This window comes from Paenibacillus sp. FSL R10-2734 (assembly GCF_037963865.1).
Taxonomy (GTDB): domain Bacteria; phylum Bacillota; class Bacilli; order Paenibacillales; family Paenibacillaceae; genus Paenibacillus_AQ.
The window spans coordinates 5,478,494-5,593,836 of the sequence record NZ_CP150170.1; the positions used below are offsets into that span (position 1 = coordinate 5,478,494).

Annotated in this window: 77 protein-coding genes, 2 tRNA genes and 3 pseudogenes (1 of these 82 cut by a window edge); 19 read left to right on the plus strand and 63 right to left on the minus strand. The window is 42.9% G+C overall.

The genetic code is table 11. The annotated features are described in order from the left end of the window. The 6 genes from NSS67_RS24010 to NSS67_RS24035 all read right to left on the minus strand — a co-directional run. Positions 1 to 741, minus strand: the 5' portion of a protein-coding gene (locus NSS67_RS24010; protein ID WP_339316140.1) for a glycoside hydrolase family 88 protein. Its footprint begins 381 nt before the window's first position; 741 of the gene's 1,122 nt are visible here — the first part of the coding sequence; its start codon is at positions 739 to 741; its stop codon lies off the left edge, out of view. A gap of 330 nt (positions 742 to 1,071) precedes the next feature. Beyond that, positions 1,072 to 2,175 carry a glycoside hydrolase family 88 protein gene (locus NSS67_RS24015; RefSeq protein ID WP_339316141.1) on the minus strand — a complete coding sequence of 368 codons (1,104 nt, stop codon included), beginning with the start codon at positions 2,173 to 2,175 and terminating at the stop codon, positions 1,072 to 1,074. Positions 2,176 to 2,215: 40 nt separating this feature from the next. Next, positions 2,216 to 3,091 carry a carbohydrate ABC transporter permease gene (locus NSS67_RS24020; protein WP_339316142.1) on the minus strand — a complete coding sequence of 292 codons (876 nt, stop codon included), beginning with the start codon at positions 3,089 to 3,091 and terminating at the stop codon, positions 2,216 to 2,218. 21 nt (positions 3,092 to 3,112) lie between these two features. Then, on the minus strand, positions 3,113 to 4,087 hold the full coding sequence (locus NSS67_RS24025) for a sugar ABC transporter permease (RefSeq protein WP_339316144.1): 975 nt from the start codon (positions 4,085 to 4,087) through the stop codon (positions 3,113 to 3,115). 133 nt (positions 4,088 to 4,220) lie between these two features. After that, a complete protein-coding gene (locus tag NSS67_RS24030) occupies positions 4,221 to 5,780 on the minus strand; it encodes an extracellular solute-binding protein (RefSeq protein WP_339316146.1) in 1,560 nt (519 codons plus the stop codon). A gap of 381 nt (positions 5,781 to 6,161) precedes the next feature. After that, complete coding sequence (locus NSS67_RS24035; RefSeq protein ID WP_339316148.1) at positions 6,162 to 7,679, minus strand: extracellular solute-binding protein; 1,518 nt, start codon at positions 7,677 to 7,679, stop codon at positions 6,162 to 6,164. Positions 7,680 to 7,858: 179 nt separating this feature from the next. On the opposite strand from NSS67_RS24035, the gene NSS67_RS24040 reads away from it, so the two are divergent. From NSS67_RS24040 to NSS67_RS24060, 5 genes are all read left to right on the plus strand, one after another. Next, complete coding sequence (locus NSS67_RS24040; RefSeq protein ID WP_339316150.1) at positions 7,859 to 10,204, plus strand: helix-turn-helix domain-containing protein; 2,346 nt, start codon at positions 7,859 to 7,861, stop codon at positions 10,202 to 10,204. 113 nt (positions 10,205 to 10,317) lie between these two features. Then, positions 10,318 to 11,796, plus strand: a complete 1,479-nt coding sequence (locus tag NSS67_RS24045) for a GDSL-type esterase/lipase family protein (RefSeq protein ID WP_339316152.1) — start codon at positions 10,318 to 10,320, stop codon at positions 11,794 to 11,796. Beyond that, complete coding sequence (locus tag NSS67_RS24050; protein WP_339316154.1) at positions 11,783 to 12,883, plus strand: mandelate racemase/muconate lactonizing enzyme family protein; 1,101 nt, start codon at positions 11,783 to 11,785, stop codon at positions 12,881 to 12,883. Before NSS67_RS24045 ends, NSS67_RS24050 begins: the two co-directional genes overlap by 14 nt. An 18-nt stretch (positions 12,884 to 12,901) precedes the next feature. After that, complete coding sequence (locus tag NSS67_RS24055) at positions 12,902 to 13,744, plus strand: sugar phosphate isomerase/epimerase (RefSeq protein ID WP_339316155.1); 843 nt, start codon at positions 12,902 to 12,904, stop codon at positions 13,742 to 13,744. 147 nt (positions 13,745 to 13,891) lie between these two features. Then, the gene (locus NSS67_RS24060; RefSeq protein ID WP_339316157.1) at positions 13,892 to 15,052 is read left to right on the plus strand and encodes a glycosyltransferase family 1 protein; all 1,161 of its coding nucleotides are present in this window, start codon (positions 13,892 to 13,894) and stop codon (positions 15,050 to 15,052) included. Here the strand turns inward: NSS67_RS24060 and NSS67_RS24065 are convergent. The 4 genes from NSS67_RS24065 to NSS67_RS24080 all read right to left on the minus strand — a co-directional run bounded on the left by NSS67_RS24065 (position 15,024) and on the right by NSS67_RS24080 (position 22,563). Continuing rightward, positions 15,024 to 15,488 (minus strand): DUF2269 family protein, encoded by a 465-nt coding sequence (locus NSS67_RS24065; protein WP_339316158.1) that lies wholly within the window; start codon positions 15,486 to 15,488, stop codon positions 15,024 to 15,026. The two genes, NSS67_RS24060 and NSS67_RS24065, sit on opposite strands and share 29 nt — an antisense overlap. A gap of 589 nt (positions 15,489 to 16,077) precedes the next feature. Then, entirely contained in the window at positions 16,078 to 17,913 is a 1,836-nt protein-coding gene (locus tag NSS67_RS24070; RefSeq protein ID WP_339316160.1) for a UbiD family decarboxylase, read from the minus strand. A gap of 110 nt (positions 17,914 to 18,023) precedes the next feature. Further along, positions 18,024 to 18,545 (minus strand): serine acetyltransferase, encoded by a 522-nt coding sequence (locus NSS67_RS24075; RefSeq protein WP_339316162.1) that lies wholly within the window; start codon positions 18,543 to 18,545, stop codon positions 18,024 to 18,026. A gap of 259 nt (positions 18,546 to 18,804) precedes the next feature. Beyond that, on the minus strand, positions 18,805 to 22,563 hold the full coding sequence (locus NSS67_RS24080; RefSeq protein WP_339316164.1) for an alpha-L-arabinofuranosidase C-terminal domain-containing protein: 3,759 nt from the start codon (positions 22,561 to 22,563) through the stop codon (positions 18,805 to 18,807). Positions 22,564 to 22,821: 258 nt separating this feature from the next. Here NSS67_RS24080 and NSS67_RS24085 point away from each other — a divergent pair, with 258 nt between their 5' ends. Next, complete coding sequence (locus NSS67_RS24085; RefSeq protein WP_339316166.1) at positions 22,822 to 23,385, plus strand: GNAT family N-acetyltransferase; 564 nt, start codon at positions 22,822 to 22,824, stop codon at positions 23,383 to 23,385. Positions 23,386 to 23,461: 76 nt separating this feature from the next. Here the strand turns inward: NSS67_RS24085 and NSS67_RS24090 are convergent, their stop codons facing one another. Then, complete coding sequence (locus tag NSS67_RS24090) at positions 23,462 to 23,899, minus strand: helix-turn-helix domain-containing protein (RefSeq protein WP_339316168.1); 438 nt, start codon at positions 23,897 to 23,899, stop codon at positions 23,462 to 23,464. Between the two features lie 162 nt (positions 23,900 to 24,061). Then, entirely contained in the window at positions 24,062 to 25,099 is a 1,038-nt protein-coding gene (locus NSS67_RS24095; RefSeq protein ID WP_339316169.1) for an NADH:flavin oxidoreductase/NADH oxidase, read from the minus strand. 297 nt (positions 25,100 to 25,396) lie between these two features. Between NSS67_RS24095 and coaA the strand changes: the two genes are divergently transcribed. Together coaA and NSS67_RS24105 are read left to right on the plus strand one after the other, a co-directional pair. Then, a complete protein-coding gene (coaA, locus tag NSS67_RS24100; protein ID WP_339320687.1) occupies positions 25,397 to 26,332 on the plus strand; it encodes a type I pantothenate kinase in 936 nt (311 codons plus the stop codon). A gap of 161 nt (positions 26,333 to 26,493) precedes the next feature. Then, positions 26,494 to 27,498 (plus strand): glycosyltransferase family 8 protein, encoded by a 1,005-nt coding sequence (locus tag NSS67_RS24105; protein ID WP_339316170.1) that lies wholly within the window; start codon positions 26,494 to 26,496, stop codon positions 27,496 to 27,498. Positions 27,499 to 27,558: 60 nt separating this feature from the next. Here the strand turns inward: NSS67_RS24105 and NSS67_RS24110 are convergent, their stop codons facing one another. The 9 genes from NSS67_RS24110 to NSS67_RS24150 all read right to left on the minus strand — a co-directional run bounded on the left by NSS67_RS24110 (position 27,559) and on the right by NSS67_RS24150 (position 44,167). Continuing rightward, on the minus strand, positions 27,559 to 28,368 hold the full coding sequence (locus tag NSS67_RS24110; protein WP_339316172.1) for an acyltransferase domain-containing protein: 810 nt from the start codon (positions 28,366 to 28,368) through the stop codon (positions 27,559 to 27,561). Beyond that, complete coding sequence (locus NSS67_RS24115) at positions 28,368 to 30,995, minus strand: sugar-binding domain-containing protein (protein ID WP_339316174.1); 2,628 nt, start codon at positions 30,993 to 30,995, stop codon at positions 28,368 to 28,370. Before NSS67_RS24115 ends, NSS67_RS24110 begins: the two co-directional genes overlap by 1 nt. Positions 30,996 to 31,252: 257 nt before the next feature. Beyond that, the gene (locus NSS67_RS24120) at positions 31,253 to 33,997 is read right to left on the minus strand and encodes a discoidin domain-containing protein (protein WP_339320688.1); all 2,745 of its coding nucleotides are present in this window, start codon (positions 33,995 to 33,997) and stop codon (positions 31,253 to 31,255) included. Between the two features lie 152 nt (positions 33,998 to 34,149). Further along, positions 34,150 to 36,573 (minus strand): glycoside hydrolase family 95 protein, encoded by a 2,424-nt coding sequence (locus NSS67_RS24125; protein WP_339316175.1) that lies wholly within the window; start codon positions 36,571 to 36,573, stop codon positions 34,150 to 34,152. A 14-nt stretch (positions 36,574 to 36,587) separates the two neighbouring features. Then, positions 36,588 to 37,874 (minus strand): Gfo/Idh/MocA family oxidoreductase, encoded by a 1,287-nt coding sequence (locus tag NSS67_RS24130; RefSeq protein WP_339316176.1) that lies wholly within the window; start codon positions 37,872 to 37,874, stop codon positions 36,588 to 36,590. 27 nt (positions 37,875 to 37,901) lie between these two features. Further along, the gene (locus tag NSS67_RS24135; RefSeq protein ID WP_339316177.1) at positions 37,902 to 38,726 is read right to left on the minus strand and encodes a carbohydrate ABC transporter permease; all 825 of its coding nucleotides are present in this window, start codon (positions 38,724 to 38,726) and stop codon (positions 37,902 to 37,904) included. A gap of 1 nt (position 38,727) precedes the next feature. Then, positions 38,728 to 39,606, minus strand: coding sequence for a sugar ABC transporter permease (locus tag NSS67_RS24140; RefSeq protein ID WP_339316178.1), 879 nt, complete (start codon positions 39,604 to 39,606; stop codon positions 38,728 to 38,730). Between the two features lie 268 nt (positions 39,607 to 39,874). Continuing rightward, positions 39,875 to 41,230, minus strand: coding sequence for an extracellular solute-binding protein (locus NSS67_RS24145; RefSeq protein WP_339316179.1), 1,356 nt, complete (start codon positions 41,228 to 41,230; stop codon positions 39,875 to 39,877). 111 nt (positions 41,231 to 41,341) lie between these two features. After that, positions 41,342 to 44,167 carry a beta-galactosidase gene (locus NSS67_RS24150; RefSeq protein ID WP_339316180.1) on the minus strand — a complete coding sequence of 942 codons (2,826 nt, stop codon included), beginning with the start codon at positions 44,165 to 44,167 and terminating at the stop codon, positions 41,342 to 41,344. Positions 44,168 to 44,331: 164 nt separating this feature from the next. Between NSS67_RS24150 and NSS67_RS24155 the strand changes: the two genes are divergently transcribed. Together NSS67_RS24155 and NSS67_RS24160 are read left to right on the plus strand one after the other, a co-directional pair. Then, complete coding sequence (locus NSS67_RS24155) at positions 44,332 to 46,173, plus strand: histidine kinase (RefSeq protein WP_339316182.1); 1,842 nt, start codon at positions 44,332 to 44,334, stop codon at positions 46,171 to 46,173. Beyond that, positions 46,170 to 47,726 carry a response regulator gene (locus NSS67_RS24160; protein ID WP_339316183.1) on the plus strand — a complete coding sequence of 519 codons (1,557 nt, stop codon included), beginning with the start codon at positions 46,170 to 46,172 and terminating at the stop codon, positions 47,724 to 47,726. The genes NSS67_RS24155 and NSS67_RS24160 overlap by 4 nt, the downstream gene beginning before the upstream one ends. A gap of 63 nt (positions 47,727 to 47,789) precedes the next feature. Here NSS67_RS24160 and NSS67_RS24165 read toward each other — a convergent pair whose 3' ends face one another. The 6 genes from NSS67_RS24165 to NSS67_RS24190 form a co-directional block, all read right to left on the minus strand. Next, the gene (locus NSS67_RS24165) at positions 47,790 to 49,631 is read right to left on the minus strand and encodes a right-handed parallel beta-helix repeat-containing protein (RefSeq protein ID WP_339316185.1); all 1,842 of its coding nucleotides are present in this window, start codon (positions 49,629 to 49,631) and stop codon (positions 47,790 to 47,792) included. A gap of 346 nt (positions 49,632 to 49,977) precedes the next feature. After that, positions 49,978 to 50,625 carry a hypothetical protein gene (locus tag NSS67_RS24170; protein WP_339316187.1) on the minus strand — a complete coding sequence of 216 codons (648 nt, stop codon included), beginning with the start codon at positions 50,623 to 50,625 and terminating at the stop codon, positions 49,978 to 49,980. Between the two features lie 134 nt (positions 50,626 to 50,759). Continuing rightward, positions 50,760 to 51,281 (minus strand): hypothetical protein, encoded by a 522-nt coding sequence (locus tag NSS67_RS24175; protein WP_339316189.1) that lies wholly within the window; start codon positions 51,279 to 51,281, stop codon positions 50,760 to 50,762. Between the two features lie 20 nt (positions 51,282 to 51,301). Then, positions 51,302 to 51,757 (minus strand): FMN-binding protein, encoded by a 456-nt coding sequence (locus NSS67_RS24180; protein WP_339316191.1) that lies wholly within the window; start codon positions 51,755 to 51,757, stop codon positions 51,302 to 51,304. Positions 51,758 to 51,841: 84 nt separating this feature from the next. Beyond that, positions 51,842 to 52,420, minus strand: a complete 579-nt coding sequence (locus tag NSS67_RS24185; RefSeq protein ID WP_339316193.1) for a TetR/AcrR family transcriptional regulator — start codon at positions 52,418 to 52,420, stop codon at positions 51,842 to 51,844. Between the two features lie 183 nt (positions 52,421 to 52,603). After that, positions 52,604 to 52,855, minus strand: a complete 252-nt coding sequence (locus NSS67_RS24190; RefSeq protein ID WP_339320689.1) for a sugar-binding protein — start codon at positions 52,853 to 52,855, stop codon at positions 52,604 to 52,606. A gap of 117 nt (positions 52,856 to 52,972) precedes the next feature. On the opposite strand from NSS67_RS24190, the gene NSS67_RS24195 reads away from it, so the two are divergent. After that, the gene (locus NSS67_RS24195) at positions 52,973 to 53,338 is read left to right on the plus strand and encodes a VOC family protein (RefSeq protein ID WP_339316195.1); all 366 of its coding nucleotides are present in this window, start codon (positions 52,973 to 52,975) and stop codon (positions 53,336 to 53,338) included. A 310-nt stretch (positions 53,339 to 53,648) separates the two neighbouring features. Here the strand turns inward: NSS67_RS24195 and NSS67_RS24200 are convergent, their stop codons facing one another. The 13 genes from NSS67_RS24200 to NSS67_RS24260 form a co-directional block, all read right to left on the minus strand. Continuing rightward, a complete protein-coding gene (locus NSS67_RS24200; RefSeq protein ID WP_339316197.1) occupies positions 53,649 to 57,770 on the minus strand; it encodes a beta-N-acetylglucosaminidase domain-containing protein in 4,122 nt (1,373 codons plus the stop codon). A gap of 33 nt (positions 57,771 to 57,803) precedes the next feature. After that, complete coding sequence (locus tag NSS67_RS24205) at positions 57,804 to 58,670, minus strand: carbohydrate ABC transporter permease (protein ID WP_339316199.1); 867 nt, start codon at positions 58,668 to 58,670, stop codon at positions 57,804 to 57,806. Positions 58,671 to 58,683: 13 nt separating this feature from the next. Then, entirely contained in the window at positions 58,684 to 59,580 is an 897-nt protein-coding gene (locus NSS67_RS24210; RefSeq protein ID WP_339316201.1) for a sugar ABC transporter permease, read from the minus strand. A gap of 86 nt (positions 59,581 to 59,666) precedes the next feature. Continuing rightward, the gene (locus NSS67_RS24215; RefSeq protein ID WP_339316203.1) at positions 59,667 to 61,043 is read right to left on the minus strand and encodes an extracellular solute-binding protein; all 1,377 of its coding nucleotides are present in this window, start codon (positions 61,041 to 61,043) and stop codon (positions 59,667 to 59,669) included. Between the two features lie 212 nt (positions 61,044 to 61,255). Then, positions 61,256 to 65,167 carry a glycoside hydrolase N-terminal domain-containing protein gene (locus NSS67_RS24220; RefSeq protein ID WP_339316205.1) on the minus strand — a complete coding sequence of 1,304 codons (3,912 nt, stop codon included), beginning with the start codon at positions 65,165 to 65,167 and terminating at the stop codon, positions 61,256 to 61,258. Positions 65,168 to 65,259: 92 nt separating this feature from the next. Beyond that, complete coding sequence (locus tag NSS67_RS24225; RefSeq protein ID WP_339316207.1) at positions 65,260 to 65,973, minus strand: cohesin domain-containing protein; 714 nt, start codon at positions 65,971 to 65,973, stop codon at positions 65,260 to 65,262. Positions 65,974 to 66,028: 55 nt separating this feature from the next. Next, on the minus strand, positions 66,029 to 70,906 hold the full coding sequence (locus tag NSS67_RS24230; protein WP_339316209.1) for a discoidin domain-containing protein: 4,878 nt from the start codon (positions 70,904 to 70,906) through the stop codon (positions 66,029 to 66,031). A 107-nt stretch (positions 70,907 to 71,013) separates the two neighbouring features. Beyond that, the gene (locus NSS67_RS24235) at positions 71,014 to 74,979 is read right to left on the minus strand and encodes a family 20 glycosylhydrolase (RefSeq protein WP_339316211.1); all 3,966 of its coding nucleotides are present in this window, start codon (positions 74,977 to 74,979) and stop codon (positions 71,014 to 71,016) included. 94 nt (positions 74,980 to 75,073) lie between these two features. Continuing rightward, positions 75,074 to 80,230 carry an endo-alpha-N-acetylgalactosaminidase family protein gene (locus NSS67_RS24240; protein WP_339316213.1) on the minus strand — a complete coding sequence of 1,719 codons (5,157 nt, stop codon included), beginning with the start codon at positions 80,228 to 80,230 and terminating at the stop codon, positions 75,074 to 75,076. A 141-nt stretch (positions 80,231 to 80,371) separates the two neighbouring features. Continuing rightward, positions 80,372 to 81,385: an S-layer homology domain-containing protein gene (locus NSS67_RS24245; RefSeq protein WP_339316215.1), complete on the minus strand. Its 1,014-nt coding sequence runs from the start codon at positions 81,383 to 81,385 to the stop codon at positions 80,372 to 80,374. 99 nt (positions 81,386 to 81,484) lie between these two features. After that, entirely contained in the window at positions 81,485 to 83,116 is a 1,632-nt protein-coding gene (locus tag NSS67_RS24250) for a helix-turn-helix domain-containing protein (protein WP_339316217.1), read from the minus strand. A gap of 27 nt (positions 83,117 to 83,143) precedes the next feature. Further along, positions 83,144 to 84,439, minus strand: coding sequence for an extracellular solute-binding protein (locus tag NSS67_RS24255; RefSeq protein ID WP_339316219.1), 1,296 nt, complete (start codon positions 84,437 to 84,439; stop codon positions 83,144 to 83,146). A 150-nt stretch (positions 84,440 to 84,589) separates the two neighbouring features. Beyond that, positions 84,590 to 86,389 carry a sensor histidine kinase gene (locus tag NSS67_RS24260; RefSeq protein WP_339316221.1) on the minus strand — a complete coding sequence of 600 codons (1,800 nt, stop codon included), beginning with the start codon at positions 86,387 to 86,389 and terminating at the stop codon, positions 84,590 to 84,592. A gap of 238 nt (positions 86,390 to 86,627) precedes the next feature. Here NSS67_RS24260 and NSS67_RS24265 point away from each other — a divergent pair, with 238 nt between their 5' ends. The 3 genes from NSS67_RS24265 to NSS67_RS24275 are packed head-to-tail and all read left to right on the plus strand — an operon-like array spanning position 86,628 to position 88,623. Beyond that, positions 86,628 to 86,780, plus strand: coding sequence for a helix-turn-helix domain-containing protein (locus tag NSS67_RS24265; RefSeq protein WP_339320690.1), 153 nt, complete (start codon positions 86,628 to 86,630; stop codon positions 86,778 to 86,780). A 25-nt stretch (positions 86,781 to 86,805) separates the two neighbouring features. Continuing rightward, on the plus strand, positions 86,806 to 87,396 hold the full coding sequence (locus NSS67_RS24270; protein ID WP_339316223.1) for a TetR/AcrR family transcriptional regulator: 591 nt from the start codon (positions 86,806 to 86,808) through the stop codon (positions 87,394 to 87,396). Positions 87,397 to 87,420: 24 nt separating this feature from the next. Then, a complete protein-coding gene (locus NSS67_RS24275) occupies positions 87,421 to 88,623 on the plus strand; it encodes an MFS transporter (protein WP_339316225.1) in 1,203 nt (400 codons plus the stop codon). Positions 88,624 to 88,865: 242 nt separating this feature from the next. On the opposite strand, the pseudogene NSS67_RS24280 reads toward NSS67_RS24275, so the two are convergent. The 3 genes and pseudogenes from NSS67_RS24280 to NSS67_RS24290 form a co-directional block, all read right to left on the minus strand. Beyond that, positions 88,866 to 88,937 (minus strand): annotated as a pseudogene (locus NSS67_RS24280) (RNA polymerase subunit sigma-70); the annotation flags it as partial. 9 nt (positions 88,938 to 88,946) lie between these two features. Beyond that, positions 88,947 to 89,381 (minus strand): helix-turn-helix transcriptional regulator, encoded by a 435-nt coding sequence (locus NSS67_RS24285; protein WP_339316227.1) that lies wholly within the window; start codon positions 89,379 to 89,381, stop codon positions 88,947 to 88,949. A gap of 22 nt (positions 89,382 to 89,403) precedes the next feature. Further along, positions 89,404 to 89,670, minus strand: coding sequence for a hypothetical protein (locus NSS67_RS24290; protein ID WP_339316229.1), 267 nt, complete (start codon positions 89,668 to 89,670; stop codon positions 89,404 to 89,406). A gap of 222 nt (positions 89,671 to 89,892) precedes the next feature. Between NSS67_RS24290 and NSS67_RS24295 the strand changes: the two are divergent. Next, positions 89,893 to 90,039: pseudogene (locus tag NSS67_RS24295) on the plus strand (MFS transporter); the annotation flags it as partial. A 520-nt stretch (positions 90,040 to 90,559) separates the two neighbouring features. Here NSS67_RS24295 and NSS67_RS24300 read toward each other — a convergent pair. The 6 genes from NSS67_RS24300 to NSS67_RS24325 form a co-directional block, all read right to left on the minus strand. Then, positions 90,560 to 92,470, minus strand: coding sequence for a beta-N-acetylhexosaminidase (locus NSS67_RS24300; protein WP_339316231.1), 1,911 nt, complete (start codon positions 92,468 to 92,470; stop codon positions 90,560 to 90,562). A gap of 62 nt (positions 92,471 to 92,532) precedes the next feature. Continuing rightward, positions 92,533 to 93,393: a carbohydrate ABC transporter permease gene (locus tag NSS67_RS24305; RefSeq protein ID WP_339320691.1), complete on the minus strand. Its 861-nt coding sequence runs from the start codon at positions 93,391 to 93,393 to the stop codon at positions 92,533 to 92,535. Between the two features lie 56 nt (positions 93,394 to 93,449). Further along, complete coding sequence (locus NSS67_RS24310; RefSeq protein WP_339316233.1) at positions 93,450 to 94,322, minus strand: sugar ABC transporter permease; 873 nt, start codon at positions 94,320 to 94,322, stop codon at positions 93,450 to 93,452. A 32-nt stretch (positions 94,323 to 94,354) separates the two neighbouring features. After that, positions 94,355 to 95,686 (minus strand): extracellular solute-binding protein, encoded by a 1,332-nt coding sequence (locus tag NSS67_RS24315; RefSeq protein ID WP_339316235.1) that lies wholly within the window; start codon positions 95,684 to 95,686, stop codon positions 94,355 to 94,357. Positions 95,687 to 95,791: 105 nt separating this feature from the next. Beyond that, positions 95,792 to 97,336, minus strand: coding sequence for a helix-turn-helix domain-containing protein (locus tag NSS67_RS24320; protein WP_339316236.1), 1,545 nt, complete (start codon positions 97,334 to 97,336; stop codon positions 95,792 to 95,794). Positions 97,337 to 97,372: 36 nt separating this feature from the next. Next, entirely contained in the window at positions 97,373 to 99,154 is a 1,782-nt protein-coding gene (locus NSS67_RS24325) for a sensor histidine kinase (RefSeq protein WP_339316237.1), read from the minus strand. A gap of 220 nt (positions 99,155 to 99,374) precedes the next feature. Here NSS67_RS24325 and NSS67_RS24330 point away from each other — a divergent pair, with 220 nt between their 5' ends. From NSS67_RS24330 to NSS67_RS24340, 3 genes are read left to right on the plus strand one after another with little or no spacing between them, the layout of a single operon-like run. After that, positions 99,375 to 100,136 carry a DeoR/GlpR family DNA-binding transcription regulator gene (locus NSS67_RS24330; protein WP_339316238.1) on the plus strand — a complete coding sequence of 254 codons (762 nt, stop codon included), beginning with the start codon at positions 99,375 to 99,377 and terminating at the stop codon, positions 100,134 to 100,136. Between the two features lie 14 nt (positions 100,137 to 100,150). Then, positions 100,151 to 100,927: an ectonucleotide pyrophosphatase/phosphodiesterase gene (locus NSS67_RS24335; RefSeq protein ID WP_339316240.1), complete on the plus strand. Its 777-nt coding sequence runs from the start codon at positions 100,151 to 100,153 to the stop codon at positions 100,925 to 100,927. Further along, positions 100,915 to 102,162, plus strand: coding sequence for an MFS transporter (locus NSS67_RS24340; RefSeq protein WP_339316242.1), 1,248 nt, complete (start codon positions 100,915 to 100,917; stop codon positions 102,160 to 102,162). Before NSS67_RS24335 ends, NSS67_RS24340 begins: the two co-directional genes overlap by 13 nt. 398 nt (positions 102,163 to 102,560) lie before the next feature. Here NSS67_RS24340 and NSS67_RS24345 read toward each other — a convergent pair. The 4 genes and pseudogenes from NSS67_RS24345 to nrdR form a co-directional block, all read right to left on the minus strand. After that, positions 102,561 to 102,886 (minus strand): annotated as a pseudogene (locus NSS67_RS24345) (ABC transporter ATP-binding protein); the annotation flags it as partial. Positions 102,887 to 103,104: 218 nt separating this feature from the next. After that, a tRNA-Lys gene (locus NSS67_RS24350) sits at positions 103,105 to 103,177 on the minus strand. A gap of 16 nt (positions 103,178 to 103,193) precedes the next feature. Then, positions 103,194 to 103,269: transfer RNA gene (locus NSS67_RS24355), tRNA-Ala, on the minus strand. Positions 103,270 to 103,527: 258 nt separating this feature from the next. After that, positions 103,528 to 104,004 (minus strand): transcriptional regulator NrdR, encoded by a 477-nt coding sequence (nrdR, locus tag NSS67_RS24360; protein WP_339320692.1) that lies wholly within the window; start codon positions 104,002 to 104,004, stop codon positions 103,528 to 103,530. Positions 104,005 to 104,169: 165 nt separating this feature from the next. Between nrdR and NSS67_RS24365 the strand changes: the two genes are divergently transcribed. Beyond that, positions 104,170 to 104,388, plus strand: coding sequence for an alpha/beta-type small acid-soluble spore protein (locus tag NSS67_RS24365; protein WP_042126012.1), 219 nt, complete (start codon positions 104,170 to 104,172; stop codon positions 104,386 to 104,388). Positions 104,389 to 104,467: 79 nt separating this feature from the next. Here NSS67_RS24365 and NSS67_RS24370 read toward each other — a convergent pair whose 3' ends face one another. From NSS67_RS24370 to NSS67_RS24415, 10 genes are all read right to left on the minus strand, one after another. After that, the gene (locus NSS67_RS24370) at positions 104,468 to 105,031 is read right to left on the minus strand and encodes a lytic transglycosylase domain-containing protein (protein WP_339316244.1); all 564 of its coding nucleotides are present in this window, start codon (positions 105,029 to 105,031) and stop codon (positions 104,468 to 104,470) included. Beyond that, positions 105,028 to 105,624, minus strand: coding sequence for a dephospho-CoA kinase (coaE, locus tag NSS67_RS24375; protein WP_339316245.1), 597 nt, complete (start codon positions 105,622 to 105,624; stop codon positions 105,028 to 105,030). The genes NSS67_RS24370 and coaE overlap by 4 nt, the downstream gene beginning before the upstream one ends. 9 nt (positions 105,625 to 105,633) lie before the next feature. Continuing rightward, positions 105,634 to 106,377 (minus strand): MntP/YtaF family protein, encoded by a 744-nt coding sequence (locus tag NSS67_RS24380; protein ID WP_339316246.1) that lies wholly within the window; start codon positions 106,375 to 106,377, stop codon positions 105,634 to 105,636. A 127-nt stretch (positions 106,378 to 106,504) separates the two neighbouring features. Next, positions 106,505 to 107,341 (minus strand): DNA-formamidopyrimidine glycosylase, encoded by an 837-nt coding sequence (gene mutM / locus NSS67_RS24385; RefSeq protein ID WP_339316247.1) that lies wholly within the window; start codon positions 107,339 to 107,341, stop codon positions 106,505 to 106,507. Between the two features lie 52 nt (positions 107,342 to 107,393). Continuing rightward, positions 107,394 to 110,063 (minus strand): DNA polymerase I, encoded by a 2,670-nt coding sequence (gene polA / locus NSS67_RS24390; protein WP_339316248.1) that lies wholly within the window; start codon positions 110,061 to 110,063, stop codon positions 107,394 to 107,396. Positions 110,064 to 110,439: 376 nt separating this feature from the next. After that, positions 110,440 to 111,099 (minus strand): phosphate signaling complex protein PhoU, encoded by a 660-nt coding sequence (gene phoU, locus NSS67_RS24395; protein ID WP_339316249.1) that lies wholly within the window; start codon positions 111,097 to 111,099, stop codon positions 110,440 to 110,442. A gap of 73 nt (positions 111,100 to 111,172) precedes the next feature. Then, a complete protein-coding gene (gene pstB, locus NSS67_RS24400) occupies positions 111,173 to 111,928 on the minus strand; it encodes a phosphate ABC transporter ATP-binding protein PstB (RefSeq protein WP_339316250.1) in 756 nt (251 codons plus the stop codon). A gap of 197 nt (positions 111,929 to 112,125) precedes the next feature. Beyond that, on the minus strand, positions 112,126 to 112,854 hold the full coding sequence (locus NSS67_RS24405) for a response regulator transcription factor (protein ID WP_036678951.1): 729 nt from the start codon (positions 112,852 to 112,854) through the stop codon (positions 112,126 to 112,128). A gap of 109 nt (positions 112,855 to 112,963) precedes the next feature. Next, positions 112,964 to 114,760 (minus strand): ATP-binding protein, encoded by a 1,797-nt coding sequence (locus tag NSS67_RS24410; RefSeq protein WP_339316251.1) that lies wholly within the window; start codon positions 114,758 to 114,760, stop codon positions 112,964 to 112,966. Between the two features lie 179 nt (positions 114,761 to 114,939). Continuing rightward, entirely contained in the window at positions 114,940 to 115,326 is a 387-nt protein-coding gene (locus tag NSS67_RS24415; protein ID WP_339316252.1) for a VOC family protein, read from the minus strand. Between the last annotated feature and the right edge of the window lie 17 nt (positions 115,327 to 115,343).

Below are 115,343 nucleotides of genomic sequence, written 5' to 3' on the forward strand. Positions count from 1 at the left end.
TTTTTTCACGGCAGTTAATGTATCGTTCAGGATACGCACCAATTCGGGATAATCCGAATGCTCACTCGGCAATAATTCTAGAACATCTACTAATGCCATAAGATACCAGCCAAGTGAACGCGCCCAGAAGTTTGGAGAGAGTCCTGTCTCGGGGTCACACCATGGTTGAACACGCTGTTCATCCCAAGCATGATATAGCAGTCCCGTTTCCGAGTCTTTTGTGTGCTTCTCACTCAAGATGAATTGTTTCGTCACATCTTCAAGCCCCACCCCTTCCTCAAAGGCTAGCAAGTAGGCTAAATAGAATGGCGCACCCATATAAAGACCATCTAACCAAATTTGATAAGGATAAATATTTTTATGCCAAAAAGCACCTTCCGAGGTTCGCGGATGTGTTTCTAGCTGCTTTCTTAATAAGGTAGACGCTTGTTTATATTTTTCCTGCTTGGTTTCTTTATATAGCGTAAATAATAATTTCCCGTTGTTAATGTGATCGATATTGTACTCCTCTAGGTGGTAGCCCTTAACGCTGCCATCTTCCTGGATAAAGTAGTCCATATGATCTTGAATGAATTGCAGATACTTTGAATCACCCGTTTGCTTCCAAAGCCATTCAAATCCATTCAATACCACGCCATAATCATAGGTCCAGCCTCCGTTATAGCCTTTATCCTCATAGAGCTTTGGTGTCCGCGTCATGATAGAATCCGCCGTATGAATTGCCCAATGTGATCTCTTCATCCCAACCCCCAAATTATCATTAAATTTAAGAACTCAATAGCAAAAATTAGCGGTAGATCGTTTGTGAAGAAGCCGCTACGGGTTCGGAGGGTTCTTACGATCGCTGTTAAAGCCCGATTTCTGATTATAAAAAAGATTATCGGTTGAAATAGGGCTTTAAAGGCGACCACTGGCGTTTCTCCAGAATCCCTCCACCCCTCCGCTCTTTCACACGTCAACCTCTAATTTTTAGAATGAGTCCATTCATAAACTACCTTCTCCCACAAAATAATAGGACTTGATTCTCAGTCCCAGAGAATCAAGTCATTGTCTAGTATAGATGCGAACGTATCATCTTTGGATTAAGCTTTGCATCTCAACACAAGCCATCACCCATGCGCCCACACCATGTAAATCATTTTTAACTTTAGGTCTTGTCACATAACTCTCGTAATCTCCGGCTGAAGTACCAATACAAATGTCCGGTAGAACTAATCGATTATGCTCATCCCACTGAATGACTTTAGTTAATCCTTCATATCCTTGTTTGGCCGCGGCCGTAGCCTTAGCCTCGTCACTTACAATGCCATGCTTCACGGCTTTGGCAATCGTGTAGACGAATAAACATGACCCTGAGGTCTCCAGCCAATTATCCGGCTCATGCCCCTTATCCACGACCTGATACCAAAGTCCGCTCTCCGGATCTTGATAACGAATAAGGGCATCTACGAATTCACGCAAAGTAGAAGATAATCCTGTTCGCGCTGGATCATGGGTAGGCAATAAATCAAGAAATTGCGATAATGCGAGACCATACCACCCCAGCGATCTACTCCAGAATTCCGGTGAACAGCCTGTCTCCGGGTTCGACCATGGCATCCGGCGGCTCTCGTCCCAAGCATGATATAACAAGCCGGTTGTCTCATCCTTCATATGCTTGCGCATTAACATTTCCTGATGAAGGACCGTATCCCGCAAGCTTGGTTCATCATAGACATTGGCATATTTCAAGGAGAATACTCCTGCCATATAAAGTCCATCTAACCACATTTGGTTAGCATACTTATCCTTATGCCAATAACCACCCTCAGATGTTTTGTTTAACGTAAGCAGTAAATTTCTCAGCTTCTCAGCAGCTATGCGATACTTGAGTTTACCTGTCCGTTCATGAAGACAAAACAGTAATTGTCCTGCTTGAACGGCATCCAGCTCATCGCGAGCAAAATAAAAGTTACCGTAATCATCCACCAAACCATCCACGTATTCCTGAATATAGTTGATATAGCGGTCTTCTTGATAGACATTCCATAAAAGCTCCATGCCGCACAGAAACACACCTTGATGGTAATGCCAACGATGCGCTGGAGGAAGCTCTCCCGCTCTGTACGTATCCATTAAAGAATCGCAAGCCTTTTTTGCCCACTCTATTGGTGTTGTTGGTACCTTGACAGTCATCACCAAGCTCCTTCCAAAAAAATATTCTCTCTCCCTCTTATTAGCCTTTCATAGAACCCAACATTGCTCCTTTGGCAAAATGCTTTTGCAGGAACGGGTATACACAAACTATTGGTAAGGTAGCTACAACGATAACAGCCATTTTAATGGATTGATCTGGCGGTGGAACAGCAGCATCCAGTGTAGCGCTGTGATCCATACCGCTGGCAAGGACGACAATTTGTCTAAGCAGAACCTGTATTGGCCATTTCGCACTATCATTCAAATACAGGATCGCATTCATGTAGGTATTCCAATACGTAACCGCATAAAATAATCCGATCGTCGCTAACGCAGGTAAGGATAGTGGCAATACAATCCGAAATAATATTCCGAAGTCGTTACAACCATCAATTTTAGCTGATTCCTCCAGACCTTCAGGTATATTTTGGAAAAAATTTCTCAAAATGATCATGTTAAAGGCACTAATCGCTGATGGTAGAATAAGTGATGCATAGGTGTCAATTAGTCCTAATTCCTTCACCACGAGGAACGTTGGAATCATCCCACCATGAAAGAGCATGGTGAACACAACCATGAAGTTAACCACTTTACGTCCATCCAGATCTCTTCTGGTAAGAGCATAGGCCATCAAAGAAGTTATAAACAAACTGATAACAGAACCAATTGCCGTGACACCAATGGATACACCCATGGCTTTAAATATTGTATTCGTCGAAAAGATGAACTTGTACGCTTCCAGACTCCATACCTTTGGAATCAGTACAAATTTACTAGAAGCTAGTTCTGCACTCGTTGTGAAAGAGCCTGCTACAACGTGAACAAGGGGAAGCACAGTAATTAAAGCAATGATCGCAAGTATCGTAAAGTTTATAGCAGAAAAGATTCTACCACTGATTGTTTTATCTTCTACCATTTCGATTCCTCCCACAAGATATCAATAAACGCCTTCTTCTCCCATTTTCTTGGATAATTTATTCACCAATATAACCATTACAAAGCCGACAATTGATTTGAAGAATCCAATGGCTGTACTGTAACTAAACTGCCCCTGTCTCAGACCAGCAGTATAAACATACGTATCGATAATTTCCGCAACTTCTCGATTCATGGAGTTAAGTAGCAGATATACATGTTCAAATCCAAGATCAAGAACGGAACCAATTTTCAGAATAAATAAAGTAATAATTACGCCTCTAATCGCTGGAAGAGTGATATGCCACACTTGTCTAAGCCGTCCAGCTCCATCCATACGCGATGCTTCGTAAAGCCCTGGATCAATGGCAGCTATGGAAGCTAGATAAATAATCGTTCCCCAGCCTGCTTCTCTCCAAATTACCTGAATAATATACATGGGCCTGAACCATCCTGGATTCAGCAGGAAATTGATTGGTTCGAATCCAAAATAGACAAGCAGCTCGTTGATAATCCCTCCATCCATAGTGACCATTACATAAGAAATGGAGACGATGATAACCAACGACAAAAAATGGGGCAAATAGAAGATCGTCTGAAAGGTTCTTTTGAAAAAGGTGCCTTGAAGTTCATTTAACATCAGGGCAAGAATAATCGGCATCGGAAAATAAATAAGTATATTTAATCCAAAAAGGACAAGTGTGTTCACTAATATATTTAAAAAATCCGGCTCTGTGAACAACCTACTGAAATGTTTCATTCCTACCCAGTCACTGCCGGTGATCCCTTGATATGGTTTATAATCTTGAAATGAGATAATCAATCCGTACATTGGAAGATATTTGAAAATCAGAAAATACAGTACTCCCGGTGTTAGCATAACGTAGAGCCATTTATTTCTCCACAGCCGCTTTTTCAGTTCGCTGCTGCTTTTATAAATCTCAGGCTTAGGCTGCAATTGAGGAGCTGAGCTGGTCTGTGCGGTGACTTCCTGCATGATATTCTTCCTTTCTCCTTCTTTATTCAAACACGATATTTATGAACCCAGTGAGGAATAGAAAAGGTTGTTGAAACAAGATCAACAACCTCTTCAGCTACAATTTGTCGCTTAACTATTCCAGTTCGGGTTACTATTTTTTGTATAAAGCGTTGTATTCTTCAATAATCTTTTCTCCGCCACGGCTCTTCCAGTTCTCTACTTCCTTCTCGAATCCAGCTTTGTCGATCTGACCATAAATATATTTGTAGGTTGCATCTGTAATAATCTGTTGAAGCTCTACACCTTTTTCTGTATAGGTAGACGAATCCATAGCAGCTGTTGGATCTGCTACACCAACTTTGACATTCTCAAGAACCAATTGATCCGCATGAATTCTTCCTGGCAGCGTATTATAGTTCTCGTACATTCCATTGGTTTCAGCTTCGCCGATAACGCTGTCCTTATAACCCTTTACTTCACGTTCAATCAATTCTTTGTCATCTGTAGCTTTCGCTTTACCGTCCTCAACGGTATAGTGAGTACCTTCAATTCCCCAATACATCAAATTAGCTACTTCTGGGGTCATCATTTGATCAAAGAAAGTAAGAATCTTCTTGAGTTCTGCCTCATCCTTCACAGCAGATTTTGGGAACAAGACAACGTTGTTATAGCCTGGAATCATCCATTGAGCATATTTTCCATCTGGACTTGCAACCATACTATGTGCGTCCAAAACAGCGGCAGGGTTATTCTTAATAGTATCTTTATTGAGGGAATCAATATCTTGCATGGAGCCCCCAATATAGAGTCCACCCTTTCCAGCCTTAAACATATTTACAGCATCCGTTTTACTGGTGGCAGCGAAATCTTGATTAATGTATCCGCCATCACGAGCTTTTTTGAAGAAATCCATCGTGTCGAAATATTCATCGAAGGTAAATTCAGGTGCTAATTTACCATCCTTCTCTCCCCAGGTGTTCGGTGTTCCGAACCAAGACGAGACGGTTTTGAAAGCTCCATAGGTCAACTCATTACGGTCAATAATACCTGTAGTATCTTTCTTTCCATTACCATCTGGATCTTGTTCCGTGAAGGCCTTAGCCATTTCAAATAATTCATCTACATTAGCTGGTGCAGCAAGCCCTAATTTATCTGCCCAGTCTTTTCGGTAAATGATCCCTTGACGAGCAAGTGGACGCCCGATATATAGGGTATAAAGCTTGCCATCTACTTTCGTGTTATTCAGAATTTCTGGTTTCAATTTGCTCAAATTCGGAAATTCGCTTAATAGTGTACCGATTTCCCAGAATTGTCCGTCCTTTATCGCTTCTTTCATCTGAATGAAGGTTGTCTGATTCTTCAAATAGGTTACTTGCGGCAGTGAACCGGTAGCAAAAGATGAATTCAGTTTTTCCTCATAAGTATCAGCCGGAAAAAATTGATAAGTCAGCTTCGTGTTGGTCAATTTTTCAAGTTCATTCTTAATCGTATCCGGAGGAGTCTCTGATGTATTCAATGGAAGCATAATCTTGATTTCTGTCGGGCCTTCTACTTTCACTTCTTCTTTTGCTTTCTCTGTTTCTACCGGCTTCGTGGTGCTCTCACCACCTGCAGAACTTGCTTGATTGTTGTTATTACCACCGCATCCAGCTAATAATGTACTGAATGTTAATAGTGCCGTTAACAACATGGTGAAGGACTTCTTCTTCATAACATCTTGACCTCCATAATTTGTATTGGTTACGAGTTCCACGTTACATGTTCGGCAAGGTTACGAAAACAATCATTTCCCCATAAAGCCCCGTTCTTAAAGGGATCTGAGCAAATGATTATGATGATAACTTGAGATTCTTTATTTGGGGTGTCGGGCGTAACTACGGGAAATGTTTGGACTTCCGGCCGCTGTTGTCTCCAGATTTTTCGAATTACCTCAAAGGGTAAATCCCGAGACAAAGGCGGTCGCTATCGCTCCTACAGTTCCAAACTTTCCCTTCATTACTTCTCACCCAAATGGTTTCTTCTCCGTTAACTCTGGGCAGCAAAAAAAAATCCACCGCGTCTACCGCAGTGGATCAATGAATAACTAACCTATTTACTTCTCTATCCCAAGCTCAGCCTCACCATATTCCTTAATAATCAGATCTCCTCCGCTAGCTCTCCATTTCTCAACTTCCTTCTGGAATCCCTCAGCGGTTATTTTGCCTAATATGTAATTGTACGTAGCGTCCACAATGATGGTAGACAATTCTACATTCTTCTCATCAAAAGTCGAAGAGCTCAGAGACACGGTCGGATCGTCGACCAGAAAGGATTCATTATCTTTACTCAGCTGATCCGCAAGTGAGGTCAATTTCTCCTTCTGGGCCACTTCCATAATGTTCTTATTACTAATATCTGCAATCATCAAAGAATATAAGGGATTTACTTCCTGCACCCGCAGTTCTGAGGTCTCCTCGGGAAGAATGACCTTTCCACCCTCAAGCTTATAATGACGGCCCTCAAACCCGTACATCATTATATTCGCTACATCTTTGTCCATTGTTCGATTAAAGAATTCGAGCACCTGCCGGAGCTCAAGCTCCGTCGCAATCGCTTTTTTGGAGAAGAGATACAGTCCGTTATAATTGGGTATCGACCACACTTTATACCCATCAGGTCCTTCGATCCGATTGATTAACGTTAATTCTGCTTTTGGATTCAGATCCTGAGCTTCAATAGATAGCCGCTTCACATCTGTCATACTGCCAATAAATACACCAGCAATGCCATTTATGAACTTATCGCGCTGTACTTCTTTGCTCGTTAGGGCAAAATCCTGATTTATAATTTTCTCATCATATAATTTCTTCATGAAGTTCATAGTGTTCATATACTGTGGGGTCACGAATTCAGGAACAAATTGATGGTTCTCTAGTTTCCAATTATTTGGTGTGCCAAAATACGAACTTAACGTCTTAAATACTCCATACACGAGATCATTACGGTCGACTAATCCGAAGGTATCTTGTTTACCATTCTGGTCAGGATCGTGATATGTAAATTGTCTCATTACCTCATAAAGTTCATCCAGTGTTTGCGGATTATTTAAATGAAGATTGTCGAGCCAATCCTTGCGTATAATGACCCCCTGTCTGGAAGAAGGACGTTCCGTATATAGGCCATAGATTTTACTATCTACAGAAGTTTGCTTAAGAATAGCGGGATCCAGATGTTTAAGATTGGAGAACTCCTGAAGATACGGACCGATCTCCCAAAAGGCATCCGAACGAATTGCATTTTTCACCAGATTATAGTCTGAGAACTTTACAAATGTGACCTTTCCGAGGGAGTTGGTCGTCAAGGCCGTATTCATCTTATCCGTATAGACTCCCTCTGGAACCCAACTTATATCGAGCTTTACACCTGTCAATCTTTCGATCTCAGCCATAATTTCTTTGGAAGGCTGCTGCGGAAAATGAAGGGGCGCCAAAATTGAGATGCTCGGATGAGACACATCTGGGCCGGAGTCGGCAGATTCCACATTGTTGCAAGCGCTTAAAAAAGAGAAAACGAGCATAGTAAATAAGCAGAAATACAACGTTACCCTTCTACCCTTAGATACTCTAAACATTTCTGTGGCCTCCTAGATATTATAAGGATTTTCACCCTACAGCTTGAAGATTTTACATTTTGTAGGCATAATTAGAGCTAATGATTATCGCAGAACAAGATGATTATTGTTATTTCCCACCAGGTTTCATACACTTAGAACAAGTGTCTACTTCTACATAAGTAAAGGTGCTGAGTCCCGTGAAACCATTAAGCTTTCTAAGTAAGCTAACGATGTTTGCCTTTGTGATTAGCATGCTGCCTGTGTTATTCATCGGTTCTTTTTCATACTTCACATCGTCAAAAGAAATACAAAAGAATGTTAATAACAGCAAAATGGAACTTATCTTGCAAATCACCTCAAATGTAGAACATAAGTTAACAACTGTCAATCAAACATTAAACCAAGTGATCAACTCCAGTGTATTAAAAAAAGCACTAAACAACCCATTAAATGAAACCGATTTCATTTTATACAACGATTTAAGAAATGAAATTCGCAATATGCAGTCCTTTGATACGAAACTGGAGGATGTCATCTTACTAAATCAACAGCAAAATTGGATGATCAAAAATTCAGGAGTCTATCGCTTGGATGAATACAAGAACCATGCGCAGCTCACCAACCTAATGAATGTTGCCGAAGATACCTCGTGGATCTTGAACCCATCCTCCTTATTTTATAGCGAGGAAAGCATTAACGTCACTGGCTGTAACTACAGCATTAGTCTTATCAAGAAGCTCCCGACCAATAAGCTTCAAAAATACGCGATTGCCTTAGCTAATATTCCTGTGTGCAGTCTTCAGGATTTCATTAACTCTGATGTACAGCCACTCGACGATATTATCGTGCTGGATAAAGAGGGCCGATTCCTGCTCCATCCGGACCGCAACTTAATCGGAAAGCCTATGAGAGAAGGCGGATTTACAGATGTCGCATTCATTTCTGATCTCTCCAAGCTTTCAGGTCAGTTCAAGACCGTCATCCACAAGAAAGATTACTCTGTGACTTACAAGCGATCTCAGATGAATGGCTGGGTCTATCTTTCGGTCACATCCATGGAAAGCTTGACCAAAGAATCCAAAAAAATTGGTCTGTTTACGATTATCGTGTGTACCTTTATGCTTCTGCTGTCTATTCTCTTGGCATGGATCGGATCTAGACGTATGTACACGCCCATTGAAAGACTACTCAATCAGATGGGCCAACGTAAAGCAGATATTAAATCCAGACACACGAATGAATTTCAGATTATTGGTGAGCAAGTTCATTCTTTATTCCAATCCAAATCACAGCTGGAAAAAGAAGTCCGTCAGCACATTCAGCAGGTGCGTACCTTCTTCTTAATCAATGCCTTCCACGGCAACGTTAAGAAGCGTGATTTGCTTGAAGAGCTGGAACAATTCGGCTACCATAAACAGCTTGAAGAATGGAAGACGATGGCTGTGATTACGTTGTCTATCGATTTTGCCGAAGATTCCAGCTATGAGAAAACAGATGTTAATCTCTTGTTATTCGCTGCCCACAATATGATTGAAGAGTTAGTCTACCCTGAACAACGACTTGCTCCTGTAATGATGGACCATGCGGTGGTTGTATTATTGGGGAGTCCGGACAGTGATACCGAGTCTTTTCGCAAAACATTATATTCGTTAACAGAGAAGCTGCAACAGGAAGTAAATAATTACCTAAAGCTACAGGTGAGCATAGGACTGAGCCTTCCCTTCAGCTCTTTCGACAAGCTATCCATCGCCTACAGAGAGGGCCTTGAAGCACTGAAGCATCGGATTAAGCTTGGCAAAGGCGTCATTATCCAGTACGAAAATATTAACTCAGGCAAGCATTATCTGAACTTGAACTATCCTACACATAAAGAAAATGATTTAATGGACGCTATCAAATTGGCAGAAACGGATAAAGCAAAGGAGCTTGTTCATTTGCTCTTTAAATCCATCTTTGCCCAAGAGCTTTCACCGCAGGAATATCAGATCCCACTGACCCGTCTACTCAATAATTTGCTCATTATGATGCAAGAATCAGGCATTAGCTTAACTCAAATTTATCATGCCAACGGTTCCATATTTGAGGAATTACATGATCTGCATACTGTGGCGGAGATTGAGGATTGGTTCTGGAGTATGGTCATTTATCCGATGATCAAGATTTTTAATAGCAGACAGAATGCTCAATATCACAATATCTCTGAGAAGATCATCGATCTGATTCAGCATGATTATGATACAGATCTTACTTTAGAAGAATGTGCTTCTCGTCTGCATTACAATGCCAACTATATCAGCAGTGTATTCCGTAAGGAGACCCAATACTATTTCAGTGAATACTTAACGATGTACCGATTTAAAATGGCGAAAAAATGGCTGAAAGAAACCGATATGCCCATTAAAGATATTGCAGCCAAATTAAGATATAACAACTCTCAGAACTTTATTCGCTCTTTCCGTAAGCAGGAAGGCATGACACCTGGACAATACCGGGATCATAATACTGGCACTAAACTGAAATCAACCTTCGATGAATCCATGTAAAGTAAGCATGCAATGCTGTTCTCGGTGATTCAGAAAAAAAAAAAGAGTCTCTCTTTTTTTTCGAAAATATGTTAACGTGTGCATATAATCTTTTAGGGAGGTAATTGAACTCGATGTTAAACATTCGCCTAAGTCAGAAGAACACGGAACAAAATGAGCTTACACTGGAGACCCCACTACTCACCCTCTACCCACTTGAGACGGATCAGCCTCGTCCCTTCATATTGGTATTGCCTGGTGGAGGTTATACTCTCTTGGCACAGCATGAAGGAGCACCGGTAGCGAAATGGCTAAACACTTTAGGTATTCATGCAGGCGTACTGGATTATCAGGTCGGCAGTTTCAACGTCACTTCTTTGTTAAATGATGTTGAGGAAGCTCTTAAATGGATCAGGGAAGCACCAAAAGATTGGAATGTGATCTCGGAACAAGTAGGGATGATTGGATTCTCCGCTGGAGGACACTTAGCTTCCATCTATACTACCACGCGGCCAGAGAAGCCGAATATTCTACTGCTAGGATACCCTGTAATCACTTTCCAAGAGCCTTATGCTCACAAGGGGAGCCGACTTCATTTTCTAGGAGACCACCCAACACAAGTGGAGCTTCACGGCTATTCATCAGAAACCCAAGTGACTTCGCAGATGCCTCCGACCTTTATTTGGACCACAGCAAATGATGCCAGTGTTCCCGTTGAGAACAGTCTGTTGTTCTCAACGGCACTATCGAAGCAAGGGATTCCTTTCGAGCTGCATGTCTTTGAAGAAGGTCGACATGGACTCGGACTTTCTATGGACAATCCGCATTGCCAGCAATGGCTTTCCATTTCTGAGAAATGGCTAAGTAAGCATCATTACGTTAAAAGAAAAGAACTTATAACACAAACACTATTTATTGCGGGCGACTCCACTGCAGCTATCAAAGGTGCTGGAGAAAAACCTATGACTGGCTGGGGAGAATACCTGCAAAGTTATTTTGGAGCTTCTGTTCGAATTGAGAATCGTGCAATGAATGGGCGAAGCACCAAATCATTTATAACAGACGGCCGCCTGGATGCCATCCTTAAAGACTTCAAAGCAGGTGACTACCTGTTTATTCAATTTGGGCACAACGATGAGAAGAAAGAAGACCCTTTACGTTACACTGATCCCGACACTGAATATCGACACAATCTACTTCAATATATAGAAGCCGCTCGGAAGCTAGGGGGTACTCCGGTTTTGCTAACGTCAGTGAGTCGCCGCCGCTACACTTCAGATGGACAGCTTGACCCGCTTGCTGTAGGTGCTTATCCCGAGGCTATGAGACAAGTAGCTGAAGAAACACAAACTCCCCTACTTGATATTTTTACAGCTTCGCAAGAGCTCTATCGTTCATTAGGCAAAGAAGAATCAAAGAAATTATTTATGCATTTGCCTGAAAAAATACATTCCAATTACCCCAATGGAGTTGCGGATGATACTCATTTTTGTGATGAAGGCGCTCAGCAAATCGCTAGACTTGTGGTTCAGGCTATTAGTCAATCCACAGCCTTACCGATATCAAACCTACAACCACTATTACAAGGAGTGATCACAGATGTCTATAATTAAAGAAGTTACTACGGAGTACTATCGTATCCCTTTGCCAGAAATCATGGAGGACGCTAAACACGGTCTGCATACTCACTTCGAAGTTCCCATTGTCAAAATCAAAACGGATGACGGCCGTGAAGGTGTAGGTTATACCTATACTGGCGGTTTTGGTGGCAAAGCGATCTGCTCGCTAATTGCTAATGAGTTAACACATATTTTAATTGGCAAGGACGCCAGTTGTGTAGAAAGTATCTGGGAGCAGATGAACTGGGGTATTCATTATGTTGCACGGGGTGGTTTGGCTAGCTTTGCTATTGCGGCTTGTGATATTGCTTTATGGGATTTGCGTGCGAAAAAAGCAGATGAACCTCTCTACAAACTTCTGGGTGGCGCAAGTAATGAAGTCAAATGTTATGGTGGCGCGATTGATTTGAATTTCCCATTAGAAAAGCTACTGCTCAACAATCAAAGATACTTAGATATGGGCCTCCAGGCTGTCAAAATTAAACTAGGCCAAAAAACATTAGCTGAAGATGTGGAACGAGTGGCTGCGGTACGTCAATTGATCGGTCCAGATGTGGCATTTATGGTCGATGCCAATATGAGCTGGAGTGTGGAAAAAGCGATAAAAGCTGCTCGTGAATTTTTGAAATACGACATTCTCTTCTTAGAAGAACCAACGATTCCTGAGGATTATGCCGGCTATGCACGGATTGCCGAAGAAACAGGAATGGCCGTTGCTGGTGGAGAGAACCTGCGGACATTAACCGAATTCCATCACATGCTGCAATATGGTCATGTTGATTTCCCTCAACCCGATGCCTCCAACATAGGTGGGATTACGGGCTGGTTAAAGGTAGCTCACTTAACACAAGCGTATAACCTTTCCGTCTCCACGCATGGGATGCAGGAATTACATGTTAGTTTATTAGCCGCTATGCCAAATGCAGGTTATCTGGAAATGCATAGCTTCCCTATCGATCAATACACCACACGTCCTCTAGTGATTAACAAAGACAATGGGATGGCTATTGCGCCTGAAGTAACAGGCACTGGGGTTACCTTTGACTGGGATAAATTAGCGCCACACAAACAACATTACTAAGAGGAGCGATCACATCTTATGAGTATCCCCATTCATCTAGGTGTTCGAGCGCATGATTTCACACAAGCTCCATTGCAAGAGTTAATTGAGAAGATTAAGTCATACAATTTCGCTCATATCCAGTTTGCACTTAAGAAATCTTTTCCTGACAGCGCCCCGAGTCTGACAGCTATAAGCCCTGGAACAGCCAGTTATTATGGGAATGCCTTTAGACAGGCTGGGATTCAGATTGCGGTGCTTGGTTGTTATGTAAATATTGTAGACGCCGATCCACAGAAACGGGCACAAGCGTTAGCCGAGTTCAATACTCATCTACGCTTGGCTAGAGATTTCGGCGCTAATCTGGTAGGTACAGAAACAGGAAGTGTTGGGAAAGGTTTCACTCCAGATAATTTTACGGAAGAGGCATTTCAAGAGGTCATTACTTCGGTAAGTGCCATGGTTGCGGAAGCCGAACGCTTTGGCGTGACGGTTGGGATTGAAGCAGGACTCCATCACCCGCTTTACACCGCAGCCTTAACTCGCCGACTTCTGGATGAGATTCCTTCTAACAATCTTCAAATCATATTAGACTGCGCTAACCTCATGTCACCTACAAATTACTTACTGCAGAAAGAGATCGTTTCGGAGGCTCTTGAGATCTTAGGAAATCGAATTGCTATCATTCATTTAAAAGACTTTATCGTGCAAGATGGAGCTATAAAGATTGTCCCTGTAGGTCAGGGATGGCTTGAGTTTGAGCCGATTCTTCGTTATATGAAATACGAGCGTCCGCATATTCAAGGGATTCTGGAAAGCACCCCTGAAGCGCATTTGAAAGAGAGCATCGCTTTTTTGGAGCGAATATACCAAGAAGTGTAGAAGCATCTCATTACAATCAAAAAAATCCACTGCACACATCATTACCTTGTGCAGTGGATTTTTTATATGTTGTTTAACATCCGTTTGATCTCCATGAAATATTGGACTGTTATGATCAAGACATCAAGAGTATCAGGGAGGGGTTCTATGCGTCTTGCATTATTTACAGACACATTTCTTCCGCAAACGAATGGTGTTTCACTTACGCTTCAGCGCTTAACTACCCATTTGAACCGACGAGGTATCGAGCATCTGCTATTTTCGCCGAAGTCTGCACCTGAAGACAGCTATGCCGATCCCATACGTCCCATTACCAGCATTCCCTTCTTCTTATACCCTGAATGTAGACTCGCACTGCCGAATATGTCCTCCATCCAGTCAGAGCTGAAGGCTTTTCGTCCTGATCTACTGCATATGGCAACTCCGTTCAATATCGGACTATGCGGCCTTCGCTATGCACGAAAGCTTGGCCTACCTCATGTCGCATCCTACCATACCCACTTTGACCGCTATCTTAAATATTACCGGATGAAAAAAATTGTTCCGCTCTATTGGAAGTACATGAAGTGGTTCCATCGGTCTTGTGATGCTACCTTTGCGCCATCCTACGAAACACTCAATTCACTCCAAGCTCAAGGCTTTCATCAGCTGAAGCTTTGGTCAAGAGGCATCGACTGCCAACTATATACCCCAAAAAAACGCAGCCATCAGGTCCGAGAGCGCTACGGAATTACAGCTCCTTTACTGCTTCTATATGTAGGAAGAATCGCTCCTGAAAAAGATATAAATACCCTTGCACTCGCCATGCAGCAATTGCCCGAGTCTATGCAATCTCAGGTACATTGGCTCATCGTTGGAGACGGTCCACTTCTATCAGAGATGCGGGCGCAAGCGCCGCAGAATGTCACGTTTACGGGCTACAAGCACGGTGAAGAGCTTGCCCAATTGTATGCCTCAGCTGATCTATTCGTCTTCCCTTCCAGCACAGAAACCTTCGGTAATGTTGTCCTTGAAGCTATGGCCTCGGGGCTACCTATCCTTGCCGTAAATGAAGGTGGGGTAAAGGATCTGGTCACACCCGGCCGCACCGGAATGATCGCCCCACCTCGTTCCCCGAATGCTCTTATTCGTGAGATTTGTGCCTGTGTGGAGCATCCCCAAAGGCTAGCTGCTATGGGATACGAAGGTCGTCAGCTGGCACTCGGCCGCTCGTGGGAGAGCATTTTTGATGGACTCATCCGCGATTATGAAGAGATCATTGAGAATCGACGCTTCGATCTTATACCGGCTTTACTACCATTAGTATAATAATGACGATAGTAAGCACATGAACAGCCGCTTCAAGCGGAGCAATCTTGTTCATAGCAGCAGCGTAGCCTTCAGGGATTTCCTCACCTTGGCTGCTCAATACAAGCTGGGTTAGCTTTTTCATTCTAGGCTCAACCATTCCAATAATAATTACTTCTATCACGATAAAAAATAATAACGAAAGATTTATCCACAACACCGACAAGCCCATTTTATCGATTATCATCAACAAAATGCCTGTCACAATCAGGGTGATTCCACCCGTCTTAGGGAATCTGTTTATTTTCTTCATAATGCCAATAACAAAACGCAGCTGGCTACCTGTCTTCGCTGAGCTTGTCAGTATTGGCAGCACAAAAGCTGGCCCAATTCCCACTATGGCTGCTATTACATGAATGACTACTACAATCTTAGAGATGATATCCGTCAAATCCATAATTATAATCCTCCCTATCATTCGTTGTATAGATTCATATGACGATGATAGGGGAATTAGTCTTGTAAATCCTATAAATCGGTGGAGCAGCATCCTTCACAGTAATCACATAAGAAGATAGATACCTTTGTGCTAAAAGAATTGGTTAGCTACTCAGGGATAATAATCGGCGAATATTCCTGCAAAAGCCATTACAGTATTTGGACCAAATGATGAGGATATCTTTGTCAAAAACTGTACTTTTTCAGGATTCTCTATTCTAGGGAAGGTATGGATGAATGAGAGGGGATATCATGTTCATTGTGGAATGTGAACCGAGTGCTCGTGAAAGGTCTTGAGAGTAATCAGGGAAATCCTCCCTGATTTTCGTAAATAATTACTCTAAATGACTGAAATCAGGGAAATCCTCCCTAATAATTAGGGTAATATCTGTATTTACCAACAAATTAGTTAAAAATCAGGGAAGATTTCCCCAATTATCAGTAAAAAAGCAAGAATCCCAGATAATCAGGGAGAAATTCCCTAATTTTCTGGGATCTCAGTGCAAAGTGGACATATACTTGAATCCACCCTTATCTCCAACCCCAAACTAGATTCGAACCCCGCTTAAGCTACCACCCGGAGCAAATAATCGTTCGATATGCTTTTGAACGGTTGGATCCGGAATTAGTGGTGGCGCTTGATGAGGTTTTACACGCGCATCAATAATCACATTATCACATGACCAATGCTTATACTCCGTTGAACTGTTTACGCCATATATATCATGAGAAGGATTGCTGCGTGTGAACGTCGCCCATAGGAAATTCTCAATTCTATCACTTAAGAACTCGCTATCATCACACACAATAATCATCGGACAAGATGGGAGTGCTCCCTGTACTTGAATCGCTTCGCTAAGCTTGTTCATTTCCTGCGCTGCTTCAGCGTAAGTAGTGAATTTAGAGCCTTGAAGCGCCACGAGACCCGGCATCACCATCTTTGCATGTCCAAATCCCTGTAGTTCTTCAAGTATGTCAGGAACCTCTGTACATAGCTCTCTTTTCTTCTCCCCAACCGCAGCGAAAATCACCTTACTTCCGCTGTTAAGTCCTGTACCGGAATAATCAAGAGTATCAATCGTAGTATTCGTATAGAAATGAATATCTCTGCGAAGATTAATTCGCTCTAAAATATACGTCAAGAAATCCTCAACATCATGTGTGCTGATAGGTTGTTTCTCTTCGGCTGTAATAAACAAGAATTTAGCTAAACTAAGCTGACCTGTGCCTAATATCCGATTCGCAATCGTAAGAATCTCCGCTGGCTGCTTCACTTGTTGATAAGGTGTATAACGTTCACTACCAACGGCAAATAAAAGAGGATGAACACCCGCAGCATCGACTGCGTGAACTTCTTTAACACCCGGGATTTCTTGGCGAATAGCTCCGCCCGTCAACTCGTGAATTAACTCACCAAAAGCAGTATCCTCTTGTGGCGGTCTGCCGACAACCGTAAATGGAAAGATGGCATTCTTTTTAGCGTACACTTTATGTACTTTCATAACTGGAAAAGGATGCACCAAGCTGTAATAGCCTAAATGATCGCCAAAAGGTCCTTCCGGCTTCGTCTCACCAGGATGAATTTCCCCTGTGATCACAAAGTCTGCATCATTACTGATACAATATCCATCCACATAGCTATAGCTGAAATGACGTCCAGAAAGTAAACCGGCAACGATCATCTCACTCATTCCCTCTGGCAAAGGCATAACAGCCGATAACGTATGCGCTGGAGGCCCACCGATAAAGCAGCTCACTTTAAGCGGCTCTCCCTTTCGATTGGCTCTTTCTTGATGCACGCCGATACCGCGGTGAATTTGATAATGAATGCCAACCTCTTTATTGAGTTCATAATCATTGCCATTCAATTGAACACGGTACATCCCCAGATTAGAATTCATAATGCCTGGCTTGTCTGGATCTTCGGAATACACTTGCGGCAATGTAACAAAAGCGCCACCATCCTCTGGCCAATGTGTGATCAGCGGAAGATCAGAAATACTAATTTCCTCAAAACCACTTGGCAGACCCCCTGGCTTTTTGATAGGTAATGCTTTTCTCGCGGATAATCCTGTGCCTACATATTTAAAAGGGTTTTTGAGTGCTTTTACAGGTTCATTTCGAAGTGCAATTACATTATGTGTGGAGTTCCAAGTACGTCGAAAGATAAACTTACTGCGCTCTATGGTTCCAAAAAGGTTAGATACGGCACGAAATTTCGAGCCTTTTACATTTTCAAATAATAATGCGGGTCCACCGGCTTCATAAACCTTCAAGTGAATCGCGGCCATCTCCAGATAAGGGTCCACTTCTTCATGAATACGAACCAAATGTCCATGCTTCTCTAAATCATTAACACACTCTTCTAAATTGCTATATTTCATTTCATTACTCCAATCTCTAGAAGGTTATTACAAGATTACTTGGATTCTTTAATTATACCCTGTAACTTATTAAAATAAAGCGATACGCTATGTACTAGAACATCCCGCCGTTATCTTGTATTCTTAGGTTTGGGTTCATCTCGCAAAATATTTCTAGCAGGAATCCCCACTGCCGAAGCATTATCCGGCACATCCTTTACCACTACAGACATGGCCCCGATATTAACATCGTTACCAATGACAACCGGTCCAAGAATTTTGGAGCCTACTCCAATAAAAGCTCTGTCTCCAATCACTGGCTCTCCTAAATTATTTCTCCCGCCAATAGTCACTTGATGAAAAATAGTAGCATGGCTTCCAAGCACCGCTTTTGGACTAATGACAATTCCATTTAACCCATGTGGTAAATGAAGCGCATCACCAATTTGAGCCTGAGCGTGAAGCTCTCCATTTGCAACAATTCGGACAAACAGCACATCCAAAATTCGATATAGGAGCCACAAAGGTTTGCGGATCAGGCCACTTTTCACCCGATAATACACCCAATTTCCGAAACGATAAGTAAACAACGCCATAATCGTTTGTGGATTTTTTAGATTTGCTTTCCAGTCCGTTTTGATTGCTTTCATCATTGTATCGTCCTCCTATTAAGCTCAAGGGTATGAACTATATTCTGGTGAAATGAAGCATCTGTGTGGTGAAAATATTCTGGGAGGATCGCTGGATGAAGATACATTCGGGTGATTGTACTTTCACCAGTGTAAGTTAGATTAAGAGTTTCATCAAGAAGTGGACAGTTCTCCCTATATAAACATCAACCGATTATAAGCCTTCTTAAACAACAACACGCGCCGAAGTGATATCGGCGCGCGCTGAATGCAATCTTTTCTATTAAATGAGATCTAGAACAATCACGTTCACGGAATTTGCAGCTAGCTTCACAACTGCTGTGTCTTTATCTACCACGATTTCCGTTTCAACTGGAATAACCTTCTCATCATTTTTTCTATTCACATTAGGCGTATGAACCATGGAAGCGTCTCCGGTTAAGGTAATCCATTTCCCGGTAGCAGCTACGTTTAAGCCTTTCAGATTAAGCTTCGTTGCTTTTTCTACAACGTCCGCATTTACAAGCTTCACATAGAGATGCTCATCATCTTTAGTAACGGAATTGTATACCTCTCTGTTATAAGCTTCGAGCTTATAATCCAGTACCTTACTTGTCGTCTTTCCATCTGTATACGAGCAAATCAAATGTTTGCCATCTGCTCCACCATAATTGACTGTGATGGTATATTCTGTGTGATCCGCAAGCTCTTCATAGCAGCTAGCTCTTAGATTACCGGCTGCGGTACTTGAGGAATAATCTCCGAGGGTATAAGCCTCAATCCCTTGCTTGAACACCTTCACGCCGGTGGCATCGCCATTATAGCCAATCGCATATTCGATTACGTCTTTATTTTCTGGTGAGAAGTCTGTCAGACCGACGCCTACATAGAAGCCATCTTCTCCAGAAGCTTTTTCAGCAATAACCTCAGCTCGATAATTAGTCCACGCGTCATTGAGGATATATAAGCCGTTCAATCCGCTATTCTGCGCCTTCAAGACTAGACCTTTAGAAGGATCAATCGTATATCCGACAGAACCAGGAATGACTTTCCAAGCTTCATGCAGCGGCTGAGTAAAATCTTGCTCTAACAAAACGCTGCCATCTGTATTAGAAGTAACCTTCACCCGTTTCACAACCACAGATGCTTTTCCAGCAGCCACTTCAATGCCGCCGTGAGGAATGAGATCTACCTTTTCTCCGTTACGGTATGTCGAGAACGATGTGCCAACCACCTTGGTACCGAGATATTTAGCATACAGCTGTTGAACATAGTAATTCGGTGTGTACCATACGGTTTCATCATCAAACCAAATGCAATCCGGTGTCCATCTGTAGGTGCCATCTGTCAGTACCTTATTGAACAACGGTGCCGTTGCAGCTAGTCTAATCACATCAGAGTTATTCTCGAAGCTAGACATAATCGCCGCCTCAGCAACAGCTCCTGCCAATGTGTTCTTATCCGTGGAAGCATATTCACCCACAAAAACCTTCGAAGTTTCAGCCTCGTCCAAGCTTCCGTCTTCTTTATAAGCTCTGTAATAGTAGTTGTAACGATCCGCATTCTCTAACAAATACTCATTGGAACGGTAATAATGCTCATCCGCAATCGTATCCATGTAGTTCTTTTGTTTCTCATACCAAGTAACCGTCTCTTCAATACTCGATGTACCATCCGTGAAGCTGATCTGTTCCGAGCCCTGCAAATTTCCGCTTAGGAATTTCCAGCCCTGTTGGTAGGCATCATCATCTGCTTGTGCTCCAACCGTAGAAAGAATGGTCAATTCATGATCAGGGTAATTTTTCACCATATATTCATCAATCGTTGTTTTAAAATACTCAAAGTTGGCAAAAAACTCTGTGCCCCAGTTTTCATTCCCAACGCCCAAGTAACGCAGGTCAAATGCTGCTTCATGGCCCATCTTTTTACGCAAAGCTGCCCACTCGTTGTTGTCAAAATCCATGCTAATCGCGAAATCGATCAGATCCGTAAAGTTCTTCACATAATAGTCTCTTAACACACCTCCAGCGGGATTCGCATAATCCGAACGCGCTTGACAGAGTACGCCGCAGGCCATAACTGGAAGTGGTGTTGCATTCAAATCCTCAGCTAATTGGAAATACTCCATATATCCAAGACCCATGGTCATCATGTAGCCCCATACGTTATAGTTCTCTTTGCGAAGCTCGATATCGTTGACGGACTCTTTCCAATCGTACACATTCTCCCAAATGTGAGAACCTTCAGAAATACAGCCCCCTGGGAAACGCAAAAATGTAGGATGAAGATCAACAAGTGCATTCACTAAGTCTTTTCTCAATCTATAGTTCGAATTTCCTTTATAGTTAGCATGAGCTGTAGCAGAACGTTCTTCATCTCCAGCGCCCCAAACATCTTCAGGTATTAAGGAAACCATATCAATGGAAATCTCACCGTTAAAGGTTAAAGCCAGCTGACCAAGTACAGTTTCAGATCCTGTTAATACAAGCTTAGAATCGACACCATATTTCTTCCAGTTACCGTCACCGTTCACTTCAACTACTGCAGTATCACTAATGGTTTTACCGTCTTTGTCGAGCAATTGCAGGGTAATTGTACCCGCTGCTTCTGCCTTCGCCCAAATGGTGAAATTGTACTTAGCGTCTTGCTTAATAAACATCGAGCAGTGCTGATTGGAATCTGCAAACCCTCTATTATTAATCGTCGCGCCATCCGCAACTGTCACATAATGCGCATTCATATCTTTATCTTCGATTCCGAAGAACTCGTTCAACCCGCCTGTATTATGAACAGTCATTTTGTCCGTGTCTCCAGACCATGCATGAAGAGGTGTATAATTTCTTCCTGTTGAAGTCCCATGCACACCACATACATGCGAATAGCTGTCAAAAGCAAACGACTCGAAGGAACGGTTCTGCACTAGCTCTGCATAAATTCCTCCGTCTGCTGCGTTATTAATATCCTCATAGAATAGGCCATATAGAACTTCGCTAACATCCAAAATCTCTTGATTACCATCGATCGTTAAGGTGTACGGAGGCAAATCTTCAGGAAGTACAGATACAGTGAAGCTCTTTTCTACTGTACTATCACCTTTTTTCAAAACCGCAGTAAGTGTTACACCTTGAGCAGATTGGACTGTTTTATTGACAATACCCGCATTAGAAATAATTGCTGAGTCACTGGATACCCAGGACACGTCAACTTTTCCACCCATTAGCGAAGCTGGTAATTCGATATCTTTGGTGATGATCGAGCTAGTGAAGGTTAAATATTTATCTTTTGCGAGCTTAACGATATCTTCATCTGTCAAAGACTCACACATAATCTCAATCACTTCGTCCTGCGATAATCCCGCTTTGTACACACGGAAGTCCGAGAGAGCGCCGCCAAAATCCACATCTGCAGCGTATTGGGACTTGCCGATCGTATTGTTACTATAATTAACTTGGTCCTCAAATGTAGCAAACCACGCGCGTAGCTTAGCATATGTACCACTTGAAGTTTGACTGATTGATCCATCCGCAACGACCTCACCATTAACATATATCACAGGTCCTGCACTGCTAAGTGTTCCACCCTCTGTTCCAGTAACCGATAAGGACACGTGTATCCATTCGCCATTGGCAAAAGATTTCCCAGGATCTGCGACTAAGTCCTCACCTGCAAAGCAAGTTCCACGCAAATTTCGAGTTAAAAAAATATAGGGTTCAGTCTCTCCTTTTCCGAAATCGAAAAGTCTTTCCCATAAGCTTCCTCCACTACTAACAAGCATCCAAGTCGAGACAGTAATGCCCGTTTGGTCACTGACTTCTTTAAGAAGATCATTAGGCAAAGAAATATAGGATGTGCCATGTTCTCCACCAGCAAGTGAAACTGCAGTTCTACCAGCTACTGTATGAATGAATGGCAGCTTAGTACCGGAAGCGATTCCATCATTCCCGTTACCTGAGCAATCTCGACCTACATGATCGGGATTATCAAACTTATAATGCGCTATCAAATTACCATTAATAGATTTATTACTGTTGTCATTGTTCATAGAAGATCACCCGTTATCTTTTGTATTAGAAATCATAAAAGTCTAACCATTCTACTGATTACTACAACAAAACCGACCCATCCGTGGGTCATTTACCCTTTATACGAAACATAATAACATACTTTATAATCAATTAATATATTAACCAATTAATATTTATGTGAAATAAAAGAAAACTATTTTTTATAATCAAAGATTACCAAATCGACCTTTTTATTCATGATAAAATGGATTTGGATGTACGAAGGAGAGATGAATATGAGTTTTTTTACAATTGAATGTAAAGATATACTGTTACGAGAGTTTAGAGTGGAGGATTTAGACGAGTTTCATGCGCTTACCATGCAGCCTGAAATCATAGAATTTCTGCCCGACTGGAATGTTCCTAAAGAACAACGGCTAGATTGGTTAATAAACTACGAAATAAAAGAAAACCAAAAGTTTCTAGAAGCGGTCACAACGGATGGAAACATCGGGAAGCTTCGTCTTCGTTTAGGTATTATTTTAAAAGAGACGGGGGAGTTTATTGGATGGTGCTGTACAGGAATGAAGGATGAATTACCCGCTCCTAACAGAGAGATTATGTTTGCCATATCCAAGGATCATCGCGGAAAAGGCTATACCACACAAGCTGCCAAGGGATTCATTAAGTATTTGTTTGAGCACACTTCTATCGATGTATTAAACGCTATTGCTCTGATACACAATACTTCCTCTAATAGAGTTCTACAAAAATGTGGCTTCGACTTCAATAACGAGATTACGATTGAACATGAAAAATATAATTATTACCAGCTTTCCAAACGAAAATGGAATGAGTAAATCCTACGCAAAAAACCTCTGTATGGGAAATGGAGAATGACATCCATTTACCAAAACAGAGGTTTCTTTTGTAGATTCATGATTGTTGCTTCAATCGAAGCATTTGCTCTAGAAGCTGTTCCACATCTTTTTCCGGGAAAGCCGTAATTAGCGTGTTTTTAAAGGTTTCTTGCGCGCTGACGAGCTTGTTTTCGCCTATTTGAGTCAGAGAAGTATAAATACTTCTGCGATCACTATCGCATGCTTTTCTCTCTAAAGCTCCGCAGCCCTTGGCTTCAAAGCGACTAACTAGTCGTGAAACGGCACTTTGGCTTAAACCAACCATAGATTCGAGCTTCTGCAATTTCAGCTTTTTCTCTGGGGCTTCAGATAAAAATAATAACAAGTAGAACTCTTTTAAAGATAAGCCATGTTTCGCTTGTAAATTAACTTCCAATTCATTCGCCACATTCATTTGTATATGCGTTAACGTTAACCAATTCGTAATAAGGTCATTGTTAAGATTATCGTCCATTTTACTATCATCTCCCGAGCGTATGGCTATTCAAGAATTTTTTCTTCTATATTATAGTACTACACTCCACATTCATTGTGCCAAGCTTAATCCAAAAAAGAGAAGAGACCGTTTCTCCAAGAAGCCGGCCTCTCCAAATGATACATTATATTTCGTTAGTCCTTATCCTTTAATTCTAGGAAATCCAAAGGTATACTGGCGAGGAAAGCCTGGATCTTTCTGAAGCTCAACCCCTGCCTCCAAGGTCCAGTACGGATTTCTGAGCATTCCCCGGCCCACGGCAACAAGATCTGCTTCCTCATTCCCAATCACTGCATTAGCAAGTGCTGGTTCATCCAATCTACCTACCGCAATAACCGGAACGTTCAAGCCATACTTGATCTCTCTTGCGAATGGAACTTGATACGCCGCATGCGTTCCTGGCTGACCAGCAGCTCCGACGGGACCTTCGCCACCTGTACTAATATGAAAAATATCTACGCCCGCTTCTTTATAAGCTTTACTGAATTCCATGCTTTCTTTGATTCCGTATCCGCCCTCGACATATTCTTGAGCTGAGATCCGCTTGATCAGAGGCATTCCTTCAGGCATTTCACTCTTAGCTGCACGAATAATTTCAGTTCCGAACAGGGTCAAATCTTTGCCATATTCATCTGTTCTTTGATTCGTTAGCGGTGAATGGAATTGGTGAATGAGGTAGCCATGCGCACCATGAAGTTCGATAACATCAAATCCCGCTTGAATCGCACGCTTCACGCCCATCCGGAATTTCTCAACCATACCCTTCACTTCTTCAGTCGTAAGTGCACGTGGGGTTTTGGAGTCAGCATCAAATGGAATGGCAGATGAGGATACAGGAACTGCTGCATCTTCAGCTTTACGTCCAGCATGAGCAATTTGAATACCAACTTTAGCGCCATAGGAATGACAAGCATCAACAATTCTTGCCAAGGCAGGAATCTGCTCATCAGACCAAATACCAAGGTCGTAATCAGAAATGCGTCCATCAGGCTCTACATCGGTCATTTCAATAATAATTAACCCAGTTCCTCCAATGGCGCGACTTACATAATGATTATAATGCCAATCGGTAGCAATCCCGTCTTTGTTAGTTACTGAATACTGACACATCGGTGGCATAACCACGCGGTTCTTCAATTTCAAATCTTTCATTTCATATGGGGTGAACAAGTCCTTCATGATATCTCTCCTCTATATAAAAAACTAAATTTATTATGAACATTGAAGCCATGTTTTAGTAAAGAATAATAAATGCATGCTCATGCATGTATATTATTATAGAATATCAATGGTGTCAACCAGGAATGTCTCCGGCGGAATGAAAATTCCATTCCATGTATTGTAGAGATATTTGCTGGAACATCTCTTAATGTCCATAATAATGTCGAATCCAATGAATGGAATCAAGTTGAATGAACGGTTATAATACCTAAGTGCAGACGAATCTCTAAAAAATTCAGGGATGTGGAAAATTTAATGGTGAATAATTCAGCATATACACTTTATTTACGTGAGGATTGGAAAAAACTAAGCGATTTCACCGCTATCCAATTATCAGAAGAAGAGCTTATGGATATCCAAAGTATTAACGAGAAAATCTCTATTGAGGATGTAAATGAGGTATATCTTCCTCTGTCCCATTTGATAAATTTGCAGCTTCAATCCTCTCATAAATTTAAAGAATCTCTGAATCATTTTCTTAATGACGATCTGAAGAAAGGTCCATTTATTATAGGCATCGCTGGAAGTGTCGCTGTTGGCAAGAGTACAACCGCTAGACTACTTCAAAAGCTCCTCTCTCAATTACCTGCCCATCCAAAAGTAGATTTAGTTACAACTGACGGTTTCTTACTTCCCAATGCTGAGCTAGAAAAGCGCGGAATCATGAAGAAAAAGGGGTTTCCCGAAAGCTACGACACACGTAGTTTGATTTCATTTTTAACTAAAGTGAAGTCTGGTGTTTCGAGTGTTCAAAGCCCTGTATACTCGCATCTAACTTATGATATTGTGCCAAATGAATATATCACGATCGAGAACCCGGACATCCTAATTGTGGAAGGGTTAAATGTTCTTCAGACTAGTTTGACGATTAATCAAAGTATGCCAAACTATTTTGTAGCTGATTTTTTTGATTTTTCAATTTATGTGGATGCTGATGTGAATAATATAGAGAAGTGGTATATTGATCGCTTTATTAAGCTTAGAGATACCGCCTTCCAAGATGAGCAATCTTATTTTAAAAAATATGCACAGTTATCACTGGAAGAATCTATCGAGATCTCAAAAAGAATATGGAAAGAAATCAATTATGTAAATTTGATTCACAATATTTTGCCTACCAGAAATCGCGCAGATCTTATTCTATTTAAAAATAACAACCATCACATAGATTGCATTAAGCTGCGAAAATAATAAAGTGTGCTATCAAACCAAGTCTCTGAAGTGCAGGGCTTGGTTTTTTCATGTGCAAAAAAATTGGGTTAATATCGTAGGTGTAATGCCTTTATCCCCTCGTCAAGACAAACGTATACTATGGTACATTCGTACACTAATGTAGAGAGAGGATAAATCAAATGATCGAAATCGCCTTGGCCTTTCAAGATAAGGATGGACAATATGCTGAGCATGCTGGTGTCGTTCTGGCTTCAATTTTTCATCATACAACTTCCCCAATTCATATTCATATTCTACACGATGCATCATTAACCGAAGTTAACAAGCGAAAGTTCACCAAATTAACCACCAAACACAACCATACGATTAGTTTTTATTCGATCACTTTACCCGATGATATGCTTCAGGTTCTTGCTAATATTAACTCCATCAATGTGTGGACACAGGCATGCATGTACCGATTGCTACTTCCCTCGATAATACCCGCTGACAAAATTATTTATCTGGATTGTGATGTATTGGTTAACATGGACATTACCGAGCTGTGGCAAGTCGAGCTGAATGAAAAATATTTGGGGGCGATATGGGATCAGGGCATTATGGAGGTTGCACCAATTGTTAGTGCCAAAGGTCTAAATCCTGAGCTTTATTTTAATTCTGGAGTAATCTTATTTGCTTTGAATAATATCCGCCAGAATACGAGCTGGTACCAAGAGATGCTGAACTTTTTGCGTACTTTCCCTGACGTCACCATGCCTGATCAGGATGTTCTGAATGCGGTTTTTGGAGGAAATTACCTCCCACTTGATATCCGTTTCAATTCGTTTAACATGGCCATCCTAGATCATGACTTCAATAATAAAATCGTTCATTTCGCCGGGGATGAGAAATGCTGGAATAAAGATTCCGCAGGATTAGCACTGTATCGCAAGTTCCTAAACCTAACCCCTTGGAGAACTTTTAGAGCCAAATTAAAACGAAGAAAACGGAAAGTCAGCTATATAAAGCCGCGATTCTCACGCAAAAGAAATAGAAGAATAGTTTATAAACGTAGAATCAAAATTATTCGCACAAGAATCTCACCCGTATCGTTATTCCAATTGAAATTAGTTCGAACGATTAGAAGAAGAAAAGGGATTCTGATCAACACAAGAGTACAAAACCAACGACGTATTAAACGTTAAAAAAAACAGCCCCTATTTAATAGGGGCTGCTCAATCAATATTCAATCCATGAATTCAGTCTCACTTATGTACTTTAATCCCGTAACCACTTCCTAACTTACCGCCTGCCATTAGAAAAGCTTTTGCACTCCGTTGCAATTGGGTATTCTCTTCGTATTCTTGAGGGTTCTCGTTTAGCTTATTAAATATTCTTTCTTCTGCTTCTTTGGAACTTTTATCGACCTCATAAATGTTGAACTGACTTTGAAACTGAATAATGTTCGATTCTGGGTTCAGGATCTCCTTTAATTCCGGATCGAGCAGCCATGAATGACAAATAAATACTGGAGATATCCCTCTAAAAAAGGCGCTGGCTAACTGAAAGGATTCCTCTACTCCTTGAACTGACAATGGCTCTCCCGCTGGGATGTGCACATTAAGCACGATTTGATTGGTAAAGATTTTACAACCATCAACGACAAGGTCACGGTCCATCGCAAAAGGTTGAAATTGCATTCTTCCTAAACGAAATAAACGAAGCTGAACATGCTCTTGCAGCCAGTTATATTCTTCAATTCCATACTCACCGTAATCACGCTGACATTGCATGCACCAGATCTGAATATCTGAGAATGTATCATAATAGATCTCATCCTCTATGTTACGAATGCGATACTCTTCATAAGCATCTACTGCGAATCTTACAAATAAATATAATAACAGCTTTCGATAGCCCACTGATGGTTTCACAGATTCAAAAAAAGAAAATCTGTCAAAATAAAAATGTTGTTTATAAACCAGATATTCTTCCTCTTCCATCTGAAACTCATAAACCTGCTGTCTAGCAGCAGGTTCAAGCTTTATCCCTTCACACAATGCTCTAATGTTCACTAAAAGACCTCCTTAGTTCTGCTCATCTCATACAAATGATTTGGTGTATTTCCTCGCAACTCCATAATGTCCTGTTCTTTACTAATCAACTCAAGCTTCAATCGTTTGATCGTCGCTTCTAATTTGCTCATTTCTAATTCTGAAGGCGCCCGCATGATATTCGTTGCAGATGTTTGCTGTGATTCAGTTGTTCCAGCATTCGAATTACTGCTAGTGCATACATACGATTTATCATATAACAAAGGAAGCAGCGGTGCTTGGGATTGCAATACAATTTGATCCATGCCCACGCCATCGCTAGTTGCAGTTACTTGTATTTCTCCCACTTCGGTCGTCGCACGGATTAATACTGTCGCGACACCGAACTGCGTTCGCATCGGATTGACTCCATAAACGGAGCTCTCAATGATCTCACCAGGACCCTCTACAGTGAAATGAACAAATTCATTGCTTAATACCTTTGGAACTCCTTTATTGTCAATCAATACTGCACGTACAGGTACAAAATCAGATCCATCTGCCGAGAGATCAATGTTGACGTCGTCAATCTCCAATCTGATTCCAGAGAGTCGTTCTGGATATTTCCTCACTTTGCGACAGACAACTTTCCCCGCAATCAAACCCTCAGCAACCATTTCGATTTCCCCCGTGCGTCCCCGCCAATTCGTGGAGATTTCATGGAAATCGAATACATCCTTGAATATAACAGGGGGATGTGGCATTGCTTCATAGCCTGCTTCTGGTTTCTGTGTTCCAATTTCGACACCTAGCCAGGTCAACCGTACTTCTTCACAATTGGAAAATAAGATAACATCATGACCTGAAACCTGAGTCAGTTCATGAGTGATGTATACCATGGGCCCTGTCTCAATACCGTCCAGTGTAAAGTCTGGATGGTGCTGACTCTTGAATAAATAATAGGAGTACCGTGGTAATCGGAAGACATCTAGGAGGCCACCGAGGAATGGATCTGGATGGTAGCCTCGCTGATGGTCGATCCCGCACCAAACGGTAGCGCCAATTTGCTTCGTAGGTGTTGAGAACATCTCATTCAGATCCTTCGCCCGAATGAGCGCTTGCGTAAGCATCGCCTGCTCTCCCCATTCCCGCTTCACACGTGTCATCGCATTCTGTGATACAAAATTATCCACTTCGCCACCATCGCCGTACTCACGTCGAATGGAGCATTTATTATAGGGTACATTTCCATGATAATATAAATCTAAATCCGCTTTCTTCGCACTTATTACATCCGCAGCTGTATATACGCCAGGAAATGGGATTTCTTCATGTACAATATGGTGCAGCTTCCTCAACATCGAAATCGGTTGATCATCCGTTTCATTTAGCGCAGTTTCCCATAATAGAACTGCAGGACGATTCCGATCACGTCTGACCATCGCCCGTGTATCTCCAAGTACACGTTGTTCAAATATCGGATCCTCATGATTATAATACTGCCAGCCAGGCGTTGCTACTGTCACCAATAGTCCAAGCTCATCGCAAGCATCCATGAACGAAGAGGCAAGTGGATAATGCGCCGCACGCACAATGTTCGAGCCGCCCTCGCGAATTAAGACAGCATCCCGCCATTGTCCCGAATCGGGTAAAGCGTTGCCGACGTATGCATAATCTTGATGACGATTGACACCACTTAATTTCTCAACGATACGTTGTTTATTAATGAAGAATCCCTCGTGATCTCGCATTTCGAATAACCGAATTCCAAAGCGAGTTCTAAGACTATCAATTAACATATTACCTTCCCACAATTCCGTGCGTATGAAATGCAAATACGGATCGTCTGGATGCCACAATCGAATATCAGCCGCATTGATTTGCTGTATGAATGCTGTTGTCTCTCCCATTGGTATACCTACTTCTTCTTGAAGAGCAATGAGCTCCGTACCCTCCATCGTTTCCAGCGTGGTGCGCAGTATAATATTGCGGACACGATCATCCTCATTAATAATTTCTGTTCGAATTTCTATCTCAGCGTCGTTTCCTTCGATGTCGTGAATACCGACGAAGACACCACCACCAGCAATCGTCTGACTTAGGAGAGGATGAGATACATGCAGTGATTCTGTTCCAATCATATAGACATCGCGATAGATTCCACCGAAATAACTGAAATCCAAGTAATCCTGCGGCTTCCCTGGAGGATATGTCAGATTGTCTGAGTTATCCGCACGCACAGCAATGACATTGCGTCGTCCATCATGATAGACCAAATGAGTAATATCCGCCGCAAAAGGAAGGTAGCCTCCACAATGCTGAACCGCCATCTGTCCGTTCACCCATACATTCGCTTCACCCATGACGGCTTCAAAATGTACAACAATACGTTTATTGAGTAAGGCTTCAGGAAGTGTGAAATGCTTGCGATACCATGCAGGACCTTGATAATTGCGCATTCCACTAGCATTCTCACCGAGGATCTCAAGCCCATGTGGCAGGCTCGCAGCCTCCCATGTATTATCATTAAAATACTCATCCTGTGCCCCTTTGACTTCGCCTTTATAGAAGCGCCATCCGGGATTAAAGTTAAACACATGTCTTGGACTATCTTTTATTTCATAAAAACCTGCAGTAGAACATTGCGGAATTCTTTTATTACGTCTCATTGCCTCACACTCCTTTACCAATTTGCTAGGAAATTACCTACTTGGTTCTTCTCTATTACTCGTAATTTTCTTATGAATGACAAGAAAAGACAATGAAGACTTTTGCTTATAATCGTTATACTTTTTTGACCATCAACTGAATATATAGGCAATGGATCCTCTCGTTACAATTAACTGCATCACCACATCATAATGAAGACCGCTCCCAGAGTATGTTCTAGGGGGCGGTCTTCATTATCATGAATAGAGTCGATTAGTTAGAATATCTGGATATCTTTAATATGAGCACTTCCATTAGCAGAATTGTGGGTAATATTCACCCTAACATATCTTACTGTTGCCGACACTGGAATCGTCACTCCACTGGAAGTTTCTACGGTATTATTGGTCTTGGCTGCAATCTGCGTCCAGTTCGTGTTATCTGTACTTGCCTCAATCGTATAATGGTAATATCTCGTATCCGAGTAATAGTTAGAAAGTTTAATAGATGTGATATTATAAATACCTTCTAGATCCACTTGCCACCAGCTTGGATAACTGCCTCCATCCCAGAAACTTGATGTGTTCGAATCATTCGCCGAAGACGGCGAATATCCCGATGCAGTAAACTGTGCCGTTGCAGGTTTATCGAGTGCCACATTCGTACTCACTGCCGTGCCATGCACTTGAAAATCGCTAATATGCGCACTTTGGTTGGCCGAATTATACGTAATATTCACTCGTAGATATCTAGCGATCGTGGAGACATTATAGGAGTCTGCCACTTGTGCTGCAGGATTATTATTGGTTTTCTCCGCAATATTAGTCCAATTGGTCCCGTCTGTACTGGCTTGAATAGTATATTTGTAATATCTTCCATCGGCATACGTATTGATACCAATATTATTAATATTATAATTTCCTTGTAGATCCACTTGCCACCAGCTCGGATAACTGCCTCCATCCCAGAAGTTCGATAGATTCGAATCATTCGCAGCTGCAGGAGAATATCCGGAAGCCGTTACCTGTGCTGTTGCAGGTTTATTCAATGCCACGTTAGGTAACGTAGTGACGCTCACTGGTGCGCTCCACGCACTAGCACCTACAGTGTTCTTTGCTCTTACTCTAAATGTATGTGTCGTATTTTCCGGAAAACCACTTATGATGCTTGAGGCATCTAAAGAACTGCTGACGACACCATCTGTTTCTACATCATAGGCAATGGCATTAGCGGTAGAATCCCAAGTGATGTTCACGGAATGACTATCGATAACGGATCCGGCGAGCCCTGTCGGAATAGTTGGAGCGGTAGTCACGGAGCTATTCACGCCAATAACCAAATCAACGGGACCGTTATGCATAATGGATAAGGTATAGAGATTACTAGAAGCGTTCCACGTTTCTGTGTAAGTAAAGCCATTATCTCCTGTTATACTTAGTGTCGGTTTATCACCATTATAATTCCCACTCACTTTAATAATTGTATTTCTTAACGTAGTATCATCTGGAGTTGTCGAATACGTATTATAGATGTAACTATTGATCGCAGCCTTATCCCAGCTCGTTCCATTATAGATGGAGCTTTTATTGACTCGATAATTATTCAGATGAACATTGAATGTATCCGCAGATTCGGTAATGACGGCATAGGTGTGCGGATTAGCACCGATATTGAAATACCCACTCGTATTCACCTGCGGCTTAAGGGTCGAACTTTGGAAAATGTCTGTATTCTCACTACTATTCATCCAATACCAGGTATTTCCGTTTCGAGAGGCGAAAGTATCTGTGGCATATGTTTCTTCAGGATATAACGATTGGAAATATGCCTCGTTCTTCGCTACTGTCGATGTGTTCTCGAAATTCGCTAATTCTGCTGCATTCGAATTCGTAGGAAGCAGTGGGATAATGCCGTATCGTCCTGTTTTCATGAAAATAGCTGAATAGTTGGATTCATACGGTACAGAAAATGCTGGACGCCCAATATATGCAAATTTATTCTTAGCTAATACCTCTGCTCTAGTTGGAATATGAATACTGCCATCAAGGATTTTATTTAAGTACGGCAATGTTGCGTGCACGTATCCCGGAGTCAAACGCCCTTGATTGGATGTCGAATACCAACCAGCTTCAGATTTAAATATGGTTGCTCCTTCACTAGCAGCACGAATCATATCCATGACATACATGGATTCAGGATACGTGAAGATCTGCTTCCAATCCCCATTCGCACTATTCCAATTCCCGAATAATTGACCATACCCGGCAAGTTGCCAGTGCCACCAATCTGAGCTTGTTCCCCAGTTCCCTGCTAACCCAGATAAGAATAACCCTAAGCCGAGACTGTCAGATGAACGATCCGTAAAGGACTCTTTATAAATGAAGGCGAAATTATCTTTATGTGCGCGCATCGCCTCAATTAAATTAGAGTTATTTTGGATCCAGTCTAGTACCGTTCCATTCGCGCTAAAGATATTCGTATCTGACCATACAAATAGACCACCATATTGCGATGTCATGTTCAGTAGATCCGCCAAATATTGCGAATGATTTCCTTCCGTTTGTCCATACCATGGAATGGAGTTGTATAATTCTGCTGCATTGAAGCCTTTTAATGATGTGTAATTTTGCATTAAGCCTTCGAACCAGCTGATTGGAATGGCAGTGCTTTTCTTCGTCTCACCATTAATGGCTTGCACCATAACAGATATGTTATTAGCTTCGGCTTCATCTAACCGTGCTGTAATCCAGTTCTTTACCGTAGCCGTGTTGTTTAATGAATTCTCAGCAATAAGTAATATGGTCGAATACGGCTTCTGGTTGTCAGGTACTGAATTCCATAATTGCACAAGATCCGAAGAATCAGAGTAATAAAATCCGATCATATTCAGTGGATGCGTGTTGTTTACTGTTAATCTTAATGCAGGATCAGCTTTAGCTTGGGTTGTAAATGGACTCCCTAATCCAATGATTAATAAGCATGTCACAAAACAAGCTATCCACAATCCTTTTGCAGTCTTCATTAATTCCACGTGTTCTCAGCTCCTTTTCGTTTCAGTTCATTGTCCAATGCAAGTGAAAATCCCTCCTTCTCACCTCCTTTCAGCTACTTTTAAAAAAAGAGACCCCAACTTCAAACATGTTGTAGGTCTCATCTGTATATTGCAACTGTGCATTATGACATAGCCTTTAAAAACAATTGCTCTTCTGCTTGCAATCGTATTTCATATCGGTAGTCCTCATGTACACGAAGTGATTGAATAACACTTGCACCGATGTTTAATGCCACCGCTGTCCTTACCCAATAACTACCTCCATGCTCTGAGACTAGTCTAATATCAGTAACTTTACCGTCTTGCCATGACATATCCACGGTGCAGCCCCCGCGAGCACGTAGCCCCCGAACTTGCCCTTCTGACCATGCCGCAGGCAGTGCAGGCAAGAGGTGAATCTCGTCGGCATGACTCTGTACGAGCATTTCGACAATTGCTGCCGCCGTCCCCAAGTTACCATCTATCTGAAAGATCGAGCGGGAGTAATCAATTCGTGTATCGATCATATAGGGATGCCCATCGAATAAATTCAGGAATGTTGAACTCTGTAATAGCGCAAGCCAGTTCTCATGCGCTTCTTCCCCATCACGAAGTCTTGCCCATAATGCCATTCCCCACGCGCAGCTCCAGCCTGTTCTTCCCCCCCCATGCTCCAAGCGATATTCTAATGAAGCGCGAATGGCCTTCGTAAGCTCCTCGTCCCGATCAAACTGAATACCCGCACCAGGGTACAGGCCATATAAATGCGATAAATGACGATGTCCAGGTTCATGCTCCACATGAGGTTCCATCCATTCTTGTAGTCGACCGTCATTTCCTATTTGCAAAGGCTGAAGATTGCGAAGCACTCGTTGTAACTCTTGACCTAATTCATGGTCTTGATTCAATATTTCAATTGCGGTCATGCAATTAGTGAATAGTTCACGGATTAATATCAAATCCAATGTAGACGCTTTCGAGATTGCACAGGGTTCACCCTCTGGTGTGAGGAATTTATTCTCTGGCGAAGTCGAGGGACTAGTAATGAACCGACCTGTATCAGAATCAAGTATCAACCAGTCTAGATAGAATTCAGCCGCTCCTTTCATTATCGGGAACGCCTTTTGCAACAGATATGCATCATCCTGGTGAAACGCATAATGCTCCCACAAATGTGCACATAACCACGCTCCTGCCATGGGCCAGAACGCCCATACCGCTTGGCCTCCTGCAGGTGAAGAATCCATCCAAATATCTACATTATGATGTGCAGCCCACCCTTTACTTCCATAATGAATGAGTGCTGTTCGTTTCCCTTTTTGAGCAAGTCTCTCTGTCCAATCGAACAAGGGCATGTGGCATTCACGAAGATTAGATGTTTCGGCATGCCAATAATTCATTTGAATATTAATATTCGTTGTCCAATTACTCCCCCATGGAGCTCTTATTTCACGTGACCATAAACCTTGTAAGTTGGCGGGTTGTGAACCCGGTCTGGAGCTGGATATGAGTAAGTATCGACCATAATGCATGTATAAGGCTGCTAAATCAGGATCTTCTGCACCTTGTTGTACTGCATGTAAGCGTTGGTCTGTTGGGAGCGCTGAACATTCATTTTTTTCGAGAAATAGCTCTACCCTACTCGATAAAGCTTCAAAGTCAACGAGATGACGATTCTTTAGCTCGTCATATGATAATAGACTTGCTGCTTCCAAACGCTCTACACATATAGCTTCCAAATCTAGTTCACGATTATACCCTTCCGTATGAATCTCGGAATAATCTGATATTGCAGTGAGTAAAAAAGTGAACCTATCTGCGTTTCGAATCTCTAGTGCATCACCTTGCTCACTCCATTTCACAGTACCGTTATCCAATAAAACCTTCATGCCTACAACAAATCGCAATCCTTTACCTTCTTCATAGATAATAGGCTGAGGATGGTCTTCGATATAGTTCGGTTCAACGTGACTTGGACACCGCCCAGCGAGGAACAGAGTCGTTGAATTCCCTGACTGTTGTACAATATGATACTTAAGTTGACTCTCAAGTTTCACGGAAATTGGTATTCCTTCTGACCTTGAGCTAGAGTAACTTACGACCATACACTGCTCTGGGGCGCTCACGAACACTTCTCGATTGAATGTATCACCAAGGAGAGAAAAGACAGTAGATGAAATCCCTGTCTTTACATTCAACGAGCGTTCGTATGTACTTGCCGTGCCTTGATGTTCTAGATGTTGAATATGAAGGCTCCCTAATGGCAAGTAACATTCATTCCACGGCCCCAACATATGACGCTCAACAAGTTCTTCTGCTTCTTTATAATGCCTCTTATCAACCAAATCTCTTACTCGTGACAAGTGACGAATCGCATCATAATTATTCGTGTCGCGAACAAATCCCGACCACAAGGTATCTTCATTCAGATCAATTCGCTCTTCGTGAACACCTCCGAACACCATGCCCCCCATTCGCCCGTTCCCAATTGGTAATGCCTCTTCCCAGTTAGCAGCGGGTTGTTGGTACCATAGTCTTTGGCTTGAACTCATAGTCATCTGTGTCATGAAGTCCTCCTGCACTAGACAGTAGTCGTCTGTCTTAAGTTCTCTACGTATTCTGACATTTGGATTACACGCTGTTCTTTACGTGAAGTCTCCGCGGCAAAAGCCATTAAGTGACTTTGTACAGATACGACGGCAGATGATCGCGAATGGCTGCCCTCACCCGATTGCACCAAGGCTACAAAATCTTTCATAATCCCATCGTCACCACCACCATGGCCTGTGTCGGAGGCAGGAATACGAATCTCCTTCGTAATCCCAGAGGTGAAGTGGGTAACTTGGATCACATTTCGATCCATATCACCATAGATCTCCCCTTTGGTTCCATATAATCGAATAATTCGTTCGCTAAGGTTCGAGAATGCATTCATCACAAATGATGCTGTTACTTGATTCGAAAATTCGAGGTTAACCACTTGATGATCCACAACATCATTATCGCAGTGATATACACATCGGCCGTACGGGCCTTCACGAAGTGCTTTCATGATTCCTTCGGGTGACGTATCATTTGTTAGATAAGAGCGTAAATATTTGCCCTGCCAATCGTTCTTATCAATGAGATAGAATCTTGGCGCATAAAATGCACATTCATCTCTCACAGGGCATCCATCCGTGCAACGTTGAGGAGCACCAACAGGTGCATTTTCTTCTTTAAAATGGCTTAAATAACCAAATGAAGATACCTTTGTACACTCTTCCCCTACAAGCCACGATAAAATATCAAGATCATGACATGATTTCTGAAGAATCATTGGGCTTGATTCGGCTGAATTCCGCCAATTCCCACGTACAAAGCTATGGGCTTGATGCCAGTATCCTACGTTCTCAAGATGCTGAATCGTCATCAAGCTTCCAATCTCGCCACCTTCAAGCAACTTCTTCACATTTACAAAGAAATCGTTGTACCGCAGTACATGACAAACGGCAAAGACTCGGTCATACTTCTTCGCATATTCTCCCATTACATAGCACTCTTCTGGATTATTGGACATGGGCTTCTCTAGTAATACATGATATCCTTTCTCTAGTGCTTTGATCGTCGGTTCAAAGTGCATTTGATCTTGCGTACAGATGAGAATGGCGTCAGCAAGCTTCGGTCCATCCAATAATTGTTGCCAGGTTAGAAACGTGTTCTCTTCACTTAAATTATACAACCCAACAAATTTCTCTCTACGTTCCGCATCCGGTTCAGCCACAGCTACAAATTCGATTTCATCAGGAAAGCGAAGAGCATAAGGTGCGTAAGCAACAGCACCCCGTCCTCCTGCTCCAAGTAAAGCGGCAGTAATTTTCTTGGTCATCGCTAGATCTCCTCCATTTGCAGTAAACTATCCCTTAACAGCACCTGTTGTCATGCCTGAGACGATATATTTCTGCCCGAATATATAAATCAGAAGAACAGGAATTAATGCCATTATGATATACGCACTTACAAGCGAATAGTTATAAGTATATAGCTGTTGGAAATTGAATACCCCCATAGGCATTGTCCACATTGATGCTTTCGGTACAAGAAACAACACATTACCGAAGTCGTTCCAGATCGTCGTAAATGTCAGAACGACATTAGTTGATATGACAGGTGTTAGCAATGGAAAGATAACTCGGAAGAACAACCCAATCGGACGAGTACCATCTACACTTGCTGCTTCATCTAATTCTCGAGGTACGCCATACATAAAGCTGTAATATAGAAGTATGGTAAATGGAATTTGACTCGCAATATCGACCATAATTAATCCGGAATAATTGTTGCCCATATGCAACAATTGAAGCAGCTTGATTGCTGGGATAAAGGAGAATGGCGCAATCATTCCAGCTAATAAAAATTGATAGGTGAATCTTGTAAACTTTGTCTGATGACGCTGCATAATAAAAGCAGAATATGAGCATAAAATCACTGTAGCCGCAGTTACGGTAATAGCGACGAATAGTCCGTTGGATAATCCTCGCCAGATCTGCCCATCAGTAAACGCCGTGATATAATTACTAAAATGAAAGGATGAAGGAAGTGAAAAGTCCATGACTTTCGATTCGGCTTCGTTTTTTACAGAAGTATTTAGAATGAGTAAGAAAGGTACCATATAAATAAGAAATACAATTATCGCAATGATGTACGTGAAGGTTTGCATAAATCTAGATCGAATCGTCATGTTAACTCTTCTCCTTTCTATTCGTAAAGGAGTTTATCGATAACGCAACTATCGTAATAATTATGAACTGTAGTACACTAATTGCTGCAGGATATCCAATGGAACCCGATGACATCGATTTCACGAGATACGTTGACATCACTTCTGTCGCATGTCCAGGACCACCGCCTGTCATCGCATAGATGATATCAAAGGCCTTCAATCCAGATATAACCGATAATAATATACTTAAACTCAGCGTCGGTGAAATACTTGGCAATGTAATACTGAGGAATTTCCGGAAAGAACCCGCACCATCAATCTCTGCACATTCTAGCAAATCTTTAGATACGGTTTGCAGTGCGGCTAAGATCATCATCATCGACCATCCAACGCCTAACCAGATATCTACTCCAATAACCGTATACATAGCATAGGTGAAATCGCCCAACCAATCATGTGTAAGATTAGGTAACCCTACCCACGCCAGAAATGTATTCAAGAAACCATCATAACTTAAAATGTAGTTGAAGATCAGCGCACACATGATGACACCGAACATGATTGGAATGTAAATGAGTGCTCGAAGGAAACTATTTCCCTTGAATTTTCTATTTAGAAGTAGCGCAAGCAACAGACCAATCATAGTTTTTCCCAACGCATCCAGAATTGCGAATTTAAATTGATTCCATATACTTGTCAGAAAGGTAGCACTATCACTGAATAAAGTCTGATAATTCTCAAATCCAACAAAATGAACTCCAGAGGTTTTAATACTCGCGTCTGTTAATGAATAGAATAAGCCTAATACAGCCGGTGATATATAGAACACTGCGAATATTACTAAAATCGGAATGAGAAAATATACAGGGTATGTCTTTTTCTTGTACATATTTTGCATATAGGCTTCCTCCATCCTCCTAAGGTGGAGCTATACCTGATCACAGATCAGATACAGCTCCTCTATTTCTATTAGAGGTTATTCAAAAAGTCCGCTTTTGATCACGAAGCATTCCAAGAAGATGATTCGACATCGAATCTTGAATTCAGCCGAAACTTCCGGTGCTCACGTAGATTCCACTACGCTCCGCTCCTCAGTTTCTACCTTCATCCAATCTTCTCGGTGCTGAAAACCGTACTTTTTGAACTCTCACTATTACTACTAATAATTAGAATCCAGGAATTTTAGCAATTTTCGCATTTTTGACATAGGCATCTTGATGTTTTTGCACGAATTGATCTGCAGTGATTTTACCAGCTAGCAACTCCGCATACGAAGCAACCAAATCATCATATGGCATAGGAATGATATACGCGTCGTCTCCATGTCTTGCAATCTTACCTGTGTTTACGAAATCTTGTACTTCTTTCAACGCTTCTGGCAATTTATCGGATACATCTACATCGGTAAATGGACTAATACCAGGTGCTGCTTCCAAAGCACTTTGTGCTTGTGGTTGATCAACCATGAATCGGAGCAAATCTTTTGCTTCTTCGGCATGTTTGCTTTCCTTAGCAATGAAAACTTGCGTACCACCAGATAACCCAACCGTCTCAGAACCATCTTTGTTCGGTAATGGGAAGAAACCAATTTGGGCCTCAGGATTTACCTTTAGAACCTCTGGAACAAAGAAACCTCCCTGAACAACCATAGCAACTTCACCGTCTGCCAATGCTTTTACTTGTTTATCATACGTACCAGTCAATAAATCTTTGTTGAAATATCCTGCCTTCGACCAATCTTGAACTTGTTGATATTGGAGTACGAAGTCAGGGATGTCTTTCCACTGAAGTTCATTTTTGTTCAATTTATCCCATACTTGAGCATCTGCGCCAATCATCCCTGCAACAGCATTTCGATGCTGGAGCATCGTCCAACCATCTTTTGCCGCGAAATAGAATGGTGTTTTTCCTCCTGATTTGAGAGCCGCAAGATTCTTATTAAGCTCATCCAGCGTTTTCGGAACTGTCAGATTCAAATCTGCGAATACTTTCTTGTTGTAAAATACTCCCCATGTTCCTTGTGCTGCCGGATATGGGAAGGCATAAATTTTGCCGTCCGTGAATTTCAAGCCGGTCAAAGCAACCTCATTCAAGCGGCTCTCGAAGGCTTCGCCGGAGATTTCTAATAGTTGATTCGTTACATCATATTTCTGATATTGACCGAAGAAGATATCAACATCCCCGCCCCCGGACAATTTTGCTTTAACCAAGTTATCATATTGATCATCTTGAATCGCCTGAATATCGACTTTATTTCCTGATTTTTGTTCCCATTGTGAGATCAAGTCTTTAATGTTACCAACAGCAATTTGACTAGCTGCGGCGATATAACTGACTGTTACCGGATCTTTTTTTGTTTCTTCCGGTGCTGGTGCTTCTGTTTTCGTAGGTGTTTGCTCTTCTGCAGGTTTGTTGTTGGTCTTAGAGGACTCGTTCGATGAATTGGATCCACATGCTGCTAATGCGACAACCATAAGGCTCGACATTAAAACAAACCAACTTTTTCTTTGTAAACCTTTCATTTTATTACCCCCTACAATATGATCGATTTCGAAATATAGTATCTCGTAACCGTTAAATAAACAATAATCTAAATATTCATTCAATTAAATGAAGGAATTTGACTGGTTACTTTATACTTTTTTGATCCTAGAAGTTTCAGGATTTTTGTCATGAACGACAAAAGAAAATTCAGGGATCAGTCGAACAGTCGACACATTTCGTAATACCTCCTCCTCAAACTTCGGCTTTTGATCAAAGTAGGCATAGCTATCTTCGTGAAGAGGAAGTATCGTTAATTCTAAAGAAAGATCAAGAATCTCTGGTAACCACTGACTCAGACCAATCTGCCATGTTTGACAATTATAGAAGTTATCTGCAATCAATCGATCATTCCATCTTAATTGTCCCTTATCGCCTTCATAATCAATCTCTAACATGAGATCATGAAGATGATCCTGTAGATCTGCCTCGAGCTGAATGTTCCAAATGGCAGGCTCATCCCGACGAATATGATTGCAATTTTCAAGAACATTATCCTCTGAATTCGTAACAGCAACCGCATAATCCCAACTTGAATGATCAAAATCAACATTATTCCAAGAATCTATTTCCCTATTATTAATTTGCCATGTGGAGTCTGTTGAAATATGAAAACGATCGCTATTCATGCTTTCAATCTCTAATCTACCGATCCAGCCCGAATTCCCTTTCCCTCTATACCGCACGGCAATAACATTATTCCCTTCTTGTACATAGGGTCTAACATTTACACTTAGCTTCTCGCCGGAGCATGAACTGGAGTACACTTTGACTCCATTTACCCAGATCGTGATGCTTCCTTCCAGACAGAAGGATAGAAAGGCACTTTTAATCGGGCTGCCAGACTCGTAATCAAAAGTTTTACGCATATGCACATAGTTTCTATGTTGATCCTGCGCTACAAGCAAACCTGTGATTGGCTGAGCATCGCGGAAAGAGCTTACTTGTTGAAAAGTTACTTTGTTATAGCCTTTCGGAATTTCATACGAATAACAACTAAAGACACCTTGAGCCTTAGCATCCAATAGAGTTTCCCCAATATATACTTCGTGGCTCATAACAGGATAAACTTTGATATCCATTGCTGGGCTTTCCTTACTCATGACCTTAATTTGATCTTGATCGAAGGTAATATCTGCTGATGAGATCACGATATGCTCGCTACCCCATGCAACCCCTTTAAAGCAATGACGGGACTGATAGGCGGTCAATGTAATTATGTTTACTCGAGTGCCATTATAGAGAACTAGTGAAATTATACTATCCAGACCTGGACGATCAACAGTAAAGGTTAATCCTTCCTCTGCATGCACAACGGATTCATTCGGTGCACTATAAATCGCAATCTTATCAGGCTCAATTACATAAGTTGCCGCTCCATGACCTTCACCACCGAAGAAGATATAGGTAGTCTCCTTCTCACTAACATCGAGCTTGCATAATAGCTCAGCTGTAGCACATTTCAGGAGCACACCATGCAGATCGATATTAAACGGCCAAATTCGATATTCTCCATTGTTCAGATCAAATGCTGGATAAGAAATCGTCTCATCCTGAAGCCTTATGTGGAGAGAAACATCTTCTTGATCTGCTAAGGTTAGATGCCGCTGATAATTATTCAGGAACACATATCCCGAATGGCCATTCGAACGAACACAATATCTTAACGTATCGGTATCACCTGGGCTGCTCGGCTGAGCTTCTGGCAAATAGGATGGCATTGTCGCCAGTTCTCCACCGAAATCTTGAATAAAGAGATGCAGACGTTTTAAGAGTTGATATGATTCTCTAACCTTGCCATATTCACTAAGTGGGGCTAGAAAATCATATGAAACCGTGGGAATATCGTTCGGATATCCACTATCTCTAGTCTCATTAAATGTTGTTAATTTCCCAATCGGATGAGACCCGCCGTGGAACATATAATATCCAAGTAGATTGTTACCATTCCCAAGCTTACATAATGAGATTGCGCCAATATCATCCCCCTCAATGACTAGTCTTCTATGATCCGACATTTGATTACCACCACCAAGCTCACAAGTTGCATAGGGATAACGTGAAATATCATAAGAATCTACGCTTTTCCCAGATGGAGCCGACTCATAGAGATATTCCGGCAATATTTGAGCATCATTGCGTGTATGGTAGAAGCAATAATGCATACCTAGAGAAGGCTCTCGTGTATTTTGATCCCAAGGATGAGCAGGATACCCTCCGAACATTGGAATGACCTCATCTTGAGGAATTTCTGCATTGCCTTCGCCTCCCCAGCCCGTAACGGTATAGATGGGTGCCGACATCCCTTCTTCAGCTGCCATTTTCTTCAGTGTTCGAAGATGCTCCCCATCATGAGTTAACTCATTATCCAGTTGAATACCTACAATCGGTCCACCATCCTTGAACCATAAACCTTTCGTTTGCATAGCAAGCTGTTGATAGAATCGTCTAGCATAGTATAGATATTCAGGATCATTCGAACGTTTCTTACATTCCTTCTTCATTAACCAATCCGGAAAACCACCATTGCGAGCTTCGCCATGTGCCCATGGTCCAATGCGTAGAAATACATAAACACCTTTTTCCCTACAGATCTCAACAAACTGGCGAATATTATTGTTACCTGTCCAATCAAATTGACCTTCAATTTCTTCAATATGATTCCAGAACATATAGGATGCGATAATATCAATCTGACAAGCCTTCATTTTTAGAATCGCTTCTTCCCAATGCGCAGCAGAATATCTGGAATAATGAATTTCTCCCATAACCGGAAGCCATGGCTTATTTCCTTTTGTAAAATATAAGCTGTTGACATTGATTTCAAGCCCATCAGGATTTACCTCTCCCATATGCAAGTGACCCTGTAGTATCTTGGTTTCTTGAGTTGGGATCGAAATTTCATATTTATTAGCCATATTAACACCTCTCCACAGATCATAATTTAGGAGGAATGCTCTCTCCATCACTAATCTAATGGAATGGTGGCAAAGTTGAAATGTGAATATATGACTTTCTGTTTTATATTTTTTAGATTATAATGATCTTGCAATTCCTATCCTCTTGTGCAGGGAGACATACGATGTTTAAAAAGCTAAGATTGCAGCATAAACTCTTTCTTATCATTATGGTTGTCTTTCTAGCTCTACTTCTCTCCTTTATGCTTTATCTAAACTCATATTTAAGATCTACTCTATTGAACACCGAGCTCGCTGGACTAATTCCAACCACACAGAAGGTCTCAGACCAAGTGGACACGTTATATAAACAAATCGATTATGCTGCTCTAGGATTCACTTCAAACCAAGAGAATCTTGAAGTGATGGTTAATTTAAGCAGCAACAACTCAAAGCTAATCGATGACAGTTATGTCGCATTTTCCAAAATGGCACATAACCTCAACGCCATCTACAATGTTGTAAGCGATTTATATAAGGTTGTTGTCTTTATTCCGGAGAAAAACATTTTCTATTCGTATTTTCGTAGCGAAAATCTTGTGAAGACACTGCCAGAAATTTATTCGAATACAAGTCAATCTAGTAAGCTTTTTAGAACAGATCAACTCTTTACAGCATTCGAACCACACCCCGATATATGGTCAACCTCACCTGAAAATGTCATATCGATCGTTCGAAAGTTTAGGACAGCTTATAATACAGATTTTGGTATGGTTGAAATCCAACTCCCTTACAAGTCATTACAGAAGATTACAACTGTAGACAAGCAAACTTCCGATAAGCAAGTACTGATCTTTAATGAATCAGGCACTTTAATCTATCCACTGCAATATGAATCGAACAAAAAAAACTCGAAAATGATTCAGCAATTGTCTCAACGTATTGCACAAAACACACTTGGTAATGGCTCCATTAAACTAAATAATGAATCTAATTTAATTAGTGCACATACCTCTGACTATTTGCATTGGACAACGGTCATTGTCGACAATGGGGATCTATTACAGCAAAATTTAGAACATTATCGTAAACGTCTTTTGCTCGTTGGTCTCATCATTCTTATCACCGTACTATTGATTTATTATGTGGCCATTCGAAAGCTGATGTCCCCATTGCTTATGTTGACGAAGTCAATTCGTTCCGTGAATATGAACAATTTAACGTTCAATACTCCAATGGATGACTCGCATGGTTTTGATGAGGTCATGATTTTGCATCGCTCCTTCGAACTTATGCTTGAACGGTTGCGTTCCTCCATTAATACCGAATACGAATCTAGAATTCGAAACATTGAGGCCAACTACTCTGCACTTCAAGCACAGATTAATCCGCATTTTCTATATAACACCTTGAATGTTATTGCTATTCATTGTGAAGAAACAGACTCCTTAGTCGCTGCTGACATGTGTTATCGCCTCTCCGAAATGATGCGGTATAGCGGTTCTTCATCAAGCACTATAGTTCGTCTAGCGGATGAATTGAAGTATTGCGATTACTATTTAGAGTTATTGAAGCTACACTATGATGAAAGTTTATTCAATGAGATTCATATTCCGGATGAAATGTTAGATCTTCGATTACCGAAATTATCCCTACAGCCGTTTGTTGAAAATGCTGTAAATCACGGTTTCGATAAAAAGCTTCCACCCTGGAACATACGAATCGTTGGACATTACGAGCACGCTACTTCCTGGAGCATCTGCATTGATGATAATGGGAACGGCATTGACCAAGACAAGTTAGAAGAATTACGTGGCAAAATTGCACTTTACAAAGATAATTTCATAGAAGGTAAACTATTAGCAAACCTTCAGGTTTCCGGAATGGGAACATTGAATACCTATGCGAGGTTATTAACGCAATTCGGGGAATCATTTTATTTCGATATTTCGAATGGCGAGCAACAAGGGTATCGCATTGAATTTGGTGTACAACCTAGTTTGAGCGAAGGAGCTGTTACTGCATGATTAACGTAGTGGTTGTAGAGGACAAGCATCCGATTCTGCGGAATTTGGTACGTAAAATTGAGAACTATAGTGAAAAGCTGCAAGTTATTGGTGAAGCAACCGATGGGCTTTCTGCACTTAACATGTGTCTGCAGCTTAAGCCCAATATTGTATTTACTGATATTCGCATGCCGGGAATTGATGGTCTGGAATTTATTAAGACACTTAAGCAGCAATGCCCTGATATCATTTTCGTCATTATTAGCGGATATGATGACTTTCAGAATGCTCGTGAGGCGCTACGTCTAGGCGTAAAGGAGTTTCTCTTAAAACCTGTTTCACAGCAGTCTATGGATGCAACATTAAAGAATGTTATGGAGCTTGCTGAAGAAACATTCGGAGCCAAAGAAGAGCAGCTTATCTACAATGTATTGCGTGGTCGTCAGCTTCAAGCGGATGCGCTGAAGGCGATGTCCTTAAACCATTCATTTTTTGTCATGATCATCTGTGCAGGCTCCATCTCGAAGTTTACTTTGGATCTGAGTCATCCCTATCACGATATTTGGTTCCGATTTGACATGATGAACTTCTTGACAATTCACGAGAATATGCACCGCGAGGACACTTGGATCTTCGAAGGTGATGCGATGAATGAGGTAGTTATCGTATGTAGAATGGAACGGAATCAGGATTTTTCGAGCGAGAGGTTATTCCACTCTCTTCAAGAGGCACTAGCTCCTTATCATCTACATACATTCACCTGTGCGATTAGCAATCGTGCTGATTCTTTAGCGAATTTAAAGCTGGAATATCAGTTGACCCGAATGATTCTGAGTCATCATGCTGAATTTGGTTCTTCCAAGCTAATTATGGTTAACAATTATTCACTCAATGATGCCTCACAGGTCGACCCAGAGAAATTTTGCGAGAAACAGAAGCTGATCTCATACATTAAAAATAATAATAAAGAAGCTTTCCAACAAGAAATATGGAATACATTAGAAAAGTGGAAACAGGCAGCATGCACGCAGGCGAATATCGATATTTGCTTAACCCATATGGTTCAATGGGCGTATCAAGCGTATCACCACCAGGGCACAGTTAGCCATGAGATACAATTAGAACTCAATGAGATCATATCGATCTCCAAAAATTATTCTTCACTCTATCGAAATGTTATGTTTCTATTCGAGCGTTTCTTTTATGTGAGCACAGCACAAGAGGATGAATCTCAGACCATTAAACATGCGATTGAAAAGATCGATCAATATTTCCAAGATCATTTAGCGGAAGAGCTGGCCATTGCAGATATCGCCGACATGGTAAAATTCAACTCCTCTTTCCTTAGTCGAGAGTTCAAAAAGATCAAAGGTATCTCTCCTATAGAATACTTAACGAAGCTGCGTATTGAAAAAGCCAAGCAATTGATTCTCGAGCCTTCAAATCATAAGTTTAAGGATATCGGGACGATGGTCGGTTATAGTAATCCATACTATTTCAGCAAAGTATTTAAAGTGATTACTGGCATGACGCCATCGTTATTCAAGCAAGAAATGTCTAAGACATCCTCTTAAAATGTTCTTCCATACAAAAGCTGCATACAGATTCGATCTGCATGCAGCTTTTAAGTTCGCCCACTATTCTTTTCGAAGATCGATAACTAGCTCCGAAGTCGCCCTAATATGCTGCTCCGACATCCCTTGCGTGATGATACTTCGTGGAACAAGTTGATCTTGAAGTTGATTATCATGAATGGAAACCTCACTACACGCCATGAAGAACATGAGCGTTTCGTTGTTATCCTTCTCATTTTCCAGCTCCATGCCGCCTTCTAAACGGAACACATTTTGGGGTTGAAGGTTTTTACCACGTGAAATTTCATTATGCTGAAAATCTATCCCTGTGCTACTCTTCGCATAAAGAAGTAGACCCTCAGTGAGCTGAAAATAGTTATGCTCTATACGGATATTCTGATGAACAGGCTGTTCCACTTGAATATCCTTATTTTCCGGGATGATATAGATAAATGGATGCTCTTTTCCACCGCATTCAATAAAGCGATTCCTGCGTATGGTCACCTGCTCAGCTCTTCCCGATTCAAACCAGCTGCTTGCATCATCTGCAATCAGAATACTGCTCATACCCGTCCTAGTAAATACATTATCTTCAATTAAGATATCCCCCGAGCTCGTCACTAAGATGCCACGCGTGGGTAAACGAGAGAATCGATTGTTACGGATCTGCACGTTCGGATTCCACGTCACATTCTCAATCACATCCCCTTCAACCCAGTGTTCCTCTATAGGGCCCTCAAGATGAAGGATTAATCTGCGCGGATCTAAGATCTGAACAGATTTCACCGTATTGCGTCCGAAAGGAAGCAATGTCGTCTCGCGAATGAATTGAATCTGATCCCCTACTTGGAAGGCCTCGAGTCCAAAGGTCTGCTGATGCATAAATTGAACAAGCAATTGATTAGGTGTAAGTACTTCCATGATGCGTACATGGGTGCCGTGAACATTAATGGCATCATCATGCGCGCCCATAAATGAACTATCCTCAATCGTAATTAACCCACGACAACCCGAGAATTGCATTAAGTCGGCAAAAGATGCTGCCGTCCGTTGCGTCTCCGCACGAGGTTGAAAATTCATTTGCCGAAAGTATAGATCTTCACTGAACTGACTCACGATGCCCAAGCCATGCATGTAATGCATATGGACATTATGCCAATGGATACGCTGGCTTCGGTGTATAAACGCGCCCACCTGATCTCGAAGTCCATCACGCACTTGCAGGGTATGCCCTTCAATAATTGCTGGTATATCCGTGAAGTACATTCTCAATTGATGTGGTGCGATTTCTTCTACATCGATTGCCGCCTCACATACATTCATAATTCGCCATACCGTGTCTGAAACGGGATCATATTCCTGCATATACCCCTGATGGAAACGCCAACCTTCTCCAAGCCAATACACTTTGCCTTCAATGATTTCATATTTCGCTTCCGTTTGCACTTGAACATCCACTTCGTTCGATCCTACTCGGGTAATCGTCATTTCGGCAATAGTAGGCTGATCATAGTCAAGATGAAAATTCCGAATCATTATATCCTGGCAAGATTCTAACGCAATCATAGTCTGTTTACCATGAAACACAAGAAGTGATCCATTCCCTTCCAGCGTCACCTGCTGAAGACGGTCCAAATATAAAGCTATCGTTTTATTCCGTGTAGAAACTTCAGCCTCACTAGCCGTATTGGAAATATGGTAGGGGATACGCAGAGCTTGGTCTGGAAATAAGTCATATCTTCCCTCAGGAAAATCTAAAATTACAGGTCCTTGTACACGTGCTGCGGCTTGTAATGCGAACCTTATTGCAACACTCGCATCCGCGCCTGTGTTTGGCATAATACCAAAATCCGTAACTGAAATCGTAAACGGTCTGCAAGCTGTATGATCTATACCTGTTGGCATATGAGAACATGACATCCTTTCTTATAGAACATTATGGGTCTACTCTACTATTAGTGTAGGATCCCCGTTCTAGGATTGAAATGTTCAAATTTTGCTTTATGGTTTATATATTTTTGACATTGGTTGAATGGTATCCAAAAATTAGCAATCATTCTATAATGATTTCATAAATGAAGTCGTCGAGCACCAGCCCGTATACCTATCGAATTTAAAAGTGCTTCTGAAGTTAAGAATGACAAATTCATTGATCGTTAACACGGCAGGATAAATAGATCAAAAGAAACACCAAAGAAACGGCATTTCTGCCGTTTCTTTGGTGTTTGGATGGCAGGGCTCAGAGCCTGTTTTACTCCAATCCATGTTCCTTACGGATGTTATACATACCTTGTACAAGCAGCTCGGAAGGATCCCGATTCAATTGCAAGTGGGTTAACAATAAATGCAGTGGGAACGCGCACACGTTATTCCCATCGGTTATTGCTGGAAATCCAGCCTCGAAGACCGGACCGAGTTTTTCGTTCCAAGCTAGGCCGACATGTACATCCTCTGGCGCAAATTCTTCAGTGATTTCTTTAATACATTGTGGAACTAGCACATTGTCTATGATTGCTTTAGCTTCTTCTTCACTTGAAGGCGGTTTTGGAAGCGTTTTGCCTCCCTCAATCTTCATCAGATCAACGAAGAATGAGGCCATCCATGCTGCAGGATCCTTACCCGATTGGAATCTTGCAATCAACTCACGCAGAAAAAAGCCACAAGAATATACATGATCTAGCTCACTCTTTACGTGAAAAACAAAAACCGGGCCATAGGCCTCCATATTTAACACTTGTCCTTCAACGTCTTGAAAGTGCACTCTCAAAGCTACGAGACCGTTATGATGAACAGCCATCACTAGCTTATTCATATCCTCCTCAGACATTTCTGGATCATTGGTTATTTCCTCGTTCTCGTTAATTATTTCCTCGTTCTCATTTGTTATCTCATTAGTCATTTTAAATTCCCTCCCGTTCCTATCATACCACCTAGTGAATTGAACTGACACTTTAATAATAGACAAATTCCTACCATTTGAGGAGACCATAAATAAACGGCATCTCTGCCGTTTATTTATGGGTGAACTTTCAGTTAAGTCAAATCCTTTAATTTCTTTACTATTGTAGTGGTTAATTGTTTGATATCCGCAGGATCTAACTTGTAAGCTGAAGTAGCTTTCCGTGTCGGTTTAGGATTTGTCGATATTAAGTCAGCGATATACAGATCTATAAATACAACGGGATCAGCACCAGTTCTTTTTCTGAGTTCGCTTGGTACTTTCGTGTTGGGTCCGTCCGCTCCGCCGCTGATTGAGATGAAACCATACTTGTTCGGATTTGTTTTCAAATGCTTTAAATAGGGGCGGAGTGGTGTGGCCACTTGCCCCATCCAGATCGGCCCAAAAAAGAGGAGTAAATCATACTTCACTAATACATTTGGTGATGGCTGTACCAACGGTATCCTGCTGAAAATCATATCCATTGTAATGGTACTCAATGTTCGAGGCTTGGATTCAGAAATCTGAAAATATTCAGACGAAAGTTCTTTAGCCACACTGCCAGCTAATGCATCATTGTTGCCTGTGAATGAATACGATATGACTGCAATGTTCATCTTAGCCCTCCTGAAACGAATTATTTCGTCTTTGCCTGCTCCAGTGCATTTTCCAATGCCTTAAGATGTGCTTTAGAGGTGAGCGTTGCACCACTAATAACGTCTACCTGAAGGGATTGTGATTCAATCACATGTCTAAACAAATCACCAATGCTTATCCCACCCTTCAGTTTCAGTGAATTTCCATTTTTATCCAAAGCACCTTTAAGTATTTTAATATCTAAAATTTGACCCTCAGATATTGTTGCCCGAACCTTGGTATCTCTGAAATGATCCTTTGTGCCGATATATTCTCCCACATAGGTTCCATCACGCAGCTTTTGGAAATCAATGACGTCGATAGTAAGCTTCTGAACTTCACGCCTCCCTGGAGCGCTTAAGAGAATCCCTCCCCATACGATGACTACAATCACGCCTAAAATGATCAGTATAACCATCCATAATGAGATCTTCCTTTTACTTCTTGCAACATTCATTCGCATGCCCCTCTCCTCAATTTTGAATGAATATTTTTGTATTCATTCATTTCAAGAGATAAAAAAACTGCCTCAATAGTTCTATTAGTGGCAGTCTGTCAGACCCTTCATGATTAGTTCCATCATATTGTCCAGCAGTTGTGGAAAGAACTCCAGTCCAATTTCTTCCTTGTGAGTGTCAACATTGATCATGGCAGCGAACATCATCATAATCATTTTACTATCCATATCGCTTCGCATTTTGCCTTCGGTTTGCCATTGCTGCACAATTTCATGGAAGCTATCATATAAGAAATCGGTCACCTGAATGCCCGTTTCTTCTCGATAAAGCTGTTCGATTTTCCCAAATACACTTTTGTTATACCATTCCTTTAGAATGGGGTTGGATATTATGCCTTCCACATTGAGTGCCATCATCTGCCGAACTACTACCAATGGGCTTTGGGTCATGTCGAGGGATTGCATACAGTTTTTTTTGAGCTTCGCATTTTCTTCAAGAAAGATATCCATAAAAAGCTTTTCCTTAGAAGGATAATAGTTGTAAAAGGTCCCTATGGCTATTCCTGCTTTTTTTGTAATGTCCGAGACATTCGTATCCTTAAAGCCTTTATTGCTAAACAGCTCTTTCCCACAATCGTAAATCTTTGTTTTTTTATCTTCCACTTTCCGCATCTCCATGAATGAATAATTATTTTTTCATTCATATCATAATGTCAAAAGCTGGATGTGTCAATGCAAACCTTATTTGTTATCTTTTCGTTCATTAAGCGACAATAAAATAGAGAAAAAAACGGCATCTCTGCCGTTTCCCGATAGTTACAGAAGCTCAATTTTTATTAGATCCTCTTAATCTGTCAGGTGCAGGTTCCCGAATGCATTAACATCCTTCGAAGTGCCAATGCCACTGTTGTATTCCAGCCAGCCTCTACGCCCCTCGCCGTCATTATCATTAACCAACAGCGAAAATTTGAGCTTCATTCCTTGCTTCACCTGTGTAATGTCGAAGATCAGCTCACGCCATGGTATGGCTAATTCGTAGCTGGTGGTTGAATCTGAACGACCTACCGTATATTTTAGATCTATAGCATCATTTATTATAAATTATGTATTTCGATAAATCTCAAAGCCATCCGTTTCAGTTCAAGATAGCGTATAATTACGAAGAACTAGCTTGTTGAGAAATATAAGAAATATATATAGGAGGACATTATAATTATGAAATTGAGCATGAATTGGGTAACGCTCAGGGTACGCGACCTGGAGGCTTCCCTTGATTTTTATAACAGGATTCTGGGGCTTCCCATTGACCGAAGATTTGAGAGTAGAGGAAAACAGATTGTTATGTTAGGTACGGTGGGCCAGCCCAAAATTGAGCTTATCCAGGGAAGCGACCCGGCTCTGAAGCCGGAATGCGGCGTTTCCTTTGGTTTCGAAGTGGCCTCTCTCGATGAGGCTATAGAGTATTTGAACAGCCAAGGCATCCCAGTAGCGCGCGGACCGATCACTCCAAATCCCCACCTGCGATTCTTTTATATACTGGACCCGGATGGCTTCGAGGTACAGTTAGCAGAGCATAGCTAGGCAAAAAAAAGGAAGTGTCCCAAAAGCCATAAAATGGCTGCTGTGACACTCCTTTTTTTCGATCATGATGTTTGTTGAAACTCGCTGCTCACCTAATCATAGAAAGCCTGCAAATGTGCAGCTTTTTGAACAGAAAACCTCTTTTAAAGTCCGAATACTGCAAATGTGCAGGCATTTCCATGCTTATCAGTTGAATACTACTTCAGGGAGAAAAAATAACTGCTGATTAGCAGGAATCAGTGCTTAAGCGACCTTTCTAACCTAGAAAAATACACTTTTGCAGGTTTTTTCGCCATGTCGAGTATTTGACTCATTCAGTTATCTTACGGGCTACCAGCGCCAAGTCTGTCAAATCAATCACACCATCTTTATTGACATCGGCACGTTTGGCCTGAGTCCAATCTGGACTGCTGGCATCTTTGCCATAATTAGCAGCGACAATCGCCAAGTCACCGATGGACACTTTGCCATCTTTGTTGATGTCACCAGTAATACCTGGCTCCGGCTCCTCTGCAGTTATCCTGATCTTATGGCTCGACGTAACAGTTTCGCTCTCCTTGCCCTCAGCATCTGCTACGATCACTTTTTCAATCTGAATAGTACTCTCTGTAGCTTCCGCTACTGTCTTAGTCCCGAAATCCAAGGATAGCAGCTGCACATTACCAGTCACAGCGTTGCCCGCACCTTCGCTAACCACGAGCAGTCGCAGTTTTCCTGGAGTGCTATTAGCAGTTTCAAGCACCTGAATTCCATTTCGCAAGGAAGTAGCCGCTTTGAATTCCAACAGCTTAGGATCATAGTTCATGGTTACATCCATCGCATATACAGCGTCTGATACACTCTTCACCCCAAACGCCAATTGAAAATCTCTACCTCCAGCTACAGTGTCTACCCCAGACAGAACAGAACTCATCTTATCTGATGGATCCACCTCACCATTCCCGTCTTTTTTCACTGTGATGATTTCGTGGATTTTGGGTTTTGCCGAACCCTCCCACTGGACCTTCACTTCAAACACATTACTATACTTGGAGGTATCAAATGTATTATAGGATCGAGACAGGTTGCCTACCTTATGCCATCCACTCGCATCTCTCATGGACACTACAGCATTTGAAATATCCGATGGATTCTGCAAAATAATAACTTCTTTTACCTTCGTGTCCTTCGACAACTTGTAATTTAAGGAACCCGCATTTCCAGCACCCGGCATATAGAAGGTGGATAGCTTTTGGTCAACGGACAGAGACGCCTCACTTCCTATATTCCCTGCAGGTTCAGCCTGAATAGCCGGATTGGCAGTTCCCGGTCTTTCAATCCCTTCATTGATCAAAATCTCATTGAGCGCGAGCCAAGCATCATGAGTCTCTGTTGAAATCAATCTTACATATCGGGCTGGCTTGCCGCCGTCAACTTGAACTCGCTTATAACGGTATGGCACCTCGTGCTCTGGGAAATTCAAACTCCGATCGCTCGGCTTACTAAACGTATGGATCGTATCCCATGTCTGTCCGTCTAGCGACAGCTGGAGATCTCCTTGACGGAAAAAATCTCCTTCTCCGTCACCAATAACGACCGCTACATTCTGGACATTTACCACCCCGCCCATGTCAATCTGTACGTATTTCCCTTTCGATTGAACCGCGCCGAACCAAACCTTGTTCTCTAATGAAGCATTGTATACATTATTGATTGAACCTTGATAAATACTTCCGTAATTATGAGTAATCACTGCCGGCGAGAATTTGTTCAGCTTGATCTCGAGGTTTGTCAGATCTAAAGTGATGTCCTCATTCCCCTTGTTCGTGATCCGGAAATAAGCTGCACTAGCAAACGGCCCATTTCCCTCGCTAACTTGTTCCCATTCAACACCGTTCTTTGAGGATTCCAACTGGACTTCTCCGTTAGAAGCTTCTAACGCCACTTGCGTGATCTCTTCAATGGATTTCAAGTTAATGCCTACATACTGGGATGGCTTTAACGTGATCCCGTTCAGGTTCGATAATTGGACAGAGTTATCAGCTACAGTAACAGTAGTATCCTTCAGCTCTGTCACATCGCTGTAAATCGAAACCTTATCTTTACCTGCATTTACGGAAAACTCACGAACTGCTGTCCATAAATCAGTCTTTCCTCCAGGGATTCCTGCATGTGTTAAGCGATATCGAACCATTTGAGCATCTACACTAAGCCCAGAAGCTAAAATTTTAGTCCCGGAACGCTCTTCTCCGATCGCAGTCCATTCTTGACCGTTCAAGGAATACTCGAGAATCCCCCTTTGGAAAATATCGTGATCCGCGTCATTTCTACCTTGTGTAATCGCTATTTCTTCCACTTTAATGGTCTTGCCGAAATCGACGCCATACCAATCCCCATTCTTTTGAAGGGTTTGAATATAGACGTTCGTTGATAAATCTCCATCTACCATCAGGTTTAGTCCTGAAGGAGAACCATAAGAGCTTACAGCTAGAGGTTTAACATATTCAGGGTCCACCCGTGTATAAATCTGAGCGTCTAATTTATTGATCAGCTGCTCAGCGAAAGGAACTAACCGCTTTGCCCCTGCCTCAACCGTCACATCTGGAAAATTAAGTTTCGTGATTTTGAATGTTTTGGATAAGCTTAAAGCGCTTGTTGCTTTAGCAAGCTCCTCCCATGCCTGATCTACATGTTCTTTCTGGATCGCTATCGCAGAGAGAACTGCCGATTTATCGGCAAGAACAACATTTTGCAAGCTATTCAGCCATGGATCAATTTCCTCTTCCATACTTTCATTCGTGTTGTTAGCTCTAAACGACGCGATTGCGTTCAATAAAAGATCAAACTCATGAATCAATGTATCTCCAGTCGCTTCTACTGGCTGACCACTTGAGTATTGACTTAAGAATTGCGCTAGGTCAGCTTTGATATTTTCCGATTCGCCTACTACAAGTCCATGGCCACTTGGCGAAGGATCACTCATATGATATGCAATTGTATTAAGCTCATTAGCGACTTCAGGTACAATGTGTTTAAATGAGTCCAGCCAGCTCTGATCCTGATTAAATTCATCCACATTCCAACTGTAATCTGCTACCGCGAACAAGCCTATCTTCGACAGTTCCGCATGACCCATCGGGTTTGATACAAGGCCAGAAATATTGTGCGTACCCGGAATCAGTACATCAGCTTTACCGAGCAAAAGTCTTGCATCTTTGTAGTCATTCACCGGCCAGTTTAACCACATGTATGGATCTCTTCCATGAGCATCTTTAGGCCACTGCATATCTGCCGCATTTACCGGAGCAACGACACCGTTCCCGGTCCACATAATATCTACATTCTCTGGTACATTTCTTAAAGCTTCCAGATAAGGTCTGCCAGTCGTTCCAGTCCAGCCTTTATTGTAGTAAGGAGGACAATAGATCAACGACTTAACATCTTTCTTGGACGTTACCCAATTCGCGACATCTGTAATAAGCCTCACATGTTTGTCCTTATCCACTAACGATTGTGAAGTGCTGATGTCATCCATGAATAATCCAAATTGACGGACGCCTACACTATACAATTGATCAAGCTTAGCAAGTAAGGTTTGGAGCTCTGCATCATAATTATTCCAATTAATCATACTGAACCCGGGGTGTATCGCCCATACAAACTGGGTCTTGGATTCATGACCGACATCAACCAGTTCTTTGATCTTGGCAAGCTCAGCCGCAGGATACGGTGTTCTCCATGCCGAGTTATGATATCTATCATCTTTCGGTGCAAAAATATAAGCGTTCATCTTCAACTCTCCACCGAAACGCATCAAACTGATTCGATCTTCATGCGACCATGGAAACCCGTAAAATCCTTCAATAAATCCCCTTGAGCGCGTATCCGCGAAATCTTCGATGATGAGATTGCGAATCTGCTTATCAGGGATTTGATCGAAGATCATCTTAAGCGTTGCCAGACCATAATAAGCAGCATCCGTATTTTTACCTAATACCGCAATAACGCCATTATTCTGTTGCTCGGTGCTAACGTTAAGAACATAAGCATCCAGTTCATTGAAGGCATCCGCCTCATATGGAATATTCTGAGTGAAGTAGTTGTCTACATACCCTGATGAATTTCTAGTTCCCAACAAGATATTGGTCTTCCCTGCTACTTCAGCATCTGACTCAGTGACCTGAAGTGACTTGGAATCCAATATCTTTTGAAGCAGCTTTCTTGTAGGCTGGTCAATCGAATCTTCAATAACAACGTTTACATTTGGTGTGATGTTTAAAGTTGTCTCTTCCTCGGTTTGTTGCTGCGGTAATGGATAGATTTCATAGGATTCCGTTAATTTCGCATCTTTTTGCGGAAGATCAGAAGCTACATCCGCTGCAGCTGCAAAGCTGGAGAATAAGCCGGTTACCACCATAAGTGTAATGAAGATACTGAGAAGCTTCTTCGGCATTTCCTTACCACCTCCTATAATAAAAACCAGCAATTAACCTTTCAACGCACCTGCTGTTAATCCACCAGTAATTTGACGTTGATACAACACATACAACACAATGACGGGAATCATAGAAATGGACAGACCCGCAAACAATGGTCCCCATTCCGTTCTGTACTGCATTTCCCCTTGCATAATGGCTATTCCTACAGGAATGGTGTATTTCACTGGATCATTGATCAATACCGTAGCCATGATGTACTCATTCCACACCGTTAAAGCATTCATGATTCCTACCGTGATTAAACCGGGCTTTGATAATGGCAACATGATCTTGAAGAAAACGCCGTATAGTGAAGATCCATCAATTGTTGCGGCTTCTTCAAGCTCACGGGGAAGTGCCTTGAAAAATCCAACCAAAAAGAAGATACCGAATGGAAGGATGCCAATCGTTCCGACGGAATAAACAAGCGTGAGCCCTAATAAGGAGTTAGACAAATGCATATCTCCGAGAAGAAAAAACAACGGGATCAATCCGAGTGTTGTTGGAATCATCATCGAAGCAACGTATACAAAATAAAACAGGCCTCTAGATTTAAATGTAAACCGAGCTAATATATACGCTGTTGTAGCAGCCATAATAAGCGATAACAGTGTACTTGCCACGGTTACTATAATGGAGTTTAAGAAGTAATCTCCAAAGTTTGCTCTGCTCCACACATTTGCATAGTTTTCAAAACGATAAATAGACGGGAAATCCCACGGTTTCCCGAGCATAACCTGCTGATTATCCTTTAAGGAAGTCAGGAATGTCCAAAGAACCGGATATAAGACTACCAAGCTCCACAAGATGAGGAAAAATCGAACTGCAATTTTTGATATTAGTAAAAGTGGTTTTTTGGCGGGACTATCGTTCAAAGTATTTTCCCCCTTACATTTCAATGGACTCCCTGTGAAGAATGCGCTGCAAAATTAAAGTTGTGATTAAAGATAATAGTAATATCAGCACCCCGATGGTTGCCCCGTAGCTTAAATGGAACTGCTTAAAGCCCATCTGATACAAATAATAACCGAGAACTTGTGTCTGATTATCCGGACCACCATCCGTCATCAGCTTAACGATAATAAAGGATCCGTTTAGTGTTGTAATTACGATGTGAATGATAGAGGTTTTGAATTGCTCCCAGATTAGCGGTAAAGTAATTCGAGTAAACTGCTGCCATTGTCCAGCACCATCGATACTGGCTGCTTCATATAGCGAGGAAGAAATACCTAGAATAGAAGCGATGATAAGTAGCATATAGAATCCAATACCGGCCCATACACTAGGAGGAAGAAGTGACCACATCGCGAGGTTTGAATCACCTAACCAGTTCGTTTCCACAGGTTTTCCTGTAAATAACGAGATGAACGCATTCAGGAATCCAAGACGGGGATTGTATATAAAACTCCACAATACACCGATAACGGCTACGGAAATGATATTCGGAAAGAAAAACACCACTCGGTAAAAACCGTATTCTTTCAGTTTAAGACGGGTCAATGATACTGCGAAAAACGTTGCAAACAACATAATTAAGATGACTTTCCAAAAAATCAAGAAATAATCGTTCGAAATGGCCTTTGGTATGATCTCATCCGAGAATAATTGTCTATAATTATCAATTCCGATATAATTCATCGATTCGGAGCCGCCAGACCAATCAAAGAAGCTTAGGTACAAGCCTCGAAACAACGGGTAAATAGTGAATAAACAAAAGATAGCAAACGTAGGCAGCAAGAAACTCGCAATAAACAAGTTACGTTTCCACAATTTATTGTTCTTCATAGGCGTAAGCCATCCTCCCCTTAAATTTGAAAGAACAATCAGAGGCACCTATGTCCTCTGATTGCTTAGAAAGAAGAGTCATGAATTTACTTACGGACTTTGGCTGCCGCCTTCTCCATACGGTCCATCCATTCTTCTGGTGTAATAGAACCTTGCAGCAATGCAATCGTTGCATCATTCTCAGCCTGCTCAATGTCCGCGGCCAATTTAAATACAGGAGCAACGATCGTGTCACTACCGTTGAAATATTTCATTGCCGTTTTAACAACATCACTTGCGCCTGAAGATTCCAGATCTGCCTTGACGTTCATCAAAGCGCCTGTCAGCTCAGCCCAACGAACTGCGGCTTGTTTCGTAAAGATAAATTCAATAAATGCTTTTGCTGCATCTGGATTTTTAGCCTTCTTTGCAATTGCAATGTTACTAGTGTAAGGAATAGCCACAAATTTACCGCCTGGCTTCTGCATAACGGAAGGAATAAATCCGAATTTGAAACCTTCTGGAACATCTTTTTTCATTTCATTTTCGAGCCACAAGCCATTAGGAATCATTGCATCTTTATGCTGTAAGAAGAGCATTTGGGAGTCTGTATGACTCATACCGAACGATGCGTTATCGAAATACCCTTTGTCCCTCATATCAACGATCTTTTTCAAGGTGTTCGCTACAGCATCATTTTTGAAAGAACCTTCTTTAGCTGCTTCTTGGTCCTTTAAGATTTGCGGATTGTCTCCATTCTCAGATACAAAACCTGTATTCAAGAGACCTCCCACGACGTAGTATGGGTATTTGCCTGTATGGATGTAAGGATATACGCCATCCGCTTTGATTTTTTCACTAGTGGCAAGGAAACTATCCCAATCTTTTGGAACATCCCATCCCTTTTCAGTAAAAAGGGTTTCATCATAGAAGGTTCCCCATGAACCGAATACGAGTGGAATCGTATAGTTTTTGCCACTGTAATCTTGTGGAGGTGCGATCAAGTTGCTCGTAAGCGGTTCGCCATCCACATTTTTCGCATCTTTAACCCAATCTGAAATATCCATCAATTGGTCATCGAGCACCATTTGCGTTTCATTCGATCCTGCTCCATCGATATATACGACATCTGGTGGATTACCTTGGATCCAGCGTGGCTTCATTTGCTCGTTGATCTGAGAACCTGCGGATTCTTTAATGTTGACATCCGGATACTTCTTCTTGAATTCACCAATCACTTCTTTCCACCAACCGTCCCCATAACCACCGACAAAATATTGAATTTCGAGGTCCCCAGCTACTTTCGGCTCTTCGGGCTTGGGAGCGTCTGTCTTCACTGGCTCTTTCTGCGTCGCCGCAGCCGTCTTCTCAGGAGCAGGAGCTTCCGCCGCTCCATTAGTTCCCCCGCCACATCCTGCCAGAGACAATACAATGGACATCATAACTAGACTTAATGCCGCTTTCTTTTTACCCTTGCTTTTCATTGGCCATCCCCCTCGAATATTCTTGCTTCACTTCTGTATGCTCTCGATTTCACAATTCTGACTTATATTCTGTTAACACTTTTCCATTATATAGGCTATAAAAACGTAACCACATGATCTCTTTTGATGTGGAGTTGATACTTTTTGTCCTTAAGAACCTTTTTTTGTTTACAAAAGAAAGACACCTGAGTAAAAACTCAGGTGTCCTTTTCTCAATTCAGTATTTTTTGTGCGATTGCCGCTAAATCCATAATGTCGATATTACCGTCATTGTTAAGATCTGCACGCTTAGCTGTCTGCCAATCCGCACTGTTCTGATCTTTACCATAGTGAGAAGCTGCAATCGCCAAATCACCGATGCTCACTTTTCCATCCCCGTTCAAGTCTCCGGATTTTACTGGTGGCTGTTCATCTGCCTTAATCTCGACCTCAATGTTTGAGAGATCAGCTTCCGTCTCCAGTCCATTCTCGTCAGCAAATACAGCACTGGTTACCTCTATGCTCGCTAACTCAGCCTTCGTCACTGACTTCGCTTTAAAGCTCAGTTCAAGCACCTTGGCATCACCTGTTATAGCAGTACCTGTACTAGCCGTGATTAGACGAATGGTTCCGATCGGATCTTTCTTAGATTCCAATACCTGAACCCTATCGTTCACCGATTCGCCTGAGATGTACTCGAGGAGATTCTCATCGTACTTCAATCGAATATCTTGCGCATAGGTCGCATCTGTCACATTGCTAACACCCATGTCTACAGTAAAGGTCTGCCCTTGATTAATCGACTTAGGTCCACTTAAAGTTATCGCAGTAGGTTCATCAAGCTCGACAGGTACATATTCAAAGGCATCAATCATCGCAATGGTATTTGAAGATGAATTGTTCTTCGTCCCTTTCACGACAATCTTAATCGTATGCTCCCCTTTGGAGAGATCGGATTGTTGGAATAATATCTGCTGTTTCTTCGTCGATGGACCATATCCATCCACACCTTCAGCGACTAGACCCCCATCGAGATACACATCAAAATGTCCGTGGTTTACCTGCAAAGCACTGATAAATTTAATCGATGTTCCTGTAAACGTGAACGACGCTGAAGCCCCTTGCTTATTACTATAGCTTTCTGTGCCTTTGTAATCGCCTGCATCGCTGTAAGGACTCCACGTTCCGGTGTATACAATCGACGGATCTTTATCATCTACTTTTATTGGCAGCACAGGTGGTTTTACACTGGATACAATCTTATATTGCTCTCCTTTTACCGTTGGAAATTCAATCAAGTCCCTATCCACCGTGAAGTTGATGGATTCCCCGCTTCCCACACGGACGACCTTGAATTTATTGGATTGTACAAATCCAGAATATTTAACCGAGGCTTTATTACCTTGCTTAGAAGTGAGCAGCGCTTCTTTCAGGATCGTACCTTCCCAGCGCATATCCACTTCAAATCCACCTCTTGCCACAAGCCCTTTGACGTTTCCAGTAGACCATGCGTCTGGTAATGCAGCCAGTAAATCGATACTTCCAGCATGGCTTTGCAGAAGCATTTCCGCAATTCCGGAGGTTGCCCCGAAGTTACCGTCGATTTGGAACGGTGGATGTGTATCGAATAAATTGTCGAGCGTGCTGCCTCTAAGCTGCTCACCTAACAGTTTGTGTGCACGGTTACCATCTAGCAGACGTGCCCATAAATTGATCTTATTCGCTTTACTCCATCCCGTTCCGCCATCTCCGCGAGAATTCAAGGTTACTCTTGCTGCTGCAAACAATTCAGGATTATCCACTTCATTAATAAGCGTTCCTGGATACAAGCCGATCAAATGCGAGATATGGCGGTGCTGATCTGTAGGACTATCGATATCATTCTTCCACTCCTGCACCTGTCCCCAGCTTCCGACTTGCGGCATCCAGAGCTTGCTTCGTTTCTCCATAACCTCGTTTCGCAGCTGTTCATCTACACCCAAAATTTCACTAGCCTTGATGAACTGTGTGAATAATTCCCAAATTAATTCCTGATCATAAGACACGCCGATGGATATCTCCCCTTGCTCTGGAGAGTAGGAAGGTGAGGATACTAGACTCCCGTCCGAATCTTCCACCAGGTATTTCACCCAAAATTGTGTTGTTTCCTTGATAATGTCATATACTTGGCCTCTTAAAAGATCTTCATCTCCACTAAATGCATAATGATCCCACACCTGCTGCACCATGAAGGCGTTGGCAGCCGGTGACCAGCCCCAATAGAAGTTAGAGCCTGGTGCTGTATAACCGAATGGATTGTTGACAGTATGAATAGCCCAACCTTCCCCTTCGATTCCATGATGTCTTTGAGCTGTTTCCCTACCCGGCTCGCGTAGAGAATCGATATAATCAATGTATGGAATGTCCGTTTCCGCTAAGTTAACAACTTCGGAAGGCCAATAATTCATCTGCACATTGATATTCGTGTGGTAGTCACTGTTCCATGGTGGATTATTTACTTGGTTCCATACCCCTTGTAGATTGGCAGGCAGGGAGCCTTCACGGGAGGATGCGATAAGCAAATAACGGCCATATTGGAAAAACAATGCCTCCAAGCTTCTTTTCTCTGCGTCAGTGGCATTTGTTTTATAACCATTCAAAAGTTCATTCGTAGGGATATTCGTAGCAACTCCACCAAGATCAAGTGAAACTCTATCAAATAGTTCCTTGTAATCTGCCAAATGGGATGCTCGCAACTGATTAAATGATTTGGCGGACGCTGCAGTTAAATTGGCTTCAACAACCTCTTTTGGCGTCTTGTCACTCTTATACGTAGGGTAATTATTGGCATAATCTGTGGCAGCGGTCATCAGGATCGTGACGGTATTCGCCCCGTTCACAGTAAGTTTTCCAGCCTTCGCTGTTACAGTTCCTCCTTCATGCTGCACTTGAAGCTGAGCTTCGTATGCCATCTTATTACTTGGCACCTTCCCGCTTAGAATCAATTTTTTTCCTTCTCCACTCACCGAATTGGCCGGCTGGGCACCAGTAAGGCGAACATCAAAGGTCATCGGCTGATTCTCTTCCGTTGTCAGTCTCATCACCATGACCTTATCCGGATAACTGATGAAATATTCCCGCTTGTATTTCACGTTGCCTGAAGTATAGGACACTCTTGCCATCGAGTCATTCAGATTCAACTCACGCCGATAATCAGAGAACGTCTGAGCACCACTGTTACCCGATGCGCCTGTCATCTCCATCTCGGATAACTGAATTTTTGTTCCGCCTTTACTTACAAGATCGAATTTATAAAATTTATATGCTGTAGTATTGGAAAAGGTATATGATTTCTTCAGCTTGTAGCTCGCAAACTCTTCATTGGATCTGTTATCTAGTGGGGTCCACTGCTGCCCGTCATTCGAGCCTTTCAGCGTCCAGTTCTTCGGATCCCGGTCGTGCACATCATTTCCTGAAGTGAATGAATAGCCGGTAATTACTTTAGCTTCTTCATATGCCCATTGCACCCAAAAAGGTGGTGCTCCATCACCTGAATACCATTTCGTATCTACCGAACCATCGGTTAGATTGGAAATAGGCTCGCCGTATTGTGGGTTATCCGAGCTCGCTGTTACGGTATAGGCTGACTGACGATTAAAATCTAGGAAGACGTCTCCAAATGCTTGATACGCTCCGAAAGAACTATCACCGGCTCCCATAACCCCAGTAATGTTCCCTACAAGAGCTTTGGCTTCATTAATCTTTCCTTCTTTTAGAAGCTGTCTTATAGTCTCAACATGTTGCTCCGCACCGTCTTTAATACCATATTGGTAATTCGGATCTGCTCCAGGCCCACCGCTCCATAGGGTCTTTTCATTAAACTGAATCCGCTCCTGCTCAACACCACCAAATACCATGCCTCCCATGTGACCGTTTCCGATCGGTAGAGCCTGCGTCTCCCAATTGGTTGCCGGTGCACGATACCATAATGACAAATCATGACCTGCCGCAGCCGCTGTCTCAACTACCGGCTGTACATCTGCATACACTTTTGGACCTAGGACCCCATTAGCCGGAAGTATACTGCTAAGTAGCTGTGAGCAAGCAATCCATACAGATAGTAGAACTGCTGTCCTTTTGACTAATCTGCTTTTACCGATTGACATTTGCTAATCTCCTCTCGAATGAGACAGCCCGAAACGTTAGCGAGAAACAATCACCGTACTTCGTCTTCGGGCTGCTTTAATCTGGATTGTTACTACTCCACTAATTTCTTCGCTACCATCGCCAAATCAGCGACATCAATCTTACCGCTTCGATCGAGGTCGAGACGTTTCACTTTATCCCAATCCGAACTGCTCGAATCTACGCCATACTTCGCTGCGATAATCGCTAAGTCACCAATACTCACTTTGCCATCACCATTCACGTCTACAGGTAATTCCGTATTGATCTGAATCGTTAAGGATGCCGGTTTGATTCCGGATTCTACACCTTGATCGTTGCTTATTATCGCTTGAGTAAGCCGGATAACCCCGTCTGTGTCTTTTATTACATCTGCTGCTTTGAAACCAAGTTCAACAATTTCAGCATCGCTGGTAATCGGATATTGAGTGCCCAAACTTACCAAGATAACCCGCAACTTGCCAGGGGTACTTGTAGATGGTTCGTTGACAATAATTACACCTTCCACGAGAGAGCGGATAGAATCTGGAACGTATGCCATGACAGCAGGATCAAATTCAAAAGTAATGTCCTGTGCATACACACTACTTGAGACACTAGTGACTCCGTATTTCACAGTGAAGGACTCCCCAGGTGCAACGACGCCTTTACTTCCAACTAAAGTTGCTGAAGTCTCTAATTCAGATGCATCGGCGTTCACTGCTGGATTCGTAATGGATACCCAGCTTAAAATCACAGCCATAAGGGTCACCATAACTACCTTTTGATACAATCGGATACTTCTCATCCTCTTCTCACCTTCACCTTCATCTTTTAAATTTTGTTTAGGATGTTAGCGTGTGTTATTGATTTACGATTTGTCTCGCTATTTGAGCAAGATCTGTAATATCGATCTTACCATCACCATTCACATCAGCACGCTTCGCTTGCTGCCAATCAGGACTTGATGAATCTTTGCCGTAGTGTGCAGCAACGATACCCAGGTCACCAATGCTGACTTTTCCGTCGCCGTTAAGATCGCCTGATACTCCTGTTTGTTCTGGTTTCACTTCTACAGAGATTGTAGCTGGTGCAGTTGTGGTCTCTGTTCCGTCTTCATCACCTAGCAGTACATCTGACACGCTGATATTAACGGTCACCGTCTCAGATACTTCTTTTGCCTGGAATGTCAGCTCGGCAATTTGTTGATTTCCGCTTAATCCGTGTTCCGCACCTTCACTCGCCATAATCAAACGAAGCTTTCCAGGTGTTTTGGTTGACTCTTCAACAATCGCCAACCCTTGAATCAGTGATTTAGCGGACACATAATCCATGCGGTCAGCATCGAACTGAATGGTGATGTCCTGTGCAAATACCTTCCCGGAGATATTGTTCACATCATACCGGACAACAAAAGGCTTGCCGGAAGTAACGGATGGATCAGCACTCAATACGGCCTGCACTTGAGCCGTTTCCTGCTGCACTTGATACACCGTAATCTCAGCTACGGAGGCGAATTCACCAACGCCTTTTACAGCTTCCAGCTTAATGTGAGTCGCTTTCACCGGAGCGAAATTCACTTCCTTGAGCTGTTTGTTTCGCAGCCAGTTCCCGCTGGTCATGAGCGTGTAATTCACACCATCGGTGCTTGTGTACACGTTGTAAGCAGTAATTGTGCCATTGCCTTCATCTGGCCGAGGTAAGTATCCTAGCTTACTGATGGTATACTCTCCACCCAGATTCACCATAATGGATTGCGGAAGTGGATCAACGTTAAACCACTTCGTATGCCAATGTGTATCCGGATCTCCGTCCAATGCCAAATTCGGATCGTTTGAGCCTGCTTCAGAGCTTGTAGCTTCTGCACTCATTTGACTTTGCGGAATTTCGGTTAGGTTGCTCTGTCCAGTAACCGTCACCTCACTTATTGCTGTAAAACCGCCTTCTTCCGTCGTCGCGGTAATCGATGTCGTGCCCTGCCCTTTTGGTGTGACCATTCCCTTACTGTCCACGCTGGCAACACCAGGATTGCTGCTTACCCACTTAACAGTTTTATTACCGGCATTCTCAGGCTCAATTACCGCTTTCAATTGAACCGGTGCGTCCAACACCTTGAGTGAAAGTGTCTCACGGTCAAGCTTTATGCCAGTAACCTTCTGTCCGTCTTCCAATGGGATGCCGAACAGCTTGAATTCTCGAATAGCAGCCTTTGATTGAGCATCTGGCAGTCCGGTGATCGTAATTCTAGCGTATCTACCTTGGCTTCCAAATGTATCCTGAATCGTATCAGTTTCCTGATTATTCGTTCGATTCGTTACCGTAATCCAATTGGAGTTTTCGGTCTCCCGAATTTCAATTTTGTACTGATAAGCCTTGTTACTGTGTTCAAAAGAAACCTCGGAGGATTTAATAGAATGCATCAAACCGAGATCAACCGTCCAGCTATGACCATTGTTCGTATCCGCTGCTGACCAGAATGTCTCCATATTCCCATCATTAGCGAGGCCAGCCGGATGCGCTTGATCCGCACTGTCCGCTGCAGCAGATTTACCCTCTGAAATCAATCGAACCTCAGGTGCTGCCTTCGGCGCTTCATAGACATCAACCTCCGAAGCCGAAGCGAACCCTCCAAGTGCAACAGCTGCTTCAAGCTTCACATAGCGGGCGGAAACGCTCTCGAAAAGAATGTATTTTTTCAAGTTGTTTCTGAGCCATGTACCACTGGATACCTTTGTATATGTTTCTCCATCCGTGCTGACATAAAGGTTATATGAAGTAATAGTCCCATTCCCAGCATCCAGTCGTGGTGCATACCGGAATTGGCTAATCTTGCGAACCTTACCTAAATCGAGAATGATGGATTGCGGGAGCTTATCGGATCCATCCCATTTCGTATGCCATACGGAATTCCGATTCCCATCAATCGCTTTAGCTGCTTCCGCACCGGACTGGAAGCTTTTCGCTGAGGCTGTCATCTCATTTTTAGGTATCGCTGTCGGTGAAGGCTGTGATAGATCACGATACAAATTGATCTCTGCAGCGGATGCGACACCCCCAACAGCTTCTGTTGCTTCAAGCTTCACAAAAACAGCTTCTACTGTATCAAAATTCACCGTCTTCTCTAGTTTGTCATCGTTCCATTGTCCACTGCTTACGAGAGTATAGTTGGTTCCATCCATACTCGTATACAGCTTGTAACCTGTAACTGTGCCGTCTTTGCCACCGTACTGCCTTGGCAAGTATTTCATTTTATTCACATACTGTTTAATCCCCAGGTCTAAAGTGATGCTTTGCTTACTTCCAGCATTTGGTGTGGACAGCCATATCGATTCATAGCTGCCATCCAGCACATTAGCTGCCGGCGTATCCGAACCGGCATTCGCTGCAGTCGCAATCATATCTTCCTGCGGAATACGACTTGGGTCTGTGTCCTCCTGAGGCAGCTCAATTTTGACAGCATCTACAAGTGGAGTCGTATCTGCTGAAAAGCCTGCGACTTTCACATCAAATTCCTTATCCGTTGATATGGATGGCGTTTTAATGTACAGAATGCCGCCTTTATCATCCTTAGCATAGTACCAGCCACTTGATGCTCCATCCCATGCTGCTTTGGACTGCAATTCAGAATAGGATGCTCCATCTACAGAAACAGCCGCCGGGTGATCTGGCATATGGATCGTAAACTGATTCTTACGTGACTCCAATTTGCCTGTATAGTCACCTACGCTTGCTCCAACCTTAATCATCAAATCTCCACTTCCTTGCTCTGGAGCGGTGGAGGTTATTAATGTTTTTGCAAATTTGCCTGTACGATGCTCCTTCGATGTACCATCATCTTCATACAGCGTAAAGCTTGATGATTTATAAGGATAAATATCATAAGTAATTGGATCAGGAGGAACCTGACCGTCGTATAACGATTCAGGATACATCGGGATGATAGCCCCACCCTTTACTAGAAGCGGCAAACGATCCAGTGGAGCATTGTATTCGTCTAACATTTTTGAACCGTAATGTTCTTCTCCTGTCCAATAATCGATCCATTTTCCTTTCGGAAGGTATATTCCGTTTCGCATCGTCGTGTCGGTATATACTGGCGCAACGAGGAACGATTCCCCGGACATGAATTGATACTGTGTTAACGTTCCCTTCGAGTTCGGATCATTCGGATCAGAATAGATCATTCCCCGCATGATCGGAGCTCCTGACTCGTAAGACTCATTGAGATAGGTATACAAGTAGGGAGTCAATTGCTGTCTTAGCTTCAATGCATCTCTGTTATAGCTCGTATAAGGTTCACCCCATACCCAAGGCTGCTTATCTTTGGCTGCCCAACCAGACATGTTCATCAGAATTGGAGTAAAGATCTTCCACTGCAAGTCACGTACGTAGGTTTTAGCGCTTCCTCCGAAAATCCCATCAATATCACCGGTTGAGTATGGCATCCCAGATAATCCTGCCCCGATCATCGACGGGATATGGAATCGAATGTATTCCCAGTTGCCCGACTGATCTCCGGACCATACGGTAGAATATCGCTGGGTACCTGCCCAGCCACCAACGGACCAGACATAACCTCTGTCATCAGAGTTATCTTCAATCCCTGTAAACGCCTGTTTGCTGGCACCCAAGGCGAAATCGTATCCAGGTCCCACCCAGGCAACGTCGAGTTTAGCAAGCCTTGTACCCTCTACGCCAACTTCTTGTGCGATTTTATCAACACCATTTTGAGTCCATAATCCGGTATAAAAACCTTCCTTATGGAGTTCGTCAACGGTGTTACCTAGATCCGTATACCCGCAACCGTATCCGTCATTCGGTAAAATCCAGGCTCCTGGCATATCATTTTCTCGATATTTTTTGGCAATTAGGTTAACAACATCGAGGGTCTTTTCTGGATCTCTGTTGTAACAATCCGCATCACCAAGTCCCATCCCCCAACGAGGAATCAAGGACGGTTTACCTGTAAGATCTGTATAAGCGTTCAAAATATCGTTCATTGTCTCACCGTAGAAATAATAAGCATCAAACCGATTTTCGTTATGCGTTAGCTTGACGGTCGAATCAAAATCATAAGTGCCGCTTTGAAACGTGTTGCGAAGCACTCCGTAGCCTGCGGTGCTCAAGTAGAATGGTGCAGGATTCGAAACCGTGCCGCTTCCCCAGTCCCCATAGTTGTTAGCAATGGTAATTTTGCGATCACGATGGTTGAAGAATCCATTCTGCATACCGCCGCCGTAGAAATATTCATCCTCACCCCGGATAAGCTGTTGTGAGGCCGACTGTCCGTTATAGTTCAAGCTAGACGATTCTTCCCATACCACCGTTTGGTTGTCACTTTTATACATGGCGAACTTTAACGGATTTTTGTAGGCTCGCAGCACGAATTTCCCTGTTTCCATCTTGTAATACATGCCTTCATCAGACCACCTTACATTAACAGGTCCGAAATCATCCTTGATGACGATTGGCTCTATTGGCTTTTCCGTGCTTTTTCCTGCCAATTCCTTGAATTGCCCATTCACGCCAAGCCAAATCCGGAACATATCCTCCCGCTGAAAAATCACTTTAATCTTGTCAGAGCCTGACGTGATTTCAAACGTGTTATCATCTTTCTTTACGAAGTCAGAAATGTTGCCAACGGAAGCGCCATGGGCGGTTTCCGGGCGAATCATGAGCTCTGTAGCCACAAGGATCATCAATGCAAGCAGCCACACAAAGCGATTATAAATTGTTCTCAATCCATTCCCTCCATTCAAATGAAGCGGCAAGACAGGATACAGCCTTCACTGTAGTTTGAATTCCTTGTCTTGCCGCTTGGATTCTTGTTGCTATTGGTCTGCGTTTATTACTGCAGTATTTTCTGTGCGATAAATGCTAGATCACTAATATCGATCTTTCCGTCGCCATTCACATCTGCACGTTTCGCCTTATCCCAATCTAGGTCTGCAGAAGTCTTGCCATAGTTAGCAGCCACAATAGCCAAATCGCCGATGCTGATTTTTCCATCACCGTTCACATCTATAGAAGGCTCAGGATCGGTTGCTGTTGTAAAGTCCACTTGAACCGAGGAAATAGCTGCGCTCGTTTCCTGTCCATTGCTATCACCCAGCGTTGCACTCTTTACAGCCATACGTCCGGCTTGGGGTTCTGTCAGATCCTTAGCCTTAAAGGTAATTTTAGCAACATCAACATCGCCTTTAATCGCACTCCCGGAACCTTGGCTAGCCACTATCAGACGCACATTTCCTTCTGTATTCTTCGTCTCAAGGATACCCACACCGTCCACCAACGAAATAGCGGACACGTAATCCATTAGCGAAGCGTCGAATTCAAGTGTGATATCTTGGGCATACACTGCCTCTGTAACATTGTGGAGGCCTAAGGTTATATCAAAATTCTGACCATAAGGAACGGTTTTCGGAGCAGCTATACTTGTTGCCACTTCACCTGAAATCTCCTTAATCACCGTAATCTTACTCACCGCTTTATATCCGCCAGATACGGTAGTCGCTGTAATATCTGCGGTTCCTGCCTTTAACGCAGTTATGACAGCTTTCCCGCCTTGAACTTGAACAATCGCAATAGCCTCATCGCTACTACTCCAGGTCACCTGTTTATTCGTTGCATTCCCCGGTTGAAGTAACGCACTTAGCGTGTGTGTTTCTCCGACCTTCATCGAAATCTCTGCTTTATCCAGCTTGATACCGGTTACTGGAACTTCAGCAACGTTATTGCTGAACTTGAAATTATCGAACACGGTAACAGAAGGACCAAATACTCTAGCTCCCATTTTTCCTGCATCTGTTGGGATCTGCGCAATAGCCGCTTCAAAATAGGTCGTTCCATTTACAATCAAGGTTACATGCTTCCCTTCAAACTTCACTTTTACGGTCGATGTCGTGCCTTTTTTCAATTGAGCGGCCTGAGCATTGGTCAATAAACCATAGGAATCCTGAGCGTTCACCCAATACCAAGCACCTTGATCAAAGCCTATAGAGGCCCAAGCGTCATTATTGACATACCGTAAAAGCACACCCGTTCGGATAACATTACTTTGCGGTGTAATCTTGAACTCAATCTCACCATCACCAATGATCGGAGATTGCTGATCTATAAACAGATTGTTTACATTGTTCGAGGTGAACTTAACCGCATGCTCACCCACTTGATCAGGTGCTTCGACAAGCTCCATACTTCCGACACCTTTTCCGATAACATGCTCCCAACCTTCGAGCGAATTATTCTCAAAGCTCGCTGAATATCTCACAGGCTCTGGAACTTCTACAGGATCCTCTGGGTTAGGCGCGTAGACTTCAAATTCATACATGGAGTAACCATAGGTTCCCACTCGCTTCGTACCTAACATTCGAACATATCTCGCTTGTTCAGTTGGGAATTTGACGATTTCTACTCCGCCTACTCCAGCGTTAGTCGTATAAACATCCCGCCAGTTGTCTGCATGATCGGATACTTGAACTTTGTAGCCTTTGGCATAAGCACCTTCCCACTTGAAAATAACCTTACTAATGTCTGTACTTTGGCCTAAATCAACGTAGATCCACTCGTTGTCTGTATATTTGGAGGACCAGCGAGAAGCACCCGTATCGATCTCATCCACAGTAAGACTAGCTGGGAATTGAGGCACTTCGACAGAAGAAGTTACTGCTGTTTTGTGAGCAGCCAAATTGATCGTCCAAGCGGGTGATCCTGCTTCCTCCGCAATTTCTTTCCCCGATAGCACTCGATTAAATATCTTGAATTCATCCAGTAGTCCAGTGAATGCTTTCGATGAACTGCCGATCATAGCCGTAGGAAGCATTGTTGTTACAGCAACAGAGCCCTTTAGATCCCCGTCAATGTACAAGGAGGTTCCATTCAGATCTCCTCTGAAAGCAACATGTACCCACCGCCCAACTGGAATCGCTGCATTAAAGCTGTAATCATAGCCCTCTCGGGTGAATCCGGCATTGGGTGTCCCTTTCTGCTTCAGCTTTAGTGCACCATATTCGGATTCCATCAGTATTTTTTCATCCGCTTCTTGTTGGTCATCAAGCTTAACCCATGTGGAGACCGTCCAAGGGAAGCCCTTTATTTGAAGTGGTGTTTGAATATGATCTGAGGTCCCTGCAAACCGTATGCCTTTTCCTGTCTTTCCATCATCCACTCGAGTAACGCCAGCTCCTAATGTAGCATCATAGGAATTTCCGGACTGATCAGAGACCGTCTGCGTGCCTTCTTCAAATGGATAATGAATAACAAGATCAGTGGCCGTATTCACTTCATGTAATAAATTCGTTCCAGGACCTTCGCCAAGCTTCGTTGACAACTGCTGAAACTCGGTGAATGTGCTGTCCGTGGACTGGCCTCTCCACATTTTTTCCGCCAGAACAGGCATTGCTTTCTTCACACGATCATGGACATCCGCTTCACTTACCTTCTTGCCCATCATATCGTTCCAAGTCCCGAACATCGCACCGAGCAGGTTCGGCTCACCTTCCTGCAGCTTGGTATTTCCACCAAAGTGCGTTGGGTCCCAGTTATTAAACAACCACTGTGAATCCAGATAGTCATGGTAATATCCAGCTTTCGGTACAATATAGAGCGTGGAATCAACCGTATTAATAATTTTGAACCCATCTCTCACCGATGCCACTGGATCTTGCCATCCGTTATTCCAGGCGTTTACGGCAATATCCTTGTCTACAACCGTTGTACCAGGGAACGCACTCAAGCTGCCCCACATTCTTGATTTCTTCCCCTTACTCTTCATGTGTTCATTCATTGTGTTCAGAAACTCACGATACTTCTCAAAAGTAGTCCGGTCATTAGGCGCGAATTCATCGCCTCCAAAATGAACCGTTTCCGAATCAAACCATTCCCCATCTAAATATTCGTCCCATACATCCTTGATGAAATCGACCGTTTCCTGACGTGTAATATCCAGATGATCGACAGGCAAATTATCCTTAACCAGATCCGGTCTGACCTTTGTAAATGAAAGAGCATGGCTGGGGGTGTCAATTTCCGGCGTAATGTTAAGCCCCCGGATGTTGGCGATGTCCTGCAATTCACGCATATCCTGTTTCGTGTAGTGTCCATCCTTTGCTGTTAATTCCGGGTATTTGGTACTTTCTAAGCGGAAAGCCGTATATTTGTTCCAATGCTCCCTGCTGTTATCCTTAAAAATTTCGTTATCGTTCAGATGAAGCTGGAAATCATTCATTTTGTAATAGGACATAAATTTGGCGTAATCCTTTAGGAAATCAATCGTGAAAAATTTGCGTCCTACATCGAGCATAAAACCACGTTCTCCATACTTAGGAAAATCCTTCGCTACCCCTTTTACAATGCTAGACTTCTCGGGATCCTGCTCCAAAATTTGCAGAGCCGTTCTTGTTCCATAGAACACACCGGTCTCGGTGTTTGCATGTATTTCCACGTAATCTCCGACTTCAAAGTAGTAGCCTTCCTTGCCAATCGATTCATCAGCTGTCTTATCGAGCGTAAGCAGGAAGTCACCTTTAGAAGCAGGCTTTTTTTGAACAATTGGTAAATCATATCCGGTTAATTCTTTAAGATCCTCTTGAAAGACCTCAGCGGTAGCGGGTAGTTCGCATAAACATTCACTCGTAGGAATTACGATTCTGGAATTGGCTGTCAGCTTGAAAGAACCACTACCTCCAGTCCACTCTTGTAAACTTGGTATCACTTTTGGTTTAGCGTTCTCTGCTTCAGCTGCTGCTGCAAATGGTAGTGGAGTAGAGTAAAACACTAGACAAAAAACTGTAAGAGCGTACAACCATTTTTTCATCCTTCATCCTCCTACTAGTTAAATCATCCTTTTTGAAAAAAACCAGGTACATCATGTTTAATTACTCACACATGTACCTGGTCTGTTACCTTGATTACTCTACAATTTTGCGGGCTACAATAACCAGATCTTCCAATCCGACTTTGCCGTCACCGTTGATATCTGCTTTCTTCGCTTTCTCCCAATCTGGGCTTGAGGTAGACTTGCCATATTGCGCTGCAACCATTGCCAGATCACCGATCGTTATTTTACCGTCACCGTTGATGTCGCCTTGCGTTCCTTTCTTACCAATCTCTACATTTACGGAAGAGATGGATGCCAAAATTTCCTTACCCTGATCATCTGAAATGATTGCACTCTTAACGGCAATTACACCATTCACCGTTTGGTTAACTTCCTTCGCTTTAAAGGTTAATTCAAGGACATCTGCACGGTTACTAATGCCATTGGTCGCACCTTCACTTGCAATAATAAAGCGAAGTTTACCTGGTGTGCTGTGGATTGAATCGATAACACTTACCCCACTAATTAACGAACGCGCCTCAACGAAATCCATAACATCCGCGGCATACTCTAGGGCGATGTCCTGCGCAAATATTTTGTCAGACAGATTCCGGAGTCCATATTGAACTTTGAACACTTCTCCTGGCTGAACTTGACTTGGCGCTGTCAAAGTAGAGGAAGATTGGGGCTCTCCGTCTGCTTCTGTTACGATAATCCGACTGGTCGCAGAGAAGTCCCCATCCACCGTTGTTGCCGTAATTATTGTTTCGCCTACCTTCAAGCCTTTAACAAGAGCATGACCGTCTTGCTCTTCAACGGTTGCTACAGCTTCATCACTGCTGCTCCATAGTACTTTTTTATTCGTAGCATTCAGAGGTTCTGTCACTGCGTTCAATTCGCCCGAGCTACCTACTTTAATCTCTAGCTGTTCTTTGTCCATGGCGACGCCTGTAACTTTTACTACTTCTGATCCATCCTCTGTCTTGAATACATTTAGTTCTGCAGCAGATGCAAAGGTACCCACGCCTGCTATAGCCTCAAGTCTTACATGTGTGGCTTCTACTGCTGTAAAGCGAATCATTTTCGTGGTCTGATCGAGTGGCCATGATCCGTTCGCGATGGGTGTAAAATTCATTCCGTCAACACTCGTGTACAGATTGTAGCCTGTAATTGTTCCGTTGGAAGCAGCTGTTCTCGGAGTATAGTTAAACTGATTAATGTTATATTTGCCTCCGAGATCCAAAGTAATGGACTCCGGTAAATGTGCAGGGCTCCATTTCGTATGCCAGATTGTAGATACATCTCCATCAATCGCATGACTTGGGTCATCTCCAGGCTGGAAGCTACTTGCCGTTGCAGTCATCTGCGATTGTGGGATTTGCGTGTTAGGCATATACACATGAATCGTCGATGTTGCACTTTTTTTACTTCCATCCTTCGCAGTAGCAGTAATAACGGCCGTACCGGCTTGAAGTGCAGTAACTTTTCCTGTCTGATCCACGGATACAATGCCCGGCTGGTCAGAAGTCCAGAGAAGTGTCCGGTCATAAGCATTTGCTGGTTTAACCTGAGCGCTAACAGAACCTGACTGTCCTTTGTTCAGATCCATCTTGTTTGGCGTTAACGTAATCGTCGAAACGAGCTCACCTTCCTCTGGAACGATCGCACCCTCATCATCGACGCGAATGTTATCGACCACCAGCGTACCGGTTAACTCCTTCTGATTGTTCAGCTTGTTTTTGATAATGGCCAGATAAGCATCTTTTGCCCCTTCGGTTGTAAAAGACAGATCCAGCGTATTTCGTCCTTCTTTCAAATTCTCACTTACTAAATCACGAACTACCCCATTCTCCTTCACTCGAATAGCCACTGTGTACATATCCGTCTCATCCGAATTGTAGTCCAGCGTCAGTTGGTAGCGGTTATCCTCCTTCATCCCGAGCGTGTGAGGCAATGTACGTAGCCATTCACCTGTTCCTTCTTCATTCGTTTTAAGCGACCAATTACCATCCAGAACATAAGTCATGATCTGATTGTCGCCTTTTTCAACTAAATGCGTACGAACTGGACCTATTTTAGAATAAACAAAGGGACCCCATCCCTCATCAACGTTCTCGAAATCCTCGAACAATACAGAATTACCAACGTCCGTTTTGGTTGGATTCTCCCATACTCTTACATCATCAAAGGTTACAGTCGAGCTGCCATCTTCTACATTCAAATAGAGATTGGCTGTCTCACTAACCGCATCAAAGGTAACCTTAATCCGTTGGAAATTCGTGCTCACATATTTGTGCTGCTGGGCTAAAAAGCCATGCTCCGTGTTATTCAGCGTATTAAAAACCTTGTCAGCCCCTTGCTTCACACCGATTTCCACGGTGCGTTTCCCATCCACTTTCACCCATACCGATGCAGAATACGTCTTGCCCGGTGTAAGTCCGGTAATCTCCTGCTGAATTACTGCGTCACCCGGACCCTTCACTTGAAGCTGGTCATCGGCGTTACTGTTCTTCACCAATTTAATGTGATCATCGCTTGCAGCTGTGGAGGATTTCTTCCAGCTACCGAATGTTTGGCTGTCAAAACCCGGGTCCTTAACCGAACTCCCTTCGCCCCATACCATTTCCGGCTCTTCAGCAGCTGTTGTCTTATACAGAGCATATCCAATCCCCGGCTGAGCTGTAATTATGACTTTACCTCCAGTTACTTCTACACCGCCAACATGCTCACGTCCTAAATCTGTCAGCTTATATAACTGTGCAGTCGTTACGTTACTCCATGATTCTGGAAGACTCCAAGTCGTTTGACCACCTGCTGGATTCCAGTGATAGATTTTATCTTCTGTCTCAGGACTCCATGGAATAAAGACCGTACTGTCACTGATGTTGCTGCTATCCGTCATGATAGCGATTTCACGACCATCCTTGCTTAAATGAATCTTACCGTCCTGCTTACGTTCAACTACAACCTTCTCTTCAAAGTCGATGCGGTTATCGGTCATCTTGATGATCGGGAAATGCTGCATATATTTTGTTGGAAGATTGTGATTGAAGAATGCCGCGCTTGTTGATTGGTAGCTGTAGAATGGAGCACTGTTCTGCCAGTAACCCACGCCTACCTGCTTATTTCCTTTCAGCAAAGGAGTTGTTAAGAAGCCATCCAGCGATTGATTCCGGAGGAAACGAGTAACCTTACTATCATCACCTTGGTTAGGGTACCCTGGATCCGTTCCCCAGTGAACCCAAGCTGCCTGCTCAAACAGAGGACCAGCAAATTCTGTTCCGAGCATCCAGCCGTTACCGTTAATATAATCTGCGAGTTTCTTCGCATTGTAATCAGCACCGTCATATACATCCACATACACAAAGGAAAGGTTGTCGCTCGTATCGCTTTTCAGCATATCTAGACGTCTTTTTAATTCACCGGACTCCACGTCTTTGGTTTTGTTTACATAGAATGTCTGATCCAACCAGCCCCAACCTTTACTCAATGGCTGATTCATATTTTCCATCTTGGTTCCAAAAGCATCCAGCGCGTATTCCGTTGCGTTAATATGAACACCGCCGCGGATATTGTATTTCTTTCCTTCACTCAAAATATAATTGAAATCCTTCTCTCCACCCTGACGAATACCAATATGGCCACCGTAATCTGGGTGAGAGTCATCATGTCCTTCCGCTTGGTATCCTTTGAATAGGATCAACTGTCCAAAGCCATCCGTGAGATTAGAGATTTTCTTCGCATTATCAAAAGCACGCAAGAATGGAGAAGTTGTAGTTGAACCAATGTTCATGCTGATATAAGAAATATTGTCACGGATCATTTCACTTCCCGTTGGAGCATCTGAATTCTGACGATATGCAATGGCCCCATCTTGCCAGTCTACAATTTGGTCTCCATTCGCATCTGGTGTCAGTACAACCTTAGCCCAAGGCAGTGGCTCTGGATCAAGCACAGTACTTCCACGATAAACCCATGACCCTCCTGATAATGCTGCTTTCTTCGTTTGAAGTGTTATATCATCAGCTACCTTAATACGTACCTTATCAAAACCATTTACTACATTGGTGATTACACTTGCAGCTAAGACGTCAGAGTTAACGAATGCATACGTACGGCCTCCACTCACGTTCGCTGCCCCTGTCTTAAGATCATTAAATTCGTCCTGTACAATGTTCCAGCCCCCAGTGATCCGAACAGCCGTTTCCTGTGCTGTAGGCTGGGTTCCAATTACAGAGACAAGGTCATGATCAGGAAATTCGATCGTCTTCACTTTTTCGGTACCATTCTCTTCGATGCTGGCCACCTTGAACTGAAGAATATTGTCCTGGACTTCCATTTCAACTTTGAGGTTCACTTTAATTTCTGGAATTTGAAGCGTGTAAGCTGCAGTCTCACCATGGGTAGCATCGGCTGCTTTTTTACTAAAATCAGAAGCGACAACGAAATAGGACTTTTCGTTAACTTTTATTTCATTAAATCCATTTAACTGTCCATACATTTCCGCGCCGCTGTCTAACCATGTGTATTGTTTAACCCGTGGGAATTCCTTATCGATCTCAACCTTCATCGTATCCGAGCTTAGTGTTTCCGTAATCGTAATCGGCCTTGGTACAGGATCAGTGGATATAATTGGAGTTACCTTCACATCGTCAATCCATAGGGTTTTGTTATTAAACCAACTGCGAAGTCCAATCTTCCCTGCACTTGTCGATAAAGCAGGAAGACTCGTCGTAAGCACGTTATTGCCATCGATCGATAAATTTACGCTACCTTTCTCATATCGCAATTTGAGGGTATATTGTTGATCGGCAGCAAAGGTAAAACTAGGAGCCGCAATATTTCCATACGATTCCGTCCCATCTTTCATGGCATCCCAGCCCCAAGAGCCCGCATCATATTGAATAACATTGTAATTATTGCTATCCACGAATCGGTAGACCAGTCCAAATCGTGTGGCAGGCTGACTAAATTTTAACTTCACTTCATATTCAGCGTTAGCAACCGGAGGTGTATCTTGATCTGCTAAAATAACAACCCCTTGTGTCACCGCCTTAACAGCACCTTGATCCGCCGAAAAGGTAGTTGTTCCCTTAGCTGGAGCCCAACCGCTGATGTTGCCATCATTGTAATCCCTGAAATACACGTCCGATTCTTGAGCCGCGAAAACGGCTGCCGACGGTAATGCAATTTGTACCCCTAGTAAGAACGCCAATAGAATGCTAAACGATTTGTAACGTTTTCTCATCCCTACGACCTCTTTTCACTTAAATATAAGTAGAATGCACTTTTCCGCTTCACATATTTCCTTTAATTGTATGTTTTTAACATCACAAAGGCATAATGAGCCCTCCTTTCATAAGGAGGTGCATCATTTTATGTTTTTTTATTACTTAGCATTTAACAATCGCTTAATAACTGCGGCCGACTCTGCTCTTGTAGCAGATTCCTTTGGTGCAAATGTAGTTTGCGTTCTACCTTTCATTAATCCCGATTTCAAGGCAAATCCTACTGATTCTTTAGCCCATGGGCTAATTTTAATATCGTCTTTAAACGCAGTAGTGGAATCTGAAGCCATACTTTCGACCTTTACGCCAGCAGCATAAGCTTTTGCTCGCATCAGCATCGTTGTCATTTCTTCACGGGTGATGCTTTTATCCGGAGCAAATTTCGTCTTGGACAAACCGCTAATAATTCCGGCTGCATAAGCTTTCTTAACCGTATCTTCATACCAAACTCCTGATTTCACATCTGTAAACGGATTACTTCCAGAACCTTCTTTAAGATCTAATGCTCTGGCTATAAGAGCTGCGAATTGAGCGCGAGTGATGTTGTTATTCGGGGCAAAGCTGTCGGCATCCATGCCTTCAACGATTCCTTTAGTGACCATTTCCATGATATCTTGCTTCGCCCAATGTCCAGCGATATCGCCGAAAATCTTGGTGAATGATGAGGTTTGATTCGGGGTAAATTCCTGATCCTTCAGATTACGATCAAGAACTTTAATCGCTGTCCATTTTACTGCGGTTGTACCAGCCCTTTTAGCTTTAAAGGTGATCGTGGCAATATCCAAGTTACCCTTTTCGCCATTCACATTTCCAATTTTCGTATGGGCTATCGTAATTTCATTGTTTTTAACGATTGGAGATACAGAAAAGCCTTTAATCTTCGTTTCTGCTTTTACAATCTCAAGCACTTTCGGGTCAAAATTGAATTTAGCTTCATATGCATATAAGTCTTGAATATCTTTACCCTTCAATGTGACGGTGAACGTAGAATTTGTAGATTCAGTAGCTGATGTCTGCATCTCAAAGTCAGAGACTTTTTCAGCTTGGACTGTACTCAACCACATGGAAGAACATAACGTACAGATTAGTGCAAATGTGAATAGTTTGCGTCTCATAAGAACATCCCTTCACGTATAAATTTTAACTCACCCTAATCATATGGATTTTGAAATCGGATACACATGATTTATTTTGTTCAACATTGATTATTTTTGTTATTCTTTCTCTCTGCGATAAGCTAAGGGGCTAATGCCTGTAATTTTTTTAAAAATACGACTGAAATGTTCTGGATTAACGTACCCTACTTGCTCCGACACCTCATATATTTTCATTCCGCTCTCCAACGCCGTTTTCGCCTTTTCAATTCGCAGATTCGTCAGAAACTGAATGAAATTAACGCCTATTTCTTTGGAAAATTGTTTGCTTAAATAGCTTTCGCTTACACCGACAATCTGACTTATATTCGATAAATGAACGTCTTCGTTAAAGTTTTTCTCTAATAGCTCTTTTGTCTTAGCAACAACTGGGCTAAGGAAGGATTCCTTCGGTTGATATTTGGGATGCAATTTCTGATGAAGGTGATCCAAGAACAGTCGACACCAATGCACCGTATTCTCCCAGGTCTCCTGCTTATATATGTGATCCGTAATGGGATACGGCAGCTTATCATGAAGCTTCTCCCAAGAAATCCCTCTTTGGTAAATTAATGCACTTGCCTCCCAGATCATATCGACTACGTCTGATTTGATTTGATCAGGTGAACACGGGTGTCGCTGGACCAACAAGCTACAGCAGTGTTCATATACCTCCTGCCATTTCGCCACATCCGGATCACTTAATGACTTCAGCATTTCGGTTCTAACCAAGTACCATTCTTCTTTCCAATCACTTTCCTTAATCAATGGACGCCTTTCAGCTTCCGGATAAAATAATCGATTGTAGCCTTGGTAGAAACTTAATCCCGCTAATCGTTCAGCTTGGCGGAATAATCGGTTCCACTGTTGAAGTCCATCCACAATATCACTGATGCCCATAGATAGCTTCAAATTAATAAATTGCTTTAATCTCATGCTCACTTCAGACAAGATAATATCTGTCAATCTACGAATGGCAATGATGCTGCATTGCTCGGGGAAGGAGAAGAATAAAACATAATGCCTGTCATCATATCTGCATACCTTGCAGATCCCTTCATTTCTACTTCGATTCGTTACCGTTCGAATGGTCTGCATAATCATACGGTGTGAATCTTCAAACTGAACGGCATCTGATAGCCTAATAAGCGCAACCTCCAGATTCTTTTCCCCCATATGCTTTCGAACAAGCTCCAACGAAGGAGCTACATCATCATCCATCACTTCTAAGGAATCCGCTAGGCAGAGCCGATGCAGAACAGAACAGATCGATGATTCTACGTCCTCTGAGGTAGATACTGACCTCGAGGAGCTCTGCCGTCGCTTCAACTCATCCACGGTCTTAGTCAGAACCGGCGCAATATAGCTCTCATCTAACTTGGCTTTAACAATGTAATCAAAGGCGCCGAGCACAAAGGAATCTCTTACAAAAGAATAATCTCCGTGCGCACTGAGCATGATGGTTAGCGGTTGATTCGAAAAAGTAGTGTTATTCAATGCTTCGAGAAGCTCTACTCCATTCATATTTGGCATTTGAATATCCGCCAGAACTAGATCCACATCCTGATGGATTTTCAGCATGCTTAATGCCTCCTTGCCATCTCCTGCTTCACCTGCAATCTCAAAATCACTCGAAGCAATGGATATATATTCCCGAAGGGCTAACCTAGCTAATGGTTCATCATCAACAATGAGAGCTTTAAATTTCATCATAAATCCCTCCATAATTGATCTATAGGATTACTTCAAAGCCTGAACCGCGCTCTCCCAATCATCATTCAGTTTCTCTTGAATATCGGACACCTCAGCTCCTGAGAATATCTCTTGTGCAGCCAGCTTTTCATCGAACTGTATGGCATTTTTTACTTTTTCAAACTTCTCATCGATCCCCAAGTACATAAACGGCTCAAATGGATGATCCTCTTGTACTTTGTTGAAGAACGGCAGGAACGATTCGATATTGATCACTGTCGATGAATTTTGCGAATAATTAATATACACTTGGTAAACGCTTGGGCTGAACACCCATTCCAGAAACGCTTCAACTTCTTCAGTATTCTTTGAGTTTTTATTGATGGCCATATATTGATCTGGCATAGTGATTGCCTGTAAGCGCTCCGAAGTTGTCTCTCTCCAAGGCAATGAGAACGCATCTAGATCTCTATCATCTTTCATTTTGGATAAATGATCTCTTAGGTACCACTGGCCGAGTGCAAGCATTGCCGCTTTATTACTTTGAAACAGCTGCGTTGCCTGATCCACACCAATGCTGAGCGCATCAGGCCCTGCTAGTTCATTCTCTGCTATTTTTTTGATCATCACTGCCGCCTTTTCAAATGGAGAATCTTTTCCAAAAGGACGATTCGTATGAGCGATAGCCGATAAATAGTTCTCATCCTTGGATAATAGAGGCGGTCCGAACTCAGTGAAAGGATAAAAAGTCCAATTATCCTTTCCTCCAATCGCAATCGGAATATATTTGCCATGCGCTTTGATCTTCATCATCACATCCATAAATTCATCCATCGTTTGCGGAATCTCTACGCCGACCTCTTTAAATATACTTGGATGGTAGTAGACATATTCAGAGAATGACACAAGCGGTAAACCAAGAATCGATTGATTTAATCTAGCCGGATATTTATTGTTATTTGCTGCGGTTAATCCATCCAGTGGTAATAGTGCTGCTTTATAAGTAATTAGGTCATCTGGCTTTAGATAAAAAATATCCGGTAAATCATTTGCTGCTAAACGAACCTTTAAATACTGACCGCTATTATCGGGAATCGTCTCTACTTCAACCGTTACATTAGGCTTAATTTCAGAGTAATCTCTTACCTTTTCCGTCCAAAATTTGATATCCGACTTCGCTTCCCACATGCCGAATTTTATTTTAATCGGTTGATCCTCATTCACCGTTCCCTGTTGTCGTTTTATTGCCCCTCCTTGGGAACTGAACTTACTTAAAGCGAAGAAGCCACCTATAAAAATAAGAGAAATGATCCCTATTAAGGACACACGGAGTATTATTTTCACTTCTTTTAATCACAGCCTTCGAAAAAAGTTTATAAGCAATATGAAATACGCTTACAATATTGAACACCATCATATCTCCTCTGAAGTCACATATGAATGATGTTTTCCCTCTGGACTATGATCTTTTATGATCCTCCGCAGCATTTTTCTTCATCCTCCTTCTCCTAACAATTGATCCTGTATCTCTTCCTCCGGTGTGTCGATTAACGGTAGTCTAATCGATACTATCGTTCCCTGAGGTTTATTCTTCTGGTACTTTAAACCGTATCGCTTCCCGTAATGAAGCTGAATTCGTTTATTTACATTTCTGTTTCCCATACCACTGAATGAATGGTGACGTCGTATGCCATCGCTGTCAGATCCTTGAGAATCCATCTCCAACATACCTACACCATTATCCGCTATGGTTATTAGTAGATCTTCCCCTTGTTTTCTCACTATGATCTGGATGATGCCAGGATAGTCAACATTCTTTAGTCCATGAATAATACTGTTCTCTAAGATAGGTTGTAATAGCAGCTTTAAAATACAATAACTCCCTAATTCCTTATCTACATCCCATTCCGTTTGGATCGGTCTACCAAAACGAATCTCCATGATATACAAGTAATGCTTCAAATGATCCATCTCTTCATCAATCGTAGTCAAAATCCCACCACGATTAAAAGAAGAAGCCAAAAGGCGAGTTAGTGCATGCGTCATATTCCGGATGTTATCTGCCTTACTAATTAAAGCCATAAATTTGATTGAATTGAGTGTATTTATTAAAAAGTGAGGATTAATCTGAGACTGAAGTGCCGCAAACTCCGCCTTCCTCTTCTCCACTTCTTGTCTTTCGTGATGACGTAACAAATCCTGAACACGCTCTGTCATATGATTAAAGGAATGTCCTAACTTAATTAATTCTAGGCTACCGGTTGCAATAAATTTAGCGTTTAGATCACCTTCTGTTACCAGGTCCATTTGCCGAAGAAGCTCATTAAGCGGTTTAGTAACATTAGATACGAAATAAAATGATACAAGAATAAACGCCCCGATGATCATTATTGCAAAAACCCAAACGATATAATTCACACTAACGTAATTGGCTGTTAAATCAGCATATGGAATGGACTGGACAAGCCACCATCCTGTCCGATCGACCTTGGCATACGTTATCAGATTCGTAGTTTCACCATTAGCATCCACAAAGTAACCTTTATCCTGGGGTCCACGATTTGCAAACCAGTGCATCGGAAATTCGCTTCCTCTTAAAGCAAGGGTATTCGAGGAGATAATCTGGCCTTCCTCAGTGACGATGTATAAGGTTGATTCCGTGTTGTCACGCGATTGCAAAATATGATCAAAGGCACTGCTCTCAAATGTAAAAAGAATCATTTCTAGCTTGGATAAAGGATTGATTACACTTGGAGATAAGGCAGCAACCATATTGTAAGGATTGTAATTACCATAGACAACATTGGGCAGCATCCCCAGAAACTGAACGCTATCCGGATTATTTAGCACCTGCTCAAACCACATTTCCTGACGAAAATAGGAAGTATCTATATTCAAGTTTTTTAAGTACGAATACGATTTGTGGTCCTTAAAAAGGAAATTTACCGATAACACACGACCAGAGATGGATGCCGTGTACTTCTCAATTAGAACCTTTAGCTCAGAGTTAGCCTGCTGTTTTTCGATTCCAGTCTTTCTATTAATATCATAAAGCTTTGCCATCACATCCCTGTCCATACCGATGGAAGCAAACAGACCCGTCAACCTCTTAATTTCCTGACTAACGGAATAGGAGATCGCTTGAGCCGTTTGCTGAGATCGCGATGTATTTTGCTGAAGAATATCTCGCTTATAAATATTTAGAATAATGATGGAGAATAAGATGATCGGCAGAATGACTACAAGTATAAAAAAAAGCCTTAAAGTGCTAGACATCCGCCAATTCTTCCTCATATGTTCCCTCCCCTTTAAAAGATAAGCTTATAACGATTACTTTCATCCTATATATATTGAAGAAACATATTCCCTTAAATTTGTTCTACTTCCTGCATGGCGACAAAAGTACTTAGAATGTTACACATAACCATTTACTTAATAATTAAATCCGAGGTTATTCTCGTCTTTCGACAACACATACGAGCTGATTCGTAACGAAAAAGAGCTGACACTATAGTAGGAGTTCTTCTTTAGGATCAACTCCTTTAGTTTGGTTAGTCGTCTTCTCAAACAGCTTGAGAATTTAGATTACGTTAAAAGGGAAGAATCTCCTAATGATCGTCGAGCTATCCTTCTTACGCAGAAGTTAAATTTCATTTGCACAAAACAATTAATTTTGATAATATAACTGACGAACGTTCGTTAATATCGAGGTGGTTTTTTTGAAAAGAAAAGAAATTAAAGACATCGCTTTGAAATGTTTCACAACTCATGGGTATGAGGGAGCTTCTCTATCACAAATTGCCGAGTTGGTTGGGATGAAAAAACAATCTCTTTATGCTCATTTCAAAGGGAAGGATGATCTTTTCCTGCAAGTTTTACAAGATGCCAAAGAGACAGAAATCTCATCGAAACTACAATATTTGTGTAAGGTGGGTACCCAAAATCCTAAAACAGATTTATTAGGATATCTGCAATTGGTAATGGATTTGTTTCAAAAGAACGAGCAGTTAAAGTTTTGGCTGCGTATGACTTTTTTCCCACCGCCCCATCTTGCTAAAGCGATTGATGAGGAAGTGATTGATACGGAAAAAAGGATTCAAACAGCATTAGAAAGTAAATTCCAAGCTTGGATCGATGCCAAAGTCATCGTGGAAGATGCAGCATCCATCCCTACTCTTGCCTTTTTAGGTGTAGTAGATTCGATCATGCTAGAGCTTGTGTATGGCAATAATGAAATCCGTTTAAATGAAAAACTAAATGCCTCATGGACCGTATTTTGGAGAGGTATTTCACAGCTGTGATTTTACAAAGAGAGGTATTACATCATGAAAAAACCAATAAAAGAACAAAAAGCAGTCTTACTCATTCTGCTAAGTAATATATTCATTGTTTTTCTAGGCGTCGGACTTATCGTACCTGTTATGCCATCCTTCATTAATATTATGCATTTGTCAGGTAAAACGATGGGGTATCTAGTTGCAGCATTTGCATTTGCACAACTAGTCATGTCTCCAATAGCAGGCCGATGGATTGACACTTATGGCAGAAAAAAAATGATTATAATCGGCCTAATACTCTTCAGTGTATCGGAATTGATTTTTGGTTTAGGTACACATGTATCCGTTCTTTATATCGCCAGAATTCTTGGAGGGATTGCTGGTGCATTCATTATGCCTGCCGTCACTGCCTATGTTGCAGATATTACTTCAATAGAGGAAAGACCCAAGGCAATGGGATACGTGTCCGCGGCAATCAGCATCGGTTTTATTATCGGCCCTGGTATCGGAGGTTTTATTACTGAGCTTGGTATACGTGCCCCCTTCTACTTCGCTGCTGGCTTCGCCTTAATCACTTGTATTTCGTCGATATTTATACTGAAAGAGCCACTATCCAAAGAGCAACTTCTGGAAATCAGTAAGCTTAAAAAAGATACCAGCTTTATCTCTGATCTCAAACGTTCGTTCCATCCAGCATATATTATTGCGTTTATAATCGTATTTGTCCTTGCGTTTGGTTTATCTGCCTATGAAACTGTATTCAGTCTATTTTCTGATCATAAATTTGGCTACACACCGCGAGATATCGCAACCGTCATTACCGTAAGCTCCATATTTGGGGTGGTTGTGCAGATCTTTTTGTTCGGTAAAATGGTAGATAAGCTCGGTGAAAAAAAGCTCATCCAGCTATGCTTAATTGCCGGTGTCGTATTTGCGATAGCATCCACCATGATTTCAAGCTATTTCGCTGTTCTGTCCGTAACCTGCCTCATCTTCCTTGCCTTTGACTTGCTGCGCCCAGCCTTAACGACCTATTTATCAAAAACGGCAGAAAAAGAACAAGGTTTTGTTGCTGGAATGAACTCAACCTATACGAGCCTCGGCAATATAGCCGGTCCTGCTTTAGGCGGTATATTTTTTGACATTAACATCAACTATCCGTATCTATTTGCCGCTGTCATTATGTTCATTGGTCTTGGATTTACGCTGATATGGAAAGAAAAACAATCCACTGGTGGGTTGGTAAATTAAGTGGTGGAACACTCATTAGAACAAGTAAATAGGAGACAAAAAAATTTTTTCGTATATTTAATATCAGCAAAAAGACACCCAGTCAAACAAAACCGGGTGTCTTTCATTTTGAATATCTATATCGAATAATCCCCGCAACAGATCTTACCCTTTTACAGAACCACTTGTGATTCCTTCAACATAATATTGGTGCAATTTCATAAACAGGATTGAAATCGGAAGCGCATTATCTCCCATAATTACTTTTCTAGAGTATCCAGTATATCCAAATTGCGATATATCTTACTCTTCTTAATCTTAAGTTGCAGGCGATCCTGATAGAGTTAGAGCTCCATCAGCTTCTTTAGCAATTGCGTTTTCCTCGCAAAGCCGGCTTTCTTATAGATTCTGCCGAGATGCTTATTGACCGCAACTTGAGTGACATTCAACTTGTTCGCGATTTCCGCGCTGGAATCGGTAGACAGTACAAGCAGAGCGACCTCTCGCTCTTTGGAAGTGAAGCCGAATAAATTGTCGGGTAACTCCGGAGTCAGAGATAAGCCCGCACTCTGGACCCAACGGTCGAAATATGCCTTTTGCCTCTCTCCGCGAATGTCCAGCATAAATGTGGGTGAAGGAATTTGCTCATCAAAATCGTAATGAGTAGCTCCCTCAACCTGCTGAAAGCCCATCCGTTTAGTGATCTCTTGGTGATAAGGCAGCGGGCTAGAGAACATCAACATTCCTTGTTTTAAGATAAGGGAAATTAGCAGCCGCATTAAAGCGGCGCGGGCAGCTATGCTATCGTCCTTCCTCAGGTCGATATGGTAAATGCGATTCGGTCGTGGTGAGCAGGAATGTCCATTTGATGCAATTGTCCGATTTGGGGATTAAAATAGCTTCGTTCATAATCGGCTTCGGCTTGCATAACGTCTTGAATGTACTGTTCAGCTTGCCGAAGGCTGTCTTCATTAACCGTCTCATACTGGAATCATCTCCGGCCGCGGCGGCAAGAAGCTCGCTCCGAAGGCTTTCATTACGAGAGCGGAAGCCGCCGTGATTGTACACAAACTACTGCGGAAATCCGAGCTAATTGAATAAATGCAGCCTCGAATTTCTCACAATAATAGTTGAACCATACTTTCACATTTAATCTATTGGTGTTGAACAATCAATAATAAATACTTCACATAAGATGGATGCCGTGTACTTCTCAATTAAGACCATAGCTTATAAATAGTCTGCTGTTTTTCAACTCCAGACTTGTGATTAATTTCATTCAGCTTTGTCAATATCATCGGACCCGCATTAGGCGGTATATTATTTGATGTAAACATCAACTATCCCTATCTATTTGCGGCAGTTATTATGTTTATTGGTCTTGTCATTACGATGGTATGGAAAGAACAACAATCTACTGGTAGCTTGGTAAATTAAGTAGGTACACTCAGATATTACTTTCCTTATTGCTTCCTGTATTGGTCGCGATATTCTAAGAATCATAGGTAGTGAAGCACACGCCGCTTTTAATACTCCACCCATCCGAGTTTATCTTGAGGAGGGAGAGTATTAAGGCGGCTTTTTTTGTGAATATCAGCGCTTACGGACCGAGCAGCCCTTATTTCCTCCATAATCGCTGTTTTTCTACTTTTACGGACTCAGTTGCACTTATATGCGGATATTCGAATGAAATATTGCCCTTCTGAAGGGAATAAGAGCTATACGGTCCGTTAGCTCTGCACAATAGGCCGATTCGAGCAAATAAGGGCTGTGGTGTCCACAACCGTCAGATGAAGTAGAAATTCGGGAAAATTATGGTTAGTCGCGACGTTCAGATTAACGGTAAGTGTCGGGGCGGAGCACACGGATTGATATTTGTTTGGTTGAACAACAAAAAAAACGGCATTTCTACCGTTTTGTAGGATGGACTATCTTTCTTATTCTATAATTCTTCAAGCTAGAATGGATTGATCACATGGAAAAAGACGTTAGGCGACGCCATACGGTAATAATAGCTGCACCAGCCTGCACCTTTGCCGGTGAAGCGGTTCGTCGTGCTATACAGCAATCGTTCCTGCTCCAGCTCCTCGATCCGCTCGAGCTTTCCGTCCGCATATTCTAATAGCCTCATGCTCGCTGTATCCAGCCGGCTTACGACGCCGCCGTAACGAATATCGAGCACCTCCCAGCCGAACGGTTTGAACATCGATAGCCATTGCTTCCGGTGTGCGGCGCGAAGCTTTTGCACACCCAGCGAGATTTCGGGCAAAACATCCTCTGCAATCCGCCTAAGCATTGCCTTGTCTCCACTGTCATAAGCCCGCTTCAGCTCAAGACCGATTTCGCTCTTCTGCTTCAGCACCGCACACAGCTTTTGTGGCACCTCGAACAAGTAATCTAGCTCTGCCTCGGATTTTCTGCGGCTTGCAATTTCGCCTTCCGCCCATGCATAATGAGCCGCCATATCTAGCCCATCAATCTGTTTGTCGAACAACCCCAGCAGAACATCCTGATACAACAGAAACTTAGACGGATTGCTCTGCTTCTGATTATTTGGCGCAGCTCCTGGTGTCTCGTCCAGATACTTCAGTCCCATGTAAGCATCCGCCTCGATGCCGGTGCAGAACCGAACGCGCTCGGCTAGCGCCTTGTCAGTCGGCGTCGACGAAGAATAAGCATGCTCCGCATAAAACTGCAAGCCGAGCAATGCGATGTACGGATTGCTCTCCATTCCGTCGTCACCCCACATCGTCGCATAAACTTCCCGGATGCCTTCCTTCTTGCATACCGTCAGCGCTGCATCGGTCGCCGGCAAGGATAGCCCGTAATTGACACCGAACGTATTGAATACCCACACAGCACCCGCAAAAATAAGATTATTACCGAGCGGCCGGTGTTTGGCGATCAATGTTTCGTAGTCCTTCTCCTCGACGTGGTTATAGTCCCAGTAAACCATATCTATGTCCTTAGGAATGCGGCTCGACATATCCTCTGATATTTGCGTCTCATGGCCGTAATAATCTTCTCCGTTCGCCGAAGCCAGCTTCAGGAACATATCGCTCCACATCACCGCTTTCAACCCTAAGCGTCGAGTTACTGCGAGCACCCGCTCCAGATGACCTGTCATAATATCAAAACGGCTCATATATCCATTGCGATCTAAAAATTTGCCGCGTCCAAGCTCTTCCGCTTCATCCATGCCGATGTGGATTTTCCGGCTGCGGAACGGTGCGCTAATGCTGACAATCATATTTTCGACCAGACGATCGGTCTTCTCCGTTCCAACTAGCAACGCGCCTTTTGTATCTTTATATTCCTTTACCGGCTCCCATTTCAGAAACTCCTCCAAATGAGCCAGTGTCTGAATGCTCGGGAATGCTTCAATGCCAAATTGATCGGCGTAATCGTCGATTTCCTTCAACTCCGCCGCCGAGTAGCGGCCGCGCATATAGCCAAAATAGGGCTCGCCTTCTATCTCGTAAGTATCTTCTAAATAGAGCATGACGCTATTCAAGCCCATCAGCGCCATTTTGCGCAGCATAAACTTGAAGCTTTCAACGGTTAGCACTCCATTACGCGATAAATCAAACATCGGACCGATCGCATCGAATTGTTGTTGCTCTGTAATTTGAAATAGCTCTCCGCCACTAATCTTCTGAATCAACAGTCCCAAGCCGCGGAAAAATTGATGTTTAGCACTATAACGAATATAAGCGCTTTTACCATCATAGCCAACTTCCAGTTCCCCTGAAGACGGTTCTATCGAAACGGGAATTCCATCCTCCGACCATTCTGTCATAAGTTCGGTAAGCAGCAACTGAAGCCCTGATTGAAGCTCGCTCAATTCTCCTATAAAATGTAACTTCACTATCAATCCCTCCACAAGAATGAAATAATTATAAAGTCATACCAAAAACTCGATCAAGGGTGTCAACCTTTGACCGAGCCTGCAACCATGCCTTTCATAATTTGCTCTTGGAAGATCAAAAAGATGAGGATGGTTGGTATTGCAGCAATAAACATCGCGCCCATCGTTAAGCTGTAGTCCGTTCCGAATCCGTCGGAGAAGAGCGACAAGCTGAGGGGCAGCGTCTTCAACGCTTGAGAATTAATAAAGACGAGCGCGAAGGAGAAGTCATTCCAAAACCTCAAAAATGCAAGAATTGTAATCGTAGCCACGATCGGCAGGGATAACGGGAAAATGATGCGTCCGAAGATTCCCCACCAGCCGTTGCCGTCGATCATCGCCGCTTCCTCTATCTCTCTCGGAATGGATACGATATAGGCCATTCCGAGGAAGATTGCAATTGGTAATTCAAATGCCGTATAAGGTAGGATGAGTGACCAGTACGTATTCAGCATCCCGAGCTTGTTCATGAAAATAAACAACGGAACGAGTGTGCTATGAATTGGAATGAGCATGCCGAGCAAGAACAATCCTTTTACAACTCCACTCCACTTGAATGGGAATCGGGCAAGCACATAAGCTGCAAGCATGCCGAGCACAATGGTTAGCAGTAGTGCCGAGATAGTAACTATTGTGGAGTTGAGCACCGCCCGGTCCATATTTCCAAGATCCCATGCCCGAGTTATATTATCGAACTGCCAATGCTGCGGCCAGGAATAAGGACGATTGAAAAATTCCTGATTCGACTTGAATGCACTTATTACTAACCAGTATAGCGGATACAATGTAATTATGGCATAAAATAACAGGATGATTTTCGCAATTCCGGAAATCGGCTTACGCCACAGCGAGCCTCTCATCTTCTCCGACCGAGCGTCTATCATTGCTTGCATAGCGATTCACTCCTTCATCGGCCGGGCTAACATTAGCCGACCGCCCATTAGCCGCGTCTCTTCGTGATGATATGATTTAGGCCAATGAGCACGGCGCTAATCAGAATAATCATTGTGGATACCGCAGAGCCGTAGCCGTAACGGTATACCGTAAAGGTGTTATTGTACATATATGTGGCGAGCAATTCTGTCGATTGTGCAGGTCCGCCGCGCGTCATGACGATAACATGGTCGAATGCCTTCAAACTTCCAGATATGCACAGTATGACGGTTACAACCACTGTTCCCCAAATCATCGGGAGCGTCACGAAAAATAGCTTCCTCCAGCCTATCGCCCCGTCGATCTTCGCAGCATCTTCAATTTCTGAAGAGATATTTTGGAGTGCAGCGATGAAAATAATGAGATACGGGCCGATATTCGCCCAGTTAATCGGGATCGATACGGCAAACATATTGATTTTAGGGTCGTCTAGCCAAGGTCGACGCCATGCTTCCAATCCCAGCGTCTCCAATAATTGATTCAACAAACCGATTTGCGGGTGATAAATATAGCCCCAGATGAGACCGACGACGACTGTAGACAGCACCATCGGGAGAAATACGGCGGAGCGCATCAACCGATTGAACATCGTGTTCTTGAGCAGGAGCAATGACAGCAGCAATGCGACCGATACTTGACCTATTACTGCCGAGACGACAAGGATCAGGTTGTTTTTCAGCGCTCTCCAGAATACATGATCCTCTAGTATCATTCGATAATTATCCAACCCGATAAGCTTAGCAGCACCGAGTCCCTTCCACTCAAAGAAACCGTAGTAAGCTGACCAAAAAATCGGGACGATCGCAAAGACGATAAAAATGAGTAGTGCAGGAAGCAGCGCCATGATGACGAAGCTTCTGCTGCGCAATGATGCAGGCATGGCGACAGCCTCCTTTACGTACTTTTGTCTGATTACTTTTTAGTCGAACGCGCTTGCGCATCCTGAAGTTTTTTAGCTACATCCTCCGGCTTACCGCCCATCATAAGCTCTTGAAGACCGTTGTTGATCACCTCGCCTGCTTCAGCAGATAAATAGGCGTCATATACCGGCGTAATTTCAGAATTCACAGCCAATTCGTAAGCTTTGAAGTAAAGTGGACTTACTTTCGACTTATCCAGATCTACTTTGTACATAACCATCGAGTTGCTTTCTGCGATCGCCTTTTGCCCATCCGGTCCGCTTACTGCGTAGATCAGATCAAGTGCTGCCTGCTTCTGTGCGTCTTTTGTATTTTTGTTAAGCGCGAAGCCAGCGCCGGCACCTCCGGAAAGCGTATTCGCTTTGCCTGCTCCACCTTCTATACCAGGCATTGTTGTGACTTCGATAGGTGCCAATTGCTCAGGAGTTGCGGATGCTGCAAGATTCGTAAGCGACCATGCGCCGTTAATCATCATAGCTGCCTTGCCTTGAATGAAGTATTGCTCTGCTTGCGTGTTGTCGATGCTGTTTGCGCCATCTTGAAACGCTTTATTGTCAACGAGCTCTTTGTACTTACCCAAAGCATCAATGAACACAGGATCTGTAAAAGACGCTCCATCTTGAGCGGCTGCTTTCAAAAACCATTCTGTGCCCGTCACGCGGTCAGCCAACGAACCGATAATCGTCGATTGTGCAACCCATGGTGCTTTATTCCCGAGGGCAATCGGCGTAATGCCGTTGTCGTTGAATGTTTTAATTGCAGTCATCATCTCTTCCCAAGTAGTCGGCACTTTTACACTGTGCTTCTCGAAAAGATCTTTGTTATAATACATGAACGAAGTTGCTGACATACCGAGCGGCGCTGTGAAAATTTGTCCTTTTTCAAACTCATAGCGGTCGAATGCCCCTGCCAAGAAACTGTTCTTCCATTCTGGATATTTATCCATCAACTCTGTAATCGGTTGAAGCTTACCGGCATCATAGAACTCTTGAGATTGGCTGCCCGCATAAACGAAAAATACGTCTGGCATTTCATTTGCCGCAGCCACTGTGCTTAGGCGTTGACGATAACCGTCAACTGGGATCGCTTGCACGTCTACCTCAACGTCTGGATGCTCCTCTTTATACTTGTCGATCAGGTCTCTAACCGCTTTGGCACGAAGGTCGTCACCCGCGAAGTTATGCCATATTGAAATTTTAGTTTTTTCTCCAGAGCTTTTCTTGTCTTCATTGCTCTGCTCCTTTTTTCCGCTATTGTTGCAAGCGGTTGCCAAAAGGGCAATCATCAAGATAATTGTCGTTACTAACGCAAGTCTCTTCTTCATTCAAATATTCCCCCTTTAGTGATAACCCTAGTATAGATAAGACAGACGAGAAGTCGTAGGGGGGAAAATTAAGCCCATACGGGGGATATTTTCACCTTAGTCGATTCATCTTGAACGATATTGCGAAGGGGTTTCGCCACTGTAACGCTTAAACAGCTGGTTAAAATGCTTCATATCCTCGTAACCTACCCGCTTAGCGATCTCGCTCACCTTCGCCGGCGTTTCCCTCAACAAACGGCTAGCCCATTCCATTCTTGCTTCCGTTACATACTCAATATAGTTTTTACCTGTTTCCTGCTTAAACAGCTTGCTAAAATAGTTCGGATTCATATGTACGCATGCCGCTACCTGCGCCAAAGACAAGCTGTCTGCAAGATGCTCGCGTATATAGGCTACAGTTCGGTCAATGGCTTCATTTCTGCTGCCGTTTAATCGCTCATACTGCGCATGGATCGCAAGCAGCATCTGCTGCAAAGTTTCTTCTGGATTCGCAGTAAGCAGCTTCATGTCCAGCTGTTCAATCTGTGGAAGCTTCGGCATCGATTGACCAACGGATGCTGCTGCACGCTCTAGCCAGCGGTACCCCCCAACGATCAAGGAATGTAAATATGCTTGAACGGAACTAGGTGTCGCTTCCGCATCCTTCCTAATGCTCGCCAGTTCACCTTTAATCCACTGCTGTACGACTTCTCGGCTCCCGCTTCTCAGAACGGCGGTTAGCTTCTTCTCCACTTCTTCCGTACAAACGGTCCGCATTCCTTTCCGGTCTTTAATATCCTCATAGGCCAGCATTCTTGTTTCCTCTGCCAACCAGCGGTACGAGACGGTTTGTTCGGCAGTGCGAAGTGACTCTCTCAGTTCTGCCACGTTGCTGGCCCATACACCGCATGCGGCAAAAAAAGGCTGGCGATAAACGTGCTCCGCCCGCTCCATCGACGCCTTAACCAATCGCTTCGCGCCCGGCCGCCCCCTGCGGAAAATAAGCAGCCATCCATATTCCCACTCCAGAATGACGCAGCCAAGAGAATCCCTAATCATCGCAGCCGCCTCATTCATTTCACTTTCTGTCTCCTCCTTCACTGTCAGTGGAGACGCAGATGTAACTAGCCATAGCTCTAGCTTCTCCATATCCGATCCGAGCCTCAGCTCAGGATAATAGATCAGCAGTTCCTCACTTTCACGCTCCGTCAGGAGATTGTCCCCGCGAAGAAACCGATCTAGTTGCTTCCAACGGAACGCCGTTTGATGGATGGCTTCTTGAAGCACTGCCTCCCGTCTGCTGACGATACGCTGCTTCACGCGCATAACCGCAGTCATAATATCGCCAGGACGGCTATTTTTGAGCAAATAATCACTTATTCCTTCCCGCATCGCTTGCTGTGCATATGCGAAATCATCGAATCCAGACAATATAACAATTTCAATGTATGGAAAATTCCGCTTAACCTCGCGAGACAATTCCAATCCCGTCATTCCCGTCATGCGAATATCGGTTAGTATGATGTCAGGGCACTCTATCGGAATGCGCATCAGCGCTTCCTCCGCGGAAGCAGCCGGTGCGAGCAGCTCAATGCCATTCTCTTCCCATTTAATAACCGTGCTAAGGCCGGTCCTAATAATGACTTCGTCATCTACTATCAAAAGCTTCATGTGCAGATTCTCCTTCCTTCCCACAAAGGTTGCAACCTATTTGATTTCTGATTGGAGCGGTATAATCGTAAAACTAACTTTAGTGCCGCTTCCTTCTGCGCTTTCGATCCGCAAACCGGCTTCATGCCCATAATGAAGCTGCAGCCGATTATGCACGTTGCGTAATCCGTAGCTGCTGCCTGCCGAGTCATTATTCTTCAGCGGATCAATACCCAAGTTTGCGCTTATCTTCTCCCTCAGCAGCTCCAATCTTTCCCTGCTCATGCCGACACCGTCATCCTGAACGATAAACGTAATACGCTCTCCCGCTGACACCGCTTTAACGATAATGCTTCCTTTACCCTCTCTTTTCAAAATGCCATGAATCATCGCATTTTCAATTAGCGGCTGAAGCAGCAGCTTCAGCATTCTCAGATCCAGAAGCTCCGCCGGAATATTCGCCTCGTAATCAAATTTATCTGGATATCGAATGGACTGGATCTTCACATAATGATCTACATGCAAAATTTCTTGGCTGATTGCACAATATTCCTGTCCTTTATTTAAGCTGAAACGAAGAAAATCACTCAATGAGCCGACCATATCCGCGATTTTTTCGTCTCCCTTCATTAGCGCCATCCAGTGGACAGACGATAACGTATTGTATAGAAAATGCGGATTGATCTGCGCTTGAAGCGCCGACATATCCGCTTCCTTCTTCAACGCTTCGTTGTGCTTCACCTCATCGGTTAGATTAATAATTCGCGAGCTCATCCGATTATAGCTAATAATCAGTTGTCCAACCTCATCGATCGATGTGACGGGCAGCGTCGGCAGCGGCTCGTCTGGGCTGGAATTTCTAAGAAACTTCGTTAATGCAGACAACGGTTTCGTCACCTTTTGAATAAGTACAAGTACGAAAGCGATCACAAAGAGCATGGAAATGCTGACTGCAATTGCGGTTAAAGTTAAAAAATACTGGTTCTGCGCTCTGTAAGCTTTTGCTGGAATGATGCCTACGAGCCTCCAGTTAATATTCGGCATCTGATAGTGCAGTACTGTACTCCGTTCCTCCGCTTCTCGGTAATCGAACGAACCCGACCTTCCCTTGAAATCAACTATTCCGGGGAAATACTCGTTCAAGTTCTTGTTAGTCGAATACCCTTCCGGCCCAGCCAATATCCTGTTTTGTTCGTCCAATAGCAGGGCGACACCTTCACCCTCTAGTCCAGCTTGCTTTAAATGGCTAGAAATAACCGATTGTGTCAAGCTAATTTTAAGCATGCCGATCTTGTAATATTTTGATGTGCTGCGAATCGGTCGTGACATCGTAATGGCATCCTCTTTGCCGTCCGACGTAACAAAGTGATGCACCGGAGACCACCATTTTGGATATTCCTCATAATAACCGGGATACTCGCTCTGAATATCGGTCCATTCTGATTCGAGGACAGATCTGAAGGAAACCGACGGCTTATTATCTTCATTTGCTTCGATCATGACATTGGCGATATATGATTTGGAAATCGATAATGTTGTAAGTAAATTAATGATGGAGGTTTGCTTTAGCAAATCGCGTTCCGGTGTTTTCAAATAGCTTTGGACATCAGGGTGGCCGATGAGGAATAGTGATAGATTCTCGACATCGCTTACCATATTTTCCAAATAGGCCCCAATTTGCCGAAGCGTATTAATGCCTGAGCTTTTCGCTTTCTCCTCCGTTAAGCTTTCAGCAATATAATAGGAGAACAGTCCCAGAGACAACACGGGTACCAATACCGAAATAATAATCAACAAGCTCAGCTTCTGCTTTAACGATTTACCCAACCAGTTTTCCATCGTATCCTCCGTTCAGAATGCCTTTATGCTCTGTAGCTAAATTGTAGTTTTCATGACTACTCAGAATATATGTTTGCGCTTTCATAATAACCTAAGTCGCTCGTCCCGACCAGAGTCTATTGTTGGCCGCAAAAGCACTCATGCTGAAGTAAACATAGTCTTGACAGATTATAACATAAGCGATATAACATATTGTGTATATGTGAGGAGTTGATTGCATTTGTTTGCAAATGAAAGACGTTTAAAAATTATGGAGATGCTTGAACAAAAATCGTCCATTACCGTTTCAGAGCTCATTAAGATGTTCAGCGTATCGATTGAAACCGTTCGGCGCGATTTAGAATATCTTGAAAACCAACAGGCGCTCAAACGCGTACATGGCGGAGCTGTATCGAACCAAAAGATGCATAGCTTTGCAAACCTTGAAAATCGCATGTCGGAAAACAAAGCTTTAAAGCAATATCTCGCAAAAATCGCTATACAGTTTATACGCAATTACGACACGATAGCCATTGATTCAGGAAGCACCGCTATGGAGTTAGTGCCGCTGTTAAGAGATCATTTTCACCATCTCACGATTATCACAAATTCCCCGGAGGTCTTTGGGTCTCTGAGTGATACGGATGGGTTTGAATTGATTCAAATTGGTGGGCAATACCTCCGTGAAGAAAAAGCATTTTACGGTCATATGGCATTAGATGCGATTAATCGGCTTCATTTTTCAAAAACATTTGTTTTTCCGTCGGCCATTTCGCTGCGCAATGGTATTGGCGTATTTGTCCACGAGCTTTTTGATATTCAACGGGCTTATATCCGCAATACAGACGAGGTGTTTATCCTTGCTGACAGCTCGAAGTTCGAATCAACTGCTTCAATCAAGCTTTGTGACTTATCGACATCCTTTAAAATCATCACCGACCATGAACTGCCAGATCATATGTACTCGCTTTATAAAAAGAATGACATTCAAATTATTAACTAACAGGAGTGATTCCTATGAGTGAAAAAGTATTGCTGATTTTGGTCGATGGTATGCGACCTGATAGTTTGGAAAAATCCGGGCATCCTTTTATTGAAGAAATGAAGGCTAAGGGAAGCTTCACCCTCGATGCGCAAACGGTTATGCCAAGCGTGACCTTGCCGTGTCACATGTCGTTGTTTCTTAGTGTCCCTCCAGAGCGTCACGGTATATTGGATAATATATACACTCCCCAGGTTCGGCCTATATCAGGGCTCTGCGAACAACTGAGTGCGAATAAAAAAACGTGCGGATTTTTCCACAACTGGTCGGAGCTTCAAGATGTGGCTCGTCCCGGATCATTAGCTTACAGTTGTTTTATATCAGGCGAAGCCTATACATACGAGGCTACTAACAAGATGCTAACTGACCAAGCAATCAAATATATAAATGAACAGTTACCCGATTTTACCTTCTTGTATTTGGGACTTGTCGATGTAATCGGCCACAAGTATGGCTGGATGTCAGATGAATACATTCAATCAGTCTATGATTCTTGGGTATGCATCGAAAAAGCCGCATGTGCGGTGCCGGAAGACTATACGATTATCGTAACCTCTGATCATGGTGGTCACGACCGGAATCATGGTACGAATAAGCCTGATGATATGACGATACCGCTATTTGTGAAAGGTAAATCGTTTGCTCCCGGAACATTCATTCCTTACGCCAATATCATCGATATCGCGCCGACCATAACAAAACTTCTTGGTGTAGAGAGCAATGTGGATTGGGAAGGCAAATGCCTGGTATAGGCAATAAAGAACTGACGAAGCGTCAGTTCTTTACGTTCAGCACACTATGTTGTCTAGTCTATTTCACAAGCTATATTACACGGATCAATTATGGCGCTGCTATTTCTGAAATCGTAGATTCGCTTAAGATATCCAATCAGCTTGCCGGTATGGCAGTTACCGGTAGTTTTATAACCTATGGAGTCGGTCAACCGATCTGCGGCTTTTTGGGCGACCGTATAAAACCTCGAAATATGATTTTTATAGGGCTATTGGCAACCGCGATCTGTAATCTTACGATTTCATTTATGAGTAACATTTATCTTATGATCTTCATTTGGTGTTTCAACGGACTTTTTCAAGCCATGCTATGGCCGCCGCTAGTGCGTATTATGGCGCAAACCCTATCCGATGTGAACTACCGGAAAACAAGTATCGGCGTAGCTACGGCGGCTTCTGCCGGAACAATTGCCGTCTATTTACTTGTACCATTCTGTATATTGATTTCCGGTTGGCGATTATCCTTTATCATTCCTGCTATTGTGGGATTCTTGATAGCCTTGGTCTGGTTTTTTGGCGTAAAAGAATTTACTGTACCTGAACCAAAAGTCGAAGAGATATCCATCCGAAATCCGGTTTTGACAAAGACGAGCACCCTCATTTTTGCATCGGGTCTACTGCCGATTATGTTGGTCATTGTGTTTCAAGGCGCTCTGCGCGATGGTATTACAACCTGGATGCCGACCTACATCCAAGACGTCTACCACTTGAGCACTTCCATATCGATTTTGAGTACAGCCATACTTCCCATCTTTACGATCGTGAGTGTTGCCTTCGCGACATTTGTTCAACGGCTTGTTGAGAACGAATTAAAGACCTCAACCTACATTTGGGGCACTGGATTTATCGCTTGTATGGTGTTGATCACGCTATTTGCCTCGAATGCAGTTGTATCCATTACACTTATGGCCATCATAACAGGTTGTATGCACGGCATAAATTTGATGCTGCTCAGCTATCTGCCTTTGCATTTTGAAAAATACGGGCGCGTATCGACTATGTCGGGTATTCTAAATTCATTCACTTACCTCGGCAGCGCCATATCCATTTATGGCATCGCAACCTTAAGCGAACATCTGGGTTGGAAATTTACTATTATTTCTTGGAGTGTTATAGCGTTTATGGGAACGATAATTTGTGCTTTATGCGTTCGAAGATGGAAACGGTTTACCAGCGAGCCTGCCAACTTCTTGTAGTCGGGATTGTCTTTAGCCATATGCTCGGCGTAAATTGCCATACCGACTGGGCTTCCACAGACAATTAATATACCAACTGCTTGGTCGACGTCGACGTGCAGCCGCCCGGCTACTCATAACAGGTCATGGCTTCGATTACGGCTTCATTCGCGACTGATTAAGAATTCTGATGTCCCTCGCATCGGACACCCTAATGGATGTCCGTCTTGTTAATATGGAGCCTAGGGGGATCGAACCCCTGACCTCGTCGCTGCCAGTGGAGCGACGAGGTTTTGTACGTTAGGGAACAGCGATAGAAATCCTTATGTAGCAAAGCATTCTGGGATTTCTCTTATCAAGAAAAAGTTAGTCTTCATCAAATGCCTCAACCACAATGGGTACGGCTGCTGTCACAGCATTACCTTTTTCATAAATAACCGTGCACTCTCTGTTATTCTTGCAACATCTCTTCTATTATCTCGCATAGATGGAAGAATGATATTATCGAGCATATTCAAGTTTTTCAATAAGGTTGGCTGCTGGAACACAAATCCCATTTGATTTCGGCGTATATCCGCAAGCTCATTTCCCTTGAGTATCGATATGTCCTTACCGTCAAAAATGACCTTACCCTGTCCTATACTATCCATTCCACTAAGGCAACGAACTCACCCTCGTTTATTTCAACAGACACCCCGTCGAGAACTCTTTGCTTTTCATTGCCTTCACCGAACGTGTAATATATTGCATCTTAATATCTAAGTTAGTAAACCCCATGGAGGAGCCAGCAGTGAGCTGTGAGATAGTGACAAACTAAACAAAAAGAACGAGCAGCAAAAGCGATTTTTTTGGGTGCCTAGGTGGCGGTTGTCCTTGCTGTGTTTTATGTGTTTGATGTTTGGTAATTCGAGTTTGTAGGTTCGAAAATAGCAAAAAAACGGCATTTCTGCCGTTTTCTTAGGATGGACTCTCAGGGGCTCGAACCCTGGACAAATAGATTAAGAGTCTACTGCTCTACCAACTGAGCTAAGAGTCCATAATATGAAGTATTCTGGTGGAGAATAGGGGGATCGAACCCCTGACCTCATCGCTGCCAGCGATGCGCTCTCCCAGCTGAGCTAATTCCCCATATATTTACATTTTACCCAATTAATGATAATCGAAATTCGGTTAATTTAGGGTAGTGTTTCTAACCAGCTTGTACTCCCAGCTGAGCTATGGCCCCAAACATAAATTTTTAGGTGTATGTAAACACACTTCTAAAATTCAGTTCGGTGTATTTAAGTCATTCTGACAAACTCAAGCGCCGTAGGCGACTCCTATATAATATAAAAAATCGCCTTCGCTGTCAACACTTTTTTTATAGTCAGTAAACTAGCCACAACTCTACAATCTATCCAGATCCCCAGTGCTTTTAGACAGCAGACCCTTTAGTTCCTTCATGAACATGTTAATGTCCTTGAACTGGCGATATACGGACGCAAAGCGAACATACGCGACTTCATCAACTGGATAGAGCTGTTCCATAACAAATTCACCGATCTGTTGACTCTCCACTTCTGCTACAGCGATGCCACGTAGGGATTTCTCCACTTCAGAGACGATCTTCTCTAGACGTTCTACAGAGACTGGTCGTTTCTCGCAAGCACGGATTAGACCACGCAGAATTTTATCACGGCTGAATTCCTCACGGCTGCCGTCTTTCTTGATCACGATTAACGGTGTTTCTTCAATCATTTCAAAGGTTGTAAACCTTTTGCTACATCCCTCGCATTCACGCCTGCGGCGGATTGACTTATTCTCATTCGCTGGTCGCGAGTCGAGTACTTTAGTATTTGTGTGGTCACAGTAAGGGCATTTCATAAGCTTCATCACTTCCTATTACATAATGTTTTTTTGTCCCGGACCTTTAAACATCCGGCTTTTGAAGAGCTATTTCATTTTTTCCAGAAATCACCGTTTTTTTGTTGTAATGATTATGGCAAGTCCGGCACATAATACAGTTACCAACAGAGGAGGTGAACAGCAATGAGCCAAAACAACAGCTCCAATAACCTTGTAGCTCCAAATTCCCGCGGTGCCTTGGAACAACTTAAATATGAAGTTGCCCAAGAACTAGGAATCACGCTTTCCCCAGATGGTTACCAAGGCAATAAAACTTCTTATGAAAATGGTTCGATCGGTGGTTACATCACTAAACGTCTTGTAACCCTGGCAGAACAACAATTGGCAGGTCAATACAAATAACCTGTCGACATAAGCTTACTGAGGAAGTATTAAACGACCAACAGGTCGTTTAATGCTTCTTTTTATACATAACACGGTTTTAGAATTCGCTGTAAATATCCGTGTACTGATCATAGTAATAATTGACACGCTGTACATAATGACGGGTTTCACCAAACGGAATATCCTTAATCGAAGCATCCGTTCCATCCCAGACTCCTTCGTCCAGCCAGCGCTTAACTTTTCCTGGCCCAGCATTATAAGCAGCGATAATTGCTGTACGATTACCTTTGAACTGACGGGATAGTGTTGAAAGATACCAAGTACCTAGTTCAATATTTGCATAGGGTTCATGCTTTAACTCCTCCATAGATACATCTGGAAGCTTGGCCTTTTCAAGAGCCCACTTGGCGGTATCCGGCATAAGCTGCATTAAACCTATAGCACCTTTTTTGGATTCTCGTCCAGTTTTGAAGTTCGTTTCCACTCGGATAATCGAAGCTACTAAAAACGGGTCTATATCGTACGTAATGCTGTGCTTACGGATCTCATCTTTATAATGGATCGGATAAAACCAGGACATCCAGTTCGTACTCAGAAACAATATCGCAGTAAAACCAATGAATAACAGAAGAAGGACTCTTTTTTTACGTAACCATTTCATGATAAGCCCAGCCTGTCCCAAAAAACAGCAACCTGCTGCTCAGTGTGCGCAAGATCGCCACTGTTGTCAATGATATAGTCCGCTTTATTACGCTTCGCTTCAATATCCATCTGTGCATTCAAGCGTGCTTCTGCTTCTTCTATTGAAAGTCCGTTACGTTCCATTAATCGAGCGATTTGTACCTCACGAGGAACATAGACCACCACTATCTCATGGAACAAGTTCTCGAGTCCTGATTCAAAAAGAAGAGGGATATCCACAATGATTAACTTCTTTGGATCTTCTTCCTCCATGCTGTTCATACGTTCTTTAATTTCCCGCCGGATTGCAGGATGCGTCAGATTGTTCAGAGCTTGCAGGGCCGCTGGGTCTCGAAATACAATGTCCCCCAGCTTGCCCCTATTCAGTGTGCCGTCCGGAGAGAGGATCTCACTTCCGAATTGTTTCACAGCCGCAGCCAGCACCTCATGACCGGGGAGCATAACTTCTCTGGCGATCACATCTGCGTCAACCAGCCTCGCTCCCTTGCTCACAAGCAGTGCGGACACCGTGCTTTTTCCGGATGCAATGCCTCCGGTTAAGCCAATAATCATGTACTCACCTCATAATAGCTTCAGTATTCCCATTGTAATTAATAATAACGCGGGTAGTGCAGCAGCATGCTTCATCCAGTAGTTCCCGGCGAATCTTAATCCAGTCTTCATGCCCAGCAATAGAAATGTACCACTAAACATAGCAATTGTAAGTGATGTCCATATCGGATTGAACCCGAGTAGTGCTGCACCTAGTCCGGCTCCAAAAGCATCTAGCGAGAGTGCAATCCCAAGCAGCATTGCTTCCATGGAAGAAATACTCCCAGAATCATCCATATCGGCTGATGACGGCGTACGTAAGATTTGTACAACAATCCCCAACCGCCGTAGTTCAAGAGAAAAGACAGCCGACTTTGACTGCACCTGAGCTATGGCTGCTTCTGCTACAACATCTTCCGTATCAACAGCTACCTCTGCACAAGCCGCTGTGGTTAGCACATTTTCTTCATTATTTTCACATTCACCACTCTGTTCCTTCTCTTTCTGCATTAGCATCTGAACGAGCGACCAGCACCCCATTAACACGAGTATAACAGCGCCAACCTCAGAAGCCGCATGTGGAGATACTACCTTAGCAAGCAACACACCTACCTGCATAGATACACAAATAACTACCCCCGAACAAAGCGAGATAATCAGAACGGAGAGCAATGGTATTTTTAATTTACGCAGTCCATATGTAATACCAACGCCAAAACCATCCAAACTCAATGCAAAAGCTAATAATATCAGTGAAAAAAATGGGCTGAGCACCCGCAATCCCTCCTGTGAAGAACCGGAACACTGAAGAATTCACTTTATTCAGCTTCCGTTCTCTATTGAGCATTCTTCACACAGTATATGGGCGGGACAAGTAGTGGGTGCCAACCTAATTACCTCTTCAGATCTCTGCCTTACGTTGACAGCTTGGACAATAATGCGTGCCGCGGCCACCTACAACAGTTTTCTCAATCATCGTTCCACAGTGATTACACGGCTGATCTTTACGACCATATATCAACAACTGCTGCTGGTAAGTGCCGCTCTCACCTTGACCATTCACATACGATTTTACAGATGAGCCACCAGCGTTCACCGCTTCCGTCAGAGTCGCGACAATAGCGTGATGCAGCTGTTCAAGCTGAGCATCAGAGAGATCTTTTGCGCTCACTTCAGGATGAATTCCTGCACGGTGCAACGACTCATCTACATAAATATTACCTATCCCGACGATATATTCCTGATTCAGCAGCAGCGATTTAATTTTTGTGCTTTTGCCTGATACAATCTGCTTAAACCTCTCCGGAGTAAAAGATGGCTCCAGTGGCTCCTGTCCAAGCTTATTTAGGGGCGGAAGCTGCAGGTCTTCACCGATCTGAAAAAGATGCATCGTACCAAACTGACGAACATCCGTGTAGCGCAGCTCAGTACCATCCGTAAAATGGAATATCACATGCGTATGCTTGTCCAGTGGGTCATCCTTCGAAAAAAGTCCGTAACGGCCCTCCATCCGTAAATGAGACACCAGCACCAAACCGTCTAGTACGATGCGCAAAAACTTTCCTCTTCGTTCTACATTAACAATACTATGACCTGCGAGCAGGTTGGCAAAAGCCTGAATATCATCCGGCCGCTGAATAATCCGAGCCAGCCGAACGGTTACACTCTCTATCTGCTTTCCATTAACTAACTCATTCAGTGTTCTCTTGACTGTCTCTACTTCCGGTAATTCCGGCATGATGTCTTCACCTCAACTACATTATAGCTGATATGCACACCTTAAAGGGAGCCTATTTCGCCTCGTACCAGTTGCTACCAAAACTTACCTCTGCTTTAAGCGGCACAGATAGCTGCAATGCTCCACCCATCACTTCCGGCAAAAGCGTCTTCATGAGCTCCATTTCATCCTCCGGCACCTCGAATACAAGCTCATCGTGCACCTGAAGCAGCATGCGGCTTTTTAACCCACGCTCGAATAGCGCCTTGTCCATATGCACCATTGCCAGCTTAATGATATCAGCAGCAGTTCCTTGTATAGGTGTATTCATTGCTGTACGTTCCGCAAAAGACCGCAGATTAAAGTTTTTCGCATTAATCTCAGGCAGATAACGGCGGCGTTCCAGTAGTGTGGTTACATAACCATGCTTCCGTGCCTCCACTACGATATCGTCCATATATCGACGTACGCCTTGGTATACCTCGAAATACTGCTCAATAAATTGAGCGGCTTCTTTGCGAGGAATATTCAGGTTCTGCGACAGACCGTAATCACTGATGCCGTACACGATGCCGAAGTTAACGGCTTTAGCCGCACGACGCATGTTGCTATCAACCTGATCAGCGGTGACTCCAAACACATCCATCGCCGTCTTTGTATGAATATCCATATCATGAAGAAAAGCTTCCTTCATCCGCTCATCACCGGAAATATGCGCCAGCACTCGCAGTTCGATCTGCGAATAGTCCGCCGCCAGAATGGACCAGCCCGGTTCGGAGGGAACAAACACTTTGCGGATTTTACGTCCTTCCTCTAAGCGGATTGGAATGTTCTGCAGGTTCGGAAATTGGCTGCTAAGACGTCCTGTCGCGGCAATCGTCTGCCGATAGAAGGTGTGCACCTTCCCAGTTTTCGGGGAAATTTCTTTGAGCAGCCCCTCAACATAGGTGGATTGCAGCTTTGCAATCGTGCGATATTGTAGAATCAAACGTACTACATCGTGATACGGTGCAAGCTTCTCCAGCACCTCAGCGTCTGTGGAATATCCGGTCTTCGTCTTCTTGACTACCGGGAGACCTAGTTTTACAAACAAAATTTCACCCAGCTGCTTTGGTGAATTCAAATTAAACTCTGTGCCACAAATTTCATAAATTTCGGTGACCAGCTTGGAAATCTGAGCTTCGAATTCTTTACCGAGCTCTTTGAGATCTCCTTCATTGACTGCAATCCCTTGTTTCTCCATATCCGCAAGAATACGTGATAATGGCATTTCCAGATCCTCGAACAGTCCGGTCATCGCCGTTTCGATCAATTCCTGCTGTTGTTTCTGGGCGATGCCAAGTACCGTGGCACTCTTACGTGCGACGTGATTCCCTAAGATTTCAAGCTCAGGAATCTTATATTTAGCACCTTTTCCGAATACCTCTTCATCAGGAGACAGCCGTGGCAAGCCGTATTTAGCGGTAAGATCGTTTAAGTTCTGATTAGCTTCAGTCGGATCCAGTAAATAAGCAGCCAACTGCACATCATGGGCTGCACCTGCAAAAGCAATTCCATGCCAGTGCAATGCTAAATCAGCACGGTGAAGATCATACCCGCTCTTCGGAGCCTTCTCGTCTCCTAACCATTCGCGTAGCTTCGCAGCAGCTGGTTTCTGCAGTAATTCAAATGGCACATAATAATGCCGCTCCAGAGAAGATAACCCTACCCCGATCACCTCAGCACGATGCGGATTATCCCCGTTTGATTCCACATGTAGCGCCGAAATACTAGGCAGTGCTTCACTCAGCGCCTCTAGTTCTTCTTCGCCAACGATCGTTATATCAAGTAAAGCAGCCTCAACTTCCCCCGCCCCCTCTTCTCCATCAGCAACAGGAGCATAAGCGCTAAGAGACAGCCGTTCTAAAAGTGATTTGAATTCCAGCTTGGCAAGGGCGGGTCCGGCTGTATCCGCTGAAATCCCGTTAAAGACCATATCTTCCCAAGAATGCTCAAGAGGTACTTCACGATAGATTGTCGCCAGTTTCTTACTCATTACAGCATCTTCCGCATGCGTCTCCAGCTTTTCTTTCATTTTACCCTTAAGCTCACCGGTTCCTGCTAATACGCCTTCCACCGATCCAAATTGATGCAGAAGCTTCAGAGCAGTCTTCTCACCCACACCCGGCACTCCCGGGATGTTATCACTCGCATCGCCCATCAGCCCTTTAAGGTCAATGATCTGCTCTGGTGTTAGGTCATATTTCTCACGAATTTGTTCCGGTCCATAAAGCTCGACCTCAGTAACCCCTTTGCGGATCAACGCAACGGTCGTGTGTTCAGAAGCCAATTGAAGCATATCCTTGTCTCCCGAAACGATCATAACCTGACGTCCTGCTTCATCCGCTTGGCGAGAGATGGTTCCAATAATATCATCGGCCTCATAATTACCAATTTCAAACTGCGGTACCCCTAGATTACGGAGTAATTCTTTCAGTAGCGGAAACTGCTCGGAGAGCTCCGGTGGTGTCTTTTGCCGACCACCTTTATAATCCTCATAACCTTCATGCCGAAAGGTGACTTTCCCTGCATCAAAGGCAACAATCATATGTGTTGGCTTGTGTTCTTCAATCAAACGAAGCAGCATCGTTGTAAATCCGTAAACCGCATTCGTCTGTTGCCCTGCTGTATTTGTCAGCGGGGGCATCGCGAAGAAAGCACGGTAAATAATATTATTTCCATCTATAAGTATCAACTTTTCCATAGTGCACCTCGCCTTTTTCATGCTTACTCCTTACATATTAACATATGGCCTGTCCAAGTAGAAACGCTTTACCCACCTAAACAGTGGGATTAGCTGAAATGTTAGTAACATAAAGAGCTAATATGGGATAATACAGCAAGTAGCCGTCCCTATAAAAGGACGGCTACTTCGTTTACCTAAAAAAAATAAAAAAGATGTGAAGGTACGATAGTAATGGAGGAGAAGTTTGGAACTGTAGGAGCGTTAGCGACAGCCTTTGTCTCCGGATTTCAACCGTAAAAAACGGTATAAATCAAGAAATCTGGGGACAACAGCGGCCGAAAGTCCAAACATTCTCCAAAGTTACGACAAGTACCAAATATCTTTTGAATCAAAGCTATTCATTCAAATCTGGTCGTTTACCGGTAACCAAGTAAACTACGCTCTCACCAATGTTAGTAGCATGATCGCCAATCCGTTCGATATAACGGCCGACTAAAGTCAATAACATAGCTTGGGATATTGAATCCGGCTTTGATACCATAAAAGTATATAACTCATTGATCATCGCACCATACAATTGATCGACCTGATCATCATCCTGTGCCATTTTATAAGCCAGATCTGTGTTCTCATCCAGGTAAGACTGGATTGCCTCATCGATCATAATGTTCACGATTTCAGCCATACGAGGAATGTCTATAAGTGGCTTAATCAGCTGCTGGCCTTGCAGACGCATGGTCGCCTTAGCTACATCAAGTGCGAGATCACCCATACGCTCCAAATCGCTTGAAATTTTGAAGGCAACGATAATACGGCGCAAGTCTTTAGCCACGGGCTGCTGGGTAATAATTAAACGTGAGCCAATTTCCATGATTTTATCTTCCATGGCATTCAGATGTAAATCCGCTTCAACGACTTCCTGTGCACGCGTTGTATCTAGATTTTGCAGAGCATTAATTGCACCTTCAAGAGCATTCTTAACATGCTCACCCATCTGCTGCAGCAGGCTGCGCAGCTCTTCCAAGTCTTTATCAAATTCTTTTCTGCGAATCATAATAAGAACGATCCTCCTCATTAACATATGGTCAGCTTGCCATTTCCAGGGACGAACACCCTTTCACTTCTGATCAGCCGAAACGTCCGGAAATATAATCTTCAGTGCGGGAATCTTTAGGGTTCGAGAAAAGCACCTCTGTGTCCGCCGCCTCTACAATTACACCATTTAAGAAAAATACGGTTCGTCCTGATACACGTGCCGCTTGATGCATGTTATGAGTAACCATAACAATGGTATAATCATTTCTTAGTTCTTGAACAAGTTCTTCTATCTTGAGCGTGGATACAGGGTCGAGTGCAGAGGTTGCCTCATCCATAAGCAGAATATCTGGCTGTACTGCTAACGCTCTAGCAATACATAGCCTTTGCTGCTGTCCACCGGACAAGCTAAGAGCAGATTTCTTCAGAAAATCTTTCACTTCCTCCCATAGGGCGGAGTGACGCAAGCTTTTTTCTACGAGCTCATCCAGCTCGCTTTTGGAACGAATGCCATGTAGACGGGGACCGTAAGCTACATTGTCGTAAATCGACTTTGGAAAAGGATTCGGCTGTTGAAACACCATACCGACCTGCTTGCGCAGGCTTTCCACCTCTACCTCATCACTATAAATATTTTTGCCACCGATGTTTACAGTTCCTTCTATACGTGTGCCAGGAATCATATCATTCATACGATTCAATGTGCGAAGCAACGTAGATTTCCCGCAACCGGAAGGTCCAATAAAAGCGGTAACCTGTTTCTCCGGGATTTGCAGATTTACGTTCTTCAGTGCGTGAAACGACTCATAGTAGAGATCTAGATTCTCTATGTCAATGATGGATTTCATTAGTGTTTACGTCTCCTTCTCATCATCTTCGATCTCCATGATAAGCTTTTAGTGTAAATACAGTTGGAGAGAAATGTTAACGCAATGTAAAATCAGTGAGATGAATGGATCCACATCACAGTATTTCCCCAGAAACCAACTAGTACTCCAAGCCATACTTATTTATGAATTGAATAGAAAAAATAGAACTCCTGTCCCTAAATGACCGGAGCTCTCTTTTTATTAACAACCAGTTTATAGCCTACGCCTCGAATCGAATCAATATGGACCGATTCCGGATCCAGCTCTAGCTTTTTACGGAGTGAACTGACATGGACATCCACCGTACGCTGTCCACCAATATAATCAAAGCCCCATACAGCATTCATTAGATCATCTCTTGTCAACACAACGCCTGGCTTACGAGCCAAATATAATAGCACTTCGAACTCTTTAGGCCGTAAGTTAATACTATGCCCACCCAGGGAGACCTCATATCTCTCAGGATAGATTTCTAGTTGTCCCAAAATGATCGTTGAAGCAGATATAGGTGTCTCTTGTGGTGCTTCCTCAGCAAGACCAGAAATTCGACGTAATACAGCGCTCACTCTTGCAAGCAGCTCGGATACCCCAAAAGGTTTGGTTATATAATCATCAGCACCTGATTTCAGTCCTCTAACTACATCTTCTTCCGCATTTTTGGCGGTCAACACAATAATAGGTGTGCGGATACCTTGTCCACGCAATTTATCAAGGATGTCAATGCCATTCATACCTGGCAACATCAGATCTAATACGATCAGGTCAAAAGGTTCCCTCGTCGCACGATCATATCCTGCCGTTCCATGATCCTCTACTGTCACCTCGTAACCTTCCTGCGTTAAATTATAGGACAGCAGCCGGGCCAGTGTCGGTTCGTCTTCAATGACAAGCAATCGTTGAGCCATAGGTTCCCCCGTCTTCCATATAGTTTGATTTTTACAAAACAACAACAAAACAATCATATCACCAGATTGTTAACTTGGTGTAAAATCGAAAAGGTGAATTCACAGAAATCTAATCCGCCTTTTCTTCCTGCAAGAGCGGCAGTTCAATAGTAAATGAGCTTCCAATCCCCAGATCACTTTCAACCGAAATCACTCCATGATGTAGATCCACCAAGTGCTTTACAATAGACAGTCCCAGCCCAGTTCCGCCAGAGCTTCTGGATCTTGCCTTATCCACCCGGTAAAAACGTTCGAAAATACGCGGTAGATCCTTTTTGGGAATCCCCATACCTGTATCGGTAACGGTAAATTGAACATTTTCACAGCCATCTGGCTTCAGTAGATTCTTAACATAGACCTTTACGCTACCACCATCATGCGTGTAATTAATCGCATTGGAAAGCAAGTTCATAAAAATTTGACGCAGTTTATCCTCGTCGGCCTCAATGAACAGCTCCTCAGGAACTTCTACATTAAGACTAATATTCTTCTTCTCAGCCACTTTGCTGATTGTTCCAAGCACTGAATCAAAGAATTCAATAATATGAACAGGCGAACAATCGAGCTGCACACGTTTAGATTCGATTTTAGATAATTCCAGAATATCTCCAATCAATCGATTTAAGCGTTCGTTCTCATCATAAATAATTTGCAAAAAGGAACGGGCTGTCTTCTCATCCTTAACCCCACCACCTAGCAACGTCTCGGCAAAGCCTTTAACAGCAGCAACTGGTGTCTTCAATTCATGCGATACATTAGCAACGAATTCACTACGCATCCGCTCCAGGCGACGAATTTCTGTTACCTCCTGCAAAAGGAAGAGCATCCCTCTGTACGTCTCATCCTGGATCATCGGTACCGCGTCCATGCGCACAATTCGCTCTCTCGGATTGTAAATACTTCGTTCTTCATGAAGCGGTTCTTTACTCGATACCCCTTCTTCAAGCAGACGAGTTAGCTCATAATGACGCTTCAGTTCTTTGTACGAATGACCCGCCATTTCACTGTTGCTAACATCCAGCATCCGCTCCGAAGCTCGGTTCAGCAGGGCAATTTCTTCGTCCGCATTGATCATTATTATACCGCCTGTCATGTTGTCCAGTACGCTTTGCAGCAGATCTTCATTATCACGAATCGTCTTGAGCTGAGCTTGAAGACTATCTGCCATAGCATTAATCGCTGTTGCCAGCTGACCAACTTCGTCTTTGCGCTTCAAGTGGACCCTTGCATCATAATCAAGATCCGTAATACGCCGGGCGACTCTCGTAATTTGTTCAAGCGGTGAAGTCATGCTGGATGCAACTTTGTAGCTGACAATAGTTGCCGACAAGAACAAAACAACCAGACCTCCAGCCATAATCATCCAAGCACGGTTAAGTCCTTCCGTTACCGCATCCAGTCCCATAGAGACCCGAATGTAGCCGTCAAATCCTTGATCCGAGGTTACCTTCCCAGCGACATACAGCATCTCGTGATCCAAAGTTTCGCTGTAACGAATGGCTCGTCCAATTCCTTCTTTAGCAGCGACAATTTCCTCTTCACGATTAGCGTGATTGTCCATCTCCATAGGGTTTTTCTCTGAGTCCCCTAGAACTTCACCTGATTTACTAATAAAAGTAATCCGGGACTCCAAGAGCTTAGCGATATGCTCTGCCTGCTCCGTGTAATACGGAATCGCATTGGGAGCGTCCATATCTACAAATTGCAACGTGCCTGCGAGCAGATTTATTTCCCGGGACATGTTCTCTTCGAGCGCAGCTATGTGGGAGCTCTTAAACAGATGAGCCATCGTAAATCCAGTGCCAATCATGGAAATACCGATTAAGGCCATAAGTATCATCGTAAGACGAGCGCGAAACGGTTTCATCTAAAGTGTGCCTCTCCCTTTTTCATTGTATCTTTTATCCTAACTTCATTTTCTCCAAAAAACCAGTGCTAGTATCTCGAGAAATAAGTCCTTACTATAATAGATTATATAAAAATAACAGCCCAGGTTGATCATCTCTGGACTGTTACTTTGTATTACTTTTGTAAAATCTCACGATTTCATGCTATGCAGGTTGCAAGAAACCACTGATTACCCTGAATATCTCTAATGCCCGCTCCTCTTTCTCCATAAGACTTATCCAGTGGTTCTTCAATGACAGATGCCCCGGCGTCCAAACACTTACGGAAGGTCTCATCCACATTTCTTACATATAGATGAATAGCGAGCTGTACTGGCGAATATTTCTCATTGGCTTCGGAAACCTCGATAATCGAATCCCCTATTCTGACCTCGGCATGTCTAATCTTTCCTTCATCATTCCGCAGCATATCATTAATTCTTGCATCAAAGCAGTTCACAACAAAGTCAATCAATTGATCTGCACCCTCGACGATGAAATACGGGGTAACGTTAAGAAGACCATTTCTAATATAATGTGGTACCATTCGTGGACCTCCTTTAG

What these genes read in the sequence shown, in the direction of transcription:
- NSS67_RS24065 (WP_339316158.1), bottom strand. Translation starts at nt 15,488, where the DNA reads ATGGATTTGACGGATATCATCTCTAAGATTGTAGTAGTCATTCATGTA.
- NSS67_RS24215 (WP_339316203.1), bottom strand. Translation starts at nt 61,043, where the DNA reads ATGAAAAGCAAGGGTAAAAAGAAAGCGGCATTAAGTCTAGTTATGATG.
- NSS67_RS24235 (WP_339316211.1), bottom strand. Translation starts at nt 74,979, where the DNA reads ATGAAAAAATGGTTGTACGCTCTTACAGTTTTTTGTCTAGTGTTTTAC.
- NSS67_RS24340 (WP_339316242.1), top strand. Translation starts at nt 100,915, where the DNA reads ATGCCTGGTATAGGCAATAAAGAACTGACGAAGCGTCAGTTCTTTACG.
- NSS67_RS24045 (WP_339316152.1), top strand. Translation starts at nt 10,318, where the DNA reads ATGTTAAACATTCGCCTAAGTCAGAAGAACACGGAACAAAATGAGCTT.
- NSS67_RS24035 (WP_339316148.1), bottom strand. Translation starts at nt 7,679, where the DNA reads ATGTTTAGAGTATCTAAGGGTAGAAGGGTAACGTTGTATTTCTGCTTA.
- NSS67_RS24145 (WP_339316179.1), bottom strand. Translation starts at nt 41,230, where the DNA reads ATGAAAGGTTTACAAAGAAAAAGTTGGTTTGTTTTAATGTCGAGCCTT.
- NSS67_RS24285 (WP_339316227.1), bottom strand. Translation starts at nt 89,381, where the DNA reads ATGCGGCTGCTAATTTCCCTTATCTTAAAACAAGGAATGTTGATGTTC.
- NSS67_RS24020 (WP_339316142.1), bottom strand. Translation starts at nt 3,091, where the DNA reads ATGGTAGAAGATAAAACAATCAGTGGTAGAATCTTTTCTGCTATAAAC.
- NSS67_RS24335 (WP_339316240.1), top strand. Translation starts at nt 100,151, where the DNA reads ATGAGTGAAAAAGTATTGCTGATTTTGGTCGATGGTATGCGACCTGAT.
- NSS67_RS24240 (WP_339316213.1), bottom strand. Translation starts at nt 80,230, where the DNA reads ATGAGAAAACGTTACAAATCGTTTAGCATTCTATTGGCGTTCTTACTA.
- NSS67_RS24370 (WP_339316244.1), bottom strand. Translation starts at nt 105,031, where the DNA reads ATGAAATGGTTACGTAAAAAAAGAGTCCTTCTTCTGTTATTCATTGGT.
- NSS67_RS24070 (WP_339316160.1), bottom strand. Translation starts at nt 17,913, where the DNA reads ATGAAATATAGCAATTTAGAAGAGTGTGTTAATGATTTAGAGAAGCAT.
- NSS67_RS24365 (WP_042126012.1), top strand. Translation starts at nt 104,170, where the DNA reads ATGAGCCAAAACAACAGCTCCAATAACCTTGTAGCTCCAAATTCCCGC.
- NSS67_RS24115 (WP_339316174.1), bottom strand. Translation starts at nt 30,995, where the DNA reads ATGAGACGTAATAAAAGAATTCCGCAATGTTCTACTGCAGGTTTTTAT.
- NSS67_RS24090 (WP_339316168.1), bottom strand. Translation starts at nt 23,899, where the DNA reads ATGGACGATAATCTTAACAATGACCTTATTACGAATTGGTTAACGTTA.
- coaA (WP_339320687.1), top strand. Translation starts at nt 25,397, where the DNA reads ATGGTGAATAATTCAGCATATACACTTTATTTACGTGAGGATTGGAAA.
- NSS67_RS24225 (WP_339316207.1), bottom strand. Translation starts at nt 65,973, where the DNA reads ATGAGAAGTATCCGATTGTATCAAAAGGTAGTTATGGTGACCCTTATG.
- NSS67_RS24015 (WP_339316141.1), bottom strand. Translation starts at nt 2,175, where the DNA reads ATGACTGTCAAGGTACCAACAACACCAATAGAGTGGGCAAAAAAGGCT.
- NSS67_RS24165 (WP_339316185.1), bottom strand. Translation starts at nt 49,631, where the DNA reads ATGCCAACAGGTATAGATCATACAGCTTGCAGACCGTTTACGATTTCA.
- NSS67_RS24210 (WP_339316201.1), bottom strand. Translation starts at nt 59,580, where the DNA reads ATGAAGAACAATAAATTGTGGAAACGTAACTTGTTTATTGCGAGTTTC.
- NSS67_RS24220 (WP_339316205.1), bottom strand. Translation starts at nt 65,167, where the DNA reads ATGTCAATCGGTAAAAGCAGATTAGTCAAAAGGACAGCAGTTCTACTA.
- NSS67_RS24415 (WP_339316252.1), bottom strand. Translation starts at nt 115,326, where the DNA reads ATGGTACCACATTATATTAGAAATGGTCTTCTTAACGTTACCCCGTAT.
- NSS67_RS24410 (WP_339316251.1), bottom strand. Translation starts at nt 114,760, where the DNA reads ATGAAACCGTTTCGCGCTCGTCTTACGATGATACTTATGGCCTTAATC.
- NSS67_RS24320 (WP_339316236.1), bottom strand. Translation starts at nt 97,336, where the DNA reads ATGAAGCTTTTGATAGTAGATGACGAAGTCATTATTAGGACCGGCCTT.
- NSS67_RS24260 (WP_339316221.1), bottom strand. Translation starts at nt 86,389, where the DNA reads ATGAGGAAGAATTGGCGGATGTCTAGCACTTTAAGGCTTTTTTTTATA.
- NSS67_RS24405 (WP_036678951.1), bottom strand. Translation starts at nt 112,854, where the DNA reads ATGGCTCAACGATTGCTTGTCATTGAAGACGAACCGACACTGGCCCGG.
- phoU (WP_339316249.1), bottom strand. Translation starts at nt 111,099, where the DNA reads ATGATTCGCAGAAAAGAATTTGATAAAGACTTGGAAGAGCTGCGCAGC.
- coaE (WP_339316245.1), bottom strand. Translation starts at nt 105,624, where the DNA reads ATGATTATTGGCTTAACCGGAGGCATTGCATCCGGAAAAAGCACGGTG.
- NSS67_RS24025 (WP_339316144.1), bottom strand. Translation starts at nt 4,087, where the DNA reads ATGCAGGAAGTCACCGCACAGACCAGCTCAGCTCCTCAATTGCAGCCT.
- NSS67_RS24030 (WP_339316146.1), bottom strand. Translation starts at nt 5,780, where the DNA reads ATGAAGAAGAAGTCCTTCACCATGTTGTTAACGGCACTATTAACATTC.
- nrdR (WP_339320692.1), bottom strand. Translation starts at nt 104,004, where the DNA reads ATGAAATGCCCTTACTGTGACCACACAAATACTAAAGTACTCGACTCG.
- NSS67_RS24105 (WP_339316170.1), top strand. Translation starts at nt 26,494, where the DNA reads ATGATCGAAATCGCCTTGGCCTTTCAAGATAAGGATGGACAATATGCT.
- NSS67_RS24120 (WP_339320688.1), bottom strand. Translation starts at nt 33,997, where the DNA reads ATGAAGACTGCAAAAGGATTGTGGATAGCTTGTTTTGTGACATGCTTA.
- NSS67_RS24325 (WP_339316237.1), bottom strand. Translation starts at nt 99,154, where the DNA reads ATGGAAAACTGGTTGGGTAAATCGTTAAAGCAGAAGCTGAGCTTGTTG.
- NSS67_RS24060 (WP_339316157.1), top strand. Translation starts at nt 13,892, where the DNA reads ATGCGTCTTGCATTATTTACAGACACATTTCTTCCGCAAACGAATGGT.
- polA (WP_339316248.1), bottom strand. Translation starts at nt 110,063, where the DNA reads ATGGAAAAGTTGATACTTATAGATGGAAATAATATTATTTACCGTGCT.
- NSS67_RS24315 (WP_339316235.1), bottom strand. Translation starts at nt 95,686, where the DNA reads ATGAAGAAGAGACTTGCGTTAGTAACGACAATTATCTTGATGATTGCC.
- NSS67_RS24135 (WP_339316177.1), bottom strand. Translation starts at nt 38,726, where the DNA reads ATGACGATTCGATCTAGATTTATGCAAACCTTCACGTACATCATTGCG.
- NSS67_RS24245 (WP_339316215.1), bottom strand. Translation starts at nt 81,385, where the DNA reads ATGAGACGCAAACTATTCACATTTGCACTAATCTGTACGTTATGTTCT.
- NSS67_RS24160 (WP_339316183.1), top strand. Translation starts at nt 46,170, where the DNA reads ATGATTAACGTAGTGGTTGTAGAGGACAAGCATCCGATTCTGCGGAAT.
- mutM (WP_339316247.1), bottom strand. Translation starts at nt 107,341, where the DNA reads ATGCCGGAATTACCGGAAGTAGAGACAGTCAAGAGAACACTGAATGAG.
- NSS67_RS24250 (WP_339316217.1), bottom strand. Translation starts at nt 83,116, where the DNA reads ATGATGAAATTTAAAGCTCTCATTGTTGATGATGAACCATTAGCTAGG.
- NSS67_RS24170 (WP_339316187.1), bottom strand. Translation starts at nt 50,625, where the DNA reads ATGACTAATGAGATAACAAATGAGAACGAGGAAATAATTAACGAGAAC.
- NSS67_RS24175 (WP_339316189.1), bottom strand. Translation starts at nt 51,281, where the DNA reads ATGAACATTGCAGTCATATCGTATTCATTCACAGGCAACAATGATGCA.
- NSS67_RS24180 (WP_339316191.1), bottom strand. Translation starts at nt 51,757, where the DNA reads ATGAATGTTGCAAGAAGTAAAAGGAAGATCTCATTATGGATGGTTATA.
- NSS67_RS24305 (WP_339320691.1), bottom strand. Translation starts at nt 93,393, where the DNA reads ATGATAGACGCTCGGTCGGAGAAGATGAGAGGCTCGCTGTGGCGTAAG.
- NSS67_RS24050 (WP_339316154.1), top strand. Translation starts at nt 11,783, where the DNA reads ATGTCTATAATTAAAGAAGTTACTACGGAGTACTATCGTATCCCTTTG.
- NSS67_RS24155 (WP_339316182.1), top strand. Translation starts at nt 44,332, where the DNA reads ATGTTTAAAAAGCTAAGATTGCAGCATAAACTCTTTCTTATCATTATG.
- pstB (WP_339316250.1), bottom strand. Translation starts at nt 111,928, where the DNA reads ATGAAATCCATCATTGACATAGAGAATCTAGATCTCTACTATGAGTCG.
- NSS67_RS24085 (WP_339316166.1), top strand. Translation starts at nt 22,822, where the DNA reads ATGAGTTTTTTTACAATTGAATGTAAAGATATACTGTTACGAGAGTTT.
- NSS67_RS24195 (WP_339316195.1), top strand. Translation starts at nt 52,973, where the DNA reads ATGAAATTGAGCATGAATTGGGTAACGCTCAGGGTACGCGACCTGGAG.
- NSS67_RS24080 (WP_339316164.1), bottom strand. Translation starts at nt 22,563, where the DNA reads ATGAACAATGACAACAGTAATAAATCTATTAATGGTAATTTGATAGCG.
- NSS67_RS24130 (WP_339316176.1), bottom strand. Translation starts at nt 37,874, where the DNA reads ATGACCAAGAAAATTACTGCCGCTTTACTTGGAGCAGGAGGACGGGGT.
- NSS67_RS24125 (WP_339316175.1), bottom strand. Translation starts at nt 36,573, where the DNA reads ATGACACAGATGACTATGAGTTCAAGCCAAAGACTATGGTACCAACAA.
- NSS67_RS24310 (WP_339316233.1), bottom strand. Translation starts at nt 94,322, where the DNA reads ATGCCTGCATCATTGCGCAGCAGAAGCTTCGTCATCATGGCGCTGCTT.
- NSS67_RS24075 (WP_339316162.1), bottom strand. Translation starts at nt 18,545, where the DNA reads ATGATGAAAGCAATCAAAACGGACTGGAAAGCAAATCTAAAAAATCCA.
- NSS67_RS24200 (WP_339316197.1), bottom strand. Translation starts at nt 57,770, where the DNA reads ATGCCGAAGAAGCTTCTCAGTATCTTCATTACACTTATGGTGGTAACC.
- NSS67_RS24275 (WP_339316225.1), top strand. Translation starts at nt 87,421, where the DNA reads ATGAAAAAACCAATAAAAGAACAAAAAGCAGTCTTACTCATTCTGCTA.
- NSS67_RS24055 (WP_339316155.1), top strand. Translation starts at nt 12,902, where the DNA reads ATGAGTATCCCCATTCATCTAGGTGTTCGAGCGCATGATTTCACACAA.
- NSS67_RS24150 (WP_339316180.1), bottom strand. Translation starts at nt 44,167, where the DNA reads ATGGCTAATAAATATGAAATTTCGATCCCAACTCAAGAAACCAAGATA.
- NSS67_RS24095 (WP_339316169.1), bottom strand. Translation starts at nt 25,099, where the DNA reads ATGAAGGACTTGTTCACCCCATATGAAATGAAAGATTTGAAATTGAAG.
- NSS67_RS24140 (WP_339316178.1), bottom strand. Translation starts at nt 39,606, where the DNA reads ATGCAAAATATGTACAAGAAAAAGACATACCCTGTATATTTTCTCATT.